The sequence below is a fragment of the Terriglobus saanensis SP1PR4 genome, assembly GCF_000179915.2.
Classification (GTDB): domain Bacteria; phylum Acidobacteriota; class Terriglobia; order Terriglobales; family Acidobacteriaceae; genus Terriglobus; species Terriglobus saanensis.
Window position 1 is genome coordinate 3,105,485 of the sequence record NC_014963.1, and the last position, 115,343, is coordinate 3,220,827.

Consider the following 115,343-nt stretch of genomic DNA (forward strand, 5'->3'; position numbering starts at 1 on the left):
CCTTTGACGTGCCCAAAGAGCTCACTCTCGAAGACGCCTTCCGAAAGCGCGCCCGTATTTACGGCAACAATGGGCCGATCGGCGCGTGAGGAGAGCCGGTGCAGCGTCTGCGCTACCACCTCTTTTCCCGTGCCGTGTTCACCTGTGATCAAAACATTCGCATTCGACGGGCCGATACGTGCCATCAGTTCCAGCACGGGTCGCATCGAGGGTGCGGAGGCGATCATCTCGTGTTCGCCCTGTGCGCGCAGAATTCTGTTCTCAGCCTCCAACCACTGTGAACGCTTTTGACTGCGATGAAGTTCCATCTGCGTACGTAATACATTCAGGAGGCGCGCATTCTCCCACGGCTTCTGAATGAAATCACCCGCGCCCAGGCGCACTGCTTCCACGGCAAGATCGATGTTGCCCCACGCCGTCATCACAACGATAGGAAGCTGTGCATCGATCGCCTTGATGCGCGAAAGCAGGTCCAAGCCTTCCCGCCCGGAGGTCGTATCCATCGTGTAATTCAGATCGATGAGGACACCGTCGAAGGTCTCGGAGGACAAAGCTTCGATGACGCGCGCTGGCGTTTTCACCATCTCCAACTCATAGCCCTCGGGTTTTAGAAGCAGACGAAGCGCCTCAAGAATCTGAGGTTGATCGTCCGCCACCAGAAGGCGGCACGGCGGTTCTTTCGCCGCATCCGCCCTGGATGGTCTTCGTTCTGTCTCGGGCTTACTGTCGGCTAACATCTTGTTCATCCTCGCAGCAGCTACTGGTTCGCCGCTATTCCGGTCTTTGCAGACTCGATGGAAATCGTGTTCGCTTCCAGCGTAGTCCCAAGAGCGCGGTCGAGCTCAATTTTAGCCTTCTCATAGGCCGTCATGGCAGCGACGAGCGCAGACTCCGCGATAGAGAGGTCCCGTCGAGCCGTGAGCGTCTGCAGGTTCGAGCCAGCCCCCAGTTCCTGTTCTTTCCCTGTGATCTCGAAGGTCTTCTGTGCCAAGTCGCGTGATTTGATGGCGGAAGTCACACGTGCCTGGCTCTGCGCTAACGCGTACTGCGCGTTGCGGACTTCAATGCGAATCTGCTTCTTCTGCTGCTGCAGGCGAATCTCTGATTGCCGCGTTTCCAGCTCCGCACGGTATTGGTCGGATTTGGCCACGCGATTCCGCAGAGGGATATTCATATTGAGCCCGACGTAGTAGTCCGGTGCAGTATTGTTGAAAGCGTTCCTTACCGCCCCGCCAAATCCCACCGGTGCGGTGGAGACGATGCTCGTGTTCGGGTTCTGGACGCCTGCAAGGCCCGTACCTCCGTAGTATCCGATCAGAGAAACCGTGGGCAGAAGCGCGTTGCGTGCCGCGTCGCGGCTGAGACGGCGGTTTTCCAGATCGATGTCCGACTCGCTCAGTTCAATGCGGTTTTTCAATGCCTGATCGATCAGCGCGACCGGATCGGGCGCGGGAGCGTCCGTGAGCGCCGTCGTCTTGTCCGTTGGGTGAACCGGGATGGCTTCAAGGATCGGGTCGTCGAGGTTCTTCGTCAAAGCGTTCTTGATCAGAAGCTCCTGGAACTGCAGCGTGGTCTTCGCAATGGTGACATCCTGCTCACGGTTGGCCACCTCGGCTTCATCCTTCATGACATCCATGGCGGGAATCGCCTGCAGGGCAAGCTGCTTTTGTCCGCTGTCCAGAGTTTGCCGCGCAAACTCAAGCGCACGCTCCTTCACTCCCTCATCCTCATAGGCCGCGACGAGGTCCCAGTACATGTTCGCGATCTGCGTGATCGTCGTCGCCACCTGAAGACGGAAGGCGGCATCCGAGATTCTCTGGTTGTTCTTCGCGATGCGAAGGAAGCGGAGATTGGGGCCGAGTCCGAATCCAGCAAGCAGCTGCTGCTGGAGCTGCACACTATAGTAGGTGGTCAACGACGGGTTCAGGAAGCTGGAAGAGCTGTTCGTCGTTTCCCTGTTGTTCTTGAACACCGCGGAGAAGGATGTTCCGGTGGGGAAAGCTTGTGAATAGCCAAAGTTGCCGTTCGTGTCGTTCAATTGCAGAGTCGGCGTGCCGTAGACGACCAGATTCGCAAGCGGTTGCGAGTAGTGCTCGTTGTTGATGCTTCCCGTGATCGTTGGATCATACGAAGACACATTGGTTCCCGCACCGAGCGTGGAGGACACGAGACCGTTCGCGCCCGAACCAGCACCACCTGCACCGCCCGACGTACCACCCGCGCCAGCGCCCGAAGAACCGGAACCGAAGCCGCCTACGCCGCCACCCGGTGTGTTCTGCACAACGCCCGTGTTAACACCACGGAAGGATCCGCCAGCCTGTGTGCGAAGGACGTCCGCGCTTGCAATGGGAATGTTGTAGCGCGAGATCGCAAGGTCAAGGTTGTTTTCCAAGGCAAGGGCGATCGCATCCTTGAGAGAAAGATCGAGGATCCCATTGTGAATCAATCCATCAATCCGAGGTGAGTTGGCCAGATTCGGCGCGGGCACCAGCGTCGCTCGATAGGTATTGATGGGATTATAGGAATGAGGAATGTCCAGCCGCAGCGCGGGTTTTTGTGCCGCGACCCGCACAGCCGGTGTTTCTACAACCGTTGTCTGTGAGGTCGTCTGTGTGGCAGGCGTCTGGGCTCCGGCGGTCAGAGTGATGCTGATGGCCGCGATTGAAAGTTTCTTCTTCATTCTTACTCCGTTCGCAGTGCGCGCATGGGATCGATGGAAGCGGCGCGGCGTGCCGGCAGCCATCCCGCTAAAAAGGCGGCCAGTGCGAGGGTGAATATGGCAGTGGAAAGGACGGCAGGATCGTAACTCTGGACCTGATACATCTGCGACTTGATGAACCGGACGCAGAGGAAGGTAAGCGGCAGACCGATGGCCAGCCCTAAACCCGCCTGCAGCATGGCGGATTGCAAGACCATGCGAACGACGGAAGCACGATTCGCGCCCAGCGCCATGCGAACGCCGATCTCCTGAGTACGCCGGGAGACCGAGTACGCCGTAACGCCGTACAGACCAATCGCCGCCAGCAGCAGGGCGAGAATACCGAAGAGCAAAGTAAGACGAGCGATGAGCCTCTCCTGCGTAAAGCGGCCTTGAACCTGATCTCCAAAGGTCTGGAACCGGACCACGGTGAAGTTGGGATTGATGCTCGCAAGCGTCCTGCGCGTGATGGACTCTAAGCCCTCGATCGGCCCCTCTGTCGCAAGCACGATCGCACCGGCGTAGAGTGCCGTGTCTTTCTCTATGGGCTTATCCGCGCTGCTGGCGTCCCGCTGCACAATCGGCATGAAGCACATCGGCCGCGTAGGTCTGCGGGGGTTGTTGTAATTTGTATCTTCCACCACGCCGACAATCTCCCAATCGCCTGACGATTTCATTCCGCGGCTGCCGAAGTGTTGCCCGATGGGCTCCTTGTCCTTCAGAAATTTCTGGACGAAGGTTTGATTGACGAGAGCAACGCCGGGCGCAGTGGAGGTATCACGGTCCGTAATGCCGCGTCCCCTGACCACGTGCGTACCAATCGCATCGAAGTATTCGGGCGTTGCCCTGACGTAGGAGGCAATGCTGTCCGCGTCCTCAGCCGGGACAGGCTGTCCCTGGATCTGCCAGCTTTTATTCCAGTTATTTCCTTCGAGCGGCGTGTACGTTGAGATGCCAACATACTTCACACCCGGAATCCCGTGGAAGCGCTCCTCAATCGTCCGATAAAGAGCTTCCACTTGCGTCGTCTTGAATCCCGCAGCCTGCGGACTAATATGGACGATATACCGGTTCGCTGTGGTGAGCTTGAAGTCCTGGTGCTCCAGTTTGTTGAGACTCTGCGAGAGGAGACCGGCACCGACAAGGAGAACAAGCGAAAGCGCGGCCTGCAGCACCACGAGGGTGCGCTGCAGAATCGAAGAACCTGCTGCCGTGGTACGTGTGGAACCGCGCAGGGCATCGGCAGGCTCTGCATACGATGTAATCCATGCCGGAATAGCGCCGAAGAGGACTCCTGTCACGAGCGCAAGTCCGCAGGCGATCCCAAGCACCTCAGCAGAGGGCGTTGCATGAATGGGAACGTTCTCCGCTCCAGGAAAAGCGAGCGCTAGCAGCATCCGCGTTCCAAAATACGCAACCATCAGACCAACGACGCTCCCTATAAGGGCGAGAACAAAACTTTCGGTAAGCAACTGAACCATCATTCTGGTGCGTGCGGCACCGAGCGCCGTACGTATGGAAATCTCCGCACGACGAGCCATGCCACGCACCAGTAGAAGGTTCGCGATGTTCGCACAGGCAATCAACAGCACCATGCCGGAGATCCCGATGAGAAGATGCAAACCCGATCCATACTCCTGCTGAAGAGTCTGGATGCCTGCTCCACCCTCGGTCAGCACAATATGGGCCTTGGGTAGAACCTTCTTTCCAAACTCCGTCGTGTAATCGGGATTGTTTGTAAGAACGTTGCGCAGCTGGCCACTGAGCTTCTCCTGCAATGTGGCGTTAGAGATCCCCGGCTTTACCCGGCCGATGAGGTAGAGCCAGCGAACCGCTGGATTATGCACAAACTGTGCGTTCGCCAGCACCGGCATGTGGGTGATCGGAATAAAAAAATCAGGGGGGTTAGGCGTCAGGCGATCTCCATAGAAACCCGGCGTCGCCACACCCACTACCGTGACAGGATACGAGTTGATCCAGAACGCACTTCCAATGACGGACGGATCTCCCGCGTAATCGCGCTGCCAAGCGTCGTAGCTTATCACCGCCGCGGGCGCGGCCCCCTCCACGTCATCCGATGGTGCCAGCAGACGCCCCTGGTTCGGCTGCAGACCGAATGTGCGGAAGTAGTTACCAGAGACAAATTCTCCCACGGACGACCTGGCCAGTGAGTGAGTTCCAGTGCCACGTACCGTGAGAGACCCGGACCCAGCCTGAACCGCTGCAAGCTCTTCAAACTCCGGCGAGTTCTGCTTCAACGACTCATACGTATCCAGCGCGAAGATGGAGTTATCTCCGTCCCCTATGATTCCCCCATTGACGCAGCAGTCATCGTTATCTCCAAGACGCACGAGCGACTTGGGGTCCGCCACGGGCAGGTTTTTCAGCAACACGGCGTGCACGACCGTGAGGATTGCGGAGTTCGCGCCGATGCCGAGCGCGAGCGTCAGCACCGCCGTGAGCGTAAAGCCCGGAGACTTACGCAGCTGGCGCAAAGCGTAGCGAACGTCCGCAATCAGGGTCGAAATCATGCCTGCACCTCAGCCAGCAAACGGTTCAGTTCCCCCTCCGCAACGACCTTGCCGTCGAAGAGATGGACCTGCCGTTCGGCATGAGCAGCAAAGCGAGGATCGTGCGTCACCATGCAGATGGTTGCGCCTTCAGCATGAAGCTCCGCAAGCAGCGTCATCACGGCTTCGCCGTTCTTCGAATCGAGGTTACCCGTCGGTTCATCCGCCAGCAGAATCGAAGGCGATCCCGCGAGGGCGCGCGCCACAGCCACACGCTGCTGCTGACCTCCAGAGAGTTGTGCCGGAAAGTGCCGCATCCGATGCGCCATGTTCACGCGCTCCAGCGCCTCCTGTACACGGCGCTTCCGCTCCGTCGCTGGCATCCCAGCGCGGTACGTCAAAGGCAGCTCAACGTTCTCCGCAACAGAAAGATCGCCGATCAGGTTGAAGCTCTGAAAGATGAAGCCAATCTCCTGGTTACGGATGCGGGAACGATCAGCAAAGTTTAGATTCGCTACTTCTTTGCCGTTCAACGTGTAACGTCCAGCGGTGGGTGTATCGAGAAGACCGATGATCGAAAGCAGCGTCGACTTGCCGCAGCCCGAGGGCCCGGACATGGCAACGTACTCGCCGCGTGCAATGTTGAGGTGGATCCCAGAGAGTGCGTGCGTCTCAATCTCGTCCGTATAGAAAACCTTCGTCATGCCCTCGATCTGGATCACTGAATCAGTTATACTCATGCTCTTCTCCTTATTCCAGGCGGATCTTATCTGTGTTGTCCCATCGGCTCATGTCGGACAGGATGACGGTATCGCCGTCCTGCAAACCTTCCACGACCTGAATGCTGTTGACGGAGGCGCGGCCCACTTTCACCGGAACGCGAATCGCCGTCTTTCCATCAGTTCCCAGCTTGAAGAGCGTGATGGTGCTGTTCTCATTGCCCGATGCCGGTCGACCGACATAGAGCACATCCGTCAGCCTGTCGAGATTGATCGTTCCATCCACGCTCAGGTCAGGTCGGGCGCCCTGCGGCAGAGCGCCAGCTAGTTCTACGTCAACTGTCACCGTTCCGTTCAATACTGCGGGATCAATTCTCGAAACTTTTCCTTCGATCACGCCGTTGTGGGTATCCACCTCGGCCGGCTGGCCGATCTGGATGTCGCGCGCCTGGGTTTCGGGAATCTTCAAACTGGCCTTCAACTGGTCCAGCTGGACCACCTTCGCCAGCGTCGTTCCCGGAGCAACGTGCTCTCCCACCTGGTGCGGCAGCTCCGACAGAACGCCGCTGATCCCGGCACGCACTGTAAGAGCCTCGAGCTGCTTTTGCTTGAGGCCAAGCAGCGCCTGTGCCTGCTGTACCTTCGTCTGCTGCACGGCCAGCTGCGTCTCGATGGCCTTTTCATTCAGCGTGAGGCGTTGACCTTCAATGCCATTGCGCGTGGTGAGTTCGTCGGCTTTGCCTTTGGAAGCGCTATAAGTGAGACCGCTGATCACTCCCAGGTCATAGAGCGACTTATCGGTCTTGGCCTGTAGCTGCGCCTGCGAATGGTCCGCACCCACGGTAGCGGCCGCAGCCTTCTGCGTCATCAGGTCGCTCTGCAACTTCGCGCGAGTGTTCACGTAGTCTGCCTGCGCCCCCTTGACCTGCAACTGCGCATCCAGCAGCTCCTGCTGCACCTGCGGGTCAACCAGCTCCATCAGCACCGTGTCCGGCTCTACCTTCGCACCAGGCAGCACGCGAATGCGAACGACGGTAGCTTCTGTCTCTGCCGGGATAAGGCGGATCTTGTCTTCGCGCGGCACCAGCGTGCCTGGTCCACGCACCTGTCGAAGCAAAGCGCCGCGCTTGACGGTGTCGGTCCAAATCGTGGCTCGCTCTACGGTGGGGGAAGCGGGCTTCAACCGAAGCACGATCACGGTGATGATTGCGAGCACAACCACTGCCGCAATCACGTACACGCGTTGCCGCTGTGTCTTTTTTTGTTTCAGGTCTGGTCGTGAGATATCCATCGCTATCTATAGTTGCAGCCAGAGTGCCAAAGATTCCCTCGCCGAATCAATCACTTGCAGACACCCTTGATCCGGACGGTGGCCGTTTCAAAGAATGTGTGTCCATTTGCGGACACTTACAAATCACGTACTTAAAAACTTTTGATAGCTCCTGGAACTTTTTTCATGACATCTTCGTTTCCTGTGGTGCAACCACACGTAAGTGTGTCATGTTGATGTGGGCACACCACAGGAGAGAACGATGGCAGACCAAAAGCTGGACCTATTGCAAGGAACGTTGGACCTGATGGTTTTGCAGACACTGGAGACAATGGGCACACTGCACGGATACGGAATCGCCCGACGCATCGAGCAGGTGAGCGGCGACGAAGTCCTGCTCAACCAGGGCACCATCTACGCCTCTCTCGTGAGACTGCAACAGCAGGAGCGAATCTCCGCCGAGTGGGGCACCTCCGACAACAATCGCAAGGCGAAGTTCTACGCCATCACCCGCAAAGGGAAGAAACAACTTCAACAGGACACCGCCTACTGGGGACGCCTTACTGGCGTGATGAACCGCGTACTCGCCATGCAGGCAGAAGGGAGTGAATAACTCATGGACACCCTCCGTTACGCCCTCCATCGCCTCGCCTCTTTCTTCCGCAAAAAACCGCTCGATCAAGATCTCGATGCCGAGATGGCCTCACACCTTGAGTTCGCCGTCGAGGAAAACATCCAGCGCGGCCTCACACACCAAGAGGCCCGCCGCCAGGCGCTCATTCGCTTCGGTGGAGTCGAACAAGCCAAACAGCACCATAGGGAGACACGTGGTATGCCTTCACTCGACATTCTTCTCCAGGACCTACGCTTCGCCTTTCGCACCCTCAAAAAGGATCGCGTCTTTACCATCGTCGCCATCCTCCTCCTCGCGCTTGGAATCGGCGCGAACGTCACGGTCTTCAGCGTCGTAGACACACTTCTCCTGCGCCCGCTTCCCTTCACCGCTCCGGATCGCCTCGTCTGGATGGAACAGGCTGACGCTAAGGGACTCTCCGGTGCAACCTACTCCGTGGACGCCTTCGAAGAGTTCCGCCAGCAGAACCACTCCTTTGAAGACGTCACCGCATACATGCCGTTCTATGGCACCAACGACTACAAACTCACGGGACACGGCTTGCCCCAACCCGTCTCCGGCGTCGGGGTCGCAGGTAATTTTTTCCAACTCCTCGGAGTGAAGCCCGCGTTCGGTCGCTTCTTCACAGAGAAAGAGAGCATTCCCGGCAGTGCTCCATTGGTTGTTCTAAGCAATGCCTACTGGCACAGCCAGTTCGCCGCAGACCCCAACATCGTGGGACAGGCCATCACCCTCAACGACAAGCCAGTCACCATCGCAGGCGTCATGCCCGAAAGCTTCGACTTCGGCGCGGTCTTCGATCCGGGCATGAAGATGGACATCCTTCTGCCCCAGGTCATGGACAACATTCGAGGCGACGGGAACGTTCTTTCATTCATTGGACGATTGAAGCCAGGCGCAACCCTGTCTGCAGCCCAGGCGGAGTGGAATCTGATCGGTCCACGCCTGCATCACAACGCACATAACCCCGAGTGGAGCATCGGGTATACCGCGACCCTCAGCGGCCTGAAAGACCATGTCAGCGGAAAGTTGCGCCGCTCGCTTATCGTCCTTTGGTCGGCGGTGGGAATGGTACTCCTGATCGTCTGCGTCAATCTTGCGAACCTCCTCCTTGCCCGCGAAGCGACACGGAAGAAAGAGTTCGCGCTTCGCAGCGCTCTTGGAGCGGGACGTGGACGCCTGGTTCGCCAGATGGTGACGGAGAGCCTCGTCCTCGCCTTCTCCGGCTCCATCTTCGGGCTGGCCCTCGCATATGGAACCACTACATGGCTTGCACACCAGGGTTCCATCGCTCTTCCCCTCCTCAGCAGTGTGCGCGTGGACACCGTCGCGCTCGCCTGGGCTTTCTTCCTCACCATCATGGCGGCGATCTTCTTCGGTCTGGTTCCCGCCTTGCGCTCCACGCGCAGCAACCTGCAGGAAGCTTTGAAAGAGAGCGGTCGCGGCGCGGGAGAAGGCCGCAAACAGGAGCGCATGCGCTCCGTTCTCGTGATCAGCGAGGTAGCTTTGGCCTGTGTTCTCCTCGTCTGCGCCGGTCTACTCCTTCGCAGCTTTCTGCATGTTCTGGACGTCGATCTTGGCTTCCAGCCCAGCAGGGCCGGATCTCTGCGGGCAGAATACAAGCTGGGCAACATTCAGGGTTTGACGACAGCGATGGCCTACCAAAGACAAGGTGCCGCCATTCAGGCGATAGTGGAACAGGTGAAGAATCTTCCCGGTGTGGAAGCCGCCGGAATAAGCGACATGCTTCCCCTGGATCGCAATCGTACCTGGGGCTTCTCCCCCAAGGGAAGCGAATACCGAAAGGGGGAGCATCACCCCGGAACCTTCGTATACATCGCAACTCCTGGATATCTGCAGGCCATGGGAATTCATCTTCGCGAGGGACGCGATCTGAGCTGGAGCGATCGCGCAGAGACGCAACAAGTCGTTGTCATCAACAGCGCTGCTGCTAAAAAATATTGGCCCGGTGAGAGCGCCATAGGAAAGACTGTGACGGTCGGTGGCGAAAGGACCGTCATCGGCGTTGTGGACGATGTCCGTGAGACCGGTGTGGAAACCGCCGCCGCCTTCGAATCCTACATGCCCGTCACCCAGGCGGGAGCGGTCGGCGCGGAGCTTGTCGTCCGTTCGAAGCTTCCGCCGGAGGTTCTTGCGCCAAGCATCATGAAGGCCCTCCGACAGATCAATCCGGACCAGCCTGAGGTCGCATTCCGTCCCATCCAGGCCCTCGTCGACCGGTCCACCTCGCCCCGCCGCTTCTTCATGATCCTCGTGGCTGCCTTCGCCGGTCTCGGGCTAGTGCTTGCCTCCCTGGGCATCTATGGCGTCATCTCTTACTCTGTCACGCAACGAACGCAGGAGATCGGTATCCGCATGGCGCTCGGAGCCTCTCTGCAGAAAGTACGCGGCGACGTCATGGCCTCCACGCTGAAGCTCGTCGGCTTCGGCGTAGTCGTGGGAAGTATCGCCGCGCTGCTTGCAGCCAACGGCATCTCCTCGCTTCTCTACGGCACGGAACCAGGGGACCCAAGAATCTACTTTGGCGTTCTGGTTCTCCTGCTCAGCGTCGCCGCATTGGCTGGCTATCTCCCCGCGCGTAGGGCCTCACGCATCGATCCCATGGTGGCGCTGCGAAACGAATAGTTCCACCAATTTGTCCACGGGGATCTCCCGTGGACAAATCTTCTCCTTGACAGTCTAGGAGAGCGGCTTTATCTTTCCTCCTAGACCTTCTAGGAGAGTGGCGACTATGCCGGATCCAATGGACCTCATGCAGGGCACGCTGGACATGCTGATCCTCAAAGCTGTCTCGCTCGGCCCACTTCACGGCTATGGTGTGCTTCTTCGCATTCAACAGATCTCTGGAGAACAGCTCGCGATTCAACAAGGCTCCCTTTACCCGGCCCTCTTTCGGCTGGAGCACAGCGGCCTGCTCGCTTCGGAGTGGGGCGAGTCAGAGAACAAGCGCAAGGCGAAGTTTTACAGCCTGACCTCCGCGGGAAGGAAACAGCTACGCACCGAAACCGTGCGCTGGAACCGCATGGCCGAACTCATGGCCGGCATCCTAAGCACCACCGCCGAGGAGCTCTAGCCATGGCCATCCTCGCGCGCCTTCGCTCTTTCAAACGCTCTCTCCTGCATCGCAATCAACGCGAAAGAGAGCTCTCCGACGAACTCGCATTCCACCTTGAAGCTCGCGCTGCAGACCTCGAACGCGAAGGTCTCTCTGCAAGGGAAGCCGCCCGCCGAGCGCGCCTCGAATTCGGAACCCTCGAAACACATAAGGACAACGTCCGCGCCTCGCTTGGTCTGCGTCTCCTCGACGAGCTCTACGCCGATCTGCGCTATGCCATGCGGATGCTCCGCCGCAGCCCCGGCTTCACTGCGGTCGCCATCGGCTCGCTTGCACTCGGCATAGGTGCGAACACGATCATCTTTTCTCTGGCAAAAAACGCCCTGCTGGATCGACTCGCGGTGCCACAACCTCAGCAACTGCGCATCCTCACGCTCTTCAGTTCGGGGAACACCCCCATCCACTCCTCGTGGGGCACGAACTACAACACGAAAGACACACTTGAAACGACCTCGTTCTCTTACCCTGTCTATCAACTCCTCCGTCAACAAAACCTTGAACATCCGGCCCTGCAGGATCTCTTCGCCTTCAAACGTCTTCGCGAGCGCGATTTCACTTTCACCGTCTCTGGACAGACAGAGATGGTCTCAGGGCAGATCGTCTCAGGAAACTTATATCAGCAGCTCGGTGTGCGCCCGACACTCGGTCGTCCTCTTCTACCCTCCGACGATAGGCCCCCTGGGGCTGGTCCTGTCATCACAATCAGCGATGGCCTTTGGAAACGTGTCTTCGGCCGCTCTCCGGATGCGATCGGCAAGGTGGTCCAACTCAACTTCATTCCAGTCACAATTGTTGGCGTCAACCCGCCTGACTTCACTGGGGCAGCAAGCGTCCAGAATGCACCTGACATCTTCTTCACTTTCGCGATGCAGCCTCTTCTTCTACCTCAACAGCCAAAAGCTTCGATCCTGCAAAATAAGGACTTCTGGTGGGTACAGATCATGGGACGCGCACGGGCGGGTGCCTCTCCCGAGACCGTGAATGCGGCGCTGCAAGTCTGGCTGGAGCAGGACATCCGTGCCACCCTTCCTATCAAGCAAGGGGACAAAATGCCCACCGTCCTTGCGAAAGATGGGAGCCAGGGGATGGCAGAATCCGTTCGCACGTTCAAAGACCCTATGATCGTCCTTCTCTCCTTGACGGGACTTGTGCTTCTGCTCGCCTGCGCCAACATGGCCAATCTCTTACTCGCACGATCTGCGGCCCGCCAACGCGAGGTCGCAGTTCGCATGGCGCTTGGAGCAAGTCGCGCGGGTCATGCGACAGTTACTTACAGAGAGTCTTCTCATCTCCTGCTTCGGAGGTGCAACGGGTTTTGCCCTCGGATATCTGGGCCGCGAGGTGATTCCACATCTTTATTCGTCGCCATGGCGTCCACCTTCCCTGCACTCCGACTTCGACCATCGCATCTTCCTCTTCGCGCTCACCGTCTCCCTTGGCACAGGCCTCCTCTTTGGGCTTGCGCCTGCGCTTCAACTTACACGCCAGGACGTGAACACCGGGCTGAAGGACACCTCCGGATCGACCACCCGCCGCAGGAAAGGCCTGGCAGGTTCAGGCCTGATTACCTTGCAGGTCGCCCTCTCTGTGCTTCTCGTCATAGGCGCAGGCCTCTTCTCTCGAACGCTGATCAACCTCAACCGAAATCACCTCGGCTTTGATCCCCAGGGCATTCTTTTATTCACCCTGCAAGCACCCGCATCCCACTTTCCCGGAGAGGAGGCTATCAGTCTGCATCAACGGATGGAAGCGAGTCTCCGCCTCGTACCCGGAGTTTCTTCTGTCACGCTCTCAATGAGCCCTATCCTGGCGCACTATTCATCCACGGTTAACTTTCAGCCTTCAGAACAGGAGAAGCGTGACGAAAAAAACGACGGCATACACAACAACACCGTCGGCCAGAGCTTCTTCGAGACGTACCGCATTCCTCTTCTCTATGGAAGATCGTTTACCTCGACGGACACGGCATCGTCTCCACCCGTCGCCGTCATCAATCAGGCCCTCGCGCGCAGGTTCTATCCCAACCTGAATCCTGTGGGCAAAACCTTTCACAACCCGGAGAAGAATGCTGCTCCCATCCAGATCATCGGCGTCGTCTCGGATGCCCTCTACGAAGAACTCCAGGGCACACCGCCTCCGACGTTCTACCTCTATTACCCGCAGGTCAAGTTTCAGGAGCAAATGACGTTCGTGGTGAAGACCTCGCGGCGTCCCGAAGATCTGCTTCCCGCCATCCGCCGTGCGGTCGCAGACGTCGATCGCGACCTCCCTCTCCTCGATGTGCGGACGCAGCAGGAGCAGATTAACGACTCCATCGCGCAGGAACGTCTCTTCGCTCTCCTCACCGTCTCCTTCGGAATCCTTGCGCTTATCCTCGCCTGCATCGGCATCTACGGCGTCATGGCCTACAACGTCGCGCGCCGCGTCAACGAGATCGGCATCCGCATCGCTCTGGGAGCGCGACCCAGCGAAGTGCGCAATATGGTTCTCCGCGAAAGTTCGTGGATGGCCCTTATAGGAATCGCCGTCGGCCTTGCTACTTCTTTCTGGCTGACTCGCTTCGTCAAAAGCATGCTCTATGAGTTGCAACCTACAGACCCGGCTATTTTTATCGGCGCGGCCCTGCTTCTTCTCTTCGTGAGTCTCTCCTCGGCCTACGGCCCCGCACGCCGTGCCGTCCGCATCGATCCCATGGAGGCCTAAGGCAGGAATAAAAACGGTAAGAATGTATCCTCTTCTAAACAGAACCCTTCTCTGAGGACCTCTCTTGCTCGCACGCGCCGAACGCTACTTCGAGTTTTCACGCCTCGGCACCACATGGCGAACAGAAATCCTCGCCGGTCTGACCACCTTCATCACGATGGCGTACATCGTCTTCGTGAATCCCGCGATCCTCTCCAAAACCGGTATGCCGATTGCAGCCGTCACGGCAGCAACCTGTCTGTGCGCGGGTCTCGGATCGATCCTCATGGGCGTCATCGCACGCTATCCCATCGCGCTCGCCCCGGGCATGGGACTGAACGCATACTTCACCTATACGGTCTGCCTGAAGATGCACATCCCCTGGCAGACCGCCCTCGGCGCAGTCTTTCTCTCCGGTGTGATCTTTCTTTTGCTTACCTTGGGAGGTATCCGGCAACTGCTCGTGGAAGCCATCCCCCGCGAACTGCACGCCGCGGTTGCAGGAGGCGTGGGACTCTTCATCGCGTTCATCGGCCTGACCGAAGCAGGCATCATCGTCAAAGACCCGAACACCGCCGTAACTCTCGGCAATCTAAAATCTCCCGACACCGCACTCGCTCTCTTCGGGCTGCTCCTCATCGCGCTGCTGCAGATCTTTCGCGTGCGTGCCTCGATCCTGATCGGCATCATGGGGACCATGTTGACGGGCTTCGTAATTGGCCGCGTTCACTGGACGCCGACGCATTACCGCCTCTCCGGCATCACAGCAACGGCTTTCAAACTCGACATCCGCGGCGCATTACACGTCGGCGCCTTCGAGATCATCTTCGTCTTTCTCTTCGTCGATCTCTTCGACAACATCGGAACACTGGTCGCGGTCTCGAAGAAAGCTGGCCTGATCACCGAAGACGCACGCATCCCCCGCCTCTCACGCATCTTCTTCGCCGACGCCACGGCGACCATCGCTGGATCTCTGGCAGGCACCAGCACCGTCTGTTCTTATATCGAGTCTTCAGCCGGAGTCGCAGCAGGCGGAAGAAGCGGTGTCCCGGCGATTGTAACGGGCCTCTGCTTCCTAGTCTCACTCTTCTTAGCACCGCTCGTCGGCGCAATCCCCTCGTCCGCAACCGCACCAGCGCTCATCATCGTGGGCGCGCTCATGCTTGGATCGATCTCAGAAATTGAGTGGACCGATCCGCTGATCGCCTTCCCTGCATTCCTCACGCTGGTCATGATCCCACTCACGTACTCCATCGCAAGTGGCCTGGGCATGGGCATCGCCAGCTACGCTTTGCTCCGCCTTCTCAGTGGCCGAGCGAAGCGCAAGGAGTGGCTCCTCTATCTCCTGGCAGCCATGTTCATCCTGCGCTTCGTCTACTTGGGCACAAGCTAAAGCTGCGAAAAAATGGAACCGAGGAGTGCCCCATTCTTTCGCAGCTTCATCGCGAAAGGGTGGGGTAGGTTCATCGCAGATATCCATACGCACCCATTCTTGTCATTCCGTAGCGGAGCGCAGGAATCCGCTTCTGCTCCTCAATCACCAACCTATTTAAGCGCGATACCATCCTGCGTAGCCTGAAAAACAATAATCTGCTTCAGCGTCTCATAAGGAATCGAACCAATCGGCAGAAGGTGCCCATTGACCGAAAGCATCGGAGTCTCCATCACGCCGGCATCGTTCGCCAGCGCAATCTGAGTTTCGATCCGCTTCTTGGCCGCAGGCGTCGCCGCACACGCGGCAATCGCAGCAGGATCCTGGCCCGCTTTCGTCACAGCATTCTTGAGCGTAGCTTCCCCGGCTTCAGGATTGAGCGCCTCCTGATGGTCGAAGACATCTTTCAGATAGACATAGAACGCAGACGGGCTCTTGTCTGCGATGCAATTGCCATACGAAGCCGCCTGCGCCGCGAAGGGATGAATCTCGGTCAGAGGAAAGTTCTGATAGACAACGCGAGCCTTCGGAAAGTCCCGAACCAGGTCGTCCATCGTCGCCTGCGCGTCTTTGCAGTGCGGGCACTGCATGTCGGCGAACTCAACCAGAAGCAACTCCTTACCCGCTGCGCCACGTGCGGGCCCGTCAGCGCGCGCCGTCAGCATTGCGCGCGTCGCAGCGAAGGGCTTCTCGCCAAAGTCGAAGACAGCATCCGAAATAGCGTGCTTACCATCCGGTGTCACAAAGAACTGCATCGTCTGCACCTTCGCTCCCGGACTCGGATCGGTCACAAAGACCGTAACCTTCGCAATATTCGGTGCCGCGGTCTTCTGGATCGCCATCACCCGATAGATGCGGTTGACATCGTATCCCCAGATCGCTTTCAGAAAGGCATTCACCGTATCGACCGTAGGCGTAGACGCATCGAAGAAGCGCGGATTTGCAGCGGGAAGCGGGTCCGCAGGCGCGGCGGCAGCCGGGGCCTGTGCCAGAACAGAGGCAGCAGAGAGGGTACAAAAGAAAAAAAGGCGTGCAGCTGCTTTCATAACGAACGACGGCATAGTAATTCCCTCTCGCGCTGATAGAACGATGCGCATGGCTTAGATCTGAACTTTTGCAGCAATCGGAAATCTTCTTCCCGGACCGAACGACTTTTGCGTAACTTTGAGAACCGGGGCCGCCTGCTGACGCTTGTACTCGCTGCGTTCGATGAGTTGCACTACATGGCGAACGAGCTCTGCGTTGACGCCCTGCGTCTCCGCAATCTGCCCCACCGATTCATAACGCTCCACGTAAGCTTCCACAATCGGATCCAGTACTTCATACGGCGGCAGAGAATCCGTGTCCTTCTGGTCTGGGCGGAGTTCGGCCGACGGAGGCTTGGTCAACGTATCGGCGGGTATAACCGCGCGCTTGCGGTTGGCGTAACGCGCCAGATCGTAGACACGCATCTTCACCACGTCGCCAATGACCGCCAGCGCGCCCACCATATCTCCATAAAGCGTGCAGTACCCAACGGCCATTTCGCTCTTATTGCCCGTGGTCAAAACCAGCGCGCCCGTCTTATTCGAAAGTGCCATCAGCAGGGTGCCACGGATACGTGGTTGCAGGTTCTCTTCTGCTAAACCAAAAGGCGTGCCTTGAAATGAGGGTGCCAGAGCCAGCGTAAAGCTGTCGTAAATCGAACGAATCGCAAAGAGGTCGAACGCAATACCGAGGTTCTCCGCGAGAGCGCGCGCGTCCTCCACCGAACCGCTGGAGGAGTACTCGCTCGGCATGCCGATCCCCTTCACGTTCTCCGCACCCAGAGCATCCACAGCGATCGCAGCGACGACCGCCGAGTCAATGCCTCCGCTCAGCCCCACAATCGCTTTTTTGAAACCGCACTTCCGCACATAGTCCCGCGTACCCAAAACAAGCGCATCCCAAAGCTGCGCCGTATCGTCAGCCTCAGCGGTGGAGTCCACGCGCTCCGCCGAAGAAGTATCAAAGAGAATCAGATCTTCTTCGAAGGACTTCGCCTGCGCCAGCAAACGACCATCAGGAGCCACGGCGAAGGAGCTACCGTCAAAGACCAGGCTATCGTTGCCGCCCACCTGGTTCACCATGGCCACCACCGCGCCATACCTCTGCGCCAAGGCGGCGAGCATCTTCCGCCGCGTCGTCAGCTTCCCACGCCAGAAAGGCGATGCGGAAATATTCAGCAGAAGTCTGGGTGCATTGCCCTCTTCGGCGCTGCTCATTAGGCGTTCGATTGGATCCGAGGCATACAGCCGATTCGGCCAGAACCCCTTGTCGTTCCATGCATCTTCGCAGATGGAAATCGCCACGTTGACGCCATTGATCTCAATTAAAGACTGCGACACTGCTGGTTCAAAGTACCTCTGCTCGTCGAAGACATCGTAGAAGGGCAGCAGCATCTTCTGCTGAATAAAGCTCACCTTGCCACGCTGACACAAAGCCGCAACATTACGCGCCGTTTTCCCCGGCACGGCACCCGAGTGGAGAACCGATCCGCAAAGGATTGCCAGACCATTCTTCTCCGTCGAGGCAGCCACCTGCGCAAGGGCCTCCTGCGCGGCTTCAAGAAAAGTCTTCTTCTCAATCAGATCAGCGGGAGGGTAGCCGCATACAGCGAGCTCCGGGAAGATCACCAGCTCAGCGCCAAGTCGGCTTGCCCGCAGCGCAAAATCCAGGATCACGGAAACATTTCCGGCGAAATCGCCTACAGTTGGATTGATCTGCGCCAGCGCAATCTTCACTCAGTCAGTGTATCGCGGCCAAGCTTGCCAAATTAAGTCCCCGTACCACCGAAGACGACGCTGACTGTCCGCAGCAGGATCTTCAAGTCCAGCCACAGGCTCCAGTTTTCGACATAAGCCGTGTCGAGAGAAATATAGCTATCGAAGGATGGATCCTGACGCGCCTCAACCTGCCAGAGGCCCGTCAGGCCGGGCAGAACATCCAGACGGCGGAGATGATCCAGAGCATACTGCTCCACCTCAGCAGCCATGGGTGGACGTGGTCCGACCAGGCTCATATCGCCCCGCACAATGTTCCAAAGCTGCGGCAGCTCGTCGAGAGAGTACTTCCGCAGAAAGCGACCTACTCGCGTCACGCGAGGATCGTTGCTCATCTTGAAGAGAACGCCATCCCGTTCGTTTTGGCCTGCAAGCTGCGCCTTCAGAGCATCGGCATTCTGCACCATCGTCCGAAATTTGAAGCAGTTGAAGCTCCGTCCTTTACGGCCAATGCGCTTCGCGCTGTAAAAGATCGGTCCTTTGGAATCCAGAGCGACCACCGCAGCCAGGATGAGAAACAAGGGCGCGAGGAACACGAGACCCACAAGCGAAATGGCCAAGTCGAGCATCCGCTTCAGCATGAACGAACCGATAGGGAACTCGCCGCGATGGAGTGGAATCGTGGGAAACTGCCCGACGTATTCGACGGGCGCATTCCACGCCAGACCGTCGTAGAGATCTGGAATCACGCGAACGTCGATCTTGAAGGTCCGAGCCTCTTCCACCAGTCTGATCACCTGGGCGCGCTCCGCAGGAACGGAAAAGAAGATCTCGTCCACGAAAAGTCCGCGAGCAAGCGAAAGACAGTTGGGAAGATCGCCAATCACGTCGGGATCGCCGGAGTTGCTCTCCTGCTCATTGAGACCGATGAAGCCTCGGAAGCGAAAACCCAGATGCCGCCGCGATTCCAGATGATTGCGCAAGGCGCGCGCAACACTTCCAGAGCCCACGATCAGAATATTACGGGTATCAATGCCCTCACGGTAGCGGGCATAGACCATGCTGCGCCAGATGGCTCGACGCACGCAGAGGATGATCATCGTGAAGATGATCGTCAGCAGTACAACCATCCGCGATTCCATCTGTGCGCGCGTAAGAAAAAGCGTGCCGCAAAGAAGAAGCCCGGCAACCGCAGTCGCCTGCAGCGTCATGCGCTGCTCATGCAAACCGCTTCGTCCCTCAATAGAACCATAGAGGCCATAGGAATGGCTAAAAAATACGAGGCAGACGGCAAACCAGCCCATCGAGAGCGCAAACATGCGCACGCCGCCCGCAACAATCACGGTCAAAGATCCGGCATGATCTCGAACCATGACCGTCCTGTAACGCAGGGCAAGATAGGCAGCAAAAACCGCCGTCAAAACATCCAGAGCAGCCCACGCCATCCCTGTGATCGACAGCTTCCAGTTTTCGTTTGAGGCATGCCCCTTGGCGCGCTGCAGGGAACCTGCACGCCCTTCCCCAGATATCAAGCGACCTTCGGCATATTCTGAGATAAGTTTTTCCTTGGACTCAGTGAGGGACACAACGCGTTTTCACCCGTTGTGTCGAAATTTTTCCATGAAGCCGGCGCGCAGAGAATTGCAATCAAAGAAGCAAAATAAAGGCAATACTTTCATCCTCAAGTGTATCCGAGAAGCCTTGAGATTCTTGAGATTCTGGCCCTTTTCAAACCGGAAGTACCAGGTCATCTAAATCTAAAAATTCTTGCACAATCGGGTCTTTGGACTTCCGCATCTCTTCCATCGTCCCAAAGAACACGGCCTTGCCTTCGTGCAAAAAGAAGATGCGATCAGCGAGCTTCTCCGCGAGCCGCATATCGTGCGTCACGACGATGCTCGTAAGGTGAAGCTGATCTTTCAGACGCATGATGAGGTTTCCAAGCAGGTGCGCCATCAGGGGATCCACCATCGTCGTCGGTTCGTCGTAAAGCACCGCCTCGGGTTGGGAGGCCAGCGCACGGGCGATCGCCACAGAGCGCTTCATACCGGTCGAAAGGTCCGAGGGCAGAAGGTCGTCCATACCGGCGACTCCCACCATTTCTAGCAGCCCCTTCACGATCTGTCGCATCTGTTCTTCGTCTAACTCGCCTTTTTCCCGAAGTGGGAAGGCCACATTCTCACCAACGGTAATGGAGTCAAACAAAGCCCCATTCTGAAAAACCATGGTGACTTTCTTCCGAATCTCCTGCATCTGCTTCTCGTTGAAGGCACAGATGTCTTCTCCGGCGACGCGGATCCTGCCGCTGTCGGCTTTCAAAAAACCCATAAGCATCTGCAACGAAACAGATTTGCCCACACCTGAACGACCCAGGATGCAGAGCGTCTCGCCAGGCTTCACAAAGAAGCTCACGCCCTCCAACACCTTCAAATCGCCGAAGGCCTTGGAGACATCCTCAAAGGAGATATACGGCGCCACCTCGACGTTATTATCCTGGGCGGCAATCTCCTCCGCTGCGGCCTCATTTTGTTCAGCGGCCACGGCCATGAACTCTTCCACCGCAGGCGCAACATCTTCGGAAACATCCGACGTGAGCGACGACTCGGCCTCCGGAATCCCTTTCGTCTCATTATCGGAGCGAATTTCGGGGTCCAAGGAGACGTCCGCCAGCTTTTCCGCAGGAGTGTGAGTATCCACTTGGCTCCGCTTTTCTACATTCTGCTTTTCTATCTCTTCATTTGGATCAGTCATGGTTATCTCTATAGGATGCGGTTTGGCTCACTTTGTCTCTACTTGCGGCAGAAGCAGGCCTTATGCCCGACTCCATGCATTGGAACTCTTCTGGAGTATTGGCGTTGGCGAACCACTCTGCAAGTTCGTCAGAGGATACTACTCGGCGAAGCAGCGTAGAAACCTCAGCCTCCTCCAGCCTCTGAGCAGTCGCCGAAGCGGCATCGGTCAAAGCAGTTCTTAGCCTGAATCGTCCCGCAGCGATGGAAGCTTGAATCGACTCCAACGCGCTTTTATGCAGCAGGAGGGGTAGTGGATGCCACTTGCCTTCGATTGAAAGAATGGAAGCGACCATTCCCTCACTGCAAGCCTCACGGACCCAGGCGCTCAATAGCTCTTCAGGAAGCAACGGTGTATCGACCGGAAGAAATAAATTCCAATCGAACGTGGTCTTAGCCAACGCGGCCTCAATCCCTCCCAGAGGACCGCATTCCCCGTGTAGATCCATCACCGCTTCTGCCAGGCCCTGCGTACGAGAAGGATCGGGCCCGCACAGGACAGCGACATTCCCGCAAACCTCGCGCGTCTTCTCTACCGCGATCTCCAACAGCGAGCGGCCATGGAGCTTCAGCATGGACTTGTCTTGCCCCATGCGTGAACTGGCCCCGCCCGCGAGTACGAATCCCCCGACCATCAGGCCACATTCTGAAAGAAACGGATGATGGACTGGATGCCGTCGTGGAAATTTTGAAGATGGAATTTTTCGTTCGGAGCGTGCAGATTGTCATCCGGTAGGCCAAAGCCCATCATGAGCGTCGGGATTTTGAGATGACGCTCAAAGTCGCCGACAATCGGGATTGACCCTCCCGAGCGCACAAACACCGTGTCTTTTCCGAAAACCGACTGCATCGCGTCCGTTGCCGCACGAACGTATGGATTATCGGTGCTGATCACAATGGGATCGCCGGAGTGAATCAACCGAACCTCAACAGAAACACCCTTGGGCACAAGCGAGAGCACGTAATCCCTGAACCGCTCGAAGCTCTTCTGCGGCATCATGTCGGGCACCAACCGCATCGAAACCTTCGCGACTGCCTTCGCCGGGATAACCGTCTTTGCTCCTGCGCCAATAAACCCACCCGGCATCCCGTGTACTTCGAGCGTCGGTCTGGCCCACGTGCGCTCCAGGACACTGAATCCCGGCTCGCCGGTCAGGTCAGACGAACCTACTTCCGTTTCGCGGTAGTGCTCTTCGTCGAACGGAAGCGACTTCCACGCCTTGAGCTCATCTTCTGTAGGGGCCTGAAGTTCGTCGGCAAAATGCGGAATCAGGATTCTGCCGTCGGCATCTTTAAGTTGCGCGATGATCTGCGTCAGGGCAAAGAACGGGTTCGGCGCAGCACCGCCATACATGCCGGAATGCAGGTCGGTCCGCGCGCCACGGACTTCGATCTCGGTATAAATCATGCCGCGCAGGCCGACACAGAGCGTGGGCAGGCCGGGCGCAAACATCTCGGTATCGCTCACCAGAGCCACATCCGATTGCAGCGCATCCCCATGCTCCTTGACGAACGCGGCAATGCCCTCCCCTCCGACCTCTTCTTCGCCTTCGACGATGACCCGTACGTTAGCCGGAAGAACGCCGCCATGCGCCGTCAGGAGAGACTCCAGCGCCTTCACGTGCATCCACATCTGTCCCTTGTCGTCGACCGCTCCGCGCGCGTAAAGATTGCCATCACGCTCGGTGGGTTCAAAGGGAGGAGAGATCCATTCCTCCAAGGGCTCTGCGGGCTGCACATCGTAGTGTCCGTAGCAGAGCACCGTCGGCTTCCCGACAGCGTGGAGATGGTCCGCATAAACCAAAGGATGCCCATCCGTCTCGATCAGACGCACATGGTCCATGCCGATCCGCTTCAACTCCGCCGCGACGAACTCCGCCGCTCGGCGAACATCATCTTTATGCTCAGGCGACGTCGAAACAGAAGGAATCCGCAGTAACGCCTTCAACTCGTCGACGAATCGCGCGCCATTCTCTGTTGCAAACTCAAGTGCGCTGTTATTGCTCATCGTTACCGTCCCATGCAAACTTCTAATCTTGATTGCGGCGCACCATGTAAGACGCCGACAATCTGAATATGACGCAGTCGACGCAGCAGAAGCAAACAGGACAGGCATGGAACACCACAGCCTACGCCGCCAACGGACGATTCGTAGCCGACATGGCCTTCGGTGTGGTGGATTGGCTTGATCCCAAACCCGGCGAACGCATCCTGGATCTCGGCTGCGGCGATGGTGTCCTCACCCAGCGCCTCGCTGCCACCGGCGCGATCCTGACCGGTGTGGACAGTTCTCCAGCCATGCTCGCGGCTGCCCATTCTCTGGGCCTGAATGTCGTAGAGCGCAAGGCAACGGAACTCGCCTTCGAAAACGCCTTCGATGCCGTCTTTTCCAACGCCGCACTCCATTGGATCCACAAGACCGGTCAGCCCGCCCTGCTGCAGGGGGTGCATCGTGCGCTGGTTCCCGGAGGCCGTTTTGTTGCAGAGATGGGTGGAATCGGAAACATCGCCTCCATCCGCGTCGCTCTGCAATCTGTCCTGAAGCGGTACGGAATCGACGCCGAAACGCAGGCGGACTCCTTTTATCCCTCACCGAAGGCCTACGGCGCGCTGCTCGCGGATGCTGGCTTCCGTGTCGAAAGAATGGAACTCATCCCGCGGCCTACGCCCTTGCCTAACGGCATGGAGTCATGGCTCACCACGTTCCGCAACGGTGTCCTGGATCTGCTCGCTCCCTCGGACAAAAGCGACGTCCTGCATGAAGTAACGGAACTGCTTGCCCACGTCCTCCGGGACAGCGACGGCGCATGGACGGCGGATTATGTCCGTCTGCGTTTTATCTCAATTGCGGAATAAAGTTCAATAACGCGTGTTAATACCGTGGGACTGTGGGATCGATCTCGCGCGACCACTGCTCGATGCCACCAGCCATGGATTGCGTTCGCTCAAAGCCCTGATTGCGCAGCCACGCCGTCACATTCAGCGATCTCGCACCGTGGTGGCAGAGAACAACGATTTCGCCGTCAGGGTCCAGATCGTTGTTGGCGCGGGCGGGAAGATCGCCCATGGGAATATTTAGCGTTCCCGCAATGCTTGCCGTCTCAATCTCCCAGGACTCCCGCACGTCCAACAGAACGATCGAATCGCCCGCATCCAGCCTTGCCTTCACCTGCGCTACCGATGTTTCAAAATCCAGCATATGCCTAGAATACGCAAACTGAGGACTTTCTGGTGCATCCTACTAAGAGGACGATAGAGCAAGGATGGAAATCAAGTTGGATGGAGCCAAGGTCCTCGTGGTAGAGGACGAGCCGAACGCACGAACAGGTCTCGCGGAGTTGATCGCATCCTGGGGATATCGCACGAACACGGCCGCAGACGGGGTCGAGGGTCTCGACCGCGTACATCAGTGGTCCCCCGACATCGTTGTGACCGATATGAAGATGCCGCGCATGGACGGCCTCGAACTGCTCGGCCGGATTACGGAACTCCCGGAAATGATAGCCACCGTCGTCCTTACCGCGCAGGGCTCCATTGACAGCGCCGTCGAAGCGATGCGTCTGGGTGCCTACGACTACATCCAAAAGCCCGTGGATCCGGTTCGCCTCCGCGCCATCCTGCACAGCGCGCGTAACCAGAAATCCGTCCAAACCGAGATCGTCGAGACGCGCAAATCCGTGCAGGAGACCGGTGTCCTCGGCGCAATGGTCGGCCACTCCAAGGCCATGCAGGGTGTCTTTTCGCTCATCGAACGCATCGCCTCCTCCAATGTCTCCGTCCTCATCACCGGCGAAAGCGGCACCGGCAAAGAGCTTGCCGCGCGCGCTCTCCACGACCTCAGTGGCCGCAAAAACAAGCCCTTCGTCGCCGTGAACTGCGCCGCCATCCCCGAAACCCTGATCGAAAGCGAGATCTTCGGCCATGAGAAAGGCGCGTTCACCGGCGCGATCGAACGACGCGCCGGATGCTTCGAACTCGCCGAAGAAGGCACGCTTCTACTCGACGAAATCGGCGAAATGCCTGCAGCCACACAAGCCAAGCTGCTCCGTGTCCTGGAAGACCGAAAGCTTCGCCGCCTGGGCAGCAAGTCCGAAACCGCCGTGGACGTCCGTGTGATCGCCGCGACGAACAAAGACCCCGAGGCCGCCGTTCGTGCCGGAGATCTGCGCGGCGACCTTTATTACCGTCTCAACGTCTTCAATCTGGAGATGCCCGCTCTGCGCGACCACGCCGAAGACATTCCCGAAATGGCTCAGGCCATGATGTCCGAAATGAATGCTCGGCACGGATGCACCGTTTCGGACTTCAGGCCGGACCTTCTTCGCCGCCTCTCCGCCTACGGCTGGCCCGGCAACGCACGGGAACTGCGCAACACGATCGAGCGTGCGGTCATTCTTGCGCATTCAGGCCCGCTTGGCGTGGAACATCTGCCGCCGCACTTTGGAGAAGCCGGCTTCGCGCCTGCTCATAACGTGCATCTCTCTGAGATGACCAGCCCGGCCATGGAAGAAAACATCGTCCGCGTCGAAGTGGGCACCACTGTGGACGAGGCGGAGAAGCAGCTAATTCTCAAAACACTGGAATCCACGCACAACAATAAAACGCGGGCTGCAGAGATCCTCGGTATCAGCTCGAAGACCCTGCAAAACAAACTCAAAGAATACGCAGCAGATTCAGCGAACGGGGAATAAACCGCCATGCGGCTGCGCACCAAACTTGTCCTGGTCACCACCGCCCTCACCTTCGCCCTGGTGCTCGTCCTTTCCGTGCTCTTTCTGGGCGAACTACTGCGTCAGCGGCTAGAGCAGACGGCGGACGCCAACGATGTCCTGGCGCATCAGGTTCTCCTGTCGACTCGTCAGGCGATTGAGAATGGCCTGCGCAAGAATCCGCCGTCCGCGCCGGGAGACGAAGCCTTTCATCTGGCTGTTGCGGATGCGTTGCGCTCCGATGAAGCCTTGAAGAGCCTCATGGAGTCGATCGTCCGCTACTCGCCGGCCGTGCAGGACGTCTTCATTACCAACGCCAATCGCGCCGTGCTGACTTCGACCGATCCGGTACTGCTCAACCAGTCCGCGCCGTACCGCACTTTGCTTTCAGCCGCGCATCAGGCGGGCATGATGCAGCAGGCGAGGATCGTCTTTGGGCCAGCCCAGGTCCTGGATCTGCCTCTCTCGTTGGATCGAAATGGAAGTCCCTTCCTTACTATTCATGTCGGCGTCCGCTCCTCGCTCCTCCGTAACGCTTACGTTCCATTGCTGCGCGCCGCGATTCTCTTCTCCGCCGTCGCCATCCTTGGCTGTATCGTCGCTGCGGCGCTTCTCTCCACAGCCGCGTTGCGTCCCATTGAACAGATCAGCCGGCAGCTCGAAGATCTGACCCTTCGTGCCACCCACCAAAGAGATCCGGAGGCGGAGGGAATTCCGAAAGATGCGGTCGTCCGCGTCGCGGCTACCATCGACCGTCTCGGACGCCAACTCGAAAGCTCGGAGCAGCAGCACATCGCCCTCGAGTCCAACCTGAACAAGATGCTGCACACCTTAAAAGACGGCGTGATGCTTTTCACCTCGGATGGACGCGTCGTGATCGCATCGGAAGCAGTCTCGAATTTTCTCCCGCTAGAGCGCGTGCAGGTGTTGAACGCCAGCGTAGAAACGATCTTTGCCAACCAGAGCGCTCTGGATCTTGCCGTCCGAAGGGCTTTTGCGCACCAAACGACGTTGGCCGACGAAGAAATCCAGATGGACTCCGGACGCACCGTTGAGCTCTCCATTGATTTCATCACCGGTAGCGAACCGGGCGGCCTGGGCGCTTTGCTGACCCTCCACGATGCCGAAACAGAGCAGGAACTCGAGCGCGAGATCGAAGTCTCCCGCAGGCTCGCCGCCATCGGTCGCTTGACCGCCGGAGTCGGCCACGAGGTCAAGAACCCCATCAATGCCATGGTGGTGCACCTCGAACTTCTGCGCGGCAAGTTGGCGCAGCCGTCGAATGGCGAAGCCGCCCTGAGACATGTCGAGATTCTCTCCTCCGAGATGCAGAGGCTGGACCGCGTCGTCCAGGCCCTCGCGGACTTCTCCCGGCCCATCGATCTGCACCTGCACGATCACGATCTGGGCGACCTGATGCGCTCCGTCCTGGATCTCGCCTCCGCGGAGGTGGAACAGAATGACGTTCGGATCCAATTTACGGCAACTGCTCCGAGGCTTCCGGTCCGCGTGGACGCGGACTTGATCCGTCAGGCGATCCTCAATATCTTCCTCAATGCGGTGCAAGCGATGCCAGATGGCGGCGAGCTACGTCTCTCACTGTATGTGGACCAGCAATCGGCTGTACTCAGCATTCAGGACGAAGGAGATGGAATCCCGGTGGAAGCGCGGCCTCGCATCTTCGATCTCTACTTCACCACGAAGGTGCGCGGCAGCGGCATCGGCCTGGCGATGACCTATCGCATTGTGCAACTGCATGGTGGAGCTTTGGAGTTTACTTCCAGGACACCACAAGAAGCATCCTCAAATCCAGGCACAGAGTTTCTGCTCCGCCTGCCGCTGGCGCATAAACTGGTAGGGAACAACCATCTGGCATGAACCCCACCTCTCAACCCGGTCTCCGCGCGAGTTTTGTTCTAGCGGCCGTCGCGTGCCTCGCAGCCACCGGGTGCAGCAAGAAAATCCGCGTCCCTGCTTTACCTCCGGCGCCACCCCCTGTGATCGCGACGGTCACGATTCCACCGCCTACCCATCACACCGACGAACTACCGAAGCAGGAAGCTCCCGCGCCTGTAGCCGTCACGCCCCCCGCAATCCAAAAGCCTCGTCCAAAGCGTTCCAGAAAGCCCGCACCGCACCCCACCGAAACTGCCGCCGTGGCCACCCCGGCGCTTCCCAGCTCCCCCGCGACTTCCGCCGATCCTTCTCCCATCGGAGAGTTGACGACCGGCGGCGAGGCCGGAACGCAGGGCCGACAGGAGGCAGAGTCTCTGCTGAACACCGTGCAGAAGCGGCTCGACCAATTGAGCGAGGAAATGAAAAAAGACCATCAAGATCAGGTCGAACGGGTTCGTCTCTTCGTAAAGCGCGCTCAGGAAGCGTGGAAGATGGGCGATCTCGAAGGCGCGCGCACCCTCGCCACAAAAGCGAACGTGCTTCTGGACGACATCTCCAAATAAAAAGACCGCGCCCGTAAGCACGGTCTCCTCAAAGCCAGTGTCGGCTTACGCTTCTGTTCCGTGACACTTCTTGAACTTCTTACCTGAACCGCATGGGCAAGGATCGTTGCGCCCAACCTTTTCGCCAGCCACTCTCTGCGAGAGAGGTTCTGCCTTGTCGGCGCCAGCCAGACGCGCCTGGTTGAGCTCCTTCTCCTTCTTCCACTTCAGCTCTGCTTCCAGAGCGTCAATGGTCGTCGAAGCCGCGTGCGAGGGTGGAAGTGGGACAGGCTGTGCTGCTGCTTCCTCAAGAGCGGGTGGCGGCGGAACCGCGTTGCGAATCGCATTCATCTGCTCCATCGTCTCCACCGGCGTTCCATCCGGCCCGAGAATCTGCATGCGGAAGAGCGTTCGCAGCGTGTCTTCCTGGAAGCGATTCATCATCGCTTCAAACATCTCGAAAGACTCGCGCTTGTAAGCCACCAGAGGATCCTGCTGCGCGTATCCACGCAGACCGATGCCTTCTTTCAGATGGTCCATCGCCAGAAGATGGTCCTTCCACAGACCATCGAGTACGCTGAGCATCACGATGCGCTCGTGATAACGCAGACCCTCCGCGCCCAGAATCTCTTCCTTCACGTCATAGCGCTGTTCGAGGTTCTTGTAGATCGCCTCGCCCAGTTCGTGACGATTCAGGGACGAGAAGTCGATCTCTTCCATCCCAGTTCCGAAGTTCTCAAAAAGACGAGCACGCAACTCCTCAACCTTCCATGCATCGGGATGCGCCTTCTCGGGCGCAAACTCCTCCAGGATGGTACTGAGGGCGTTGGCGACGTAATCCTCGACGATCAATTGCTTCTGGTCGAGACCCTCCAGAAGACGCAGGCGCAGACCGTAGACGGCTTCGCGCTGCTTGTTCATCACGTCGTCGTACTCAAGAACGTGTTTGCGGCTCTCGAAGTTCTGCGTTTCCACGGCCTTCTGCGCAGCTTCGATACGGCGCGAGATCATACCACTCTCGATGGGTACGCCCTCTTCCATACCCAGCCGCTGCAAGAGCGTGGAGACCCACTCGCGCGCGAAGATGCGCATCAGATCGTCTTCCAGCGAAAGGTAGAAGCGCGAAGCACCCGGATCGCCCTGGCGTCCCGCACGTCCGCGAAGCTGATTGTCGACGCGGCGGCTCTCATGCCGCTCCGTTCCCAGAATGTGCAGACCGCCAGCAGCCACCACAGCATCGTGGTCCTTGGAGCAGGCCGCGCTATGCGTCGCCAGCACGGCTTCCCACTGTGGCTGAGGAACTTCGAACTCCTGGTTCTGGTAGTAGAAGCGCACCATGCCCGGACCGGCCACGGGAGAGATGGCTCCCTCCGCTGCACTGACCGCGCGCGCCTGCTGCTTCTTTACCAGCTCCTGCCGAGCCATGAACTCAGCATTTCCACCGAGCAGAATATCCGTTCCACGGCCTGCCATATTGGTGGCAATCGTGACCATGCCCAGGCGTCCCGCCTGCGCTACGATCTCTGCTTCCTTCTCGTGGAACTTCGCGTTCAGAACGACGTGACGCACACCCTTGCGCTTCAGGATCTCGCTCAGCAGCTCGCTCTTTTCGATGGAAGTCGTACCCACGAGAACAGGCTGCTTTATCTCATTCAGACGGGTGATTTCGTCGGCCACTGCGAAGTACTTTTCCTTGGCCGTTCGGTAGACGACATCCGCATTTTCGATGCGCAGCATCTGGCGGTTCGTTGGGATGACGACGATTTCGAGCTTATAAATCTTGTCGAACTCGGCCGCTTCCGTCTCCGCCGTTCCGGTCATGCCGGAGAGCTTCTTGTACATACGGAAGTAGTTCTGGAAGGTAATCGTCGCAAGCGTCTGGTCTTCCTTGCGGATCGCCACGCCCTCTTTCGCTTCCACGGCCTGGTGCAGACCATCGCTCCAGCGGCGTCCCGGCATCAGGCGGCCCGTGAACTCGTCGACGATGATAATCTCGCCTTCTTTGACCACGTACTCCACGTCGCGTTTATAAAGCTGATGGGCCTTGATGGCCGTCTCGACGTGGTGCTTCAGGTCCCAGTTTTCCGGGTCGGCGATGTTGCCAATGCCGAGAAGTTTTTCGATCTTCTCCCAGCCCTCATCCGTCACCGTGATGGCGCGGGCCTTTTCGTCCACAACGAAGTCACCGGTATAGGTCTTCTGATCGATCGTCTCGGTCAGCTCGCCAAGCTCAAGCTCAGGGATGATGAGGTTGACGCGGGCATACTTGTCCGTCGTCTGGTCCGTAGGTCCAGAGATGATGAGCGGCGTACGGGCCTCGTCGATGAGGATCGAATCCACTTCGTCGACGATGGCGTGGTAATGCCCACGCTGCACCATCTCGCCCAGCTCAAACTTCATGTTGTCGCGGAGATAGTCGAAGCCGAACTCGTTGTTCGTTCCGTACGTAATATCCGCAGCATAAGCAGCATGGCGTTCGCGATCATCGAGATCGTGCACAATGACGCCGACGTTCATCCCCAGGAAACCGTAGATCTTGCCCATCCACTCGGCATCGCGCTTGGCCAGATAGTCGTTGACCGTGACCACGTGTACGCCGCGACCGGCGAGCGCGTTGAGATAGCAAGGCAGCGTGGCGACGAGAGTTTTTCCTTCGCCTGTCTTCATCTCGGAGATCTTGCCCGAGTGAAGCACGATACCGCCGATCATCTGCACGTCGAAGTGACGCATGCCCACGGCACGCTTTCCCGCCTCGCGCACCACGGCGAAGGCTTCGGGCAGAATCTCGTCGAGAACGACCTTCTCTTCCGCGACCCGCTCCTCCAGATCTTCGATGGAGGCCGTGCGGGCGGCGATCCGCTCGCGGAATTCGGCGGTTTTGCCGCGCAAGGCGTCATCCGAGAGAGCCTGGATCTGCGGTTCCAGCGCGTTGATCTGCTCCACAATCGGGAGCAGCTTCTTTACGGCGCGTTCGTTCGATGTACCAAAGACTTTAGCGAGGACAGAGTTAAGCAAGAAAGGTCCCTTCAGGCATGATTTCGCCCAAGTTCTAGTTTACTTGATCCCTTGGCGGGCGACCTAAGGCTTTGCAAGCAGGAAGGCTTTTACCGGAGCATCCGACCGGCGGAGGGCCTCACCGACGGCAGTTGCCACCACCGTTGCCCCCTCGGAACTGGTGTGGGTGTGGTCGATCGGGAAAAGCAGTGCCGTTTTGGTCTGGCCCAGGGTCTCCAGCTTGTCCGCTTCCACGTTTGATAGATCCACAAAAGGAGCATGTTCGCTCTCGGCGACCTGCCGGATGAAGCCGTTGTATCCCATATCCCGCTCGATCTTCCCGTCTTTCCAGATATTCCGCACCGTCAGATCCAGCAGGATCGGCGTGGCTCCCTTAGACCGTGTGTCCGCGATGTACTTCCGCAGATACCAGCCAAAGGTATGCACCACCTCATGCTCGCCCGTGAGCAGAACGACTTCCTTCTGTTCGTCGCCGATGCCCTTAATCGATCCCCTTGGCTTCGCCCCATCCAGATCGCCGCCGTCGTTGTGCCCCATTTGAATCAGCACAAAATCACCGGGCCTGAGATCGCGCACCACCATATCCCAAGCGCCCTCGTGAATAAACGTGCGGCTGCTGCGTCCCGCTCGGGCGCGATTGACGACGTTGATCCTTGCAGTATCGACGAGTGGCGCGAAATGGTCTCCCCATCCCAGGTCTTTCCCGTTTCGGGCGGTAGAGTCACCCACAATCCACAGCGTTGGAAGTTTCGGATTTGCGGGCATATCCACGGCGGTATAGGTAGGCGTCGGTCGCGCCACATTATCTTCCGGCTGCGTGGCGACAGCTGCATTTTGGGCCGCGACGCTCACGGTACCCGCAAAAAAGAGAACCATCATTCTTCGAAACATGAGTCGCAGCTTATACCGCCATCGCGCCAGCTGCCTAGTTGCGCTGGACCGAAGCCAGCGGATGCGTCTGCTCGTACACCGTCTGCACCTGGGTCACGGTGAGCTGCGTATACCTCTGCGTCGTCGACAGGCGCTCATGCCCTAGCATCTCCTGGATCGCCCGAAGGTCCGCTCCTTCTTCCAGAAGATGGGTTCCGAAGGCATGTCGCAGGGTATGCGGATGGACGTCCGCAGGCAGACCTCGGTTCACAGCAATCGCTTTCACAATGCGGCCCACGCTACGGGTGGTAAGACGACAGTCGCCACGCGCCACGAGGTTAATTAAGAGAGGTCCGGAGTGCATCCACTTCCCTTTTCCAGCCGCCTGAAGCTTTGCTTCGCGTTGCGGCATGTAGGCGCGCATGGCGGAGTTCGCAGCGTCCCCGAGAGGAACGTAGCGCTCCTTCCTTCCTTTTCCCAAAACGAGAATCGCGTCGTTCTTCCAGTCAATCGCGGAGAGGTCGATCCCGACCAACTCCGAGTTGCGGATGCCGCAGCCGTAGAGCAGCTCCCAGATGACGCGGTCGCGCTCCGGCCAAGACGCACTCTCGTCCTTCTTCCCGGTCTGTTCGATGGAGTCGAGAACGCGGTTGACCTCTTCGGCGCTGGGAACCCGAGGGAGATGTTTCGGCAGCTTCGGCGTCGAAACCAGCAGCGCTGGATTCTGCTGCACCTTGCCTTCTTTTGCCAGCCATTTGAACCACGAACGAACGGCCGCAAGCGCACGCGCAGCCGAGGCACGCGAAAGTCCACGGTCATACAAAACAGCAAGATAGGAACGGATATGGAGGTGTTCTACCTGCTTTACTTCCGCCTCGTTGCCCAGAAGATCGGCGAGGAAAGCCGTAAAGTCATTCAGCTCCCGCGTGTATGCGCGCAGGGTATGGGCAGAGACGCCGCGTTCGTCGCGCAACATCGCGAGAAAGCTATCCGCGAGTTCGGAGAAGCTGCTCATGCCGTGGGTGCCAATGTACGAGAACGTCCGCGCGGGTGATGCAGCCGATGGACTTCCTTCAACCGGCCCAGCGCAAGATGCGTGTAAACCTGCGTCGTAACAATATCCGCGTGTCCGAGAAGGGTCTGGACGCTGCGAAGGTCCGCACCGTGCTCCACCATGTGTGTCGCGCAGGAATGCCGCAGCTTATGCGGACTGGCGAGCTGATTGGTGGATTTCACAATAGACCAGACCGTCTGGTTGGTCAGCGGCTTTCCCCGGACCGAAAGGAAAAGAGCGCGTTGTAACCCCTTCGCGACAAGCTGCGGACGTCCCCGCTGCAGATAGACCTCAAGCGCCTGCACAGCGGTGTCCGCCAATGGAACGATGCGTTCCTTGTCGCCTTTGCCGCGGACCTGGGCGCGTTGCTGATCGAGATGAAGGTCTTCGACGCGGAGGTCGCAGATCTCCGCCGCGCGCAGACCACCGGCGTAGAGCAGATTCATCAGGGCGTGATCGCGCAGCGAGAGCGCGCCCGCCTGCTGACTGTGTGCGGCGACGCCGGTACGGTCCAGCATCTCGCGGACTTCGCTCTCGGCAAGGGATTTGGGCAGGACTTTCCATGAAGCCGGCGATTCGATATTCAGAGTCGGGTCGTGATGGATGCGTTTGTCCAGAAGCAACCATCGGTAGAAGCCACGCAGGCAGGAGAGCTTCCGTGCAATCGACCGCGACTCCTGGTCGTGCTCGCGGAGATGGGCCATGAAACTGGCGATGTTCTCCTGCGTGGCCTGCAGCAGCGAGGTATGCAGGCTATCGAGGTGTTCGGAGAAGGCGTAAAGATCGCCCTGGTAGCTCTCCAGCGTGAGCGGGCGCAGGCCACGCTCCACGCGGAGATAGAGAATGTACTCGCGCACAAGCTGCAGGTTGGTCGCCGGTGCGGGAGAGGGCATGGGATGATTATCCGCCGCAGGATGGCGTGGCGGGAGTGATGGGGAAGGTGCACCCCTAAGCTGGCGTCACCTCGACCCGGTATTGTCGTCCCGCGACCACGGACAAACCGATCTCCGGACTGGGTAGCTGGCTCCCCGTGGAGAGGGCATATCCTGCAGGCGCGACGAGGTTGTGCTTTCCATCCCGGAGAGCCCGCAGATTCGCCGTACGCTTCCCACCCGTCCAGATCAGATCGCACTGAAGGCCGCCCCGCGCCCGTAGGCCAGTGAAGTTGCCGCTCGGCCAGGCCTTCGGCAAGGCTGGAAAGAGAATGATCTTCCCAGCATGGCTCTGCAGCAGCATCTCGATCATCGCGGCGGTCGCACCAAAGTTGCCGTCGATCTGGAAGATGCTCCGGTTCGGCCCTGCAGGATGCGAATCAAAGAGATTATTGCCGGTGGAGTGCTGCATGAGCATGCCGAGTGACTCCCACGCCTTATCCCCATCCCCAAGCCTTGCCCAAAGGCCGATGGCCCATGCGCGGCTCCAACCGGTGTAGGCACCACCGTTTTCCAGGCGACGCTCCAGAGACCGCCGCGAAGCCGCCATCCACTTCGGCGTGTCGCGCGTGAACTGTGCGCCCGGATAGAGCGGATAGAGGTGCGACATATGCCGCTGGCCGGGAGTGGCCTCCTCAAAGTTCTCCGACCACTCCTGAAGCTCTCCCGCGCTGCCCACCTTGTACGGCGGCAGCTTCGCGAGCGCGGCCTTCAGCTTGTCGGCAAATGCCTGGTCTTCGTTCAGGACTTGAGAAGCCGAGATGCAGTTTCCAAAGAGCTCGTGGATGAGGGCGAGGTCGAGGGTGCACCCCGCACTGACGACGGCTTTCTGGTGCTGCGGCGTGAAGAAATTGTTCTCGGTGGAAAAAGAGGGGCACGTTGTCAGCGTGCCGTCCCCCGCGGGGACGAGCCAATCGAGGCAAAAGAGCGCGGAGGATCGCAGGATCGGATAGACGCGCTTCCGGAGGTAGTCCACGTCTCCGGTGAACTGGAAGTGTTCGTAAAGATGCTGGCAGAGCCACGGCCCAGACATGGCAAAGTTCGCCCAGGTGGGGTCTCCGGAGCCCATGCCTACCGGAGAGGCCTGCCGCCAGAGGTCGATGTTGTGATGAGAGCACCAGCCGCGAGCACCGTAGTTTACGGACGCGGTTTTGGCACCGGTAACGGTCATGTCCTGCGTCAGGTCAACGAGCGGGCCGTTCAGCTCCGCGAGGTTCGCCGTGAACACGGGCCAGTAGTTCATTTGAATGTTGATGTTCGCAGTCCAGTTCGAACTCCACGGCGGACGGACGAGGTCGTTCCAGATCCCTTGCAGGTTGGCGGGCTGGGTTCCAGGGCGGGAGCTGGCGATCAGAAGGTAGCGGCCGTATTGAAAATAAAGAGCTAAGAGCGCCGGATCCTGCGTGGTGGGAAAGTTCTTGAGCCGGGCGTCTGTGGGAAGGTTCGCGCCGTCAGGTACGGTCGAGTTCAGGTTAGCTCCGACACGACGGAAGAGCGCGCGATGATCAGCTACGTGTTTCGTCTTCAGGACCGCGTACGCCGATTTACCAGCCAACCCCTTCCTGCACTTTTCTTCGAGTGCGGCGGCCGGGGTATCGGGCGGGAAAGCGAATCCGCGAAATCCAGTCGCTGCTGTAAGCAGGAGGGTCACCGAGGTGGCTTTGGAGATCGCGAGCGTGTCGCCTTCGGGTTGAACCGTGCCACCCTCCGCCTTTGCACTGAGGACAGCCGCGAAGCGCATGCCTTCCCCGTCTACCTCGGAGTACCGGATAGAGTCCGAAATTTGAGGGTTGTTTTCTGTGGGGACTTTGCCTGCGAGTAGAAGAGTTCCATCGGCGTGGGCAGAGGTCTTCGCGGGCATCTCGCAGGTAAGCGAGAGACGGAGATTCAGCGATGACGGTTTGCTGGCCGTGATGCGAAGCGCGACGACCTGATCCGGGAACGAGACGAAGACTTCCCGCGAGAAGGTCACACCGCTGGATTGAAAGCTCGTTTTGGCAACAGCGGTGTCCAGATCGAGGGACCGCTTCAGATGGGTGGCCTCTGTGAGGCCAAGGTGCTCGATGTGCAGATCGCCCAAAGGCTCAAAGGCGAAGTTTTCCGGCCCCTGCATCTTCTGGCATTCCTTGTCCGCAGCGACGTAGTTTTTGTCCTCGAGGACGAGCTTGCGCACGATGGGCAGGTGATTTTTCGCGTCCGGATTGGTGGTATCACGCGGCTGACCGGCCCAGAGCGTGTCTTCATTCAGGGCGATGCGCTCTTTGAGAGGCTCGCCGAAGACCATTGCGCCGAGTCTGCCGTTGCCGAGGGGCAGAGCGTCCGCCCACTGCGCGGCGGGTGTCTCCATCCAGAGGGTGAGACTCGGATCGGATTCCGGGAGGGGTGCCGCCGACAGATTCCTGGAGGCGGCTGCGGAAGCAGCAAGAGCGACGAAGGTACGGCGGGTAAGACGGCTTTTCAAAGTGGATGGCTCTCCTAGTCTCCGATGTCGTTTTACAGTTCGCCACGGTACTTGTAAATACGCGTGCAGTATTCTCGGCTGATGAAGATAGGAGTCATCAGCGATACGCACGGCTTGCTACGCCCAGAAGCGATAGAAACACTGCAGGGGTGCGACGCGATCCTCCATGCGGGCGATGTCGGCAACTTCGACATCCTGGGAACTCTGGGAGAGATCGCATCCGTGACGGCGATCCGGGGGAATATCGATCTCCACGGAGCTTGCGCGGACCTTCCTGCGACCGAGATGGTCTCCTTGGGTGGAATCACCTTCTACATGCTGCACTCGGCTCGCGACCTCGATCTCGATCCGGTGGCTGCGGGTGTGCGTGTGGTGGTGAGCGGACATTCGCATTCGCCCTCGATCCAGGACAAGCAGGGCGTGCTCTTCCTGAATCCGGGAAGCGCCGGGCCGCGCAGGTTCGGTCTGCCTGTGACCCTGGCAATCGTAGAAATCAACGCCGATAAAGTCCGAGCCGAGATCGTACGCCTGATCGAGTAGAGGCTACTTCGCGTCGAAATGGACAGACCCGAGGATGTTGGCGAGGCGGATCTCGATGTCCTTGAGCTGCTGCTCGGTGATGTCCATGGAGCCTGAAGTCTGGCCGCAGAAGGTGTTCACTACGAGATCGAAGCGGATGCAGGCGTGGCCGCGCATGGCAGCGAAGGTGTCGATCCGAGACTCGATGCAGCCTGCTGCACCGTGCTGATCGTGCGCGTGCTGGAAGTCGATCCCACCAACGCTTGCAGAACCCAGAGGCTTCATACGCCCCGCGCCGGTCTGAACGAGACAGGAATCCGCCTTCGCAATGGGGAGGACCGAATAGTAGAAGGTAGCACCCGAAAAGGTTGTGGGCGGGTAAGGGTTGAAGTTGATGGCCGCGACGCCGCGCACATCCAGTTCTCGTCTGGTTGTGCCAGTGTCCACATTGAAGTTCGAGAGAACGCCGTCTTTGCGTTCAAAGTTCCAGCCCTCGGGGATGTGGAAACCCACTTTATAAAGCTTGTCGTAAAACTCTGTGGCAGCAGGAGTTAGCTTCCCGGGAACAGCGGGAGAGGTCAGGCCGGGGATGTCGAGCTTCCGAGGGCGGGTGGACGGCATCTGCTGGGCATGAGATGCGGCGCTGAAGGCCAGAAGGAAAACGGCAGTGAGAAGTCGCATGGGGCCTCAGTGAATCATTCATGCTTAGGGTCAGACCCGAAGGCGTGGGTTCGCGAGCGTGTAGGCAAGATCCGTTAACAGATTTGCCGCAAGATAGGTGAGGCCAATGGCGAGGGTGCATCCCTGTACAAGGGCGTAGTCCCGATTTGAGATCGCAGAAAGCGTGAGGCGGCCGATGCCCGGCCAGGAGAAGATCGTCTCCGTCACAATCGCTCCGGCAAGCAAGGAACCGAACTGCAGGCCGATTACGGTCAGCACCGGAACCAAAGCATTGCGGAGGGCGTGCCGATAGACGACCGCGCTCTCAGAAAGACCCTTGGCGCGCGCGGTCCGGATGTAGTCCTGGCCGAGTTCCTCCAGCATCGAGGTTCGAACCATGCGGGTTAGGATCGCGGCGAGGGAGACGCCGAGTGTGATCGCGGGCAGCGTAATGTGCAAAAGATATTGCGGCCCAAAGGTCCTCCCGGTGCCAGCGCCAGAGACAGGGAGCCAGCCCAGCGAGATCGAAAACACGAGGATGAAGATCGGGCCGAGGGCGAAGTTGGGGAAGCTCAGGCCGAAGAGGCTGAGGATGCCGATGGAGCGATCCTGCCATGCGTTTTTATGAAGTGCAGCATGCACTCCAGCCGGTATTGCCATGATTACAGAAAGGATAAGCGCAATCCCTGTCAGCGACAGCGTATACGGATACCGCTGCGCTACGAGATGGGTGACGGAGTCGTTCAGGCGGAGCGAGCGTCCCAGGTCTCCGTGGAAGAGCCCCTTCCAGTAGTTGAAATACTGGGTATGGAGGGGAAGATCGAAGCCGTAGGCGTGGCGCAGCGCCGATAGATCGGACGCCGTAGCGCCTTCGCCGAGCATCTGGGCGATGGGATCTCCAGGAACGAGGTGGATGAGAAGGAAGACGAGCGAGACGACGATCCAGAGCACGGGCAGAGTAAGCAAGAGTCGGCGCAGGATGGGCCAGAAGGTGCGAGCGATCATCCACGCACCTGCGTGCTTGCCTGGGCCCGGGTCGGCGGTGGGACGCGCAGTTGGGATGCGCCTGAGGCTATGGGTGCGGGGGCCGGAGGAAGGTCCTGCACCAGGATGCGGCTGATACGGTGGCCGACGGTCTGGAGAACGGTGAATCGCCGGTTGCCGAAGTCAACATGCTCCTTCGGCACCGGGATATGCCCGAACTGGGCGAGGAGGAAGCCAGCGAGGGTGTCCACACCGGCCTCGCGGGGAAACTGCCACTGGAGCTTGGTGATGAGGTCGCGCAGGGGGACAGTTCCGTCGAACTCCCATGTGCCGTCCGGGAGAGCAGAGAGCGAGCGAATGGCGACATCGAACTCGTCGTCCAGTTCGCCGACGACCTGCTCGATGAGATCCTCGGCGGTAACCAAGCCGACAGTGGTTCCAAACTCGTCGACGACGATGGCGATCTGACGGCGGCGCTCCTGAAACTCCTGCAGGAGATCGACGGCCAGCTTCGTCTCCGGAACGAGGAGGAGATCGCGCATGACCTGACGAAGGACAAGGCCAGTGTCTCCTGTGGGGCGGGGCGTGGCCGTGCGGAAGTGCATGAGGCGGGAGAGATCCTTCGAGTAGAGAATGCCGATGATGTGCTCTGGACCGAGCGCGGGGTCATAGACGGGCACGCGGGAGTGCTGCTCGTCGATGACGCGTGCGGAGGCGCGCTCGATGGGCATGTCCGCTGGGAGGGAGAAGATGCGGCCACGCGGCGTCATGATCTCGCGCACGGTGACGTGGCTGAGTTCGATGGCGCGATGGATGATCTGCTCCTGGAAAACAGGAAGCAGGCCGCTACGGCGTGTGGCCGTGGCGACGAGCTTGATCTCCTCCGGGGAATGGACGTCGCCTTCGCTGGTGAGAGGAACGCGGAAGAGGCGCAGAACAAAGGCAGCGGAGGCCTTCATAAGCTTGACTGCGGGACGGGTGATGCGGATGAAGACGTCCATCGGTCCGGCGATGGCCAGGGCAATGCGTTCGCCGCGCTGCATGGCCAGACCTTTCGGGACCTGTTCGCCGAGGAGGACTTCGAAGTACGTGATGCAGGAGAAGGCTATGACCGTGGAGATGCCATGCGCGTAGAGATAGACATGACGCGCGATGAACGGGACTGTGTGCATCCACGAGATACTTGCGAAGATCTGGAGGACGATGTCCGCGAGAGCCGCTTCGCCTACCCAGCCGAGGGCAAGCGAGGAGAGCGTGACGCCAAGCTGGTTGGCGGCGAGAAACTCGTCCATATTGCGTTTGAGACGGAGCGCTGAGCGCGCGCCGGGCTTGCCCAGGGCTGCCAGTTGCTCGATTCTCGTCTCGCGGAGGGAGACGAGAGAGAACTCCGCCGCGACGAAAAAGGCCGTCGCAAGGATGAAGATCGCGACGGTGAGTGCTCGGAAGAGTGCCCACTCCAACATGGCTAGAGTTTAGCGGATGCGGACACAGAAAAGCCCGGCGGGTTAGCCGGGCTTTCTGTATTCCCAAAGCGATGTCTTAGGCAAGGACCTTGGTGACACTGGCGTCGATGGTTTCTTTGGGGACGTAGCCGACGATCTGCTCGGCAACTTTGCCGTCCTTGAAGATCAACAACGCGGGGATGCCACGGATACCGTACTTGCCGGGGGTCGCGTTATTGCGATCAACGTCCATTTTCATGACCTTGAGCTTGCCGTTGTAGGTCTCAGCGACCTGATCGACGATGGGTGCGAGGGCACGACACGGTCCGCACCAGGAAGCCCAGAAATCTACAAGAACGGGCTGGTCGGATTTAAGGACGTCCTGTTCAAAGGTGGCGTCGTTTACCTCGGTGACATATTGTCCTGCCATGTCTTTACTTCTCCTTAGGGTGTTGCTGCTGCTTCAGCAAAGCGTGCGCGAGGCCTTACTTTAGCGGGGGCGCGTGTTGCTGGTCAAAGGTATAGATGCAGGGAGTGCTCAGAAAGGTTCAAGGCGGAGTAGCTCTTATGGGGCATCGCCTCTACCTCTGATAGGTGTCCATCTGAGAAAATGATGGATATGTCCCCTTTTGAAGATACAGCTATGACCTCCGCGCCAACCTCCTCCACCCATAGCTCGGCCAAAGGCTCCATTCCAGGGGAGATCGTCCTCTCGACGAAGGAGTTTCGCGAGGCAGTCTGGGAGATGGAACCGAAGATTGCCGTCTTCGACTGCGATGGAACGCTCTGGTCGCCCGATGCCGGTTCCGGATTTCTGCAATGGACGATCGATACCGGCCTTCTTTCCGAGGAAGCGACGCAGCGCATCACGGCACGGCACCAGGCCTACCATCAGAGCCAGGTGGACGAGCTGACGATCTGCGGCGAAATGGTGCAGATCTACGAAGGTCTGGCCGAAAGCGATCTGCGCGCGAGCGCACGGGCTTACTTTGAGGAAAAGATCGAGCCACATCTCTTCCCGGAGATGATCGCTCTGATCCAGGAGCTGCAGGCTTCAGACGTGGAGATCTGGGCGGTGAGTTCCACGAACGACTGGATGATCGAAGAGGCGCTGCAAGAGATCGGCATCACCCATGAGAAGATCCTGGCCACCTGCGTTGAAGTGCGGGACGGCATCGTCACTGGCGTCCTGCGGGACATACCGACGGACGAGGGCAAGGCGAAATCGCTACGGGCCGCAGGAATTTCGCATCCTGATGTGGTCTTTGGCAACAGTGTGCACGACGCGGCGATGCTGGAGATCGCCAAAAGGGCCTTTCCTGTAAATCCTTCTGAAGGTCTGCAGAAGCTGAGCGTGGAACGGAACTGGCCGGTTTACTATCCGGCTGCCATTCGTCCGTTGTAATTCCACTCCCAACGTTCTTCGCATCTACACTCAGAGGAACGTGAAGAAGCCTATTCCCAAGTTGAATCGCCCGCGGCGTACGCCCGGCACCAAGGCTGGCGAGGTTCGGCTGGTGGCGGCGGCGTTGATTCTGCGTCCAGGGGAGGCTGGGGACGAGGTGCTCGTCTGCCAGCGGAAGCCGGATCAGCCGATGGCGCTGAAGTGGGAGTTTCCCGGTGGGAAGATTGAAGCGGGTGAAAGCGCAGAGCAGGCGCTGAAGCGCGAGTTGAACGAAGAGCTTGGGATCGATGCGGAGATTGGACGGCCGCTGATCCGCATTCGCCATAACTACCGCAATGGCGGTGCGGTGGATCTGCAGTTCTTTGTGGTGCGTTCATTTGCGGGGGAGCTGGATAACCGGATCTTCAACGAGATGCGCTGGATGGGGTTTGAGAAGCTGCCGCATATGGATTTTCTGGCGGCGGATCTGGGGTTGATTAAGGATCTGGCGGATGGGAAGATTTCGGTTTCCTAGATTTCCTGGCTAAAAGCGGATCCCTTCGCTTCGCTACGGGATGACAAAGTGAGGAGCGAGATTGCCGGGAGTCAAAGATCTGGGTACCCGGTTTTGGTCTCCTGATGGATCTGTTTGTGCGCTCTGCGCGACCCCACCCTTTCGCGATGAAGCTGCGAAAGAATGGGGCACGAAAGCTTCCTAATGATGGAGGGCTTGGACTATTCCGCGCCAGACGAGCACGAGGGACAGGGCCGTCACGATGATGGCGGTGGCCCAGGCGATGACGTTGAACCAGATGGAGTTGATGTAGTCGCCCATGAGTTCGCGTTTGTTGATCAGGCGGAGCATGAAGTACATAATGACTGGTAGAAGCAGGCCGTTGAGCACCTGCGACAGGATCGTGATGCGCACCAGCGGGAAGTTGGGGATCAGGACGACCGAGGCTCCCGCCACGATGAGCAGCGTGTAGAACCAGTAGAAGAACGGAGCCTGCTTCCACGTCTTGTCCAGGCCACTTTCGAATCCCATTCCCTCGCAGACGGTGTAGGCCGTGGAGAGCGGAAGGATGCTCGCAGCGAAGAGCGAGGCGTTGAAGAGTCCCGCGGCGAAGAGGATAAAGGCATAGTCGCCCGCGATGGGCCGCATGGCTTCTGCGGCGTCCGCAACCTGGTCGATTCTCCGCATGCCGTGAGTGAAGAGGGTGGCTGCGCAGACCACGACGATGAACCAGGCTACGACGTCGGTGAAGACGGAGCCAATGATCACGTCGAGCCTTGAGGCCTTATATTGACGGACCGTAATTCCCTTCTCCACGATGGAGGACTGCAGATAGAACTGCATCCATGGCGTGATTGTGGTGCCGATGACACCGATGGTCATGTAGAGGTATTCCTGGTCGCTCCAGGCGCTGCGCGGCGGCAGCTTGATGGTCTGGACCATGGCTTCGTGCCAGTCGGGGCGGCCAAGAACACCGGCAACGATGTAAGCGAGATACACCACCGAGGCGAAGAGGAAGATCTTTTCGACGACCTTGTAATCGCCTTTGACGACGAGCGCCCAGACCAGGAAGGCGCAGACGGGGACGCTGATGTATTTCGTCAGGTGAAATAGTTGCAGCGAACCGGCGATGCCGGAGAACTCCGCCATGACGTTGCCGAAGTTCACAAAGATGAGGAGCAGCATCACGATAAAAGTCAGGCGGAGGCCGAACTCTTCGCGGATAAGGTCGGAGAGGCCCTTACCCGTAACCGCGCCCATACGTGCGCACATCTCCTGCACCACGATGAGGGCGAGGGTGATGGGCAGCATGGTCCAGAGGAGCGAGTAGCCGTACTGCGCGCCCGCCTGGGAATAAGTGAGGATGCCGCCTGCGTCGTTGTCGACATTGGCCGTGATGAAGCCGGGACCAAGCGCCGCGAAGACGAGCATGATCGTAATGCGCCAGCGTTTCCAGAACGTCTGTTTCAAACCGTTTCCCTTCCTTGGTACGCTGGGCGTTATTTGTTCTGGAGATTTTCGCTCACGTTATCGCTCCGCACGCAGCAGCGCGATGACGTGTTCGGCGTGGATCACACCGGCGATCTGATGATCTTCTTCAAGTACGGGGAGAGAACGCAGGTTGTACTTGTCGAAGAGCTCCGCGACCTGCTTTCCGCTGGCGTCGAGCGCGCAGGAGACGAGGCGAGAGTCCGCAACGTTGGCGAGAGGTGTGTGCGACGAGGCCAGAAGAATGTTTGCCAGGGCAACGATGCCTTTGAGCCGGTTTTGCTCGTCGACGAGGTAGATTTCCGTGACGTTTTCCGTGTCTCCTTCGAAGGCGCGGAGGGCTTCGATGGCCGTAGCGACGTCGGCTGTGGCACTGACCTGAACGAAGTCGGTGGTCATCCGGCCTGCGGCCCAGTCGCCGGGGAACTCGAGAAGATCTTCGACTTCCTGGCGTTCTTCAGGGTCCATCTCGCCGAGGATGGCTTCCGAGCGTTCGTCGGAGAGTTCGGAGAGCAGATCGGCGGCAGCGCCGGGGTCCATCTCTTCGACGATGCCTGCGGCGCGTTCGGAGTCCATGCTCTCGATGAGGGCCTTCTGGAGTTTGGGATCGACCTCTTCCAGGGCCTCGGCGGCGAGTTCTTCGTTGAGCGAGGTGAAGACAGCGTCGCGCTCGGCGGGGCCGAGTTCTTCGAGGATGTCCGCAATGTCCGACGGATGCATATGGGAGAGGCGGTCCTGCTCGACCTTAAGGCGGACCCGGCGGGAGGGATCGCGGTCGATCAGATCCACGAACTCCCATGGGATGACGCGGGCCTGGAAGCGATGGGCGATAGTTTCCACCGTCGACCGGGGAAGGCCTTTCAGAAGACGACGCACGGCGCCACGAATACCAACTTCGACCTCAGCGATCCGCAGGCTCCAGAGATCGGCCTGTCCGTGGGACGCCTCCCAGACGAGATCGACGTCGTTGACGCGAACAACTTTGTGACCGTGGACGTCGATGATCTGCTGGTCGAGAAGATCTTTTTCGAGAAAAACGACACGCTCGGGGAGGTTGAGTTCGCTACTCCCGGCTCCACTTCTCAGTAGCAGAGGTTCTTTGGAGGAAGGGACAACATCCAGGATAGAGACGACCGGCAGCATGTGCGCCGTAACCGTCGCAGGTGCGGCTAAAGCCAGGTAAGCAACACAGTTACCTGTGACCGAGGGATCCACAAGGAGCTCACGGACATAGCCCAGCCGACGGCCATCGGCGGCGACGACAGAGCGGCCGATAAGGGCACTGAGGCTGGTGGCGAGGGTGGTGAGTCCGGACATCGTATCTGTTGTCACCCCCTTTCCTTGAGTCTACTCAGTGTGCCCGGAAGAGGCGAGTTCGTGCAGTGGTTCCTTGACATTGGCCGTAACGCAAAGCACACTGCGAATACCAAGAGAAACACGCCTAAGTGGAGACGATTGGCCGATTCCATCACAAGCCGCATCGAAATGACTCTTGATTCGACCCTGGAGAGCGTGTCCAAAGTCGAGCAGGAGGCGGAGCATTTTGCGGAACGCGCGGGTTTCGACCCGGATGAAGTTCCTCATATCGCCATGGCGGTTCGTGAATGCGCCATCAATGCGGTCATGCATGGGAACGCCTATAGCGAAACGAAGAAATTCCACGTTTCGTTTGCCATGGAGGAAGATCTGATGAAGATCGTCGTCTCCGACTCAGGACAGGGCGTGGATCTTGAGTCGCTTCCGGACCCTCTTGCACCGGAGAATATTCTTCGCGGAAGCGGGCGCGGTATCTTTTTGGTCAAGGCGTTCATGGATGACGTACACTTCCGCAAGCTGGACCCCGGAACAGAAGTGACGCTGATCAAGCGTCGCACTGCAGAAAACGCAAGTCACTAGAGCGGCGAGAAACACCGCCAATACAATTTGAGAACAAAACCAGGAGGATGACGATAGTGAGCATGAAGGTGAATACGCGACAGGTAGACGGGATCACGGTCCTTGATTTGAGCGGGCGCATTACACTGGGCGAAGGCAGCGTCACGCTGCGGGATGCCATCCGCGACCTGATCAACAAAGGCCAGAAGAGCATTCTGCTGAATCTGGGCGATGTGAGCTATCTGGATAGCTCAGGCCTGGGCGAACTAGTGACGGCCTACACGAGTGTGAAGAACTCCGGCGGCGAGTTGAAGCTCCTCAACCTGACCAAGAAGGTTCAGGACCTTTTGCAGATCACGAAGCTGTACACCGTGTTCGATGTGAAGGACGACGAAGCAAGCGCCATCTCCTCTTTCACGAAGTAAGATCTCAAAAACGAAGGGCCGCCGCGAAGGTTCGCGGCGGCCCTTTTCATTGCTTTTTTACTTATTGAAATCGACGGAAGGTGCGGTCTTGGCTCCGGGATCGGCCTGGTAGTAGCCAGTGCGAGGATGATAGCCAGCCATGTTGGCCCAGATGCTTGCCGGGAACTGGCCGATGTAGACGTTGTAGTCTTCGATGGCCTTGTTGTAGCCGCGACGGGCTACGGCGATGCGGTTCTCGGTGCCAGCCAACTCATCTTCGAGACGGAGGAACTGACCGTTGCTCTTAAGATCGGGGTACGTCTCCTGCATGCGCGTGAGCGGCAAGAGGGCAACGGAGAGGCGATCGTTCGCGGCGAGCTTTTCGTCCGGGGTCTTCGCGGTCAGGAGGCCTGCGCGCGCATTTGCGATGGCCGTGAAGACAGCGAGTTCCTGCTTGGCGTAACCCTTGACCGTCGCGACCAGGTTGGGAATAAGGTCGGCGCGGCGCTGAAGGTTGACGTCAATCTCGGAGAACGCTGCGGTGACTGCCTGGTCCTTCTGGACCATGGTGTTCTTCGCAGAGATGTAGCTTCCGCCGATGAAGACCGCGCCGATCAGAAGAACTGCAACTAGACCTAAACCTATCCAAAGACCTTTCATAGTTCCTCGCTGTTCATTTGTACTGCCTTCGATCACTTGTTGTGGCATTTTTTCGCCTCCAATTTCAAAATTCGATTGCTACCAGTTGCCGCTCGCTCCGCCACCGCCGGACTCTCCGCCGCCGCCACCGCCAAAGCCGCCACCTTCGTTATCTCCTCCGTCGCCCCCGCCAAAACCGCCACGGCCTCCTCCGCCGAGCAGGTTGCCGAGGATCATTCCGGTAAGGAATCCACCGATTCCGCTGCCACCGCCGGGTCCACCTCCTCCGCCGCCGCGACGGCGAAAGACGAGGAAGAGGATCAAGATGACGAAGAGGATACCGAAGATGCGGATACCTGCAGGAAGTGGACCAGGATCCTGCGTCCGCACGGGCTGGCGATGATACTGGTGCACAGGCGAGGTAATAGTCACATTAGCGTCTGCTGCAATGACCGAGCCGACACCGTGGACAGCCGTCTGGATGGCCTGGTCGTACTGGGCCTGCTTCAGTAGCGGCACCATTTCGCGGCCGATATCGCCGACCTTGGCATCGTTGAGAATGCCTTCGAGTCCGAAACCGACTTCGAAGCGGTACTTGTGGTCCATGGAGACGACGATGAGAACGCCACGATTGGTGCCCTTGGTGCCGACCTTCCACTTGGCAAAGAGCTCATTGGCGAACTGGTCGATCGGCTCGTCGTTATCGATGGTTTTGAGGATCGCCGTAAAGACCTGCGCGTGGGCCTTCTGCTCAAGCTGGGCGCAGTAGGATTCGAGATCGCTCTTGGTTGTGGCGGAGAGAACGCTGGCGTTATCTGTGACGTAGCCCGTAGGCTGCGCGGGCATGGAAGCCACTGTCTCAGAAAAAGCGAAGCCTGATGCTGCAAGGAAGCAGCTTACGAGGAGAAAAAACTTCATGGCCACGCGGGCGCGGGGTACGTACATCATGGTCGATTCTACGCTCCGTTGATGCGATTCGTTCCAAAACAAGAAAACGCGGGCTCAAGTGCCCGCGTTTTTCTGCTTTGGGAACGGAGAAGCTTTACATGGAGGGTGTGGGAACGGAGTGCGCCTTGGCAAGGATGTCGATATGACCGGTGTGACGGGCGACGACCTTGGTGGCCTCGTCCAGGTTCGCCTTGAGGTCATTGTTGTCGGTGGCGCGCTGCTCAAATTCAAATTCCTTGAGGTCTTTGTGGTGAGCCATCACCATAGCGCTGATGTACTCCTTTTCAAAGTCATCGCCGGAGAGCGCGTTCAGCTTGTCGAGCTCCGCCAAATGCTCTTTATTGAGCGTTTTTGGGGCTGTGACGCCGTATTGCTCGGCGAAGGGTTCCATCTTCTGCATGAGCGTCGTGTGGTCACGCACCATGCGGTCGGCGAACTTCTTTACATCTTCAGAGGTGGCTTTTTGCTGGGCTACCTGCGAAAACTGGATCTCGGTCATGCCACCCTCGGTGGCTTTGCGGAGGAACATCTTATCGCGCGCCTGGTTGGCCGCTGCTCCCGGAGCCGATGGCTCGGTGATTGACCCCGCTGCCTGCTGTCCGCCGGAGGTTGATGTGGGCTGTTGCTGGGTAGAGGTCCCTGTGGGCTGCTGAGGCATGGTGTTCTGCAGATTCGATTGTGCAGTTGCACCTGACGCGATGATTCCTGCGACAAAGGCGCAGCTTGTAAGAAGCTTTTTGTGAACGTTCATTTTTCGGGTCTCCAAAGGCCTACAAATGGTTAGGGTGGATACGACGCGCAAGGGTTGCTCACAATACGGTTCACACTCGGGTGCATGGCATGACTTGTATCCTGTTATGGACGCTGTGAATCTTTCGGCGATGGAGAATGCATGGAGTTGAAGACAGTAGAACCGGTAGCGCGCCGCGAACCCCATCCTACGCCTCTACACGGGCAGATCCTGGAAGACGATTATTTCTGGTTGCGCGAAAAGAAGTCGGCTGAGGTGATCGCGTATCTGGAAGCGGAGAACGCATACACGGCGGCTTATCTTGGGCAGACGCTTCCCTTGCAGGACAAGCTTTACACGGAGATGCTGTCGCATATCAAAGAGACGGACACCAGCCTGCCCGTGCCGGATGGCGAGTGGTTCTATTACACCCATACGATTGCCGGAAAACAATATGGCGTTCACTGCCGCAAGGCCGCCGCGACAGACGCACCTCTACATATCGATGAACTCGCTCCGGAAGAGGTGCTTCTGGACGTCAATGCACTGGCCGAGGGCAAGGTCTTCATGTCTCTCGGGGCGTTCACGATGAGCCCGGATGCAAGCCTGCTGGCATATACGACGGACACGACGGGTTTCCGGCAGTACGACCTGCATTTGAAAAACCTGAATACAGGCGAGACCCTGCCCGATACGGCCCAGAGGGTCGGGTCGGTGACATGGTCTGCCGATGGGGTTTTTCTCTTCTACACGGTGGAAGATGAGCAGACGAAACGGCAGTACAGGCTCTACCGCCACCGCGTGGGGCGGCCACAGAGCGAAGATGTGCTGGTGTACGAAGAAGCGGATGAGCGCTTCAATCTTGGTGTGGGCAGGACACGCGACCGGAAGTATCTGCTGCTGGAAGCCGGAAGCCATACGACCTCCGAGGTGCATTTTCTCCGTAGTGACGATCCCGAAGGAGAGTTTGTCCTGATCGCGCCACGTGTCGGCGACCAGGAGTACACGGTCGATCACCGAGACGGTGTCTTTTATCTGCGCGTGAACGATACGGGGAAGAACTTTCGCGTGGTGACGGCGAAGGTCGAAGCTGCTGGACGGGAGCATTGGACCGAACTGCTGCCCCATCGCGAAGATGTGGTTTTGGACGATTTCAATGTCTTTCAAAAGTTTGCGGTGAGTACGGAGAAGGTCGAGGGGCTGGACAAGCTGCGGATCTTTAATTTCGAGGATTTTGAGGGTGCGAAGCTCTCAGGCGATGCGCGCGAGGTGACGTTTCCGGAACCGAGTTATTCGGCAGGCCTGCATGCCAACCGTATCTTCGATACGCCGAGCTTTCGTTACAGCTACCAATCGCTGGTCTCGCCCGCTTCGGTCTTTGAATACGACGTCGCAACCGGTGCGAGCACGCTACTGAAGCAGCAGGAGGTTCCGGGCGGTTTCGATCGGACGTTATATGCTGCGGAGCGCGTCTGGGCGGTAGCGAAGGACGGTGTAAAGGTGCCGGTTTCGCTGGTGTATCGGCGCGATAGCTTTCACAAGGATGGGACGAATCCGCTCTACATTTACGGATACGGCTCGTATGGATATCCGCTGCCGGTGGGATTTGGGACGAACCGCTTGTCGCTGCTGGACCGTGGATTCGTCATGGCCTATGCCCACATTCGTGGCGGCGGCGACTTGGGTGATGCCTGGCATGACGCGGGCAAGATGATGGTAAAGAAGACTACGTTTACGGACTTTGTGGATGTGACCGAGCATCTACTGGCTGAGGGCTACGGCGACCGCACGAAGGTCGTGATCGAAGGCGGAAGTGCGGGTGGGTTGTTGATGGGTGCAGTCGTGAATCTGCGGCCTGACCTGTTTCAGATCGTCCTGTCGCACGTTCCCTTCGTGGACGTGATGAATACGATGCTGGACGATTCCCTTCCCCTGACGGTTGCCGAGTACGAGGAGTGGGGCAATCCGAATGAGGCGGAGGCGTTTGCGTATATGCGGAGCTATTCGCCTTACGACAATCTCGAGCCTAATGATTATCCGGCGATGCTGGTGAAGACGAGCCTGAATGACTCGCAGGTGATGTATTGGGAGCCTGCGAAGTATGTGGCGAAGTTGCGGACGTTGAAGACGAATCCTGAGGTGCCGTTGTTGCTGCACGTCAATATGGACGCGGGCCATGGCGGGGCTTCTGGTCGGTATGACTATTTGAAGGAGATTGCTATGGATTATGCGTTCGTGTTGACGGAGTTGGGGATTGGGTTATGAGAGGGCTGTTTTCTGGTGGTTCGGGGATCTGCTGTTGTTGTCCTGACAGATCAGGTTTGTGCGCTCTGCGCGACCCCACCCTTCGCGATAAAGCCGCGAAGAATGGGGCACGGGTGGATCTGATTTAGATTTTGGCTACTTCTTCGATTTTGTCGCCTTCGCCGGGGGCCAGAAAGAGGTTGGCTTCCAGGCCGTGCTGACGGTTGTAGAGTTCGCTGTAGCGGCCGTTGAGTGCGTAAAGTTCGGCGTGGGTGCCGCGCTCTACGATGCGGCCCTTTTCTACGACGAGGATCTGGTCGGCGTTACGAATCGTCGAGAGGCGATGGGCGATGACGAAAGTCGTTCGACCTTCCATCAGGTAGCTGAGACCGTTCTGGATCATCGCTTCGCTCTCCGAATCGAGAGAGCTGGTGGCTTCGTCGAGGATGAGGATGCGCGGGTCCGCGAGGATGGCGCGGGCGATGGAAAGACGCTGGCGCTGGCCTCCTGAGAGCTTGACGCCGCGCTCACCGACGATGGTTTCGTATCCATCTGGAAAGCGTTCGGCGAACTCATCCACGCGCGCGATGTGGGCGGCGGTAAGGAACTCTTCTTCCGTGGAATGGGGGCGGGAGAAGAGGATGTTTTCGCGGATGGTTCCGTCGAAGAGGAAGGTCTCCTGCAGGACCACGCCGAGCTGAGAGCGGAAGCTGCCGAGGTTGGCGAAGGCGAGGTCGATCCCATCGATCATGACGGAGCCGCTGGTTGCGGTATGGAAGCCGCAGATGAGTGAGATGATGGTGGATTTGCCCGAGCCGGAGGAACCGACCAGAGCGGTGACGGTGCCGGGGGCGGAGTGGAACTCGATGTTGTGGAGGACGGGCTTACCCGGCTCGTATTCGAACGAAACATTGTCGAAGTCCACATGGCCGACGATCTTGGGGAACATGGTGGAGCGCTCCGGATCGGAGTCTTCCATCGGTTCGTTCAGGATGTCGGTGGTACGGTCGAGTCCGGCGAGTGCTTCTGTGAGCTGTGTGCCGATGGAAACAAGCTGCGCGATGGGCGCGATCATGAACGCCAGGAACATGACGTAGGTGACGTATTCGCCCTCAGTGAGGTGACCGGCGGCATGTTGGTGCGCTCCGAGGTACATGATGAGTGCACCGACGACGCCGAGTACCGCAGTAGAAGCCAGGGCCATGAGCGACTGTGCGGTGAGCGAGCTGATGACGTTGCGGAGGAGGCGTTCCGCACCCTTGGCGAAGACATCGGCTTCGACCTGTTCGGCGTGGTATCCCTTGACGACGCGTACGCCACCAAGCGACTCGGTGAGACGTCCCGTGACTTCCGCATTGATGCGTGCACGCTCGCGGAAGATCGGGCGGATGACCTTGAAGGCGCGTTGCAGGATGAGGGCGAAGACCACAAGGATGACGAAGGTGACAAGCGTCATCTGCACGCTGAGGTGAATGAGATAACAGAAGGCAAAGATTGCGGTCAGCACGCCGCCAAAGAAGTCGATGACGCCGGTGCCGATGAGGTTACGCACGCCTTCGACGTCGGTCATGATGCGAGCGACGAGGGTGCCGGTGCGGTTCTCGTCGTAGAAGGCGACGGGCAGGCGGCCGATGTGGGCCTGCACCTGCATCCGGAGTTCGGTGATGAGACGCTGGCCAGCCTTGGAGAGCAGTTGCGTGAGGGCGTAAGAAGTCGCGGCCTGTGTGAGGGTAGCGAGGGCGACGGCTCCTACGATCTTGGGCAGTAGGCCCATGTTGCCGGCCTTCATGACGTCATCGATGAGGTAGCGGGCGGAGGCGGGCAGGATGAGGCCGCTGGCGCGGTTGACGATCATGATGGCGAAGCTGGCCGAGAGAAGACCAATGCGGGGTTTGACCAGCTTCCAGACCTCTGGCATCACCTTACGCAGCTTCGGCTTCGGGCGCGCGGCGGTCATCTCTGCCGCGACGCCGCGGCCCGTCCCGCGTGCAGGCCTGTCGGCGCGCATTCCCCCCATACCACCGTGTCCCATCGATCCCATGCTTGTGCTGTCTCCTGCTTGCTTAGTTTCTGTGTGTAGCTATTGGATGCGGGCACGTCGGGCGGCGATGAAACTTCTTACGCAGAGCACGGTGAAGATGAGGCAGATGAGGGCCATGAGCATCTGTTCGATGACGGCGCGGGGATGGGCGACGGCCATACCACGGAGCATATCAATAAAGGGTTTGAGCGCACGCACGAAGGGAAAAATGAAGCCAAGCAGCCCGACGGTGACGGCGATGTGCATCCAGAGCATGCGTTTTTTGCTGTCTGGCGTGCGGGCGAGCGCGCCGAAGAGCATGAGAAGAACGCCGAAGATTGCCGGGATCACAGAGGTGGGGGCGTGCGGAACGGTCACGAACCAGGTTGCGACTCCGAGAATGATGAGAAGTGCGCCAAAACGCATGGTGAGATTTGCCATCGGGAAATGCGGCTCCTTAAGTGATGCGGGGTGATAGGACAAGCATAGCGCTTGTGGGGTTTTGGGCGGTTGGTTGATATGCATGCGCGATGAAGCTGGGATCTGCCAAAAGCGGATCCCTTCGCTCTGCTACGGGATGACAAAACTTTGGAGGTGGGGTGAGCATATCTCCGGGGCTTATTTTGAGATTTCTCCGCGGTTTCCTTTGATATCTGGTTTGTGCGCTCTGCGCGACCCCACCCTTTCGCAAAATGCGCGAAAGAATGGGGCACAAAGCGTCTTTAGGCGATGCCGGCGGCCTGGTGCATGGCGGTGAGGACGTCGCTGGGTTTCCAGTCTCCGCCGGGATACCAAGCGGCGATGCGGCCCTGACGGTCGATGAGAAGCGTGGAGAGAGAGTGGTTGAACGAGTTGCTCTCGCCAGGAGTGACGCCGACGTTGAAGAAGAGTTCCATGGCAGAAAGATCGGTTTTGGCCGGAGCGACGAACTCCCAGTGGTCGAAGTTTTCCTTGGTGTATTTGCCGGTGTACGCGCCGCCGTAGCTGCGGAGGACCGCTGGCGTGTCGTAGGCGGGGTCAAAGCTGATGCTGAGGAGATGCGTGTTTTTGTAAAGCGTGGGATTCTGCGCGATCTGCTGGTCGATGGCGGCGAAGTTGCGGCTCATCTTGGGGCAGAAGTCGGACATGGGGCAACGCGTGTAGATGAAGGTGATGAGGACGGCTTTGTTTTTGAACTGGGAGAGGTGGACGCTGCGTCCGCTCTGGTTGATGAATTTGAAATCCGGGACCTGATCGCCGGGCTGGGGGACGTGGTAATCCGACATCGGTTTGTAGTCCGGCTTGGCCTGCGCGGTGACGACGACCTGATCGAGACGGGGGTCGTGGAATTCTCCATCGGAGTCCTTCAGAACGAGGAGGCGAGCGGTGATGCGGTCTCCGGAGTGGAGTTCTGAGATCGTGGAGGGATCCTTCAGTTTGTAGGGCATGGTCATGGCTTCCATGAAGCCGGGAATGGCCTCGTGCGCGAGGGTAACCTCGCCGGTGGAAGGCTCGGTGGAGATGACTTTTCCACGGACGGTGTAGCTCATTTGCTGTCCTTGCACGGGAGCGGCGGGCGATGGATGCTTGCAGCCGAGAACGGTGCATAAGAGCAACAGCGTGAGCAAGAATTTGGGCATGTTGGAGCCTCCGGTTCCAAGCTGATGATACCCCGCAAAAGGCGTATAAAAGGAGAAGTGAGCCCCGCCCTGCCGATAGTCGAACAAGTGATGGATGCCCTTTCCCGGGGAGCGCTGGTGCTGACCTCAAACCAGCGTGCGGCGCGCACGCTCCGGTTGCATTTCGAGGGGACGATGCGGGAAGAAGGCCGTTCCGGCTGGCAGGCTCCCCAGATTTTGACCTGGGACGGATGGGTTGCCGACCAATGGCGCAAAATGCTGATCGAGGGCGTAACCGACTGTATTCTGTTGAATCGTGCGCAGGAGCGGAGGGTCTGGATGCGGGCGATTGAAGCGACGGCGGATAGCGGAAGCCTGCTTTCGACACGAGCGATGGGCGAGATGGCCTCCGATACGACGCGGTTGCTGTCGCAGTGGAATGCTCATGAGGCGTTTACGACCTTTCAGACGGGAGTGAGCGGGCCCGATGTGGCGCTTTTCGGCAGATGGCTGAAGACATTTGAAAGGATCTGCGACGAGCAGAGGTGGGTCTCTGGATCGCTTGCGGCAAGCAGGTTAGCCAGCACCGTCCGCGGCGGTGGATTTTCAGTGCCGGTGGTCGAGATTCTTCTGGTGGGGTTTGACAGGGTTCTTCCTTCGCAGGGCGTCGTGATCGAAGCGATGGAAGAACGTGGCGCATCCGTTGACCATGCGGAACAGCCAAAGCAAGCGGAGAGTCTGTCGCTGGCCACGTGTGCGGACGATCGTGAAGAATTGCTCGCATGCGCGAGTTGGGTGAAAGATCTGCTCGCTTGCGAGGGCAGCGGGACGATTGCCGTGGTGGTGCCCGATCTTGACGAAACGCGGGAGGAGATCGACCGCGTCTTTCGCGAACGGATTGCGCCGTGGAGTTATGAGATGGGAAGCGAGAGCGCGCCGCCGTTTGAGTTTTCACTGGGCGATGCACTTTCGAAGACCACGATGGTGCGCGACGCTTTGCTACTTCTGCGGTGGCTGCATGGGCCGATTGAGCTGGAACAGGTAAGCCAGATCGTTCGAAGCCCTTTCCTTGGGAATGAAGCAGATGTCAGCGAGCGCGCCCGATTCGATGCGCAGGTGCTTCGCAGGCGAAAGCGTTTGAGCCTGGAGCTTGAGTTACGCGAAGCGGCAAAGATGCTGATCTTTGTGAAGGGTGATGCGACCCCCCACACGAGTCTGCAGTCTCTTTCCACAGCACTGATGCAGGCACAGAAGCTCGCGCAGCCGCGCTTAAAGAAGGCAATGGGATGGTCGGATTGGAGTGACCTCGTGCGCGAGGTCCTGGAAACGGCGGGTTGGCCGGGGCCAAGGTCTGCCGATAGCCGCGAGTTTCAACTGCGCAAGCGATGGGATGATCTGCTGGACGAGCTGGCGGGGATGGATGCTCTGGGCGAACGTGTGACGTACGAAGAGATGCTTTCGACGTTGCGGAGTATGGCAGAGGAGACACTCTTTGCACCCCAGTCGCGTGGGGCGCGCATTCAGATCATGGGACCGATGGAGGCAGCGGGCAGTCACTTCCAAGGCGTGTGGTTTCTCCATGCGGACGATATGCGCTGGCCTCGCAAGAGCTCTACAAGTCCGTTGTTGCCATGGACGCTTCAGAAAGAGGCGGGCATGCCGGGTGCTGCTCCAGCGATGGATTTCGCCTTTGCGCGATCTGTGACGGAGCGCCTTGCGTCGAGCGCAGCGGAGGTAGTCTTCAGCTATGCGGTGACCCGGGCGGCGGGAACAATGCGGCCCTCTCCGGCGGTGATGGCGCTGGGTGGTCTGAACGCGTGGGGACGTGCGGTGGTGGACACTGTCGATACTGCGGTTGAGGTGATGGAAGAGGTTGAAGACAGCACTCCCCTTCCCGCTCTTACGGGTGAACGTTTGCGTGGTGGAGCGCAGATTTTTGAACTGCAGGCGGCGTGTTCGTTCCGCGCCTTTGCGGAGGCCCGGCTTTTTTCTGCGCAACCGGACGAGGTCGACCCGGGCATGAGCGCACCGGAGCGCGGCAATGCGACGCATGAAGCTCTGGAAAAGTTCTGGCGTCGTACGAAGACACAAGCGGAACTGGAGCGACTGAGCACCGAGATCGATCCTGTCAGTGGACGGACGAAGCGCGATGTTGTTCTGGATACGTGCATTGCCGAAGCGCTGGAGGTCTCCGATTCCAGCTGGGAGCGCGCGTACATCTCCATCCAACATCAGCGGTTGCATGAGCTTTTGAGCCGGTGGCTGGAGATCGAGCGCAAGCGGCCTGTGCCATTCGAGGTTCGCTACACAGAGCATGAGGTCGAGGAGACGATGATTGGCGATCTGCACCTGAGACTCCGTGTGGACCGCGTGGATGAGATTGCCGGGGAGAACGGGCCTGAGTTTGTGTTGATCGATTACAAGACAGGCAGATGTTCGCCCTCCGAATGGCTGGGCGACCGGCCGGACAAGCCGCAACTCCCTCTCTATGCGATTGCAGGAGAGCTTGGAAATGTAGGCGGCATTGGATTCGCAAGTTTGAGACCGGCGGAGAAGGACCTGTGGCTGCGGGGGATGACGCGTACACCGGATGTCTTTCCGCCGCTGAGGAAGCGATCTGCCGATCTCGACTTCGATCAGCAGATTCAGGAGTGGCAGGAGACATTGCTCGAGTTGGCGGATTCCTTTGCAGCGGGTGACGCCGCGGTGGGACCCAAGAAATATCCGAAGACCTGTGAGCACTGTGGACAGCGGCTGTTGTGTCGCCTTGATCCCGCGAGGTTGATGGAGTTGAGCGACGAGGAAGACTCCGAGGATGACGAAGCGTGAGTTCTCGTCCGGCGGATTGGTATGAACGCGAACAGGCCCTCGACACGACACGCTCGTGGATTGTGGAAGCGCCAGCAGGTTCGGGCAAGACGGGGCTTTTGATTCAGCGGTATCTGAAGTTGTTGCTGGATCCACAGATCGAGTCACCTGCGCAGGTGATTGCGATTACGTTTACGACGAAGGCGACGGAGGAGATTCGCAACCGCATTCTCTCCGCGCTTTCTTCCGCGTCTCAGGACACTGAGGTTGACAGCTTCGAACGCACGACGCGAGATCTGGCGAAGCAGGTACTGGCCCGCGATGCGGAGCACGGCTGGCAGTTGTTACAACAGCCGGAGCAGTTGAACATCCGTACGATCGACTCGCTGGCGGCGGAGATTGCACGATCCATGCCTGTGCTGGCGGGCGGCTGGGGGAAGCTTCAGCCGGCCGAAGACGCGTGGCCTCTCTATGCGCGCGCGGCAAGACGCGTGATGTTGAAACTGGGCGGCGAGGATCGCGAACTCCATCAGGCCATTGAGACGATTCTTCTGCATCGCGATGCGAATCTGGCGGGTGTGGAAGCGCTGATCTGCGGCATGTTGCAGAAGCGGGAGCAGTGGGGCAGCCTGATTCCACTGCGCGGTGCGGAGCTTACAGATGAGTTTCTGGATGAGCAGGTGCTTCCGCGTCTGAATGCGGCGCTGGAGCATAACGTTTGCGTATCGTTGACGCGGCTGCAGAAGGCTTTTCCACGGGCAAGTCTTGCACGAGTGGCGCAGATTGCGGAGAGTCTGTGCAACGAGCCGGGATACAAGGACAAGGAGAACTTCCTGATTCCGTGCCGGGAGCATTTGTCTCCTCCGGGGACGGAGTGTGGTCATCTGCCGTATTGGGTGGCTTTGATCGCCCTTCTGATGACGAAAGACAAGGATGGATGGCGGAAGAGCTACCAATCCAACCATGTGAATCTCATCATTCCGAAACCGGTGCAGGTGGAGTTGAAAGAACTCGTCGATTCGATTCGAAGCCCGGAACTTTCTGCTGCGATTGAGAATGTTCGTTCTGCACCGTCGCCTCCGTATCCACCGGAGCAGTGGATTGTGGCGAAGGCACTATTCCGGCTGCTGCGCAATGCTCTGGGTGAGTTGCGACTCGTCTTTGCTGAGGACGGCGAGTGCGACTTTACGGAGGTCTCGCTCTCTGCGCGGGAGGCATTACGCCATGGCAACGGCAAGGGAGATCTTGCGGCGATGATGGGCATGCGTATGCAGCATCTATTGATGGACGAGATGCAGGATACCTCCGCGAGCCAGTACGACCTGCTGCAGGCGTTAACCGCAGGGTGGGACGGTTCGAGCCAGACGCTCTTTCTGGTAGGCGATCCGAAGCAGTCGATCTACCTCTTTCGCGAGGCGAAGGTGGAGCTCTTTCTCAAGGCGCTGACGACGGAACGGTTGGGCGATGTGCCGCTGAGCCGGTTGGTTCTGACCTCCAACTTCCGTTCGCAGGAGCGGCTGGTGAAGGGTTTCAACGAGGTCTTTCGCTTGCTGTTTCCAGAGCGCGAAGGAGAGATCGTCTATCACGATGCGACGGCGGAGGTTCCGGCTCAAGAGCATGAGCTTCGTTGGCATGCTACGCCGCTTCCCTACATGGACCGTGCACAGGCTGGAGCTTATAACAAGCAGCGCGAACGAGAGCAGGCGGAGGAGATTGCGAGTCTGCTGCATGACTGGCGTTCTCGGCCTGTGAGTGTTGCGAAGCCTAAGGCTTCTTCTGCGGCGGTGCTCGTGCGCACGAAGGCGCATGCGAGCCTCATTATGGAAGTGCTGGCGGAGGCGGGGATTCCCTACCGTGCTGTGGAGATGGAGCGGCTTGCGGACCGGCAGGAGGTCCTGGATGTGTTGTCCCTGACACGCGCGCTTCTGCATCCGGCGGACCGGACGGCGTGGCTTGCGATCTTTCATGCTCCGTGGTGTGGGCTGGGGCTTGCAGACCTGCACATTCTTGCGGCTGGCGATGATCCTGCGCAGGCGCAGCGGCCTTTGGAGCAGATGTTGCCGGAGCGATTGAAGCTGCTCTCAGAGGCTTCTCGAATCCGTGCGGAAAAGACATGGACGATTCTTTCTGCGGCGCTGGGACAGAGGGGACGGATGCCTCTGGTGCGCTGGGTGGAACATACGTGGCACCTGTTAGGCGGAGATCTCTGCGCCGGGTCGGAGGGTTCGGCGAATGTGACGCGATTCTTTCATCTTTTAGAGAAGATGACCGCGCAGAGGGGGGAGCCAAATCTTTCGGCGCTGCAGGACTCTCTACAGAAGCTCTTTGCTGAACACGCGGCTGCTCCCGATGCAGTCGAGATTCTGACAATCCATAAGGCGAAGGGGCTGGAGTGGGACCTGGTGATTGTGCCTTCGTTGGAAAAGACTTCGAGACGGAATGACTCTACCCTGCTCGACTGGGCAGAGTTCCAATACGAGGATGATCTTGGGGAGATATCGCATCTTCTGCTGGCACCGATCCAGAGCAGTTCGGGTAAACCGGGGTCTCTGAACGATTTCATCCGCGGGCACCATAATGCCCGGGGAGAAGCGGAGTTGAAGCGGCTTCTTTATGTAGCGACTACGCGGGCGCGGAGCGCGCTGCATCTGTTTGCCTCGCCTGCAACGAAAAAAGACAACAGCGTGGGCGCGCGCCGAGGAACGCTCTTACATGCTGCGTGGCCGATTGCGGAAGCTCTGTTTGCTGAGCCCGCGCCGGTTCCGACTAAATTACTTTTCTGGCCGAGTTCCGCAGCGGAACCGCAGGAAGGGAGTGGCCTGGCGCTTGCGGCTGGCGCTGAAGTGGCGGCGAAGAGACCGATCCTGCGGAGGCTGCGTGCTGACTTTGATCCCAGAGAACGCCTGCTTGCGACGAAGCCTGAAGGAACGGCGAATGTGGACCTGCCCGCGCTTCCGGCGTTTCAGCGCTCCGGCGGATCGCTCGAAGTGCGCGCCGTGGGTGAAACGGTGCATGCCTTCCTGGAAGAGGTAGCCGCGCGCGTAGCGGAGGATATGTCTGAGGGCACCGCTGCGAATGCCGCCTTTGAGCAGGAGATGGGAAGACTTAGCTCCACCAAGGGGCGGATGACGAACTATGCGCGGTCGCAGGGGCTATCGCCTCGGGATGCGGAGCGTGCGGCGGGACTGGCGTTGGTCGCTCTTGAATCCGCGTTGTCGAGCAAGACGGGGCGGTGGCTTCTGCATCCTCACCCCGGCGCACAGAGCGAGTTTGGATTGCATACCGCAGATCTGGATTCGCCGGGAGTACATATCCGGATGGACCGGACGTTTCTTGCCGGAGACCAACCGCTTGCAGAGGGTACCTCCGTGCGATGGATCATCGACTTTAAATCCTCAGAGCATGGGAACCCGGATCACGCTTACTTTGACGTGCAGCGAGCGAAGTACCTGGGACAGATGCAGACCTATGCCCAGGCGGCGCGTGCGGTGGGAGAGCAGGCTCAGATTATGCTGGGACTGTACTATCCGCGTATGGATCGTCTGATCTGGTGGCAGGATGAAAAAGAAGGGTGGCAGATTTCTTGAGCTCGTCGCAAGTTGTACCCCGCCCGGCCAACCCTATAGCTCCCATGGCACTCCATGAGGGTGAGGGGTGCCGATGAGTTTTGCCGATTGGCTGTTAGCTGATCTCCGTGTTCCGACGACAATCCAGGAACACCCACCCGAAAATGCCTGGTGGCGGGTCATGTGCCTCACCGGTGTGGACTACTTTTCCACATTGGGATACCAGCCGGGTATCGCGTTCCTCGCGGCCGGAATCCTATCGCCCTTTGCGACGCTGATCCTGGTGCTGGTCACCCTTGGAGCTGCTCTCCCCGTGTATAGCCGGGTAGCCAAGGCGAGCCCCAACGGCCAAGGCAGTATCGCGATGTTGCAGAACCTCTTTCCGGATTGGGCGGGCAAGCTCTTTGTGCTGGCCTTGCTGGGATTTGCAACGACAGACTTTGTCATTACGATGACGCTCTCCGCCGCGGACGCGGCAGCCCATCTGGTGCATAACTCTTTGACCCCTCACTGGATGCAGAGCCAGATGGTGGTGACGCTGATCCTACTGATTGGATTGGGAGGGGTCTTCCTGAGAGGCTTCAAGGAGGCGATCACGATCGCTGTGTGGCTCGTGGGAATCTATCTCATTCTGAATGCGGTTGTGGCCTACGAGGGAGTCGTCCAGCTTGTGCATCACCCGGAGGCGTTGCGCGCATGGCATCATGCGCTTTCTCTGCGCGGGCAACATCCTTTCCGCACGCTTGGTCTTCTGCTTCTGCTTTTCCCAAAGCTTGCTCTGGGACTCTCCGGATTTGAGACGGGCGTCGCTGTGATGCCTCTGATCAAAGCCAAGGATGAGAAACAACGCGTACGCAATACCAAGCGGCTACTGATTACTGCCGCCGTGATCATGAGTGTCTTCCTGATTGTGACCAGCGTGATTACGACGGTGCTTATCCCGGCAAAGGACTTTGCCGAGGGTGGTGCGGCCAATGGTCGCGCGATGGCATGGCTGGCGCACCATTACCTAGGGACGGCGATGGGAACCGCCTATGACGTCAGCACCATCTGCATTCTGGCGTTTGCGGGTGCATCGGCCATGGCGGGCCTGCTCAACCTGATTCCACGTTACCTGCCTCGTTTTGGCATGGCGCCGGAGTGGGCCAAGGCTTCGCGTCCCCTCGTGCTGGTGTTTATGGGGATTGCGATCTTTGTCACCGTGCTCTTCCATGCGGATGTGGACGCACAGGGTGGTGCGTACGCTACCGGCGTTCTGGTATTGATTACATCCGCATCCGTGGCTGTGATGCTGGCGTGCAGAAATCCAATTTCCCGCTGGTTCTTCACGGGGACGACGGTGGTCTTTGGATATACGACGCTTGCCAATATCTTCGAGCGCCCTGAGGGACTCAAAATCTCTTCCATCTTTATTGCGGCCATCATCGGTGTTTCGTTGCTCTCGCGCGCCCTTCGGTCGACGGAGCTGCGCGTCACGAGCGTGACCTTCGATGCGAGTGCCGAGGAACTGCTGCGGGATGACGACGACCAGGTCTTTCGCGTGGTCGCCCATGCACCGGAAGAGGGGGAGACAATCAGCCAGCTTGATGAGAACGACCTAGAGCTTCGCAAGTTCCATAATCTCGAGTCGGAAGAGTGCCTTTACTTTTTAGAGATCTATCGTTCCGAGGCGTCGGACTTTTCCAATGAGCTTCACGTGAGTGGGCGGCGCGTGGGATGTCACCGCATTCTTTTTGCAAAGAGTCCCGTTGTGGCGAACTCTATTGCCGCACTCCTGATCTGCTTGGAAGAGCGTACGAAGAAGGTTCCACATGCATACTTTCGGTGGACCGACGTCAGTCCGTCGAGGAATATCTTCCGCTTCATCTTCCTTGGAGAGGGCGATACAGCACCCTTGACCCACGAAGTTTTGCGCAGAGCGGTTCGTGATCCAAACCGACGGCCGATTGTGCACGTAAGTTAAGAGCAGAGACGGTTTTCTTATTGCGGGTTGCGTCTCATCAAGGAACCCTCTATGCTCAAGAGTGTGCTGTGGAGAAACACAAGCCGGGCGTCAAAAAAACGCGGTACGCCGTTCTGGCTCTCTGCGTTTGTTTTTCTCTGCCTGTCCCTCTTTGTTGTCGGCAGTGTGGCCCAAGCCTGCCATACGCATTCTGAGATAATCGACAGTCTTCCCTCCAGGAGCCAGAGCTCTCATCAGACCACCCCTGAGAACTGTCCGCTCTGTACTGCAATGCACTCTGCTTTACACGTCGCCGGGACGTCTGTTGTCTCGCACGTGGAACCGACGATTCGTTTGGTCGAGCACTACACGCCGACGACTCCTAGTTTTTTTTGGCAATTCGATCTGGCCTGCCGGCCTCCGCCGACTGACATGCTGCGGAGCATGTCGTCGCACGCGATCGGATAGAGCCTTCCTCCCTCCCGAAGATCGCCTGCCTCTAGCGTTTACCGCTATCCCGTTGTACTCACGGCAGGAGTTTTCCCTATGAACAGAATTTTCTTTCGGTCGTTCGTCTTTGCGCTCTCGATCTTTCTTTTTGCAGCGGCTTTGAACGCGCAGACGGCCTCAGGATCGCTTTCAGGTATAGTCACCGATTCCACAGGCGCTGTCATCCCAGGCGCTACGATTACGATCGAGAATCCCGTCAGCGGATTTAAGCGAAGCTTTACTACAGACAGTGCTGGTCACTTCACGGCAACGAATCTACCGTTCAATCGCTATCACGTGACCGCCCTGGCTGCTGGCTTTTCGAGTTCCGCGCAGGATGCGGCGATTCGTGGTGCGGGTGGCAATACCACGAACTTCCAGCTTTCCATTGGCGTCGCTTCGGAGATCACGGTCGAATCAGACGATATGGTAAGCAACAATCCCGTATCGTCCAACACGATCGATCGCAATCTCTTCGACAAGCTTCCACTCGAGAGCACCTCTGCTCCCCTCTCTTCGCTTGTAACCCAGAGCACACCTGGAATTGCATCGGATTCGAACGGCCTCTTTCATCCGATGGGTGAGCATGCGGATACGACCTTTGCGATTGACGGGCAGTCGATCTCCGATCAGCAGAGCCGTGTCTTCGGCAATCCGCCGTCGACGAACATCATTCAGTCGATCAACGTCATCAATGGAATCGCACCTCCGGAGTACGGCGACAAGGCAAGTCTGGTCGTAGAAACGACGACGCGTTCAGGGCTTGGGCTGGTGAAGCCGACGGGAACGGTCTCCCTTACCTATGGCAGCTTCGGCACAACGACCGCCGCTGCTGCAATTGGGCTTGGAACCAAACGTTTCGGTGACTTTCTCTCTGTGGATGGAGTGAACGCGGGGCGCTACCTGGATACGCCCGAGTTCCGGCCGGTGCATGATCATGGCAATAACTTTAACGTGTTCGACCGCTTCGATTTGAAGCCTACGGAACAGGACGCTTTGCAACTCAATCTTTCGTTTTCACGGTCCTGGTTCCAACAGCCGGACCAGTTCGATCAGGAGACGCAGGACCAGCGGGCACAGATCTTCAGTTTCAACATTGCCCCATCGTGGACGCATACTCTGAGCGCAAAAAGCCTGTTTACGATTGCTCCCTTTCTGAGGCAGGACAACTTTCATTACTATCCAAGCAAAGACATCACGGACGACACACCTGTCACCTTGTCGCAGAGTCGTCGCCTACAGCAGGCAGGTGGGCGTGGGGACTTTATCTTCACCTCCGGGATTAACACCTTCAAAGTTGGGATTACTGGCAGCCGTTATGGTCTGGCCGAGAGCTTTGGCCTCGGCGTGACCGATCCGACCTTCAATCCCCCCTGCTTTGACGCCTCCGGCAACCCCGTTACCGACCCGTCGGTCACCAATCCCTCACAATGCGCTGCCCTGGGTTTCACGGCCAATGACGGCTTTCTTTCTGGGCTGGCACCTTACGATCTCAGCCGTGGTGGCCAGCTTTACCACTTTCAGGGAACGGCTCCTATCTTTGAAGAGGCCGCATATATCTCTGACACGATCGCCTGGAAGAATTGGACTGTGCTTCTTGGAGGACGCTTCGATAACTACAGCGGCCTCAGCAGCCGATCCATGGCGCAGCCGCGTTTGGGCGTGAGCTACACCGTGCCGAAGGCTGGTACCGTGCTCCGGCTTGGATATGGCAAATTCTTCCTGACGCCCTATAACGAGAACCTTATCGTCTCCAGTTCCACCGGCATTGGTGGACTTGAGAGCACCTCAGCGACACCACTTGCCGCGGTGCCGCTGAAGCCGGCGTCCCGCCATCAGTACAACGCCGGGTTTGAACAGGGTGTGAGCCGTTATCTCGTTGTCAGTGCCGAGTATTTCTGGAAGTACACGGACCGGGATTTCGATTTCGACATCGTCGTCAACAGTCCGCTGGCGTTCCCGATCCAGTGGCAGAAGTCGAAGATCGATGGTCTGGGAATCAAGCTGACCGTTCCGAACTACAAGGGATTCTCTGCTTACTCCTCGCTTGGCCACACGCGTTCGCGCTTCTTCGGACCTGAGGTTGGAGGCGTGTTGTCCAACGATCCCACGGTGAATACCTCTGCTGTCTTCCGTATCGATCACGATCAGGCGTTTCAGCAGTCCACGAACGCAACGTATCAGTTCCATCACAGCTTGTATGGCGGGTTTACCTGGCACTACGAGAGTGGACTGGTTGCGGGAGCGGGTCGCGACGATTTGCTGGGTCTGACAGGAGATCAGCAGGCGGCGCTTAAGCTGACTTGCGGAAGCCAGGCTGCGACGATCAACAATCCGATCATCGCTTGTGCTCCGAACGATCTAAAGACGCCTGTTCTGAACCTTCCGGCGGAAGGCACTGAGAACGACGACAAGAATCCGAACCGCGTCGCTCCGCGAACGCTCTTTGACGCGACCGTCGGCTGGGACGATATCTTCCACGTAAAGGATGGCATCAAGACGAACGTCAGCGTTTTGGCAACCAATCTTACGAACAGGTACGCGGTATACAACTTCCTTTCGACGTTCAGCGGAACGCACTTTGTTTCGCCGCGCGCCATCACGGGGAAGGTGAGCTTCAACTTCTAATTGGTACCGAACGAGAAGGGCCCGCGAGCGATCGCGGGCCTTTCTGTTTGTAGTTGTGTTGCGGAGAATCTACGAGAGCATGGTCTCTTCCGAAGAGCGAAGCCGAACGATGCGCTCCACAGTGTAAGGAGCGCGGTTCTGGGGCGAATGGAAGTGGCGGACCTGAAGCTCTCCCAGAAGACCGATCCCCATCATCTGGATCCCTGCCAGAATGGCGACGCTCGCCACGACAAAGAGGGGGCTGTGTTCCTGCATTACGTGACCATGCGTGAAGAGCTTCAACGCGAGAAGCCAGAGCGAGATTCCAAAGCCAGCCAGCATTCCCAGTGCACCGAAACTTCCGAAGAAGTGCAGCGGGCGAGTGACGTATTTCAGAAGGAAGCGGATCGTCACCAGATCGAAGAAGACGCGGAAGGTGCGCGAGATACCATAGTGGCTGGTTCCGTGCATGCGTGGGGGATTGGAGATGGGAATCTCGCAGATGCTTGCGCCGTACCAGCTGGCGAGCGCGGGGATGAAGCGGTGCATCTGGCCGTAGAGGGGGATATTTTGAATGACCTCGCGGCGGTAAGCTTTAAAGGTCGTTCCGAAGTCGTGGATATCGACGCCGCTGAGTTTGGCCATGAGCCAGTTGGCCATGCGCGAGGGGAAGCGCCGCAGGACGAAGTTATCGCCGCGCTGGGCGCGCCAGCCGCTGACGACGTCGTATCCTTCCTCGAGTTTGGCGAGAAAGGCAGGAATCTCTTCCGGTGCGTGTTGCAGATCGCCGTCCATGGCGAGGATACAATCTCCGCTGGAATGGTCGAAGCCTGCGGCAAGCGCGCTGGTCTGTCCGAAGTTGCGTCGAAGTTTGATGACGAGGACGCGGCTATCGACGGCAGCGATCTCTTCGAGCAGGCGATAGGTACGGTCACGCGAACCATCGTCGACGAACACGATCTCAAACGTGTCGTTGACGTGCTCCATGACGTTTTTGAGGCGGTCATAAAGCGCCGTGACGCTCTCTTCTTCGTTATGGAACGGGACTACGATCGAATATTTTGGCACTTCAATATGGTAAACCTTCGGCCGCAGGGTACCAACCTGGATTCTCAGGCAGGGAATGGAATGTTCGAGATCCTGCGGCGTGGGTGATGATGATGGGGATGCCTCCGAAACAGCCCTATACCGAGACGCCGCACGTGGAGATGGAACCTGACTCCACCGTCCATACACACGCAGGCATTCCGCATCAAAGTATTGATGGAACAGAAGTTGTTGCAAAAGAAACCAGCACGAAGGTACCCCATGCAGGTACAACAGAAGAGGATCTTCCCTGGTACAGAGAGGCCGACATGTTGAAGCGTATTGTGGCCATCGTGGCAGTGGTTGTAGTTGGCTACCTCTGCTATCTCGGATATAACCGCTACAAAACAAATCGCGATGTAGCGGCGGGCGAGGTCGTGTCCGACGACCAGAACCAACCGGTGACGCCATCCGAGGGTGATTCGAAGCCAGCGCATGTTACTCAGCCTTCGTCGATGTCTGCTGTCACTAGCCTAAGCGCACCAAAGATCGATACGATCGCGCCGAATCCACCCAACGGGCGGGCCTTTACCGGTACGGGCAAGTTTCAGGTGTATAGACAGGGGAATATTACCTGGCGCGTGAATACAGAGTCCGGTGAGAGCTGCATCCTGCTGGCGACGCAGCAGGAATGGCGTAAGCCGATTGTTTACAACCACGGTTGCAACGCCAGCTAGTGCTTTGTTGAACTATTGTGCACGGGCCCGTTCGATGGCCCGGACTACGGCTTTGGATTTGTTGACCGTTTCTTCAAACTCAGCCTGGGCTACGGAGTCTGCGACAACGCCGCCGCCCGATTGGATGTGTCCGCGCTCTCCATCCATGAAGAGGGTGCGGATGGCGATGCAGGAGTCCAGGTTTCCGTTGAAATCCGCATAGAAGATGGAGCCGCCGTAGACGCCGCGGCGTGCCGGTTCGAGTTCTTCGATGACTTCCATGGCGCGGATCTTGGGAGCGCCGGAGAGTGTGCCCGCAGGGAAGCAGGCGCGGAAGGCGTCGAGGGGCTCCATGTCCTTGCGCAGTGTTCCCTCCAAAGCGGAGACAAGGTGCATCACGTGGGAGTAGCGCTCGACGAACATCAGTTCTTTTACTTTCACGGAGCCGTATTCGCTGACGCGGCCAAGATCGTTGCGGCCCAGGTCGACAAGCATGACGTGTTCGGAGACCTCCTTATTGTCTTCACGGAGGTCTGCTTCGAGCGCGCGATCGTGCTCTGGATCGGTGCCGCGAGGACGTGTGCCAGCGATGGGGTGATATTCGATTCGGCGATCGTGGACGCGCACGAGAAGCTCCGGCGAAGAACCGACGATGTGCGCTTCCGAGGTCTTGCTTCCCTTCTGCATGGGAAAGCGCAGGAAGTACATGTACGGCGAGGGATTGACGATGCGCAGCGAGCGGTAGATCTCAAAGGCATCCACGCCGGGAGTGCAGTCGAAGCGCTGGGATAGGACACATTGGAAGATGTCTCCGGCGGCAATGTACTCTTTCACCTTTTGGACAGACTTCATGTAGTCGCGCTTGGCTGTCCGTGGTGTGAGTTCGAGCTTTCCGGTGTGGGCCTTGCGGCGCTTCGGCCTGGGCAGGGGCGAGGCAAGACGCCGTTCCAGGCTGCCGAGCCTGCGTAGGGCCTGCGCGTAGGCCGCATCGACATCGGGCTGGCGGGTGAGGTCAGCCGTAAGGATGAGAAAGATCTCTTTGCGGACGTGGTCAAAGGCGAGGATCTCGTCGAAGAACATGAGGCAGGCGTCCGGGACTCCGAGTTCATCGGCCGCGATGGACGGAAGTTTTTCGATCTGACGAACGACGTCGTAGGCGAAGAAGCCCACGGCCCCTGCGGTGAAGGGCGGCAGGCCGGGAAGCTGGGCTGGTTTATGTTCGCTGAGCGCCTGCTTCAGCGTGGCAAAGACGTCGCCGGTGATCTTCCTGGTCTTCTTTTTCTCTGTCAGCAGGATTTCGGTGCCGCGCGAGACGATCTTTTTGTATGGGCGGATGCCGATGAAGGTGTAACGACCGACGCGCTCGCCGCCCTCTACGGATTCAAGAAGGAAGGCTTCGGGCTCTGCGGCAGCGATGCGGAGAAAGGCTGAGACGGGCGTTTCCAGATCGGCCGTGACGGTGCGATAGACGGGCACAAGGGTGTGTTTCTTTGCCAATTTGCGGAAGCTAGCGAGATTAGGCGTTGCTACGGAAGACATGCATCCATCGTACCTCGATGGCAGGGGCTAGCTGTACCTGACCCAGCGAAGGATCTCCGGCAGTGTGGGCCGTTTGCCGTACATCAGGATGCCGACACGGTAGATGCGGGCGGCGAACCAGACGACCGCGCAGATGGAGAGGCTGAGCGTCACGATGGAAAGGCCTACCTGCCAGAGCGGTACATCGGCGATCGACAGGCGAAGGAACATCAGCAGAGGCGTAGAGGTGGGAATAAAGGAGAGGATGGTGGAGAGAAGCGAGTTCGGCGCCAGGATGACGGGAGCCAGAACAAAGGTATTGACCGCCATGGGGAGGGCGATGACCATGTTGAACTGCCGCAGCTCCTGTTCCGAACTTACGAGGGCCCCCACCGCCGCAGCGATGGACGAATAGAGCATAAAGCCGAGGATGAAGAAGACCACAAAGGCTACAAGCTGAAAGCCGGATAGTTGGAGCTTGAAGTCTCCTGCGCCCATGAGCGCGAGTGCTGGGGTGAAGAGCAGGGCCGCGATGCAAAGCACCCAAATACCGACCTGCGTGAGGCCTACCGCACCCACACCGAGGAGCTTACCGCCCATCATATCGGAGGGTTTTACGGTGGCGAGCATCACTTCAAAGACACGTGAGCTTTTCTCTTCCACGACCGAACTGGCGACGTTGATGCCGTGCATCATGACGACGAAGTACATAAGGAAGAAGAGCGCATAGGCGGCGTAGAAGCCGGTGGTGGTATTCGAACTGGAGACGTGTCCATTGCTGACGGTGGCCGTTTGCAGAACCGGCGTTTTGAGGAGGGCGTCAATGTCGTTCCGCCTCATGCCGCGGTGCAGCAGGCGCTCGCGCGCGAGGACGCGACGGAGAGCGTTGTTGAGTGTTGACTTGGTGCTGATGTCTCCCTTGGATCCCGAGGAGTAAGTAATGACCGGATCGGGCGTAGAGGAATCGATGAGCAGATAGCCGTCGATGTCCTTCTTCCCGACGGCGGTGTTCAGTCGCTGCTGCCAACCGGGTGTCGGCTGTTCCACATCGACCAGCATCTCGGAGCTATCGCTCTTTTCCAGCTCTTCCTGCAGGTCGAGCGCTAGAGCCGAGTCGGAGGAGACGATGGCGATGTGACCGGCGGACTTCGTTCCGCGCGTAGAGAGAAGAATGGCCCCTACCATCACGAGAGGGATGAGGACGGTGGCAATGGCGAAGGCCCTGGTACGGACGCGTTCCAGATATTCGCGTTTCGCGATGAGGAGCAGGTTACGCATCGACTTTGCCTCCTACGGTAGAGATGAAGATATCTTCGATGGTGGGTTCCATGACTTCGAAGCGCTGGATGCGTGTCCCATGGTTTACCGCGTAGACCAGGAGGGGCTGCGCGTCTTCTCCGTGCAGGATGATCTCAGACTGTCCGGCGTAGTTTTTCTGCTCGGCGATGGAGGGATGCTGAAGGAAGCTATCGTCTCCTTCAAAGGTGATGCGGACGCGATTGCGTGGGTAGCGGCTTTTGATCTCGCGGACGCCACCGCTGAGGACGACGAAGCCACGATGGATGAGGGTGATTTCGTCGCAGAGTTTTTCCACCTGATCGATGCGGTGGGTGGAGAAGAGGATCGCCTTTCCCTCTTTGCGAAGCTCCAGGAGCGTGTCTTCGAGCAGGCCAGCGTTGACTGGATCCAGGCCGCTAAAGGGCTCGTCCATGATAATCAGTTCCGGCTCGTGTATGAGCGCGGTGATGAACTGGATCTTCTGTTGCATGCCCTTGGATAGCTCTTCGGCCTTCTTAGGGATGGCCTCGGTGATCTGCAGGCGTTCGCACCAAGCGTGTGCCCGCTTTGTGGCGACCTGTTCCGAGAGGCCGTGGAGCTGGCCCATGAAGACAAGCTGGTCGATGACCTTCATTTTGCGATAGAGGCCGCGCTCTTCCGGGAGATACCCGACCCGCTGGAGATGGTCGCGGGAGAAGGGCTGGCCGAAGAGGCTTACCGTCCCTGCATCGGGCACCGTGATGCCGATCATCATGCGAATGGAAGAGGTCTTCCCTGACCCGTTGGGGCCGAGCAGGCCGAACATGGTGCCGGGTTCGATGCGGAGGCTGACGTTGTCGACTGCGACCTTGGTGTCATACACCTTGCGGACGCTTTTGAGTTCAACAATCGGGGATATAGAGGGAGGCATCTAAAGGCCAGTTTAGCAGGCAACATTCCTACGGAAGAGGCGACTTTCTGGACGGATCTCTCATCCGCTCCAGCAGCGACAGTTTGACGAACCGGATATGACGGCGCGTTGCCTCCGCTGCTTCCTCGCGGTCTTTTCTGGCAATCGCGTCGGAGAGCTCCCGATGAGCGGCGGGGGTGTCGGGCGACGTCAGTTGATAGGTCTGGCAGCGGCAGAGCCAGAGCTTGCTCTGAATATTCGCATGGACTCGCTGCAACTCGCGGTTTCCGGTCGCTTCCACGATCAGTTTGTGAAATGCAATATCTTCGTCGATGTACTTTGTCTTTTTGTTCTGTTTGAGAAGCATGCAGGTCCGTTCGACGCTCTCTGAGAGCTGCTCGATCAATTGCGGAGTGATCACCATGGTGTTGGCGGCAAACACCTCAATCGCTTCACGAAGATCATAGAGGTCCGCGACCTCCTTCTCCGTGAAGTGATGCAGATAGGCGCCTTTACGCGGCTGGATGCGAAGCAGCCCCTCGTTTTGCAGGGCGTTCAGGGCTTCGCGCACGGGGGCCTTGCTGATGCCGAGTTCCTGGGCGAAAAAGTCCTCAGTCACTCGATCTCCGTGCTTCAGTTTCCCCTTGAGAATGTAACGTTTGATGGAGCGATGAGCCTGTTCTGTAAGGCTGTCCGCTTCGACTTTCTCGACATGCATCTCTTTTCTCTTTCTCTATCCCAAGGGGCAGTCCCACCCACATGGATCTGACCTGTACCCTACCAGCCCTTGGCCAGTATCGTCACTATCGCAGAGAGAGCGTCGAGATCTCGCAGATCGATCACTTCCCCGGGAGAGTGAGAGTACCGCAACGGCCAGCTCAGCGGAACGTCGGCCGAGCCGTAACGCTGAAAGGTCGCTCCATCATTTCCACCGCCGGTTACGCCGTATTGGACAGGCACTTGGTGCTGCTCCGCGAGTGCCTGCACACGCTGCACGAGCGGCCAACTCGCAATGTTGGAGCTATCGATGGCGCGAACCACAAAGCCGCCGCCCACCGCAGCGTCGGCAAAGCGATGGGACTCGATGGGTGAATCGGAAGAGACAAAGGTGTCGATTGCGAAGACGGTGGCGGGGGTCCTCCCTGCTGACGCCGACGCAGCCGCATACTCACCCGCGCCAAGCAAGCCCAATTCTTCCCGTGTGGACCAGACGAAGGTCACATTTCGCTTTGTATTGGGCCCGAGCTCCCACACTGCGTGAATCATTGCGGCGCAGCCGACGCGGTCATCCAGACTTCTGGCGGAGATGCGTTTCCCAAGCAGAGGGCGATATCGCTTGGGGATGGTGATTTGATCTCCCACTTTGATGCCAAGTTTTACTACCTCTTCCGCAGAGGAGGCTCCTACGTACATGCTGGCGCTGGCTCGAAAGTCTGCGGGAAATTTGAAGTGAGTCGATTCCCAGTTTGGCGGCAAGGTTATGACGCCCGCCCTCATTCCGTCTGCTGTATGTACCAGCGCGGGATGTCCCCAGAAGAAGGCAGGCGAGCCTCCTCCTTTATTGTCCAGTTCCAGAGTGCCGTCGTCCTTGATCGAACGGATCCGAAAGCCCAGTTCGTCAGTATGCGCCATAAAGACGATGCCTTCGGACGCATCGCTCTTTGCCGTCACAGCCGAGCCGAGACGGAGGATGAGATTTCCACCTGTATCTATTTCCGGATGGGCCCAGGATGGAAGCATTCGTTCGACCGCCTCGCGGGCCATGTGTTCTTGTTCGCTCACGCCATACGCTTCAACCAGCGCCTTCAACAAGACTCCTGATGAAGGAGCCGCGACAGGCTTCGCAGACAATCCAGGTTCGGTCATCGCTGCAGTAATGAGACTGGGCTGTGACGAAATGGCGATTCCAAGGTGCTTCGCAATCTTCTTTAGCAGATCTTCGACATCTCGCTCATCCAGGGTTTCCCCGGCGGTCAAGGGATAGAGGAGTGGGATGCTGAGATGAACCGATTGTGCTGGCAACCGGATAGCCGGACCATAACCACGCACCAAGACTGGCGCGAAGGCATTCGTTGACCTTGCTTTTCCGGTTGCTCTGAACTCTCTTTCCAACGCGCTCTCCGGCCCGGTGGCAGAGCCAGAGGCGTCTAAAGCGAGGCTTCCCGAACCGAGTGGTTCCGCGCTCACCATGGATAAGCGCTCGTTCTCCGTCGCTTCCGTGGCGGATGCGCTTCTCGCTGGCTGCCGCGTACGCCCTAAGTAGATCAGTTCGTCGGGATGGATTGCGGCAACCACGCGCGTCAAGCCTCGCGATCCCGCCCACTGCTGCATAACAAAGGCCAGTGTGGTCGTTCCGCTTCCGTGCTCCTTGCTAAGGGCATCGGCTAATGCAAGCAGGACGGCAGCACCGTAACGATCACCGACGGCAGTGGCGCTCCATTGCGAAAGGCCCACCCGCAGAAGATGTCGTTCCGCAGCGACAGGGCTGAGAAGATCCATTCCAGCACGGAGCACTTCCGCGGCGGAACTGGCACCCAGGTCGAGATACATATGATCCAGATCGTCCGCATTGGGTACGTCGCCGCGACCGGGTTCGAGGTGGATGGAAAGCCCGGACATCACGGCCGAATGCAGTGTGCCATCCCGGGCTTCTACTAACATCGGCTGGGCATTATTCAACTCGTTCCAATGAGGGGTCAGACCAGTTTGCGGCAGACGTTGCAATCGGGCATAGCCATCCGTTTCGATCCTGCTTATGACATATCCGGGCTCGTCGATTGGAGCAGCGATAAGTCGATGTGGAGCGCCCGATCCGAAGGTCACAGTGAGATTGCCCATGGCATCGCGCTGAGGATGCATGCCAGCTAACCTTTGCTCAAGTACCTTGAGCAAAGGGGCTTCATACCCAGTAATCGCGGGAGTTTCTGTAAGTTGACCGAGGTCTCGGGAGATCGTCTGGGCGCCCAGCGGAGAGAGCATGCCGAATCCGGCAATAAACAGAGTAAACAGTGAAATGGGCTGGCGCATAAAGCCTCTGTAGAGGAAATATAGAACGTGACAAATGCTGGATGAATGTCTGATATATTACGGCCACTAGCAACAGATACTTGCATGCAAACTTCTGAAGCGTCGTAAAAAATACGACCTGCTTCTGGAATTTCTATTGCAGTAAGGCTACTTCCTTATCAAGAAGCGGCAAAGATCGCTCTGTGCCTCAAAGCTCATGCAGCAAGTTCCTTCGATACCTATCAGCAAGCTAGAAGCTGTTTACGCATTTCCTATTCTGGAGGTTGTTGATGCGCGTTCTTCGTCCCTTTCATTTAGTTTTCCTGGTCATGGTCGGAGCCCTCGTTCCGTGGGTTGCCCTGGCACAGTCCACCGCGACGCTTTCCGGCACAATCACCGATCCGCTTGGCGCGGTTGTTGCCGGCGCTTCGATCGTCGTTCACAACTTAGCTACTGGAGCCGATCGTACGATTACTTCGGATAACGCCGGTTCCTACGTCGTTCCTTCGCTGGCACCGAGCGACTACTCGGTGCGTGTTACGGCCCCTGGTTTTGGAACATACACCCTGCAAAAACTCACGCTGCTGGTTGATGCAAAAACGGGTCTCGACGTTGCGATGAAGCTGGAGTCTGCAGGTGAAACCGTTCTGGTTGAAAGCGCTACTCCGATCATCGATTCGGAATCGATCACGGTGGGGCAAGTGATTGACCGTCAGACCGTGCAGGAAATCCCGCTGAATGGCCGCCACTTTCTGGATCTAACGGTACTTACTCCGGGAGGAGTGACCGCGCCGGCTGCGGGATCACTCACGGCCCCCAGTCGCGGCCTTGGCGCCAACAGCTTTGTGACAGCGGGCAATCGCGAGGATTCGGTGAACTTTCAGATCAACGGCGTCAACCTGAATGACCTGACGCAAAATCAGATTACCTTCCAGCCCTCTATCAATACCACCTCCGAGTTCAAGATCAACAACCAGACGTTTTCTGCTGAGTATGGTCGCTCCTCTGGCTCTGTCGTCAATGTCAGCACGCGCTCGGGAACCAATACTTTCCACGGTGAAGCCTTTGAATATCTCCGCAACGAGGCACTCGACGCACGGAATTACTTCAATCCGAAGGGCACGCGAATTGCCCCACTCAAACGCCATAACTTCGGCGGAGCTTTCGGCGGCCCTATCTGGAAAGACCATACCTTTTTCTTTGCCAGCTACGAAGGCCTGCGCCAGTCGCAAGGTCTCACTATTAATAGTGGAGTGTTGACCGCCGCTCAGCGTGCGGGAGTAACCGATCCGGTCGCTCGTAATCTTCTGGCGCTTATACCCGTGGCCAACGACTCGACGGGATCTCGCTTTGTTGGTATTGCCGGCGGACCCGTTCAAACGGACCAGGGCACGATCGACGTCAGCCAGACCTTCCACTCCAACGATACGGTGCACGGTTTCTATGCTCTGCAAAAAGATGTCCGCACGGAGCCCACGTTACAAGGCAATACCGTCTCTGGCTTTGGAGACCACCGCGCCGCGACGCGCCAGGTTCTTACCGTAAACGAAACCCATGTGTTTACGCCCAGGCTGGTCAATGAAGCACGTTTAGGCTTCAACCGCATCTCCATTTCATTCAACCCCAATGTGACTACGGACCCGACGACTTTGGGCATTGACACTGGAACCACCGGTCCTAACGGCATTCCCCAGATCACCATCACCGGACCAAACCTAAACTTCGGCGGTCCTTCCGGTTTCCCGCAGGGACGTTTTGACACGCTCGGAATTTTCTCAGATACAGCGACTTACACGGTCGGGAAACACTCTATCAAGTTCGGTGGAGAGTTCCGTCGCTTTCTCAATGTGAACTTCTCGCAGGACACAGGCACCATCGGTTTCAATACGATTGCGAACTTCCAGGCTGGTGGAGCGAACAGCTTTACGATTACGCCTACGCGTACTTCGAACCGTCTTTACGTCAATGCTCTCGGTGCGTTCGTTCAAGATGCGTGGAAGCCGCTGCCGCAGCTTACCCTCGAACTCGGCCTGCGCTATGAGTGGAATGGATCACCGATGGATGGCGCCAATCGCCTGGTCGTCTTCGATCTTCCAACAGCGTCACTCTTTCGCGTTGGAACCAACGGGTACGGCAACAGCCCCTACCAGCAAAACTACAACTATGAGCCAAGACTAGGGTTTGCCTACGATGTCTTTGGTTCGGGTAAGACCGTTCTCCGAGGTGCATACGGCTATATGGCCGACCAACCCGAAAGCAATGTGATCGGCAATCTGAATAGCAACCCACCGTTTGCAAATCGTGTGAACTATAGCAACTCTGCCGTGACTATCCCACTGAACAACCTCTACAACTCAGCGGGGCTCGCGGGTATCGGCATCAGCGGTGTGCAACGCAATATGCGTAACGCCTACACCGAAACTTTCAACGTGAATGTACAACATGAATTACCCTTCGGCGTCGTGACCTCAGTTGGGTACTACGGTTCGGTTGGAAAGCACCTGCGGACACCGCTGAACGTAAACCAACCCAATGCGGCAGGTGTAAGGCCGTTTCAGTCCATAGCAGCAAGCAGCCCGATTTCGGCAGGCGCAAACATTAGCAACGTCAACATTACGCAGGTTTCTTCCATCGGCATGTCCAACTACAACGCGATGTGGTTGACCGCGCGTAAGGCTTTTCGCAATGGCCTGAACTTCAACTTCAACTACAACTATTCGAAGTCGATGGATACGGGCTCATTAAGCGGAACGGTACTGCAGGATGCTACTCGTCCTTATCTCAACTATGGTCCGTCGGACTTTGATACACGTCACCGAATCAGTCTGAACGCGATTTATACGCTGCCCTTCAGAGGGAATCGGCTCGTCGAAGGATGGCAGCTCTCAGGCATCACTCAATGGCAAACAGGCAACCCGCTGAATATCACGACCACCTCAACGTTCACTGGAACTGCTAACGTTCTTCATCCGAACCTGCTGCGACCGGTGCAGTACGGGCTAACGCGTCCGAGCAATGTCACGGTCCAGTGGTTCAATCCGTCTACCTGCACAACACCTGCGGCAACCTGCACCTTTCAGCTACCATCCACCGGATTTGGAAACATGAGCCGCAATTCACTGGTCGGTCCCGGTTTCGCGGATACAGACTTCTCGATCGAAAAGAACACCAAGATCACCGAGTCCGTGCAGTTCCAGCTACGTGCCGATGCGTTCGATATTCTCAATCATGCGAGTTTTGGCAATCCGACGACCTCGGCAAACTCCACAACGTTCGGTATTATCTCCTCAACCCGCTTCCCCGTTGGAGACCTTGGTTCCTCGCGGCAGCTCCAAATTATTGGGAAGATCATCTTCTAGCCGTGGACCGCTCTTTGTCGATGCAGTGCCTTCAGTTCTCAGGCACTGCGTTGCTTCTTCCATTCTAAGTTCGGTGAAATTTTTGAAGGAGTCTGATGAAAACGGGTTTATTCCTTACTGCCATTGCAATCGCTGCCTCTACGTCGTTCGCTCAGAAACACTCCGGTACACCGCAGGAGAGTGTTGATTACAAAGCTTTCGGCGCTCCGATCACGAAGGCTGTTCCCGACCAGCAGATAGCTGCAGCCCTCAAAGCCGTATCGAGCGACCGGCTCAAGGCAAACATTGCGCGCTTGGTGGATTTCAGCAATCGGTCCACGATCTCCTCCACAGAGACAGATCTGAAGCCTGGCACCGGTGTTCTGGCAGCGGCCGATTGGATCAAGTCACAGTTTGAGCTGTACAGCAGGGATTGCGGCGGTTGCCTAGAGGTTCACGTTGATGAGTTCATCGAAGAACCGCAGCAGGCCGGGTTGGGGGGAAGCCGGCCGCGCATTCTCAAACCGACTCCACTTCGCAATGTGTATGCCATCCTCCGCGGCACAGATCCAGCTGCCTCGAAGCGGATGTATCTTGTCACCGGACATTACGACACACGCGAAACCGACGTGATGGATACGCATTCGTTTGCGCCCGGCGCTAACGATGACTCGAGCGGTACGGCGGTGTCCATGGAATCGGCGCGGGTGCTGAGTAAGTACAAATTCCCAGCGACCATTGTCTTTGTAGCCGTTGCGGGTGAGGAGCAAGGTCTGAATGGGTCTCATCATCTCTCGCTTTTGGCAAAGAAAGAGGGGTGGCAGCTCGAGGGTGTATTGAACAACGACATCGTGGGCGGCGATACGACTCCTGGGGAGACGCTCCAGAATAAGTCGTTTGTTCGCATCTTTTCGCAAGGTATTTTGCCTTCCGCTCCCATCGAACAGATTCGCCAGATGCTAACACTGGGAATGGACAACGACTCCCCTTCCCGTGAGTTGGCCCGTGAGGTGCTCGACGCCGACAGAACGTACTTCTCTTCAAAGGCAATGGGGAAGTCTGCCAGCATTGCACCAAACTTTGCAGGAGTAATGGAACTTCGGCTGGATCGTTATCTGCGTGGAGGCGATCACAAGAGTTTTTCGGATGAAGGCTTCCCTGCGGTTCGATTTACGGAGTGGCGTGAAAACTACGATCATCAGCATCAACACGTTCGCATCGAAAATGGGAAAGAATACGGCGATCTGCTCAAGTTTGATGACTTCAATTACATCGCGAACGTAGCCCGTTTGAACATGGCGACCCTTGCAACTCTCGCCAATTCTCCTGGAATTCCCCAGAATGTGCGTGTCGTTACATCGAATCTGGATAATCGCACGATCTTAAAGTGGAGCGCTCCGAGCGCATTCAGTGCAGCGGCCCACTATCAGATTGTGTGGCGTGAAACTGCCTCTACAGATTGGCAGTATGCGGTCAACGCGGACGGTCTCAAAGATCAGCTGAAGATGGTTGACTCGGAATTCGCTGCGACATTGCCTGTGTCCAAAGATAACGTCTACTTTGGGATACGTGCATGCGATGCAGCAAGCCACTGCAGCGCCGCCGTGGCTCCAATTCCTGAACGGACTGCGACTCCTGCACGGAAACAATAGGAGCGTAGTTTACAAACGATGCAGGCACATCCTAGATGGCCGTGCCTGCATAAACAGCACTTACTTCTGTATCGGTGTAATCTTCAACCTTTGTAATCTGTTCTTCAATCCAACGATAAGTCTTTTCCATTCCATCACGGAGCAAGATCGATGGTTCCCAGCCAAGACGATCCATAATCATCGTATTGTCGCTGTTGCGACCGTTGACTCCTCTGGGCGCGGTCAAATCGTAGGTGCGTCGAAGACGGATCCCTGCGATCTCTTCGGCGATGTCAACTAACTGGTTAATGCTGACAAGCTCGCTTGAACCCAGATTGATAGGTTCGTTGATATTGCTGTTCATAATTCTCTGCGTGCCATAAATGCAGTCATCGATAAAGGTGAAGCTACGAGTCTGGTGTCCATCTCCCCAGATGTTGATTTCATGTAAGCCAGACATTCTTGCTTCGATGACTTTACGACAGATTGCCGCTGGCGCTTTCTCCCGTCCACCTCGCCACGTTCCATTTGGGCCGTAGACATTGTGATAGCGAGCCACTCTGCATATCAGGCCAAAATCTTCCTCGAAGTGACGGCACATCCGCTCGCTGAATAGCTTCTCCCAGCCATAGCCATCTTCGGGCATGGCGGGATAAGCATCCTGCTCTTTCAGGGCAATCACATTAGCATGGGTCTGCCGATCGGCGTTGTAGACGCAGGCCGATGAGGCATAGAAGAACCTCTCAACCCCTGTCTCACAGGCAGCCAGAAGCAGATTAGTGTTTGTCATGACATTGAGCATGCACAGAGCTTTGTTTTTCTCGATGAAGCCCATGCCGCCCATGTCCGCTGCCAGTTGGTAGACCTGATCCACTCCCCTGGTTGCTGTCAAACAATGACGCTTCTGTTTGAGATCGAGCGAGAGGTTTTCCACCCCTGCGGCTACCTGATGCCAGTCCTTAAGTGGCTTGACATCCACGGCACGGACAACTCTGACGCCCTGGGCCAGAAGATCTTTGACAAGATGACCACCGATGAACCCACCGGCTCCGCAAACAACTACCTTTGGCGACTCGATATCCATTGTGATCTCTCGCCTCACTTTACGAACGTTTTGACGAGCCCGGTGCATCACTCTGAGGGATGACACGCCGTTGATCGTCAGCTTAAAGCCACTTTATGCGTGGAGAGCCGAAAGATTGTCAGGACCCTGTCATCGGATTGTCAGGACACTTTCAGACAAATCTCGTGTGGGCGCGTTTTTCGGGGAAGATTAGAGTTCTCTTGCAAGCACACAGATTTGGAACGGACGAAATGATGGAAAGGCACGAAGGATCTTCATCGCGCCCATCTTGAGCTTGTTACCGCTTTTATCCTGGATCCAGTTGAAATAAGAATGTTGGAGACACCTTAGCCCCACGCTCTCGGCGATACTGCAAAGTTCCTGTCGCGTATATTCCCTGACGTGTCCGGGATTAGTCGAGTAGAGCCGTAGTCGTTCATAAGGATTCTGACCAAACACCAATCGAACTCTCTTGCCAATCTCGGCGGCATTGGGAGTCGTGCAAATGAGAATTCCACGCTCGGTCAGTAGAGAACTGAGGGCAGCCAACACGAACTCCGGCGCTACGCACAAGTGCTCAATGACCTCTGAAAACACAATCAGGTCGAAACGCTCGCAATCAGGCCAACTCAAGACGCTCTGCGAGTTCAGAAGGTCGAAGGTGATGTGAGGGACAGTGACCATTTCGCTTGTCTCACGATGGCCTCCATCGTCGATCAATGGATCCAGACCCAGCGTGTGGACATTCCGGTAGAAGTTCAGGAGATGTGCGGTAAGCTCACTTCTTCCGATATCAAGCACGCGTGCGGAAGCATCTGGAACCTGCTTTCGACACAATCTCAGAATATCGGCAAAGCGAGTTTTATGCGTCTCAAGATAATTGCGCCTGGATTGATCCCCACAAGTATCCGCCTTCTCTTTTTCAATGAGTTGAGTCAGCATATGTCCGACATTCGTTCGATGAGACAAGCTTCCCCCTATCGTTATCTTGGATTATGAAGTCTACCCAGTCTTCGGACTGAATCTCACAGAGCTGACGAACTTGTGATACCCTGGCAAATTTCAGCAGCCCGATAGGAAAGGGTAGTGACTGGATGACCGTCCATCGTGTGTCCTCGCTCCAGCAGCAGACTGAACATAATGATTGCCCACAGTGGAAGCGAAAAATCGCATACTTCGGTGTCTGCAATTCCGCGTATCAGGACGAAAAGCAGCAAAGTGAGATAGAAAGTTCTCAAAGAGCCAGTGACGAATCTCCGAATCTGCAGATAGAAGCTGCCGTAAAGTCCCACCATCATGCAGACTCCCACCACTCCGTAGGAATAGAACTGCTGGAGTAGTTCGTTGTGTGCACTTCGAGCTTCGAATTCGCCGAAGGATGGAATCACTTTCCAGATGGAATAGAAACCGTAACCAGCCCATGGTTGCTTTATCGCTTGATCCAGGACGACCGCCCAAATCGTGAGACGACCGGTAAGTGTCTCAGGACTATTACCAGCATCTAAATAAATGCTGAAATAAGAGAATAAGAGGCTCGAAAATGCTATGGCAACGAGTATGACAATCGAAATAATGAGCAGTTTTGTTTTTCTGCTCATCGATTTTTCCCTTAAAAGAAAGAAAGCTTCAGCCAACAAAAATCCGATAATTGTTGTTTTACTTAGGCTTCGGAGAAGGGTCACTCCAAGCAAGAGTGCCAGGATCCAAAACCTTGCTACTTTCTGTTGCATAAGATATTGAGCAAAGAAAAAAGCAAAGCCACACAAATAACCAATCTGGTTCGCCCCAAGCAGTTCATCATCTCCAAGTCTCAGATCCGATTGTCCTGGCAGAAGCCATGCGATGATTGCGACGGCACATGCACCCCAGACATAGCCTTTCATCAGAGAGTGCATGAAGTCTCTCATAGGCTCCAAACGACAAAGCAAGACCACCACCGCCGCATCGGCAGCCATCGCACACCAATATGCAACAGCAGCAGACAGAGAAATTGTAGAGCTCCAGAACAGGCTGCAACAGGAAAAGGCAAGAAACAGCACTACCCATTGAATACTGGGAAGCTTCAACATGCTTCCGAACGTACGGTCTGCAGCTCCCACCGACTGGAAGGCAACGACAATCAGAAGCAAATAGTTCAGCGCGAAGCTGATCGCGGTTCCGACCTGCGGATCGGTTCCCAGAACCCGCACGGCAAGGAGCATGATAAAGAGCCGAAATGAAAAGAAAAACCCGACCACAAAGGGCAGCCCCGTATCAACCAGCAATGCGGCGGGTTCTTCAACGTAATGGTTACTCTCTGCGCTCATAAATACTGCTGCCTCTTACGCACCTGACGCTCGTCGTTTCAATGGGTATATATCTCTGGAACGCCTTGGCTGCCTGCGGGAGGTAGGTGACGCAGAAAAACAACAATTGACCAGAGCTCGTCGTCACTCAAAGTCCCTTTGGAACCGGGCATTCCTGACGGACGGATTCCGTTGTCCAGGATCCACTTGAGTTGACCGTCTGTATATCGCTGTACATCCTCCGAAGCTAACGAAGGAATTGGCGGTGAGATGTGGTCGGCAAACGGAATGCCTGTGTTCTGCCCATCCATGCCGTGGCATGCGATGCAGTAGTGGGAGAATGCTTCCTTGCCGTCGTCCCAATTTTCATGGGTATAGGGCAAGGGATTTTTTTGTTTCTTGTTCCCCACAAAAACGTGATGCTTGGCAAAGGTGATAGTTTTAGTTTCGAGCTTACTCGGTGGATTGGCCTTGCATCCAGCCAATCCCACCATGCAGATTGCAGCGAACGCAGTCAGAGAATTGCGCATATCTAGTCCACGACGTGCAGCGTCAGGGCCATGCCGCCGTGACCGGAACCGCAAAAGACTGAGCAATGACCTACAAAGTCACCGGCCCTATCCGGGGTGAAGCGCAACTCCGCGGTGCCGCCTTTATCGATCTTCGCATTCAAATTTAGTTCTCTAAAGCGCAGTCCATGCGCTACATCCAAGCTCTTGATGGAAAGCACAACCGGCTGCCCCTTCTTCACGGTGATCTCGCCCGGTTCGTACGCAAAACGTTTAGCCGTGATTTCGATCCGTTTCGGTGCTTCCTGCGCACGAACTGCGTGGCTGGACAACACACCTGTGGCTACCATCGCACTGCATAGAACCAATAGCATGAACTTCGTTTTCATGAACACTCCTTCTGAATCTTTTCCCTGTAGGTTTCCGACAATCGATCTCGACTTGAACGACTATGGGCGTAATGACCCGAATCTGTAACTACCGGTCATACTCACAGTAGCCATTCGATGGCCAGCGGTTGTCATGTCGTGGTTAGTCAATTGTCACGAGATTGTTTTGATAAGAGGTGACGTAATTGGCCATAGACGTCATTCACTATGAGAAAGAGTGATCGCTCTCTCCTGCCGGGATAACAATCACCGTCCTCCATTACTGGCGCAAACGGCAATTTTCTCAGAGACACGATGCCAGGTTTCTGTTTTCCCAAAGATCGGAGCTCCAATATAGCCGCGGAGTTTCAGATCATTGCCCTCCACGGACATGGTGCCATGATAGGTTCTTCCGGATTTTGGATCGTAAAGTGCTCCGCCCGACGCATGGGTTGGGTCGGTGAGCGAAAAATGGCTACCTATCTCGAGGTTGCATAAAGCTCGATTTCTCTGTCCGGGATTTAGATTGTGAATATCGACTGTGGCAGGTGCATGTGCACTAACAGAGATTATCTTCATGCAGACTTCAGTCCCGCAATATCCGATTCGCAGGACTGAACCCGTGGGTTCTCGCCAGTCACCCAAGAGGGTTGACTTCTGTGCCCTCAGTACGGTGGAACAGACCATCAATCCAACTAATAAAACAGCGGATTTGCATCGCATACAGCTTCCTTCTCTAAAAGATGAATTCGGCGCTTTATTTCTCAGACACACGAGCGCAGAGACAGTCAGCTTACATCCTCTACTTTTTCGTTTGACTGCTCATTGGAGCAGGCGCGGTTGGGGTTCTCGGATAGCGACGCAGTTTTAGCATCTGCAGCGTAATATTCCAGACAAATGCGGGATTATTGCTGAGATAGCGACGCCACAGCCTCTTAGGATCCTGCATCAATCGATGCAGCCACTGCAGACCAGCGCGCTTGATCCAAGGCGCACAATCGCGGACGCGACCCGTGTGATAGTCAAACGCTGCTCCTACACCCACTAACAGGGGCACCTGGAGACGACCCACATATTGCGCCATGAATCGCTCCTGCTTTGGCGTGCTCAACCCTACCCATAGAATATGTGGTTTTGAGTCGCGCAACTGCGCCATGAGTGCGCCCTCCTCGTCTGTATTCAAGCTTCTAAAAGGAGGCGTAAAATTTCCGACAATTTGCAGACCTGGAAATCTCGTTTCTAAAACTTCTTTGAGTTCTTCCGCAACGCCGGGTTGTCCTCCGTACAGGAAGTGACGATAGCCCCGATCTAGGGAAAGTTGACACATCGCCGACATGAAATCAGGGCCAAAGACCCGGTCCATATCGGCAAACCCCTGCAGATGACCTACCCAAGACATAGGCATGCCATCCGGGGTATTGATAGCCGCGTGATTCAGGATCTCGCAGAATTCGGCGTCTTTCTGGGCCTCCATCACCCCATGGACACCGGTCACACAGATGTATCCAGGATGCCCTTCTGAAATCCATCGATCTGCCAGATCCACACCACTGCTCATGTTAATCGCCGACACTTTTACGCCGAGGACATCGGCATGTTCGTGGCTAAAGGCCGAAGTAGATGTGGTGCTCTCTTCGCCGCAGTAGCAAGAGGAGATTGCCGAGTCGTTTACTTCAGTTGGAGATCCAGAATGCTTCGTCATACTCCTCCGCGCATTGCAAAGAACAGGGTGTGGATGAGAATTGCAAGATCCATATACAGGGTTCGACTCCTGATGTAAGAAAGGTCGTGATGTATGTTCTCGTGAATAGGGAACGCTCTGTCGCGGCTAAGTTGCCAGAGACCTGTGATCCCTGGCATTACCCGAAGTCGTTGCCGCTGGCGCGCGTTATAACTGCGCACGACGAAAGGCATCTCAGGGCGAGGTCCGACCAACGACATCTCTCCCCGGAAGACATTGATGAGTTGAGGGAGTTCATCCAGGCTGGTCTGGCGCAGAATTCTGCCGATTTTCGTGATGCGTGGATCGCTAGATGTCTGTGGTGAGCGTTCATATCTCCGTGCTCCGGAAGACATCGAACGAAATTTGTACATTCGGAAGAGCTTCCCATTTTGGCCCACTCTTCTCTGCACAAAGAGCGCTGGACCTGGCGAACTTACGCAAATGAGCAGAGCAAACAAAATAAAAACAGGCAAAAGCAGCACCAGAAGGACAGAAGAGACAAGAAGATCGACCAACCGCTTGCTGAAGACATAGTGACGGGGAGCGTATGTCGACTTTTCGTCAGCAAGAGCCCTCGTCCGTCTTGGCGCAACTGCACCTCCCATTTTGTCCGATTCGTCTGCAACTATTTGCCCGATATCCAAGCTTCGATACGACACTCTCAGGATTATTCGCCGGAACAACTTGTTCTGGATTGCTAACAATGGAGGCATCAGAACGAAGGCCAAAACCATTGCGGAACGAGGAAGCTCCAGTCTCAGAAGAAAACTAGCGGGCACTATGACGAGAAGAGATTGTATCGACATCCTAACGGTAGCCGCCGTTTCATGGATCGGACTAAGGTTGTCGTATGCGGTATAAGAGCTTTTTCGTTGTAATAGCGTGGTGGCAAACAGAGCGGCTACACAGAGAACGCCGAGCTCGGATCCAAGCGGATATCTGACCGAATTGTTTCGATGGGAGAGTAGCAGAAACGCTACAAACGCCGTGCCGACACAGAGGAGAAAGTCAGCTACAAACTTGGACACGACGAAACCTCGCAAGAATAGCCTGTTTGAAGTCGTCTGCCGCTGCTCGCAGGACTGTGCTTCTGTCTCTCGATATAGTTCCGAAACGTAGGAATCAGATGTCGTCATGCTCATCTCTCCGTCTCTTCTACAAGTAGTCCGGTTGCTTCTTTCATAACGAATGCTCTTTGGGTGTGGGTGCCTGAATCGAAGCGGTATAGTGAGTACCTCTCAAGCGGTACGCTGAAGGCAAAAGCTCGCGATAGAGGTTTACATATTGAGTTCCCAGCACTTCAGACGAAAACTGTGGCAGAGACACAGGAGAGGGTGGGGGATCCTGAAGACTTTCAAGGATGGCCTGTGAGAACTTCTCCTCTGCGTCGGAGCTCAAAGCAATAAACCGACAGTGCTGTTCGTCGATCTCCCGAAAGGCAGGGATATCCGAACAGACAACACGGCAACCTGCGAGCAACGCTTCGGCAACAGGTAGCCCAAAGCCCTCTGTCTCCGAAGGCGCCGCGAGCGCCTCGCAACGGGTATAGCACCACTGCAGTGCCGGTTCAGAGAGCCCTTGCAGAAACACTATTCTTTTACTCAACCCTAAGTCAGATATGAGCCGAAAGATACGAGGTGTCTCTGGCCCCGTGATGCCGATGATTACCAGCTTCATCTCTGGATGAACTAATTTTTCACGAAGTAGCCGATGAAGGACCCGGATGAGGAGAGGGACGTTCTTGTTTTTACGATGCTGCGCAACAACGAGCAGGAAGGGCTCACCCTGCCAGTCGGGTATGGGAGATTGCTTTGCGCAAACTAACTCTGGCTCCACACAGTTGTAAATCCGGAGCGCCTTCCCCCACGTGCGCCGTGGCGCGTAAAGCCGCATGCGGAGCTTCGTAGTGTCAGACACACAGGCGATTGCGTCAACGCTTCGCAGACATTGCTGCAGAATCATGCGGTTGAAAAATACCTTGGGAAAACCGAAGTTTCCCGGAATCTCATATGGATAAAGATCATGCAGTGTCAACACGATGGGACATGAGATCGCGGACGCGTTCACTGGAACCGGATACGAAAGATGCACGACATCAGGCTGAATCTGCGCAACTAACTCCGGCAGTCGTCGATAATACCAGAGGTTTCGACTCAAGAGGCTTTGCTCCATGTCGGCAACATACGTCGTGACTCGGTGCATCGCATTCAAGCCTGCTGTTTGTGCCAGCTCACGCTGCCACGGAGCAAGCACCAGATGCACCGCTAAGATCTCCTTTCTTTGCAGAAGGCAGCGCACGAGATTGAATGCGTGCCGTTGCAGGCCCGAGATGTTAGACGAGAACTGTGCCGCAGTGATAAGGACTTTCACAGTTAAGCTTTCCCCTGCATTTCCAAGAGGACAGGAGTGAAACGCATTGAGTGCATGGTCTTACCGTCCCGGCCACGATGCTGATTGAGCGGCACATACCTCCGTGTCGCTGCATCTTCACTTAGACGTTTCATTGCCTGCCTCTTCATGCGGCATTCTTCCTTGAAGAAATGATCGAGTGAATTCGTCTGCGGATCACAGGAACTGCTTCCGCAGCAAGAGTTTTGCGTGGATCATTGGGATTGAGCTTGGCCCATGCTTCGCGGAAGAGAAGGGTGCCGGACGTTGCCGCAAACGCAAGAAATGTCAGGGCGAGAGCTACGATGAGACGCGGCGGAAACGATTTCTTTTCTGGCACTCCTGGCGCGTCAATGACGCTCACGACCGGAACATCCTTCGCTTCTTCAAGGCGGGCCAATTCATACTGCTGCGTTAGGAGTTCGAAGACGGCCTCCTGCACTTTCACACGTCGATAAAGATCTGCGTACGGGACCGCGAGGCGTGGCAGTTGTCGCAAGGGAGGGTAGAGTGATCCTTTATCATCGTCCGAGGTGGCGGGGCCGTCAGCCTCGGAACTTGCCGATCGTAGGGGAGCCGAGGTGCCGGTCATCTGTACGAGGTCTTTTTGGAGAGACGCGATGCGCGCTTCAGTTTCTTTTACCCGGATATTGCTGTCGCCATAAATCTGGCGCAAAGATTGGAGACCAGACTGCGCAACGAGCATCTCCGCCTGCACGCGCGCTCCTGCTTCGACCATCGCCCGCGTCTGTTCTTTGATATCGATCGTACTGTTCTTGCTCGAAAACTCGCTTAGCTCAAGCTGCGCTTGTTCAAGATCGTTTCGGACAGAATCAAGTCGATGCTCGATGAAGATGCGTTCCCGGTGCCCACTCGACGTACTGGTCTGCGTGACCAGCTTGTTCAATTCGTCCAGATAGGCTTGTGCTATATCGCGGGCACGTACAGGATCTCTATCTTCCACTTCGATCGTGATGACGCCGCTCTTCTTGTCATCAGAGATCTTTGTTACCCGACCAAGGTGTTTGGCAGCATCGGCGTTATAGCGACTGTGATAGATCCGCTTGAGGTCAAAGCGCTGGATAATATGGCCACGGACTGTTCCGCTTTGCAATAAACTGACGAAGAGTGCGGTCGTGGTATGTCCGCCGAGCAGTCCACTGGCAAGGCTACCAAGCGCACCAAGTCCTCCTCCTCCACGACCGCCGGCAAGCGCCGCCAGCATCATCGCACCACCGCCTTGTTGATCAGGCGGCATAATGCTGGCCGTGGACTTGTACTGCTTCGGAATCGTGAAGGCGATCCCCAGACTTAAGACGAGCGAAATCACTGTAACACGGGCCAGCAGCTTTCGGTGCTGCCACAGCAAGGATGCACGGACGGCCCAGTTGGCTGGAATCCGTTTGCTGTTTTCGGTAGGCACGTATGTGGGAGGAGCTATGTTCATTTTGTTTTTCCCATCGGTCTATAAGAAAGCTGGAGTGTGAATTCGTTATTCCGCTGCGGCTGTAGGGACAGCATTGGGAACCGCCACCACTCTGTCTGGTTTTCGAGACGCAGCTGCCATTCGGGACGAAGGGCGATATCGGCAGAGACACGCAGATCCCGAAGTGATCCTCCACCCAGGAATTCGCTGCTTGCATTCATATTGCGGTTGCTTACCTCGATGGAGGAGCGCGGTGAAAGCTGCCAGGTCGCCCATAGCTGCTCCCCGTAACCTTCCCGACCGATCCAACTGCCGATGAGTTGGCGATTATTGGTGTAGCCGGTTAGATAGTGGACGTTGAAGTAGTAGTAGCCGGGAAACTCATTACGATGAGGCGCAATCAGACCTTCCGCGCGGAGGGTTACATGGGGCAATCGTGGGACACATCGGAGAGCGAAGCCTGAGATCCATACACTCCGCTTTGGATAGTTGAGTGGAAACGGTTCATCTTCGGTGAAGGCATCGACATATCCTGTAAGACATGTTCGGAGACCGGGGATCCTATACTGCGCATCGAAAGCGATGCGCCGATCGCCCGGATCCTTCTCTTCGTCCCCTTCCCCAGCGGAAAAAACACTCTTCAGAAAGGTCGAGCTAGTGAGCGGGGCACCCTTACCGCCGAAGATCACGGTGCGCGAAACGCCGAACTGAAAATTCGGTGTTGGCTCAAAGGTGAACTTCTCGCCATGGATCCATGGCTGGTTCTTGAGCGCGGCACCCGAGCTTCCAAAAACCGTATCCTGTGCTTGCACATACTGCGTGCCGGAGAGGCGTCCGACGAGAAACTGCGCGCGGATTGGACCGAGCAGCTTTAGAAATCCCGGCAGCTCAATGGGCTGGACGCGGTCATAGCGAAGCATGGTGATTGGCTCAGCATTATTACTGAAAAGAGTCGAACCGCTCCTCGCAGGACCCCACCAAAGGGTCTGCTTTCCGAAAGTAAACTGATTATTGGCGAACGCAAAAGAGACATTTGCGTCCAGTAACCGTCCGCGGAGAAAGTGCGATGGCGGCCCTGCAGCCCCGAATGGCGTGAAGTCCGCGATAGCTATTTGCTGTTGAGCCTGAGCGTTGGGAAGAGGGGCAGCAGGAACACGCTGGATTTCGCTCCTGACGTATGCAGCAAAGGGTCCAGCGGTGGCTCGTATCGAAAAACCTGAGTAGAGATTCGTGCCCTGGCCGAAGGGGCGTCCATTCTCGTTCACCAGAGTTTCTGCGAAGTGGTAACCGTCTGTCAGCGGTCGCCCTGCGATCGCCGTGGTGCGCTGGTCGACGGACTCAATCCGAAACTCCGTGTTGCGCTCCCCTTCGCGCCGTCGTAGTTCCAACGCGAACTCTTGTCTCAGACTCCGCAGGGTAGCGGCTGTATCGTGGCTAACTGACTCATCTGCCGTAAGCTCCTTGGCCTCTTCCAGAAGGCGGGCGCAGTCGAGTCGAGTCCAAGGGCGTAGATTGAAGAACGCGCTCTGGACGTAGCCTTTGGACGCGAGAAGTTCGAAGGCTGGGTACACCCAGCTCTCAACCGGCACATACGTTGACGCCATGTTGGCGACATCCCGTTCGGGCGTATCGTAAAGGTCGGAAGATGCTGCGGCTTGTCGAGTCACGATCAACATGAAACCCATAAAAATCACCATGAGCCTGCGAGACACTAACATCAGACCTACAGGGTTGCTGCTGCGATACCGCCGGTAATAGCGATAGAAGAGGCGATCTGAGCCGTGGTCAAGATATTTCGCCACAGCAGCGAGGAGCCGATGATCTTTTGCGGTACGACGACGACATCTCCAGGATTGAGTTTGGTTGAAAGCACCTTCGCGTCAAACCAGCCACTGGAAGAGTGGCGACCCACAACCGAACCGTTTGCGCGGATGATAAAAATCTCTTTGTGATTAGCTGTTCCATTGGTTCCTCCCGCGTGGCTCAGATACCAGGCGGCCGTTTTGCCAGGGGCATAGGTGAGCGCAGTGGCGTTGTAGACCTGACCCGAAACAAGGACGAAGCCGGGACGTTTCGGAATTGTCAATACGTCGCCCCGCCGCAGCTCAATATCCGCCGGCGTATTCGCCCAGCTGTCGATGTCCGCACTAATATGGATTACCATGCGGCCCGTGGAGGGGTGGCTTTTGAGCTGTGCTAGAGACTGCTCCTGCTGCGCTTTGATCAACTGCAAGGTTCCTCCGGTGTCTCCGGACCCAAGCGCCGGCCCGAGACGTGCAGCCGCGGAGTTGGTTTGAATTTGCTGGATGAGTTCCTGCCGACTCTTCTCCTGGAGTTGACGGACCTGCTCACGGATCATGACCGCGCCTTCGGCATACGCGGTATCGCGCAGACCTCCAGCACGTCGGAGGACAGAGCTTAGATGCTCTCCCTCCTGAAAGCCATAACTTCCAGGAAATTTGATCTGGCCTTCGATCGTTACCGCCTGGCCGATATCATTCCAACCTGTGATCTGGTGAATGGTAAGAATGTCGCCCGGCTTGAGCGGGACGTCTACATTTGTCTCCGTACCCGCAACGGCAGCTCCGATCCGAATGGTTGCGAGCTGACCCGCGACCCGATTGCCGCCTTCCACGCCGTAGCTGGTAAGATCGGCGCTGTCCAGTAGAGCATCCCGTTTGAATCCTCCAGCCATCCGCACCAGCTGAGCGGTAGTCATGCCTTTCGAGAGTGGATACGTTCCCGGCCTAAGCACTTCACCATGAATGGTCACCTTGGGCACATCTATTTCGTACCGTCCAAAGACGCGGACAGTATCGAAGGGCTGAAGCGGCACGTTGGCGTTCCCGATGAGGACTTCAGGAACATCGAAGGCAATTGTTTCCGCATGAAGATCAGGAGGAACGAGACGAATGATCTCGCCATGGGCTGCGGGCTCTGGCAGCATGTCCTGATAGCTGCGGAGTACATCGCTAAGCCTCATGCCATCAGCGAAAGGCAAACGGCCAGGGCGCACAACATGCCCTTGCAGATAAATAGCGCGCTCGCTATAGGGGAGGATGGGTGCGATATAAACGCGATCTCCATCTTTGACCGCGAATTGGTCGATAGCGGCGCGATTGGCCTGGAGATCTTGCCCGCTGGGGCCGTTTAGCGTAACGGTCTCGCGCTGACGATTGGCATCAATGCGCTCAATCGTGATGTGGCTGAGGGAGGCAGCCGCTGTTACGCCACCTGCGTCTTCAATGACTGAAGTAAGCGTCGACTCGCCAGGCTTGAGTTCATAAATAGCAGGTCGCTTGACTGCGCCTGAGACAGCAACCTGCGGACCCGCGGGAGGAACCTGCAGAGTATCTCCGCTTTCGAAATGGGCGCTGTTCTTTTGGACTCCATGGAGAAGGAAGTCGTAGAGATCGATATCTTCGATTTTTTGCTGTCCACGAGAGTGCCGAACGATGCGGAGCGAACCGACGGAGGTTGGGCCGCCAGCCGCATAAAGCGCACTCAGCGGAGTCGCGAGCGAACTGATATCGTAGCCGCCGGGCCGCTGCACATCTCCGACAACATAGACACGGACTGAGCGCAGACGAGAGATCGTAACGGAGACCTGGACATTGCGATACTGCCGCTTGAGCGCACCTTCAATCAGGCCCTCCGCTCGCTGAAGTGGAAGCCCAGCCACCTGGAGCGAACCTGCTTCAGGCAGAAGAACTTGACCTTCCCGGTCGACCACGCGCGTGGTGCTTTGGGTCACGCCACCCCACATATTGATCTTGAGCGTGTCGCCTGGACCGACGACATAGTCTGGCCCCAGAGAGACATCAAGCGGGGTGTCTCCGCTCGAGACCCCTTGGCCCATGGAAGAGGAAAGGTCTCGATTTGTGAAAACCTCAGAGCCGAACCGCTTGAGCGGTCTAGATTGTTCCGGGATCTGCGTGTACAGATCACGCATGGAGCGCAGATTATAAGGCGTAGTTCGATGAACAACCTTTGGGGCATCCGTGGACGCATTCGTATCCTGGCGCTCCCGCTTTGTCGCGTTATTCGAGCGGTTCGTCCCGGAGTTTGCAGTGGGTGACGGTGGGGCGTCACTTTGGTCAAGATTTGAAGTGCCCGTACTCTGGCCATCCCCTATGCTCATGTCTCCAGGTTGAGTGCTCCCGGCGCCGGTACCCTGAAGACCGTTTTGTGAGACGTACCCTCTTGCACGAAGGTAGGTTGTGATATTGGCACGCACGCTGGCGTTCGTTGAAATCTGGTTGTAAAGCATTTCGTCGGTGATATTGCTTGCTTCGACCTGCATACCCTGTTGCTGCATACGATCGGCAACCTGCGACTTCACCTCCATCGTCAGATCGGGATTTTGCTGAAGAATCTGAATAATCTGGTCAGCGGGTAGAGGTGCGACGGGGGCATCCAAATTGCTTGAAGTTGTATTACCGGGAGTTGTCGAGGAAGTGCGATCGTCCACAGAGTCCGAGCTCGAGCTGGAAGTCGAGCTTCCGCCAAAAGCCATCGCGGACGCGCTGGTATCTTCATCCGTCGAAGACGAAGATTGTGAAGCATTCTGTGCCGGATCCTGGCCGAGTAAACCCTGTGCCCTTTCACTTACTGCGAAGAACAACAACAAGCACCCAACAAAAATCTTGGGCAGCAGCACTATCCGATTTTTTCGGGCAAGAAAGGAGTTCAAATGCTTGTGTCGCTTCAACGTCATATGGTCACACCAGAAAGTGGGGCGCTCTGCCTTGGCAGTCAGCTCTTCCTTATTGACCCTAGAGAGCAAGCACATCCGCGGTGTCATGGGTGAGTCAGTGATTTGTCATTCTTTTGTTGCTTCGTGCTTCCTCTCGCGCTGCCTGCTGAAATCCATCGCCGTCCTTGAGTGACAATCAATTGACAAAGGTCAGACGAACGGGAGACACGCAGTAAGTGGCCTATCGCTAACTTGCAGATATGTCGCGATCCATTCTGCGTTCTTCTCTCTCTGAAATGGCACGGCCAACCAAACGCATTGCTCTGGTTGTGGCCATGCTCTGCGCGGTACGATACGGGGCCGCACAAGATACGCCGCTGCTGTCTGGCGGTGTTGGGTTTCTAACCAGCACCAACGGCGGTAACACGACCTACTCGCCGGTCATCGAGCCCTTGATCGCTATACCGATTGGGGATCGTTTCCTCGTTGAGTCGAGGGCCATCCTGATTGAGTCCTTTGTCCCAGATCAGACGGGATACGATCACAATCACTTCATTGCGCTCACTTATCTTCAGGGTGACTATCTTGCATCGCGTCACCTGACCATCGTTGGCGGCAGTTTCCTGACGCCCTTCGGTACGTTTAACGAGCGCCTTTCTCCTGTATGGATCAATAATCTGCAGGATGGACCGCTGATTGCGGGCTTGGGCACGGGAACCGGCACCGGGCTTGGAGGCGAACTGCGCGGGTCTGCGATCTCACGCAATAAGTACTCTATCGATTATGTCGGTTACTTCTCCGCCCGGAGCGGAAACGAACAGTTCAACTCCCAACGTTCTGCCGGTGGCCGGGTGAGTTTATACCTGCCGGACAACCGCGTGGAGGTGGGTCTCTCCTACGGGCGGCTGTTACAGGGAACGCAGGAAAACTTCTATGGCATGCATGTCTGGTGGGAACCCAAAGATACCGCGTTTCGGCTCCGTTCGGAGTTTGCACGTGCGCATCATGCGCAGGGCTACTGGATTGAGGCGGACTATCGAACAAAGGCTTTCGGTGGTCTGGACAGTTGGGTCGGACGTATCGAGCCTGTGCTTCGCATGCAGCAGACGTTCCGTCGCGACCAGATCGTGAGCGATGGCCTGCCGCTGGTAAACACGCAACGTGTTGACTTCGGTCTTGACTACAACCTACCGCACAACACGAGAATTCTCACCAGCTACGCGCGGCAGTTCTCTTCCACTGGCGATAAAAACATCTGGGAAACAGGGATCGTCTATCGCTTCCTCTTCCCGACCTGGAAAGGAAAATAAAGATGATGAGCCCGAAACATATTCTTGGATGCGCACTCGGCCTCGGGGCCGTCCTTTTACCTCTCGTCGCCGCAGTTCATGCCCAGACTACACCGGCCCAGCAACCAGCAGCGCAGGTCGATCAAAAGCCGCCAGCTCCACCGCAGAAGACAGCACAGGTTCACAGCGACGGAGAGCGTATCTTTGCGCAGAACTGCTCTCGCTGCCATACCGCGCCCGACGGCTTCCCGCCTCGTATCTCCGGTACCGTTGTACGTCATATGCGTGTGCGAGCTCAACTTAGTCAGCACGATGAGGAAGAACTGCTTCGCTTCTTTAACCCGTAAACAGTCAATCTGCGCAGACGCTTTCGAATGCGCAGAGAACAAGTTACCTGCATGGGATGGATAGGTATGCCAACGCCGTTTGTCACTGTTCCAGAAGCGCTCGAAGAGTTCGCTCGCGGGCGTATGATTGTCGTCGTGGATGACGAAGACCGCGAAAACGAAGGCGATCTGACGCTCGCCGCAGAGTTTGTAACTCCTGAGGCCATCAACTTCATGGCGACGTTTGGCAGAGGTCTTATCTGCTTGACTCTAACCGAAGATTGGGCCGACCACATGCGTCTTGGTCCAATGGCCCAGGAGAATACCTCTCGCTTTGGCACAGCATTTACCCAAAGCATTGAAGCAAGAGAGGGCGTTACGACAGGAATCTCTGCGCACGATCGCGCCCACACCATTCGTGTCGCCATTGATCCGGATTCAACGGCACAAGACCTCGCACGTCCTGGGCATATCTTTCCACTACGCGCCCGCAAGGGAGGCGTTCTGGTGCGCGCCGGACAGACGGAAGCTTCTGTAGATTTGGCTAAAATGGCGGGGCTCAATCCAGCGGGCGTCATCTGCGAGATCATGAAAAGCGATGGCACCATGGCACGCGTTCCGGACCTGATTGCATTTTGCAACGAGCACGGTCTCAAGATGCTCACCGTCGCAGAACTCATTCGCCATCGGCGACAACATGAACGCTATGTTCGAAGAACTTCTGAAGAGAGACTGCCCACAGCGTTTGCCGACTTCCGCATGATCCGTTTCGAAAGTGAAATCGACAGCAGAGAATCCCATGCGGCTCTTGTTTTGGGGGATGTCGCAGATTCTCAACCAGTACTTGTGCGCGTTCATCGGCAGTGCCTTCGGGGAGACGTCTTCAACTCGACATCCTGCAACTGCCGTCGTTTCGTCGATCAAAGCTTGTACGCTATCGCCCAAGAGGGCCGCGGCGCATTGGTCTACCTGGATAATCTGGGACAAGGATGTCACACGGAAGAAGCAGCGGATCCAGCGGGCGTATTGCACAGCGAGGGATACGGGAGCGAGGGGACACTGCGTCACGTCGGAATCGGCGGACAGATCTTGAGCGACCTCGGGATTCAGAAGATCAGGCTTCTGACAAATACACCGACCCACATCCCCGCGTTGGCAGGATTCGGCCTGGAAATTGTGGAATTCGTTCCCCTTTTGCTCGACACACAGTTACACCTGTCTGCCTGCAAACCACCAGAAGATCCCTGGTTCACTACTGTCGAAGCTCACGCGCTCATGCGCCAGAGTATCGACCTTCTGTAGAGAAAGGATCTCGACTTCTCACCGAAACCCTTCTTTGTTGATGGCGACAGCCTGCCTCAACGGCTAAGTAAGTTGGCCGACCATGCGCGCATACCGAGCGCGCAGCGATGACGATTCGGCCGTCTCCGCCAAATATTCCAATTCGGCTTTAGAGGGCCGAAAGTTCAGTGGCAGGCGCTTCCAGTAGTACTTGAGATCGTCGGATTGCCAACCAGCATAGGTCTTTTCCCAGGACTTCCCGGATTCGCCTGCGTACACGAGATTGGAAGGATTGAGGACGCGCCGGGCATCCTGGAATCTGCAATCGAGCGAGAGACGCATCTGCCCAGACACGTTTGGCGAAGCCGCGTGTACGGTCAGACTGTGGAAGATCAGTACGTCTCCCGCATGGATATTGCCGCCGACCCACTCATCGCCAACCGCGTCCTCCGCTTTGATTTCGGGGACATGAAGATTTTCTCGTTCGTGATACTGAACACCATAACGGTGGGAGCCTTCGAGAATCCTCAAAGGGCCTACATCTACTGGACAATCATGAAGAGGAATCCACGTCGTGAAAAACTCGGGATCTCCTCCCATAAACTCGTAATCCTGATGGGCATGCACTACGAGACGTTCGCAACGAGGAAAGATCAGCCGGCCAATCGGCTTCGGATGCACCAGAAGCTCTTCGCCGACAAGCATCTTCATCACCTTCCGCAATGCGGGTTGATGCGGCAGTGCGTGAAAGGATTCGAGGTTGAATACTTCCTGGTAGACACGCTTGAAGATCGGGTCCGGATCGCCGCACGCGGCATCGCGCTCAGCTACTCGCTCCAAAGGGCTGTACTCCGGCACGAGCCACTGAGCGGCGGAAAGAATCCGCGTCACGTCTGCTAATACGGAATGCACAGCCTCCTTAGGCAAAAGCCCCCGGACCAATGCATACCCTCTGGAACTGACCTCATTCTGAAGCACGTCTGCTGTGAGACTTTCTGCTTTGAGTTCGTGAAAAGCTTTCACGTCGTTACCTCCGCCGAACGGAAATCGTGGCACAGTAGTTACGCTAACGATGCGGTGTCTTCTGATCGTCTGCCCTTTGTCAATTCATTGTCACGGTTCAATTCTGGCGACCAAACCGGAAAACGATACTTCTTAGGGAACAATGCGTCGCAGAGCGGTGACAAGTTCCTTACCTTGAAATGACAATCCTTGTCGTACGGCTCGTTAGACTCGGCGTAACTTATCAAATCTCAAAAGGTACGAAGAGCGGAACGAAAGGCGATTATGACCAGCGAACTCACCGAGCAAACAGTTCCGGGAGAGATTGCCAGGCAGTCCCCTGCACGGCCGCAGAACGCTCTGCTCTACGATATGGAGCTTCCCCTGCGGGGGGTCTTTTATCCACTCGGTTTTGCTGTCGAAATTCTCACGAACGATCCTGAAGTGCTTCGGGCCGCAGATGAAAGCTTCGGACACGTCCATGAAAATCGAGGAGCCACAACACTTCAGATACGCATCGGCATCAGCGAGGGAGCTAATCGCGCATGTCCGCCGGAGCCGACGCGCCGAGAGTATAACCACTTATATTCGCTAGTCGCCGATGTGGAAAATCAGGCACTCTTGGATCTTAAAACCTGTACCAGCTTCGCATGGCTGAAGAAGTCCACCCTGAAAAACAGGCTCTACTTTCGCTACAACTTTCTCGAAAAGATGGTTTACCTCCTGCTCGGTGCTTCTGTGGTCACGGATCTGCACGCGGCCTGTGTTGGTAAAGAAGGAAAAGGCATTTTGCTGTGCGGTGACTCTGGCGCGGGCAAGTCCACTTTGGCGTATGCCTGCGCACGTGCTGGGTGGACTTATACCTCGGACGACACAAGTTATCTCATCAATCAGTCCGAAGCTCCTCGTGTCATTGGACACGCACATCGTGTGCGCTTTCGTCCGGCTGCGAGGGAATTATTTCCGGAGTTGGCAGCGCATGCGGTGACACCGCGCATGGAAGGAAAACCCTCCATTGAGGTTCCTGTCTCTGAACTACCTGTTCTCAGGAGTGCCAGCGAAGCCAAAGTATATGCAATCGTCTATCTTAACCGTTACCCCTCCGCAACCGGGAGCCTGATGTCACTACCCAAAGGCACGGCCATACAGCGCATGTGTAACGAGCTCTTTTCTGCTGGTGATATTCGTGCGCAGCACGAGGCTATCCTTCAGCAAGCGTTCGCCGACGTCCCCACATACGAGATCGAATACTCTGACTCAGAACAGGCAATTCACCAGCTCGACCTTCTGATCACTCGGACCTAAAGCCCTGCAAGTTGTTTATGGAATCACTTTTCGCCGCGCGACGGCTGTAAACCAGACGCTTCTGCCACAGTCCGTACCATAAAGCAGCGTTTGCGAGTCACTTTCCCAGGCAGGCTGAATCTGATTGCACGGAACATCGGCGACTCTGCGTATTGCTCCGCTTGCCCGATTCCGAATCCAAAGATTCCAGACGCCATGGTCGAGATGGCTGTAAGCCATCCACCGACCATCGGGAGAGAGTGCCGGATAGCGCGAAGCCTCCAAGGAAATCGGAGTATTGACGTGTGCAGCGTCCGTCCAATAGATCTGAGGCAAGTGGCCATCTTCTGTTGCGGAGAATGCATATTCCTTTTCGGAAAGAAAAGATGCTTCGTAGACATTCAGCTGAATTGGTGTAAGTGCTACTTCGGTTGTGTTGCTAGACTCAAGCCTTCTCCGCACCATCAGACGCCCACGACCGTGGTTATCGCGGACAAACGCCAGAGTCTGGCCATCTTCTGAAAGCATTGGTTCATGCGCGTCCTCGATCACAACTTCCGAAGGATTGTTGAGATCCACGATCTGTGAGCCAGAGCTTGATGCACGCTCCACTAGGACATGCCCGTAGCCGCTGGTGAAGGAAAGGTCATCATAGGGAGCATCGATACTGGAATCGGCCGAGACTTTGCCTTGGTTCTCCATAACCAAATGGTAGCCAGTGAAAGTAAATGCTGCGTAACGAATTCCGTCGGCCGTGGATTGTGGGCCGGAGCTGAGAAAGCCCTGCGCTTGCAGAGGCACGCGATAGGCATACTCCTGCCGCTCTGCACGTTGTACGCGAAGTGTTGATCGTGCACTCAGGATCACGGTTGCGGTCAAACCCACACCCCACACATAACGGCTCCAGTCCTTCGTCGAGCCACTCTCACGCCTGCGATTCCACATGAGTGCATACGTTCCGAAGAGCACCGCCATCATCAGAGGAAGTCGCGGAACATACAGGAGGAAAACAAGGCCCAATGGTCTGGACGGCGCAGAGACTGGAAATCCGATGCCGAGATAAGCAAAGACCAGCGCCGCTAGCCAGCCATACCGTCGCTGCCGAAGTAAGATCGCTGCAAGCACACACACGGGAAAGACCATGAGAACGAAGGTGTAGGAAGCGGGGATCGTGGAGATAGTGAGAGATGCGGTGAGCAGGGCCGACCACTCCAGTAGAACTCGTTCTTTGCTTTCGTCGTCCCTGCGAATTAGCAGGATGGCAGGCGCGAGCGCCAGCATCTGTAGAGTGGGCGCTAAAAGCGCGTAACAGAGCGGCGAATTATGCCAGGGATGTGGGTTCCACTGAGGTTCCGAAAGAAAAAGGCGATGCAGGACGCCGGAGATCGAGGCGCTCGAAGCGTAGGCCCCGAGCCAATCTCCGCGCATTATCCAGGGCAATTGTTCTTGTAGCCAGTTGCGATGTGCATTAAGGCCAAAGGCTGCGATGGAGACCACAACAGCAGAAATTCCAGTAGTCACGCCAGCTATGAGCGCACGCCAATCTCTGCGCTGCAGAAAGAATATAAAAAGGATTAGCGGAAACACCTTGCAGACCGCGGCCACTGCGAGGAGTCCCCCGGCAAGACTTCGATGTCTACGTAGATAGCAGAAGCATGCTCCGGAGATCAGCAGCAACAAAAGCACATAAAACTGACCGTACAACAAATTTCGATGCAAAGGAAAACTGAGAAACAGGATGAGAGCGACTCGTCGAGAACCTAAACCTGTAATCGACCGTAATATCCAACCGATTGGAATCAGGAAGGCAAGATTCAGAAGGATCCAAATATGTTTCGCAGTGAGCGGTGTAAGTCCGGTGAGTGGCCATGCGGCCAGGGTCGAGAACGGTGTGACCGATACCAGTCCGATCACGCGAGTATCGACGGCACGATGATCCTTCTCTCGTTCGATCCAGGCCCATTCATACATTCGTGAAGTGTCATACCCTTCGTGCACGAGTCGCGCGGCCATATAGTAGTTTGGGAAATCGGTATTCAAGGTGCGCCAGGCACGAGGCAGGGTATGCATGCCAAGAAAAAGAACGGCCAGACAAAGTACCGTACGTTCAAGCCAACAAACAACATGCTGAGTTTGCGTAGTAATCACAACTCAGCGTAGCTGCACTCCACGGAGACAGTTGTCAGTTTCTTGTGAGACGAATGTCATCCAAGTGTTGTCCACTGGATGTTCTGGAGGCTCGCCTTCTCAAAGCCTCTTCCATGATGTCTGCGGCACGCTCGAGACCCAGGATGGAGCGCATTTGTGCTTGCAACTTCTGGGCGGCACCCCAATAGCCTGGATCATTTTGCACTTTCATAATCGCGGTGTGGATCTGCTGAGTCGAACGGTTTTCTATCGAAAGCACCTCTGCAGCGCCGAGTCTTTCCAAACGAGCGGCGACTGCCGGTTGATCCAGAACCATGGGAAGCGCAACCATTGGTTTTCCTTCCATCAGTGTTTCCAGCACAGTGTTCGGTCCAGCGTGCGTAATGACGATTTCAGCTTTCTTTAAAAGTTCAAGTTGTGGAGCATTGCTGACGACCAGAGGATTTCCGGGAAGATCTGCGAAGGATGCCGGGTCTCGCCGCCCACCGAGGGAAATCACTAACTGCACATTCAAACTCCTGCAGGCCTCAGCAACTCGGTGGAAGATCATAGGATCGTTCTTTCGCGTCGTGCCCAGCGATGCGTAGATCAAAGGGCGGCCATCCAGTAAGTCCCATGGAAATCCGATCGATGCTCTGGTTCTTTCTTCGATAAAGGGGCCAGTGTAAAAGAAGCTTTCGGGGAGCGACGGTCGGGGTAGATCAAAGCACTGCGGTATCTGTGTAATATGCGCCAACTCTGGATAGGTCTTTTGAATCTCGCGAGTAGGCCCAAGACCAATTTGCATCCTATATTGATCCAACCTGCGACACACAGGACCTCTCATGCGAAGCACAGAAACTTCCAGTATTTCCCTCTGCAAACGTTCAAGCCACGAACCGCGAGCCACGATGGACCGAGGAGCATCCCAACCGAAGTTATGCGGTATAGACGTGGACACGATGAAGTAAGGCAGATGCAGCATTTCAGCCACGGTGGGGCCGGACAACGCAATCTCACCCACGACGAGCGCATCTACTCCGGTGTTACAAATCGCCGCGGGAAGCACCCGGAGAAACGTCTCCATGTCTCCGGCGATACGGTCCACACCATTACATATCGCTGCGAGACGGGATGAGGGCTTGTCTCGTCTTCCGGGACTGGAGTTGCACTCGCCGATCGCGCAAAACTCCAAGCCCTGCTGGCGTATCTTCTGCTCAAGTGCAGAACTCTGGAAAAATGTAACCCGGTGCCCTCGATCGACCAATTTTCGCGACAAAGCAATCAACGGGTTAAGATGCCCGGTGCCTTTATAGGAAAGTACACCGAAGTGTGACATCGCTTTCTTTGCGACCGGAGCGAGCGGCTCGCCAGCATTTGCCTTATCGAGCATTACTGCAGTACCGGAGAACAGACCGTCCGCCCTCCCAGACGCACTTCGCCTGCACCGAGAACCTCTTCCGCCCGGCGTAATAACTCTTTGACCGGCGCGCGTAGCCAACGCACCACCCCCTCAACCAAGAGAGGCTCTAGTCCTTCTTTCACCTGAGATGGAAGTCTTTTCCAAACTTCCTCCGAAGCCAGTTGCACGCGTCCCGCGATCATTACGAACTCTATCTCTATCATCGAAAGTGTCTGTAATCTGCTTGCTGCGTTGTGGCCCGTATCCCGAATAGCGACCAGATCGCCCGGCCCTAAGATCCGGATCTTTCCTTCGCCATCTTTCAATCGAAGTATGGTTGCGGCGGCCTCCGTCACCATGCGATAGGCACTCTCCGGCGTGATGCTGCAAGACCTGATCGCAAACCTGACCTCATCGAGCAAGTCCCCTGCTGCGGTCAGAGGTGAATCATTCCCGAGAGCGACGCTTTCTATTTTGCCCAGCAAATTCATATCCGGAAGCTTGCCGAAGAGGAACATGTTGGAAGAGGGACAGACAATGAGCGATGCCCCTCTCTCCTGCACCAATGCGACACCTTCGTGATCCATAGCCAGGCCATGAACAAGCACGGTATGCGCATCCAACAATCCAAGCCGATAAAGTTCGAATACTTCATCACGAGCTTGATCATCCACTCCTTCACACGCATGCAGGATGAAGACGCTTCCTTCTGGGGTCGCACAACGGGCCGCACGAAGATCGCCTCCCAAAGCGAGAGAGTGTCCCCATCCAAAGTGCCGCACTACCTTGATGGGAAATTCTCTCTTTTGCAGCTCCGACCAAAACTTGTCATGGTGGCATGCTGTCGTGACGCCGCAAAGAAGATTTCGTATCCCTCCCCACCACAGGCGGACATCTTTAGGAACGGACTTATGCTTTGCGATTACCTCGGGAAACCGAACGTGTATGTCTTCGCCCCATTCGATGTAGTTCTGGTACAGCGGATTTCCAAGCCTTGGGTAAAGGGCGAACTGCAGATGATCGTGCGCATTTACCAAGCCAGGAAGCAACAGGAAGCCGCTCAGGTCGATCTCTGTTTCTCCAGATACCAGTGGCAGTGACATGGTTCCATCACGCACTACCTGTGTCAGATGCCCACCCGCGATGTGTATGGAAGCTCGAAATGTCTCCTGTGGTCCGATGGCACAACGAGCCCCATGCAGAGATACTTCGTCACTCTCGTGCCAAGAGTCACGCATGTTTCCGCGCCACATAAATCCGAAAGCGGGACGGTTCTCGCCGGCGGCGTAGTCTTGCGATCCACGGACGCATGAACCACTTGAAGCCATACCAGGGAGAGTGCACTGTCCAACGAATGGAAAACTCTTCCTCCAACCTGCGCAACCGCTCGTCGGTCAGATATTCAAGACTTTTCACCGAATTGGATGCCGTATCAAAGCGCTGAAGAAATATGGCCTGGCGTTCTGCGACCATTTGCCTTCCACTTTCCTCCCGCGCATACCATGGGGTGTCACTGATGACGACCATTCCTCCGCGTTTGACGCAACGCATGGCCTCGCGGAGAGTCGCAACATAATCTTCGGAGTAATGAAAGGAGGCATTGAAGATAACTACGTCGAACTGCTCACTCTGAAATGGCAGACGCACCAGTTCTGCCTGGAATCGTGGCAGAGGATTTGGAAGACGTTTTTGATAGGTCACAGCGGCCGCGAGGCCATCGTACTTGTTCGTGAGCAGGTCCACCGCGACAGGTTGATACCCGGCAAGAGCGAGTCGAAAGCTCATCCAGCAGTTGCCTGCGCCAAGGTCCAGAACCTTCTCATATCCAAGGTTGGGCTTCAGCACACGTTTCATCAGAAAGTCGTAACTCCGCGCTCTGATCTCCCACTGCCTGCTGTTTTTGCCAGTTAAGTCCTGATACGGAAGTCTTAGATAGTACTCTTCACTCTGGCTACCTCGGCCCTCTGCTGCACGGATTCGCTCGTAATCCTGGATAAATTGGGCGTAGTACTGAATTCTCTCTTCGGGCAAAGCATGTACGATTCCGTTGCTAGTCTGCATGCGGAATGCGCACCTGGGACAATTCAATCCATCGACATCGGTCACGCAAGAGGGACACTGGAGGCTCACACCGCAATGTGCATCAGCGTCCCCGCGGCCCGTCTCGTCGACGCGGGCCTGAATATCTCCGTAAGCCATCGGGCGCGCCTGCATCTATGCTTTCCTGATTGAAATCAGCTGCTCGACGGGCACAATCACTGGAGGAATGAAGCCTTCCGCGGTTTCAGAAAACGAGAGGGCTTCCGCATCCCGGCTTATTGGTTCTAACTGATCCACCGTTCGCCATAAGGCTGCGACCCTGGCGTCCGTCTCTCCGGATGAATCGGCCACGCGCCACGAATCAACCTCGGCATGCAGAGCTTCGCGGACAGCACGATAAAAGTCTGTCGTATAGGCGGCTCTGAACATGATGCAGAGGTCGTCGCTGTCGGCCCAGTTACGCTTGGCGCCAAGTTGCATCTGGACGCGCTCATAGAAGGCTGTCCCCGGCAGTGGATACGAAAAGGAGATTCCAATGTCGTCAGGTCGTAACTTCCGAACCAAAGCGATCGTCTGCTGAAGCTCGACCCAGGTTTCACCCGGATAGCCGAACTGTAGAAAGAAGCATGCGCGAATGCCCGCCGCTTTCAGCCGCTCACGAGAAGCCACTATCGCATCGAGAGTAATGTCCTTGTCCATCGCGTCTAGGATGGTTTGAGCACCAGACTCTACGCCCATCCAAACCTCTGCACATCCTGCAGTCTTCAAATGCAGTACAGTTTCTTCACCCATCAGATCGGCGCGCGACTGCACTTTGAACGGCACCGCTGCATTTCGTTTCGTAACCTCTTCTGCAAACTCTTTTACCCAGTGGCGATTCAGCGCGAAGATATCGTCACCGAACCAGATGTGTTCTACCCCTGCGCGCTTGAGCAACTCCATCTCTTCCGCGACCGCTGAAGCTGCGCGAAGATGAAAGCGATTGCCGGAGATCGGTTTTGCACACCAGTTGCAGCGAAACGGACAGCCGCGACTGGCGACCATGTTCGTTGAAAAATAGCCATGTGCGCCAAGCCATGCTGCGCGATATGGTTCCAAGTCGATCAGATCACGAGCGGGGAGAGAGAGATGTGCCCAGGCAGGGTTCTTTGCTAATCGTTGCGGGCTACTCACCATCTGCCCCTGCTCATCAAGTTTTATGAGTCCATCCTGCTCTGATAAATGGGTCCCCGTAAGGATCGAAGAGCATAGTTCTACAAGGACGTTTTCTGCCTCTCCACAAAGGACATAGTCGAATCCGTTCTCGAGAAATAATTCTGGGCTATCTGTGGAATCGGAACCGTGAATGATGACGATAGCGCCGATGTCCCTGGAAGCTTTCGCAATCTCCCAGGCTACTTCCCTCATTCGCGTCAGACACATCTTTGAGAGAAAGTTGAAGTCATCCTCATATACGGCAACGATCTTTGGCCGGTGCTGCAGCAGCATCGCCAGGAACTTCTCAGCGGGAGGTTCAAGCATCGCATCGAAGACGGCGACTGAGATGCCGTGATCGCGCAGTGCCGTGGCAGCGTAGAGCGTACCGATCGGCGTATATGGCTGCATCTTGCGCAGCTGCTTTGCGTCGTACGGTAGGTGATACGAATGAGTGAGTAGAACATCAGCCAAGGTTCACCTCGGTCGTAGCCCATCGGCCATATTGTGACTGGGTATTCCACGGAACTAAAGACAATGAGGACTTCCGTTTCATGATGCCCAGCGTAGCCTTTCGCAAGCCACCCACTTGTCTCAAGAATGTCAACTCAATGTCATCCTTTACCGAATGAGATCTGGCCGGGTAAAGTGCTCTACTTTATTCGGCGCTAAGTCGGAAATATGGCCCATCTTCTCGCGTTTAACGGCAAGATAGTACTCGGAATAGGGGCTTCCTGGCACATCGGCACTCAAACGCTCGATCACTTCAATTCCAGCGGCCGCGACTGCGTCGATTTTCTCTGGATTGTTCGTCATCAACCGTATGGAGGGGATTTTGAGAAACCGGAGAATCTCGACTGGTAGTCGATAGTCACGCAGGTCAGCGGCATGTCCCAACTGCAAATTGGCTTCGATTGTGTCGAGACCTCGCTCCTGGAGTGCATAGGCGCGCAGCTTTTCCATAAGACCGATCCCACGCCCCTCCTGATGCTCATAGAGCAGTATCCCGGTGCCTTCTTCGGCAATGACGCGCAACGCCAAGTGAAGCTGATCGTGGCAGTCGCAGCGCAGCGAGTGAAATACGTCGCCAGTGGTGCATTGCGAATGAATGCGAACTACAGGTGGTGAGTTATGAATGTCGCCAAGCACGAGGGCCAAAGCGCTCTCCTGGTATCCATTCCCTGTTTCGCTTCCCTGGTGAACGCCCTCAAACCCTAGCAGGCGAAAATTGGCCCAGCGTGTTGGAAGACTGACTTCAGCGATTTGTCTCAATGTCATCAACGTCGTTAGTCCCTGAAATATGTACGGCCCGTGTTGAAGAAGAGTTGTTGTTTCACTCTTCGTGGAGTTTTGAATCTTATTGTTCTGTGCGGCGAAATTGGTACAGCACGTGATCTCCCAGCATCGCCAGAGGATGGGAAAGAACACGGTCCCAGCGCTCCATCGCTGCGAGCAGTCGTGGTTGTTTCGAAATCCACGGCTCTGCCGCACTGGGCGGCACGGTCACGCCGATGCCGATTCTCTGTTCGAGGGCAAACCAGGGAGAAAATGCGCGGACTATCTCCGAGCGACGGTGATAGACAACCTGAAACTCGCGTTTTGCCAATCTGGCCGATACAGCGCCGCGCTTCCAACGGCGAAGCGCCAGATGCGGCCGTCCGCGAAGACTCTCTACAACCATTTCTCCGGGGCAACAAGTACCGAAAAATACCAGCATCGCGGCCGAACCAGGCTTCAAAAGGCGGGCCAACCCACACGCGACGGGCTCAAGATCGGCGACGCAGTTGAGTGGCGCGAAGTTGGAAAAAGCTCCATCGAACGATGGTCGGCCCAACGATAGATAGCGCGTGGCAAAGTCTTTCATCTCTTCTCCCGCGGCAATCTCCGCGGAGGAACCAAATGGCCGTAGCTTTTGCTTTGCCAGTTTCACCATCGTTGGTGAGGGGTCGGTAAGCAGCACTTCGAATCCACGCTGCGCGAGAAAGCATGCATCTTCGCCCGTGCCGCCACCGATCTCCAGGACGCGCCCGCCCGCAGGAAACTGTTGAAGCAACGCTGTACGTACCGCGCGTCGCTGTGCGCTCACACTCTCCCATACGCCAAAACGCGAGTCGAACGCTGGTGCAATCGCGTCAAAGGCAAAAGCCGCTGGGCGTAAAGAAGAAGTCATATAGGAAGCCGATCCAAATGCCGCTGCCAGCGATACGACTCGACAGCATAACGAAAACCCTCCACAGCGTGAAAGCGCAGGCGGGAAAGAATGAAGCGGGTTTGCACACGATACCGCGCAATGCGAGTCGAAATCGTTTCGTGCGATAGAGAACGGATCACAATCGGTGGTAGCTTCGACGGAAGCAGCGATTTCTTAATCGGACGCCTACCCGAAACACCCGCTGTTTCGAGCTCCCTCTGCAGTAAGAGGTAAAGCTTGGAGCCCGGATGCTTTCCGAAAACAGTTCGGCGGCCATATAGATCTACCCAAAGCAGAGCCGAGGGAGGAAGGGCTCCCACAGTCCAATCCATCAGCATCTCGGGAGCGAAATCACCCATAATGTTAGTGATCAAATAAATTACCACTCCAATTCCCAAGGAGGCCCTTGGGTCGCGCTCCGCCGTAGCGCGCAAATCTCGCCAGAACCTATCGTCGTCGTAACGCGCGAGTACATGGCGGTAGAACTCGAGAAGGTGTGCTGTACGGGAAAACTCACTGCAAACATCCTTGAAGGCATGCAAGCCCTGGCCCAGAAACAGATCGATAGGCGACAGTACAGGCATGGTCAGGCCGCATATCTCTCGAGGAACGATGCGGGCCAATCGCGAAGTTTGGCTAGAGGTCTCGGTTTCCAGATGCAACTCCACAGCACGGTCGGGGAGATCCTTGTAAAAATCTTTTGTGGAGACGTGCGGCGTCTCGTTGAGCTTGAACTCCCAACTCTTGCCGCTGATCGCGTACAAGCGATAGCCCCTCCTCTCAAGAACCCGGCGAGCTTCGGGAACGCTTCGCTCGGCGATGAGGTAATCAAGATCAAATTGATGCCGCAGTTCGGGACGAGGCACCGAAATCGGACAGAGCGATACGCCCTTCATGACGGCGTAGGAAAGACCGGCCTGCTGAAACTCTCGCTGGAGGGCAATCGACTCCTCCAGCATGCCCTGCGTCCGTTTCTTGTTGTCGTCCATGTTCTGTTGCAAGCGGTCGAGAACGGGTTGCGGAAGCGTGTCGCGCAGCCCCAATTCCTTGAACCGCTCGAGCAGATAAAGGGTAAGACCGCTGACGTCGAGCCAATGTAGCAATCTCTGCCATTCTCTGCTGGAAAGATGGAGCAGCTGTCCGACTTGATCGGGAACGGGAGAGGAAAAGCTGAGTAAGATGGCCTCATGTATCTTCTGCTCGCGACTCAAGGGCTTCGATACGTCACCGTTCTTCAGGCGGCGTAGCAAAGAGCGGGTGCGAATTTGTACCGAATCCAGGGCCATGCTGTCGTGAGACTAATGACCCCGACGAATAGGGTTGTCATCTCGTGGTCAGGTAATTGTCACGCCTTTGTTGGATTTTGAAGAAAAGACTAAGGCCGGCGAGTACCTCACGCGTGTAGGTTGCAACGGCGGAGCAGAAATGCGGCAACGAGCTTGAGATCCAGATCCCTCTTCTAAGCCTTCATCCGTCGCCAGCCCACACATGCGACGAAATTGATAGCATCGCTCTTGATGGATCTTTCTACCCATGTGAAGTTTGTGAAGGGCGTTGGCGAACGCAACGCCGCTGCGCTGGTGCAGCGTGGCGTGGAAACGGTCGAGGACCTGCTATACCACCTGCCCTTTCGCTATGAAGACCGCCTGCATCCGCGCCCCATCGCGGAGTTGAAGGCGGGAGAGATGGCCAGCGTCATTGGCGAGGTACGCGGGAGCGTCCTTTTACACACGCGTTCCATGCCTCTGTTTGAGATGACTGTGGCGCAAGGCGTGGACACCGTGAAAGCCATGTGGTTTCGCGGGACCTATCTCAAGGACAAGTTCAAGCTGGGGCAGACCGTCGCGCTTTACGGAAAAATGGAGCCGTCACGGTCGAACGCAGGTAAGTTCAAGATGCTGCAGCCCCAGTTCGAAATCCTTCCTGAGCCTGGCGAAGAGGGCGGCTTCGAGATGCTGGAGATGGGGCGCATTGTGCCCGTGTACGAGACGCTCGGCGGTACGACCGCGTGGGGCGCCAAGCTGGGATCGAAGTGGATGCGACGCGTGGTATGGGATGTTCTGGAAGAGCTTGGTCGGGAGGGGACGCTCGACGAGCCGCTGCCGGGTGCGCTCCGCAAGAAGCTTGGACTGATGGATAGGCTCGAGGCCTTGCGCCGCGTGCACTTTCCGGAAGCCGGAACCTCTATGGTCGATCTTCAGAGCTCCGCGACACCCGCGCATCGGCGTCTGATCTTTGAAGAACTCTTCTACCTCGAACTTGGGCTGGAGTTGAAGCGGAAGCGTATGCGTGAGCGTACCGGTGTTCCCTTTACGACAGGCACAAAGGTGCGCGAGGCGATCAAACGCGTGCTTCCATTTCACCCGACGCCCGCGCAGAAACGTGTTCTGGGGGAGATCGTCGCCGATATGCAGAAGCCGCAGCCCATGCGGAGACTTCTGCAGGGCGATGTGGGTTCGGGCAAAACGATCGTAGCGATGCAGGCTGCCATCGTCGCGATTGAAAACGGGTATCAAGCAGCCCTGATGGCCCCTACCGAGATCCTGGCAACACAGCACTATCTCAGCGCGAAGAAGCTGCTGGGCGATTCGTATACAGTCACCCTGCTCACGGGATCTCTGGATGCGCAGCAGAAGCGTCTGAATCGGCGCAAGATTTTTGCTGGTGAGAGCGAGCTTGTGGTGGGGACGCAGGCGCTCATTCAGGAGAAGGTTGATTTTGCGAACCTTGGTCTCGTGATTGTGGATGAGCAACATCGCTTTGGCGTTCGACAGCGATTCACGCTGATGAAGAAGCCTGGGACCGGCGACCCGGATGTTCTGGTGATGACGGCTACACCTATTCCGCGAACGCTGGCGATGACGGTTTACGGCGACCTGGATGTGAGCGTGCTCGACGAGCTTCCTCCGGGGAGAACGCCGATTGTTACGCGACGCACGGGGGAAGAACGATCGGAAGAGGTGTGGGCCTTTGTTCTGAAGCAGGTGAAGATGGGACGTCAGGCCTACATCGTGTATCCGATGATCGAAGGCGCAAAGGAAGACCAGCCGGAGCTGGACTTCGCTGTCGATCCTCCTGCAGAAGTAGAGGAGCCGAAGAAGCGGGCTGCGAAGAAAGCGACGAAGCCCAAGAAGCTCTTCAGCGAGAAAACCGTCATGCGCAGCGCGACCGAGATGTATGACCACCTTCGTGCCGGAGCGCTCCGCGACATACGTCTGGGGCTGCTGCACGGCAAGCTCAGCGCAGATGAAAAAGAAGTCACCATGCGCCGCTTTCAGAGAGGCGAGATTGACGTCCTCGTGGCTACGACCGTCATCGAAGTGGGCGTGGATGTCCCGAACGCCAGTGTGATGGTGATCGAGCATGCAGAGCGGTTCGGTATGGCGCAGATGCACCAGCTGCGCGGACGTGTAGGGCGTGGAGCGGCAAAGAGCTATTGCATCCTTGTTACCGGTGCACGTGTAAGTCCGCAGGCGGAAGAGCGCGTAGGAGCTATGGTTCGTACGCAGAACGGCTTCGAACTTGCCGAGTTGGACCTTGCCCAACGCGGCCCTGGTGAGTTCTTCGGAACACGACAGGCGGGCATGCCTGATTTCCGTGTAGCGAGCTTGCTGCGAGACCGCGATCTACTGGAGATGGCTAAGAAGGAAGCCGCCCGATTTATCGAGCGGCCCTATGACGTACCTGAAGTAGAGCGGGAGATGGTGCGGTCTCAGCTCAAACACCAGTGGCAGCGACGCTATGGGCTGGTGGAAGCCTAAGGTCGCGCCTGCTTACGAAGCGAGTGCTGTGATGTGTAACTCCACTGCGGGCTGCGATTGAACAGCCTTCTTTGGGCCACGCTTGCGTGCTACGAGGATGCGAACGCGCTCCAGAAGTTCTACAGGAGAGGATGCGCCTTTGGGCAAAAAGACATCCGCGTTGCTTCCTCGATCCAGCGAGTTGACCGTGCCCGAGACCATGAGCGTGGGAAGAGCGGGATGCAGCTCACGCGCACGTCGAATGAGTTCGTTGCCATCCATCTGGGGCATGAGCAGATCACAGAGAAGAAGGTCGAGGGAACCCGGTGCAATACCCGCGATGATCTCAAGTGCCTCACTGCCACGCTGGGCACTCAGGACACGGTATCCGCGAGTTTCGAGGAGGAACGTACGGATGGCAAGGGTTTGTTCATTGTCATCGACGCAGAGAATGATTTTCTTTGGACGCATTTTTTAACTATTTCCTTCCGTGCTTGAAGAGGCCTAAAGTGAGGCAGTGTTACGAAAACTTGCGGTACAGACGAAGATTTCCCGTCTGCGCCGAAAGGTGCAGTGGCTCCGAAGGCCTGAGAAAGCGCCCCATGAGCGGAGTCGCACACATTTAAAAAAAGTGCGACTTTCGATATTGTTTGGAGCTTTTTTCAGTGAGCTCTTGTGCTGCTTTGATTCGGCGTCGTGGATGACTACCGATCGACTTCCCAACAGTACGGAGCGCCATGGAACTTGGCAACCGTGAATTTTCTGTGCATTTCTAGGGTTTTCATCGTTGCGCTTCCACCGTTTTTTTCATGTGTGCGCAAACATTGGGCAAGGTGTGTATCAGCCTGTGGGAAAGCAACGGATTCAGGGAAGGAAAAAGCGTCCTTTTGCAACATGGATGGTGCGACCTCCAATAAACACTTTTCCCACTCCGTCCTCGGTACGCGTAGCGCTTGCGATGATCCGACTCGGACGAAGCATCTCGAGCCCCTGCTTAAGCACGATCGGGGTTCCACTAGGCGCAACGCTGTGATGGACCAGATAACTCACAGCGCATCCAGCGGCGGATCCTGTGGCTGGATCTTCCCCGTTGTAGAACTGCATGCGTGCGTGCCAGGTTTCTGACTCGCTTTCCGAACGAGCCACGCAATAGAAAAACCTGGCGCCCGTTGTCGCCAAATACTGGGTTGACTTGTCTGGGGGAATCGAGAGTCGTGAGAGAACGGATGGATCGCGCAGAGCCACGATGCAAAACGACAAGCCTGTGGATACTGTCTGAGGTTCCAGGGATGCGTCGAGGTCTTCTGGCAGTAGACCGAGTGCCTTTGCTACGGCAGCATGGCTATGCGTTTCGCTGAACACAGGGTCGAACTGCTGCATTTCACCATAGATGCCCCGCTCTCCATCAGAGGACGGTTTGAACTGAACGTCGATGACGCCACCCTTCAGTCGCATCCTGATCTTCGAAGAACCGCGAAGCACAGGATGATTCCAGCAGAGCCAGCTTGCCGTGCCAAGTGTCGGATGCCCGGCAAAGGGGAGTTCCTCCTGCGTGGTGAAGATGCGCACCTGAACACCCTCCCGCGCCTCGGCTTCGGCGTCCTGCGGAAGAATGAAAGTGGTCTCGGAGAGATTTGTCTCTCGCGCAAGCGACTGCATCTGCGCGGTGGAGAGGCCGGTTCCGTCGTGGAAGATCGCCAGCATGTTGCCTTCGTAGGCAGCTTCGGCGAAGACGTCGACCTGGGACCAGGCCAGTTCACGTTGCGGGATGGGGTTTGACATGAAGCTCCTTCGTGGATATTGTTGCAAATGATGAAGAAGTTCTCCACATTCGTCTATTCCTGCCGCTGCTGTTGCTGTGGCCCGGTAGGGGTGTGTGGATGAGCCATTCTGAGGACGAGTAAAAAACGAATCCAAAGAAGACTTAGAACCCACCCAAGGCACCCGCCGGGTGGGTTTTGCATTGCACCCCCAACCAAATCTGTACCGAGGCAAAAGATCATGTCCCTTCGTATCAACGATATTGCACCCGACTTCACGGCAGAGACAACGGAAGGCACAATCCACTTTCACGAGTGGATTGGCGATAACTGGGCAGTGCTGTTTTCGCACCCCAAAGACTTTACCCCAGTCTGCACGACGGAACTGGGTGCAGTGGCCGGTCTCGAAAAGCAGTTTGCTCAGCGCGGCGTAAAGGTTCTCGGCCTGAGTGTCGACCCAGTCGACAACCACACTAAGTGGGCAGAGGACATCAAGGATGTCAGCGGCTTCCCGGTTGAATTTCCAATGATCGGCGACCCTCAGTTGAAGGTCGCGAAGCTTTATGACATGCTCCCCGCGGATGCAGGCGAGACGAGCGAAGGACGGACACCCGCGAACAATGCACCGGTACGCACGGTCTTCGTGATTGGACCGGACAAGCGGATCAAACTGACCATGGCCTACCCCATGACAACGGGGCGTAACTTTGACGAGATCCTACGCGTTCTGGACAGCATCCAGCTGACGGCGAAGCACAAGGTGGCCACCCCGGCAAACTGGAAGCAGGGTGAGGACGTCATCATTACGGGCGCAGTCTCCAATGAAGAAGCCGCTACGGTCTTTCCTGGATACAAAACCGTAAAGCCTTATCTGCGGACGACGACACAACCCAAATAAGCGCAGTAAGATAGAGACAACTCCGCCGTGCTGTTTTTGCGCGGCGGAGATGAGGACCGATGGCGAAGTGGTTAACGCGCTGGTCTGCAAAACCAGTACTCATGGGTTCAAATCCCATTCGGTCCTCCAATCAATTCGCAGAAAAGCCCACCTGAGCAGGTGGGCTTTTTTCTGGATGCGCCGCGCTCTAAGTCAAAGCCAAGTGATTAATTGCTACGCAAAGCGATCATCGGATCAACCCGAGAGGCGCGTCGTGCGGGGAGGTACCCTGCGACCAGGGCAACGAGCGTCAATAGAACGATCATTGCAACAAAGGTGAGTGGATCGGCAGGTTTCGTGCCGAAGAGAAGTGAACTGATGCTACGTGCCACCACGAATGAAAAGATAGTTCCGAGGCCGACACCTAGCATCGCGATTCTGAGCGTTGCCAGGACGACGCCGCGCTGTACGCGTTCCCGACTGGCTCCAAGAGCCATACGAATGCCGATCTCCTGTGTCTGCCTTGCGACCGTGTAGGAGATCACGCCATAGATTCCAAGTGACGCAAGAATCAATCCGAGAGCGGCGAAGATCCCGACGAGGATGGCAAAAAAACGTCTAGGAGCAGACGCGCGATCGACGAGGCCCTGCACTGGTTTGAGCGTTACGACTGCCTGTGACGGATTCATGACGCGCAGTTTTGCCATCACGCTGGGCGTTAGCACCTCGGGCGGCAACTCCGAGCGGATCACCACCTCCGCTTTCGCCAACTCACCATGGCCGACCGGTACATATACCTGGGGACTCGATTCAGCTTCCAGGCTGCTGTCCTGAACGTCGTCGATCACGCCTATCACCCGTGTATCGCCAGCCCCAATTCCTTGTGCGAGTTTTCCGATGGGGTCCTCGTTCGGCCACTCTCGTCGCGCAGCGGTTCGGTTGATGATAATGAACGATTCAGTCGCGGAAGAGTCGCTCCATTGGAAGTCTCGGCCACGCCAAACGCGCATTCCCATGGTCTGCAGATAGCCGGGCGTAACGATGTAGACGAGCGCGTCTTTATTTTCTCCATCTTTGACCGCTTTTCCTTTGGCACGCAATTCCCAACTCCGACCATGCTCCAGCGGTAAGTTATCTGTAATGCCTGCAGACTGAACCCCGGGAATGGAACGAATCTGACGAATTGCTTCCTGTAAGCTGGCCCAGCGCTTCGCCAGGCTTGCTGCGCCGCCGCCATCGTAATCGGTGCGGTAGTCCATGCGGATGGAAGAGACGTGTGTGGGCTCGAAACCAAGATCGACCTGCATCACCTGCAGGAAGCTGCGCAACAATAAACCAGCACCAACCACGAGGACACAAGCCAGGGCAACTTCTGAGATCACCAGAGCAGACCTCAAACGATCGTACTTTCTGCCATCACTCGTTCCGTGTCCGGAGTCTTTTAGAGATTCCTGCAAATTCCCTGCAGACATCTTCAAGCCAGGAGCCAATCCGAAGAGCAGGCCTACTGTGACGGTGAGCACGATGGTCCAGAGCAGTGCGGTGCCATCCACGCGCACACTGCTCATGAGCGGTAAGGCCACGGATCCCTGGTGCGCCAAATAGTACGTGAGTGCGTATGCAAGGAGTAATCCGAGCATTGCCCCCGTTCCAGAGAGTAGAAGACTCTCTGTCATCAACTGACGAACCAATCGCGCGCGGCCAGCACCTAACGCTACACGCAGGGCAAACTCCTTGCTTCGTGAAGCTGCGCGTGCGACTAAAAGGTTGGACAGGTTTACACAGACGATCAGCAGAATCAAACCCACGGCGCACCACAGTACCTCGAGCGAACGCCGCAGCTTTCCGCTGACCTCTTCTTTTAATCCGGTGATTTTTGTGTCATAGTCCGTGCCAGCCTGGTGCCCCAACGATGCGTTGATCTGCGGAAGCAAGGTCTTCGCTTCGGCCTGTGTCTGCGCGAGCGTAACGCCTGGTCGCATACGGCCGACAAGGGCCAGCATGTGCCCCCAGTTGCGC

87 protein-coding genes, 1 tRNA gene and 1 pseudogene (2 of these 89 running past the window's edge) are annotated in these 115,343 nt (G+C 57.0%); 30 read left to right on the top strand and 59 right to left on the bottom strand.

Features of this window, described 5'->3' with window-relative positions:
• The 5 genes in view from ACIPR4_RS12650 to ACIPR4_RS12670 are tightly spaced (at most 20 nt apart) and all read right to left on the bottom strand, a layout consistent with a single transcriptional unit that may run on beyond the window.
• Window positions 1-737, bottom strand: the 5' portion of a protein-coding gene (locus tag ACIPR4_RS12650; RefSeq protein ID WP_013569053.1) for a sigma-54-dependent transcriptional regulator. It extends 682 nt beyond the left edge of the window; the window shows 737 of its 1,419 coding nt (coding positions 1-737); its start codon is at window positions 735-737; the stop codon falls past the left edge of the window.
• A 20-nt stretch (window positions 738-757) separates the two neighbouring features.
• Window positions 758-2,680, bottom strand: coding sequence for a TolC family protein (locus ACIPR4_RS12655; RefSeq protein WP_013569054.1), 1,923 nt, complete (start codon window positions 2,678-2,680; stop codon window positions 758-760).
• A gap of 2 nt (window positions 2,681-2,682) precedes the next feature.
• Window positions 2,683-5,229: an ABC transporter permease gene (locus tag ACIPR4_RS12660; protein WP_013569055.1), complete on the bottom strand. Its 2,547-nt coding sequence runs from the start codon at window positions 5,227-5,229 to the stop codon at window positions 2,683-2,685.
• Entirely contained in the window at window positions 5,226-5,948 is a 723-nt protein-coding gene (locus tag ACIPR4_RS12665; RefSeq protein ID WP_013569056.1) for an ABC transporter ATP-binding protein, read from the bottom strand. Before ACIPR4_RS12665 ends, ACIPR4_RS12660 begins: the two co-directional genes overlap by 4 nt.
• A 10-nt stretch (window positions 5,949-5,958) precedes the next feature.
• Window positions 5,959-7,218, bottom strand: coding sequence for an efflux RND transporter periplasmic adaptor subunit (locus tag ACIPR4_RS12670; protein ID WP_013569057.1), 1,260 nt, complete (start codon window positions 7,216-7,218; stop codon window positions 5,959-5,961).
• A gap of 241 nt (window positions 7,219-7,459) precedes the next feature.
• Between ACIPR4_RS12670 and ACIPR4_RS12675 the strand changes: the two genes are divergently transcribed.
• The 6 genes and pseudogenes from ACIPR4_RS12675 to ACIPR4_RS12695 all read left to right on the top strand — a co-directional run bounded on the left by ACIPR4_RS12675 (window position 7,460) and on the right by ACIPR4_RS12695 (window position 15,042).
• Window positions 7,460-7,810 carry a PadR family transcriptional regulator gene (locus ACIPR4_RS12675; RefSeq protein ID WP_013569058.1) on the top strand — a complete coding sequence of 117 codons (351 nt, stop codon included), beginning with the start codon at window positions 7,460-7,462 and terminating at the stop codon, window positions 7,808-7,810.
• Window positions 7,811-7,813: 3 nt separating this feature from the next.
• Window positions 7,814-10,477 carry an ABC transporter permease gene (locus ACIPR4_RS12680; RefSeq protein WP_013569059.1) on the top strand — a complete coding sequence of 888 codons (2,664 nt, stop codon included), beginning with the start codon at window positions 7,814-7,816 and terminating at the stop codon, window positions 10,475-10,477.
• 106 nt (window positions 10,478-10,583) lie between these two features.
• A complete protein-coding gene (locus ACIPR4_RS12685) occupies window positions 10,584-10,925 on the top strand; it encodes a PadR family transcriptional regulator (protein ID WP_013569060.1) in 342 nt (113 codons plus the stop codon).
• A gap of 2 nt (window positions 10,926-10,927) precedes the next feature.
• Window positions 10,928-11,902 (top strand): annotated as a pseudogene (locus ACIPR4_RS23125) (ABC transporter permease); the annotation flags it as partial.
• A gap of 322 nt (window positions 11,903-12,224) precedes the next feature.
• Window positions 12,225-13,670, top strand: coding sequence for an FtsX-like permease family protein (locus ACIPR4_RS21690; protein WP_245536322.1), 1,446 nt, complete (start codon window positions 12,225-12,227; stop codon window positions 13,668-13,670).
• A 64-nt stretch (window positions 13,671-13,734) separates the two neighbouring features.
• Window positions 13,735-15,042, top strand: a complete 1,308-nt coding sequence (locus tag ACIPR4_RS12695) for an NCS2 family permease (protein WP_013569061.1) — start codon at window positions 13,735-13,737, stop codon at window positions 15,040-15,042.
• Window positions 15,043-15,194: 152 nt separating this feature from the next.
• On the opposite strand, the gene ACIPR4_RS12700 is transcribed toward ACIPR4_RS12695, so the two are convergent.
• The 6 genes from ACIPR4_RS12700 to ACIPR4_RS12725 all read right to left on the bottom strand — a co-directional run bounded on the left by ACIPR4_RS12700 (window position 15,195) and on the right by ACIPR4_RS12725 (window position 22,619).
• Window positions 15,195-16,142 carry a thioredoxin domain-containing protein gene (locus tag ACIPR4_RS12700; protein ID WP_013569062.1) on the bottom strand — a complete coding sequence of 316 codons (948 nt, stop codon included), beginning with the start codon at window positions 16,140-16,142 and terminating at the stop codon, window positions 15,195-15,197.
• A 39-nt stretch (window positions 16,143-16,181) separates the two neighbouring features.
• A complete protein-coding gene (locus ACIPR4_RS12705) occupies window positions 16,182-17,843 on the bottom strand; it encodes an NAD+ synthase (RefSeq protein WP_013569063.1) in 1,662 nt (553 codons plus the stop codon).
• Between the two features lie 32 nt (window positions 17,844-17,875).
• Window positions 17,876-19,354, bottom strand: a complete 1,479-nt coding sequence (locus ACIPR4_RS12710) for a sugar transferase (RefSeq protein WP_245536323.1) — start codon at window positions 19,352-19,354, stop codon at window positions 17,876-17,878.
• Between the two features lie 196 nt (window positions 19,355-19,550).
• The gene (locus tag ACIPR4_RS12715) at window positions 19,551-20,573 is read right to left on the bottom strand and encodes an ABC transporter ATP-binding protein (RefSeq protein WP_013569065.1); all 1,023 of its coding nucleotides are present in this window, start codon (window positions 20,571-20,573) and stop codon (window positions 19,551-19,553) included.
• Window positions 20,566-21,246, bottom strand: a complete 681-nt coding sequence (gene mobA / locus ACIPR4_RS21695) for a molybdenum cofactor guanylyltransferase (RefSeq protein WP_013569066.1) — start codon at window positions 21,244-21,246, stop codon at window positions 20,566-20,568. The genes ACIPR4_RS12715 and mobA overlap by 8 nt, the downstream gene beginning before the upstream one ends.
• Window positions 21,246-22,619, bottom strand: a complete 1,374-nt coding sequence (locus ACIPR4_RS12725) for a dipeptidase (protein WP_013569067.1) — start codon at window positions 22,617-22,619, stop codon at window positions 21,246-21,248. The genes mobA and ACIPR4_RS12725 overlap by 1 nt, the downstream gene beginning before the upstream one ends.
• A gap of 68 nt (window positions 22,620-22,687) precedes the next feature.
• On the opposite strand from ACIPR4_RS12725, the gene ACIPR4_RS12730 reads away from it, so the two are divergent.
• Complete coding sequence (locus tag ACIPR4_RS12730; protein ID WP_013569068.1) at window positions 22,688-23,467, top strand: methyltransferase domain-containing protein; 780 nt, start codon at window positions 22,688-22,690, stop codon at window positions 23,465-23,467.
• Between the two features lie 16 nt (window positions 23,468-23,483).
• On the opposite strand, the gene ACIPR4_RS12735 is transcribed toward ACIPR4_RS12730, so the two are convergent.
• Window positions 23,484-23,810 (bottom strand): rhodanese-like domain-containing protein, encoded by a 327-nt coding sequence (locus ACIPR4_RS12735; RefSeq protein ID WP_013569069.1) that lies wholly within the window; start codon window positions 23,808-23,810, stop codon window positions 23,484-23,486.
• Window positions 23,811-23,874: 64 nt separating this feature from the next.
• On the opposite strand from ACIPR4_RS12735, the gene ACIPR4_RS12740 reads away from it, so the two are divergent.
• From ACIPR4_RS12740 to ACIPR4_RS12750, 3 genes are read left to right on the top strand one after another with little or no spacing between them, the layout of a single operon-like run.
• The gene (locus tag ACIPR4_RS12740; protein WP_013569070.1) at window positions 23,875-25,302 is read left to right on the top strand and encodes a sigma-54-dependent transcriptional regulator; all 1,428 of its coding nucleotides are present in this window, start codon (window positions 23,875-23,877) and stop codon (window positions 25,300-25,302) included.
• Between the two features lie 6 nt (window positions 25,303-25,308).
• Window positions 25,309-27,198 carry a sensor histidine kinase gene (locus tag ACIPR4_RS12745; RefSeq protein WP_013569071.1) on the top strand — a complete coding sequence of 630 codons (1,890 nt, stop codon included), beginning with the start codon at window positions 25,309-25,311 and terminating at the stop codon, window positions 27,196-27,198.
• Window positions 27,195-27,779, top strand: coding sequence for a lipoprotein (locus ACIPR4_RS12750; protein ID WP_013569072.1), 585 nt, complete (start codon window positions 27,195-27,197; stop codon window positions 27,777-27,779). The genes ACIPR4_RS12745 and ACIPR4_RS12750 overlap by 4 nt, the downstream gene beginning before the upstream one ends.
• Window positions 27,780-27,824: 45 nt before the next feature.
• Here the strand turns inward: ACIPR4_RS12750 and secA are convergent, their stop codons facing one another.
• The 5 genes from secA to ACIPR4_RS12775 form a co-directional block, all read right to left on the bottom strand.
• Window positions 27,825-30,773, bottom strand: a complete 2,949-nt coding sequence (secA, locus tag ACIPR4_RS12755) for a preprotein translocase subunit SecA (protein ID WP_013569073.1) — start codon at window positions 30,771-30,773, stop codon at window positions 27,825-27,827.
• A 63-nt stretch (window positions 30,774-30,836) separates the two neighbouring features.
• Window positions 30,837-31,652 carry a rhamnogalacturonan acetylesterase gene (locus ACIPR4_RS12760; RefSeq protein ID WP_013569074.1) on the bottom strand — a complete coding sequence of 272 codons (816 nt, stop codon included), beginning with the start codon at window positions 31,650-31,652 and terminating at the stop codon, window positions 30,837-30,839.
• Window positions 31,653-31,698: 46 nt separating this feature from the next.
• Entirely contained in the window at window positions 31,699-32,658 is a 960-nt protein-coding gene (locus ACIPR4_RS12765; RefSeq protein WP_013569075.1) for a tyrosine-type recombinase/integrase, read from the bottom strand.
• Complete coding sequence (locus ACIPR4_RS12770; RefSeq protein ID WP_013569076.1) at window positions 32,655-33,590, bottom strand: tyrosine recombinase; 936 nt, start codon at window positions 33,588-33,590, stop codon at window positions 32,655-32,657. The genes ACIPR4_RS12765 and ACIPR4_RS12770 overlap by 4 nt, the downstream gene beginning before the upstream one ends.
• A gap of 55 nt (window positions 33,591-33,645) precedes the next feature.
• Entirely contained in the window at window positions 33,646-36,090 is a 2,445-nt protein-coding gene (locus tag ACIPR4_RS12775) for a glycoside hydrolase family 95 protein (protein WP_013569077.1), read from the bottom strand.
• An 81-nt stretch (window positions 36,091-36,171) separates the two neighbouring features.
• Between ACIPR4_RS12775 and ACIPR4_RS12780 the strand changes: the two genes are divergently transcribed.
• Entirely contained in the window at window positions 36,172-36,630 is a 459-nt protein-coding gene (locus ACIPR4_RS12780) for a metallophosphoesterase family protein (protein ID WP_013569078.1), read from the top strand.
• Between the two features lie 3 nt (window positions 36,631-36,633).
• On the opposite strand, the gene ACIPR4_RS12785 is transcribed toward ACIPR4_RS12780, so the two are convergent.
• From ACIPR4_RS12785 to trxA, 4 genes are all read right to left on the bottom strand, one after another.
• Window positions 36,634-37,290, bottom strand: a complete 657-nt coding sequence (locus tag ACIPR4_RS12785; RefSeq protein WP_013569079.1) for a hypothetical protein — start codon at window positions 37,288-37,290, stop codon at window positions 36,634-36,636.
• A gap of 30 nt (window positions 37,291-37,320) precedes the next feature.
• Window positions 37,321-38,274, bottom strand: coding sequence for an ABC transporter permease (locus ACIPR4_RS12790; RefSeq protein WP_013569080.1), 954 nt, complete (start codon window positions 38,272-38,274; stop codon window positions 37,321-37,323).
• Entirely contained in the window at window positions 38,271-39,716 is a 1,446-nt protein-coding gene (locus ACIPR4_RS12795; protein WP_013569081.1) for a hemolysin family protein, read from the bottom strand. Before ACIPR4_RS12795 ends, ACIPR4_RS12790 begins: the two co-directional genes overlap by 4 nt.
• A gap of 76 nt (window positions 39,717-39,792) precedes the next feature.
• The gene (gene trxA, locus ACIPR4_RS12800; protein WP_013569082.1) at window positions 39,793-40,125 is read right to left on the bottom strand and encodes a thioredoxin; all 333 of its coding nucleotides are present in this window, start codon (window positions 40,123-40,125) and stop codon (window positions 39,793-39,795) included.
• A gap of 189 nt (window positions 40,126-40,314) precedes the next feature.
• On the opposite strand from trxA, the gene ACIPR4_RS12805 reads away from it, so the two are divergent.
• Together ACIPR4_RS12805 and ACIPR4_RS12810 are read left to right on the top strand one after the other, a co-directional pair.
• A complete protein-coding gene (locus ACIPR4_RS12805) occupies window positions 40,315-41,100 on the top strand; it encodes an HAD family hydrolase (RefSeq protein WP_245536324.1) in 786 nt (261 codons plus the stop codon).
• A gap of 40 nt (window positions 41,101-41,140) precedes the next feature.
• A complete protein-coding gene (locus ACIPR4_RS12810; RefSeq protein ID WP_013569084.1) occupies window positions 41,141-41,614 on the top strand; it encodes a (deoxy)nucleoside triphosphate pyrophosphohydrolase in 474 nt (157 codons plus the stop codon).
• Window positions 41,615-41,794: 180 nt separating this feature from the next.
• Here ACIPR4_RS12810 and ACIPR4_RS12815 read toward each other — a convergent pair whose 3' ends face one another.
• Together ACIPR4_RS12815 and ACIPR4_RS12820 are read right to left on the bottom strand one after the other, a co-directional pair.
• Entirely contained in the window at window positions 41,795-43,024 is a 1,230-nt protein-coding gene (locus ACIPR4_RS12815) for an Nramp family divalent metal transporter (protein ID WP_041586734.1), read from the bottom strand.
• A gap of 96 nt (window positions 43,025-43,120) precedes the next feature.
• Window positions 43,121-44,413, bottom strand: a complete 1,293-nt coding sequence (locus ACIPR4_RS12820; RefSeq protein ID WP_342612229.1) for a magnesium transporter MgtE N-terminal domain-containing protein — start codon at window positions 44,411-44,413, stop codon at window positions 43,121-43,123.
• Between the two features lie 123 nt (window positions 44,414-44,536).
• Between ACIPR4_RS12820 and ACIPR4_RS12825 the strand changes: the two genes are divergently transcribed.
• Together ACIPR4_RS12825 and ACIPR4_RS12830 are read left to right on the top strand one after the other, a co-directional pair.
• Complete coding sequence (locus ACIPR4_RS12825; RefSeq protein WP_013569087.1) at window positions 44,537-44,977, top strand: ATP-binding protein; 441 nt, start codon at window positions 44,537-44,539, stop codon at window positions 44,975-44,977.
• A gap of 56 nt (window positions 44,978-45,033) precedes the next feature.
• A complete protein-coding gene (locus ACIPR4_RS12830) occupies window positions 45,034-45,381 on the top strand; it encodes an STAS domain-containing protein (RefSeq protein WP_013569088.1) in 348 nt (115 codons plus the stop codon).
• A gap of 57 nt (window positions 45,382-45,438) precedes the next feature.
• Here ACIPR4_RS12830 and ACIPR4_RS12835 read toward each other — a convergent pair whose 3' ends face one another.
• The 3 genes from ACIPR4_RS12835 to ACIPR4_RS21700 form a co-directional block, all read right to left on the bottom strand.
• Window positions 45,439-46,068 carry a LemA family protein gene (locus ACIPR4_RS12835; RefSeq protein WP_013569089.1) on the bottom strand — a complete coding sequence of 210 codons (630 nt, stop codon included), beginning with the start codon at window positions 46,066-46,068 and terminating at the stop codon, window positions 45,439-45,441.
• A gap of 30 nt (window positions 46,069-46,098) precedes the next feature.
• Window positions 46,099-46,947, bottom strand: coding sequence for a TPM domain-containing protein (locus tag ACIPR4_RS12840; protein WP_013569090.1), 849 nt, complete (start codon window positions 46,945-46,947; stop codon window positions 46,099-46,101).
• 94 nt (window positions 46,948-47,041) lie between these two features.
• Window positions 47,042-47,698, bottom strand: coding sequence for a DUF4142 domain-containing protein (locus tag ACIPR4_RS21700; protein ID WP_013569091.1), 657 nt, complete (start codon window positions 47,696-47,698; stop codon window positions 47,042-47,044).
• A gap of 141 nt (window positions 47,699-47,839) precedes the next feature.
• On the opposite strand from ACIPR4_RS21700, the gene ACIPR4_RS12850 reads away from it, so the two are divergent.
• The gene (locus ACIPR4_RS12850) at window positions 47,840-49,942 is read left to right on the top strand and encodes a S9 family peptidase (protein ID WP_013569092.1); all 2,103 of its coding nucleotides are present in this window, start codon (window positions 47,840-47,842) and stop codon (window positions 49,940-49,942) included.
• Window positions 49,943-50,066: 124 nt separating this feature from the next.
• Here the strand turns inward: ACIPR4_RS12850 and ACIPR4_RS12855 are convergent, their stop codons facing one another.
• The 3 genes from ACIPR4_RS12855 to ACIPR4_RS12865 all read right to left on the bottom strand — a co-directional run bounded on the left by ACIPR4_RS12855 (window position 50,067) and on the right by ACIPR4_RS12865 (window position 53,560).
• Entirely contained in the window at window positions 50,067-51,962 is a 1,896-nt protein-coding gene (locus ACIPR4_RS12855) for an ABC transporter ATP-binding protein (RefSeq protein ID WP_013569093.1), read from the bottom strand.
• A 39-nt stretch (window positions 51,963-52,001) separates the two neighbouring features.
• The gene (locus ACIPR4_RS12860) at window positions 52,002-52,382 is read right to left on the bottom strand and encodes a hypothetical protein (protein ID WP_013569094.1); all 381 of its coding nucleotides are present in this window, start codon (window positions 52,380-52,382) and stop codon (window positions 52,002-52,004) included.
• A gap of 281 nt (window positions 52,383-52,663) precedes the next feature.
• Complete coding sequence (locus ACIPR4_RS12865; RefSeq protein ID WP_013569095.1) at window positions 52,664-53,560, bottom strand: SCO family protein; 897 nt, start codon at window positions 53,558-53,560, stop codon at window positions 52,664-52,666.
• A 57-nt stretch (window positions 53,561-53,617) separates the two neighbouring features.
• Between ACIPR4_RS12865 and ACIPR4_RS12875 the strand changes: the two genes are divergently transcribed.
• From ACIPR4_RS12875 to ACIPR4_RS12890, 4 genes are all read left to right on the top strand, one after another.
• Window positions 53,618-56,368, top strand: a complete 2,751-nt coding sequence (locus tag ACIPR4_RS12875) for a PD-(D/E)XK nuclease family protein (protein WP_187290177.1) — start codon at window positions 53,618-53,620, stop codon at window positions 56,366-56,368.
• Window positions 56,365-59,934 (top strand): UvrD-helicase domain-containing protein, encoded by a 3,570-nt coding sequence (locus tag ACIPR4_RS12880; RefSeq protein WP_013569097.1) that lies wholly within the window; start codon window positions 56,365-56,367, stop codon window positions 59,932-59,934. The genes ACIPR4_RS12875 and ACIPR4_RS12880 overlap by 4 nt, the downstream gene beginning before the upstream one ends.
• Before the next feature lie 73 nt (window positions 59,935-60,007).
• The gene (locus ACIPR4_RS12885) at window positions 60,008-61,876 is read left to right on the top strand and encodes an APC family permease (RefSeq protein WP_013569098.1); all 1,869 of its coding nucleotides are present in this window, start codon (window positions 60,008-60,010) and stop codon (window positions 61,874-61,876) included.
• A 525-nt stretch (window positions 61,877-62,401) separates the two neighbouring features.
• Window positions 62,402-64,972 carry a TonB-dependent receptor gene (locus tag ACIPR4_RS12890; RefSeq protein WP_013569100.1) on the top strand — a complete coding sequence of 857 codons (2,571 nt, stop codon included), beginning with the start codon at window positions 62,402-62,404 and terminating at the stop codon, window positions 64,970-64,972.
• Between the two features lie 69 nt (window positions 64,973-65,041).
• Here ACIPR4_RS12890 and ACIPR4_RS12895 read toward each other — a convergent pair whose 3' ends face one another.
• The gene (locus tag ACIPR4_RS12895; protein WP_013569101.1) at window positions 65,042-66,019 is read right to left on the bottom strand and encodes a glycosyltransferase family 2 protein; all 978 of its coding nucleotides are present in this window, start codon (window positions 66,017-66,019) and stop codon (window positions 65,042-65,044) included.
• Between the two features lie 98 nt (window positions 66,020-66,117).
• On the opposite strand from ACIPR4_RS12895, the gene ACIPR4_RS12900 reads away from it, so the two are divergent.
• Window positions 66,118-66,714: a hypothetical protein gene (locus tag ACIPR4_RS12900; protein WP_187290178.1), complete on the top strand. Its 597-nt coding sequence runs from the start codon at window positions 66,118-66,120 to the stop codon at window positions 66,712-66,714.
• A 12-nt stretch (window positions 66,715-66,726) separates the two neighbouring features.
• Here ACIPR4_RS12900 and trpE read toward each other — a convergent pair whose 3' ends face one another.
• Genes trpE through ACIPR4_RS12925 form a run of 5 tightly spaced genes read right to left on the bottom strand, consistent with a single transcriptional unit; the run spans window position 66,727 to window position 73,405 of the window.
• Window positions 66,727-68,232, bottom strand: a complete 1,506-nt coding sequence (trpE, locus tag ACIPR4_RS12905; RefSeq protein ID WP_013569103.1) for an anthranilate synthase component I — start codon at window positions 68,230-68,232, stop codon at window positions 66,727-66,729.
• Between the two features lie 27 nt (window positions 68,233-68,259).
• Window positions 68,260-69,489 carry an ABC transporter permease gene (locus ACIPR4_RS12910; protein WP_013569104.1) on the bottom strand — a complete coding sequence of 410 codons (1,230 nt, stop codon included), beginning with the start codon at window positions 69,487-69,489 and terminating at the stop codon, window positions 68,260-68,262.
• A complete protein-coding gene (locus ACIPR4_RS12915) occupies window positions 69,482-70,399 on the bottom strand; it encodes an ABC transporter ATP-binding protein (RefSeq protein ID WP_013569105.1) in 918 nt (305 codons plus the stop codon). The genes ACIPR4_RS12910 and ACIPR4_RS12915 overlap by 8 nt, the downstream gene beginning before the upstream one ends.
• A gap of 28 nt (window positions 70,400-70,427) precedes the next feature.
• Window positions 70,428-71,096, bottom strand: coding sequence for a GntR family transcriptional regulator (locus tag ACIPR4_RS12920; protein ID WP_013569106.1), 669 nt, complete (start codon window positions 71,094-71,096; stop codon window positions 70,428-70,430).
• Between the two features lie 59 nt (window positions 71,097-71,155).
• Entirely contained in the window at window positions 71,156-73,405 is a 2,250-nt protein-coding gene (locus tag ACIPR4_RS12925) for a M20/M25/M40 family metallo-hydrolase (protein ID WP_013569107.1), read from the bottom strand.
• Window positions 73,406-73,674: 269 nt separating this feature from the next.
• Here ACIPR4_RS12925 and ACIPR4_RS12930 point away from each other — a divergent pair, with 269 nt between their 5' ends.
• Both ACIPR4_RS12930 and ACIPR4_RS12935 read left to right on the top strand, forming a co-directional pair.
• Window positions 73,675-76,743, top strand: a complete 3,069-nt coding sequence (locus ACIPR4_RS12930) for a TonB-dependent receptor (RefSeq protein WP_013569108.1) — start codon at window positions 73,675-73,677, stop codon at window positions 76,741-76,743.
• Window positions 76,744-76,838: 95 nt separating this feature from the next.
• Window positions 76,839-78,374, top strand: a complete 1,536-nt coding sequence (locus ACIPR4_RS12935; RefSeq protein ID WP_013569109.1) for a M28 family peptidase — start codon at window positions 76,839-76,841, stop codon at window positions 78,372-78,374.
• 31 nt (window positions 78,375-78,405) lie between these two features.
• Here ACIPR4_RS12935 and ACIPR4_RS12940 read toward each other — a convergent pair whose 3' ends face one another.
• From ACIPR4_RS12940 to ACIPR4_RS12990, 12 genes are all read right to left on the bottom strand, one after another.
• Window positions 78,406-79,437, bottom strand: coding sequence for an NAD-dependent epimerase/dehydratase family protein (locus ACIPR4_RS12940; RefSeq protein ID WP_013569110.1), 1,032 nt, complete (start codon window positions 79,435-79,437; stop codon window positions 78,406-78,408).
• Window positions 79,438-79,626: 189 nt separating this feature from the next.
• Entirely contained in the window at window positions 79,627-80,358 is a 732-nt protein-coding gene (locus tag ACIPR4_RS22160) for a class I SAM-dependent methyltransferase (RefSeq protein ID WP_083811931.1), read from the bottom strand.
• An 83-nt stretch (window positions 80,359-80,441) separates the two neighbouring features.
• Complete coding sequence (locus ACIPR4_RS12950) at window positions 80,442-81,722, bottom strand: O-antigen ligase family protein (RefSeq protein WP_013569112.1); 1,281 nt, start codon at window positions 81,720-81,722, stop codon at window positions 80,442-80,444.
• A 38-nt stretch (window positions 81,723-81,760) separates the two neighbouring features.
• The gene (locus ACIPR4_RS12955; RefSeq protein WP_013569113.1) at window positions 81,761-82,231 is read right to left on the bottom strand and encodes a c-type cytochrome; all 471 of its coding nucleotides are present in this window, start codon (window positions 82,229-82,231) and stop codon (window positions 81,761-81,763) included.
• A 2-nt stretch (window positions 82,232-82,233) separates the two neighbouring features.
• Window positions 82,234-82,599 (bottom strand): cupredoxin domain-containing protein, encoded by a 366-nt coding sequence (locus tag ACIPR4_RS12960; protein ID WP_013569114.1) that lies wholly within the window; start codon window positions 82,597-82,599, stop codon window positions 82,234-82,236.
• Between the two features lie 246 nt (window positions 82,600-82,845).
• Complete coding sequence (locus tag ACIPR4_RS22165; RefSeq protein WP_013569115.1) at window positions 82,846-83,301, bottom strand: DUF2147 domain-containing protein; 456 nt, start codon at window positions 83,299-83,301, stop codon at window positions 82,846-82,848.
• Window positions 83,302-83,380: 79 nt separating this feature from the next.
• A complete protein-coding gene (locus tag ACIPR4_RS12965; RefSeq protein ID WP_013569116.1) occupies window positions 83,381-84,280 on the bottom strand; it encodes a WecB/TagA/CpsF family glycosyltransferase in 900 nt (299 codons plus the stop codon).
• Window positions 84,277-85,443, bottom strand: coding sequence for a sugar transferase (locus tag ACIPR4_RS21710; RefSeq protein WP_083811932.1), 1,167 nt, complete (start codon window positions 85,441-85,443; stop codon window positions 84,277-84,279). The genes ACIPR4_RS12965 and ACIPR4_RS21710 overlap by 4 nt, the downstream gene beginning before the upstream one ends.
• 37 nt (window positions 85,444-85,480) lie before the next feature.
• Complete coding sequence (locus tag ACIPR4_RS12975; RefSeq protein WP_013569118.1) at window positions 85,481-86,671, bottom strand: glycosyltransferase family 4 protein; 1,191 nt, start codon at window positions 86,669-86,671, stop codon at window positions 85,481-85,483.
• Window positions 86,672-86,816: 145 nt separating this feature from the next.
• A complete protein-coding gene (locus tag ACIPR4_RS12980) occupies window positions 86,817-88,136 on the bottom strand; it encodes a GumC family protein (RefSeq protein WP_013569120.1) in 1,320 nt (439 codons plus the stop codon).
• Window positions 88,133-89,800, bottom strand: coding sequence for a capsule assembly Wzi family protein (locus ACIPR4_RS12985; RefSeq protein ID WP_222829226.1), 1,668 nt, complete (start codon window positions 89,798-89,800; stop codon window positions 88,133-88,135). Before ACIPR4_RS12985 ends, ACIPR4_RS12980 begins: the two co-directional genes overlap by 4 nt.
• Before the next feature lie 38 nt (window positions 89,801-89,838).
• Window positions 89,839-92,586: an SLBB domain-containing protein gene (locus ACIPR4_RS12990; protein ID WP_245536325.1), complete on the bottom strand. Its 2,748-nt coding sequence runs from the start codon at window positions 92,584-92,586 to the stop codon at window positions 89,839-89,841.
• 485 nt (window positions 92,587-93,071) lie between these two features.
• On the opposite strand from ACIPR4_RS12990, the gene ACIPR4_RS12995 reads away from it, so the two are divergent.
• The 3 genes from ACIPR4_RS12995 (at window position 93,072) to ribB (ending at window position 95,728) form a co-directional block, all read left to right on the top strand.
• Entirely contained in the window at window positions 93,072-94,121 is a 1,050-nt protein-coding gene (locus ACIPR4_RS12995) for a hypothetical protein (RefSeq protein WP_245536326.1), read from the top strand.
• Between the two features lie 2 nt (window positions 94,122-94,123).
• Window positions 94,124-94,447, top strand: a complete 324-nt coding sequence (locus ACIPR4_RS23130) for a cytochrome c (RefSeq protein WP_013569124.1) — start codon at window positions 94,124-94,126, stop codon at window positions 94,445-94,447.
• 66 nt (window positions 94,448-94,513) lie between these two features.
• Window positions 94,514-95,728: a 3,4-dihydroxy-2-butanone-4-phosphate synthase gene (gene ribB / locus ACIPR4_RS13005; protein ID WP_013569125.1), complete on the top strand. Its 1,215-nt coding sequence runs from the start codon at window positions 94,514-94,516 to the stop codon at window positions 95,726-95,728.
• A gap of 63 nt (window positions 95,729-95,791) precedes the next feature.
• Here ribB and ACIPR4_RS13010 read toward each other — a convergent pair whose 3' ends face one another.
• Window positions 95,792-96,763 carry a phytanoyl-CoA dioxygenase family protein gene (locus tag ACIPR4_RS13010; RefSeq protein WP_144312427.1) on the bottom strand — a complete coding sequence of 324 codons (972 nt, stop codon included), beginning with the start codon at window positions 96,761-96,763 and terminating at the stop codon, window positions 95,792-95,794.
• A gap of 318 nt (window positions 96,764-97,081) precedes the next feature.
• Between ACIPR4_RS13010 and ACIPR4_RS13015 the strand changes: the two genes are divergently transcribed.
• The gene (locus ACIPR4_RS13015; protein ID WP_144312428.1) at window positions 97,082-98,014 is read left to right on the top strand and encodes an aldolase; all 933 of its coding nucleotides are present in this window, start codon (window positions 97,082-97,084) and stop codon (window positions 98,012-98,014) included.
• Window positions 98,015-98,029: 15 nt separating this feature from the next.
• On the opposite strand, the gene ACIPR4_RS13020 is transcribed toward ACIPR4_RS13015, so the two are convergent.
• The 8 genes from ACIPR4_RS13020 to ACIPR4_RS13055 form a co-directional block, all read right to left on the bottom strand.
• The gene (locus ACIPR4_RS13020; RefSeq protein ID WP_245536328.1) at window positions 98,030-100,033 is read right to left on the bottom strand and encodes a glycosyltransferase 87 family protein; all 2,004 of its coding nucleotides are present in this window, start codon (window positions 100,031-100,033) and stop codon (window positions 98,030-98,032) included.
• A 142-nt stretch (window positions 100,034-100,175) separates the two neighbouring features.
• The gene (locus ACIPR4_RS13025) at window positions 100,176-101,513 is read right to left on the bottom strand and encodes a glycosyltransferase (RefSeq protein WP_013569129.1); all 1,338 of its coding nucleotides are present in this window, start codon (window positions 101,511-101,513) and stop codon (window positions 100,176-100,178) included.
• Complete coding sequence (locus ACIPR4_RS23135) at window positions 101,513-102,196, bottom strand: amidohydrolase family protein (protein ID WP_245536329.1); 684 nt, start codon at window positions 102,194-102,196, stop codon at window positions 101,513-101,515. Before ACIPR4_RS23135 ends, ACIPR4_RS13025 begins: the two co-directional genes overlap by 1 nt.
• A 556-nt stretch (window positions 102,197-102,752) precedes the next feature.
• Window positions 102,753-103,583 (bottom strand): class I SAM-dependent methyltransferase, encoded by an 831-nt coding sequence (locus ACIPR4_RS13035; protein ID WP_245536330.1) that lies wholly within the window; start codon window positions 103,581-103,583, stop codon window positions 102,753-102,755.
• Between the two features lie 153 nt (window positions 103,584-103,736).
• Window positions 103,737-105,230 (bottom strand): B12-binding domain-containing radical SAM protein, encoded by a 1,494-nt coding sequence (locus ACIPR4_RS13040; protein ID WP_013569132.1) that lies wholly within the window; start codon window positions 105,228-105,230, stop codon window positions 103,737-103,739.
• Window positions 105,231-105,377: 147 nt separating this feature from the next.
• The gene (gene ribA, locus ACIPR4_RS13045) at window positions 105,378-106,034 is read right to left on the bottom strand and encodes a GTP cyclohydrolase II (protein ID WP_013569133.1); all 657 of its coding nucleotides are present in this window, start codon (window positions 106,032-106,034) and stop codon (window positions 105,378-105,380) included.
• Window positions 106,035-106,113: 79 nt separating this feature from the next.
• Window positions 106,114-106,926, bottom strand: coding sequence for a class I SAM-dependent methyltransferase (locus ACIPR4_RS13050; RefSeq protein WP_013569134.1), 813 nt, complete (start codon window positions 106,924-106,926; stop codon window positions 106,114-106,116).
• Complete coding sequence (locus tag ACIPR4_RS13055) at window positions 106,923-108,233, bottom strand: nucleotidyltransferase family protein (RefSeq protein ID WP_013569135.1); 1,311 nt, start codon at window positions 108,231-108,233, stop codon at window positions 106,923-106,925. Before ACIPR4_RS13055 ends, ACIPR4_RS13050 begins: the two co-directional genes overlap by 4 nt.
• A 231-nt stretch (window positions 108,234-108,464) precedes the next feature.
• On the opposite strand from ACIPR4_RS13055, the gene recG reads away from it, so the two are divergent.
• Window positions 108,465-110,708 carry an ATP-dependent DNA helicase RecG gene (gene recG / locus ACIPR4_RS13060; protein ID WP_013569136.1) on the top strand — a complete coding sequence of 748 codons (2,244 nt, stop codon included), beginning with the start codon at window positions 108,465-108,467 and terminating at the stop codon, window positions 110,706-110,708.
• A 12-nt stretch (window positions 110,709-110,720) separates the two neighbouring features.
• On the opposite strand, the gene ACIPR4_RS13065 is transcribed toward recG, so the two are convergent.
• Together ACIPR4_RS13065 and ACIPR4_RS13070 are read right to left on the bottom strand one after the other, a co-directional pair.
• The gene (locus ACIPR4_RS13065) at window positions 110,721-111,158 is read right to left on the bottom strand and encodes a response regulator (RefSeq protein WP_013569137.1); all 438 of its coding nucleotides are present in this window, start codon (window positions 111,156-111,158) and stop codon (window positions 110,721-110,723) included.
• A 393-nt stretch (window positions 111,159-111,551) separates the two neighbouring features.
• Complete coding sequence (locus ACIPR4_RS13070; protein ID WP_013569138.1) at window positions 111,552-112,469, bottom strand: PhzF family phenazine biosynthesis protein; 918 nt, start codon at window positions 112,467-112,469, stop codon at window positions 111,552-111,554.
• 219 nt (window positions 112,470-112,688) lie between these two features.
• Between ACIPR4_RS13070 and ACIPR4_RS13075 the strand changes: the two genes are divergently transcribed.
• Both ACIPR4_RS13075 and ACIPR4_RS13080 read left to right on the top strand, forming a co-directional pair.
• On the top strand, window positions 112,689-113,345 hold the full coding sequence (locus tag ACIPR4_RS13075; protein WP_013569139.1) for a peroxiredoxin: 657 nt from the start codon (window positions 112,689-112,691) through the stop codon (window positions 113,343-113,345).
• Between the two features lie 53 nt (window positions 113,346-113,398).
• A tRNA-Cys gene (locus ACIPR4_RS13080) sits at window positions 113,399-113,474 on the top strand.
• A gap of 77 nt (window positions 113,475-113,551) precedes the next feature.
• Here the strand turns inward: ACIPR4_RS13080 and ACIPR4_RS13085 are convergent.
• On the bottom strand, window positions 113,552-115,343 hold the 3' portion of the coding sequence (locus tag ACIPR4_RS13085; RefSeq protein ID WP_013569140.1) for an ABC transporter permease. It continues 860 nt past the right edge of the window; the window shows 1,792 of its 2,652 coding nt (coding positions 861-2,652); its start codon lies beyond the right edge, outside the window — the gene reads right to left on this strand; its stop codon occupies window positions 113,552-113,554.

Bases quoted from the DNA above. Each gene is read 5' to 3' on its own strand.
- ACIPR4_RS12655 (WP_013569054.1), bottom strand. From the start codon at position 2,680: ATGAAGAAGAAACTTTCAATCGCGGCCATCAGCATCACTCTGACCGCC.
- ACIPR4_RS12660 (WP_013569055.1), bottom strand. From the start codon at position 5,229: ATGATTTCGACCCTGATTGCGGACGTTCGCTACGCTTTGCGCCAGCTG.
- ACIPR4_RS12665 (WP_013569056.1), bottom strand. From the start codon at position 5,948: ATGAGTATAACTGATTCAGTGATCCAGATCGAGGGCATGACGAAGGTT.
- ACIPR4_RS12670 (WP_013569057.1), bottom strand. From the start codon at position 7,218: ATGGATATCTCACGACCAGACCTGAAACAAAAAAAGACACAGCGGCAA.
- ACIPR4_RS12675 (WP_013569058.1), top strand. From the start codon at position 7,460: ATGGCAGACCAAAAGCTGGACCTATTGCAAGGAACGTTGGACCTGATG.
- ACIPR4_RS12680 (WP_013569059.1), top strand. From the start codon at position 7,814: ATGGACACCCTCCGTTACGCCCTCCATCGCCTCGCCTCTTTCTTCCGC.
- ACIPR4_RS12685 (WP_013569060.1), top strand. From the start codon at position 10,584: ATGCCGGATCCAATGGACCTCATGCAGGGCACGCTGGACATGCTGATC.
- ACIPR4_RS21690 (WP_245536322.1), top strand. From the start codon at position 12,225: ATGCGACAGTTACTTACAGAGAGTCTTCTCATCTCCTGCTTCGGAGGT.
- ACIPR4_RS12700 (WP_013569062.1), bottom strand. From the start codon at position 16,142: ATGCCGTCGTTCGTTATGAAAGCAGCTGCACGCCTTTTTTTCTTTTGT.
- ACIPR4_RS12715 (WP_013569065.1), bottom strand. From the start codon at position 20,573: ATGACTGATCCAAATGAAGAGATAGAAAAGCAGAATGTAGAAAAGCGG.
- mobA (WP_013569066.1), bottom strand. From the start codon at position 21,246: ATGGTCGGGGGATTCGTACTCGCGGGCGGGGCCAGTTCACGCATGGGG.
- ACIPR4_RS12725 (WP_013569067.1), bottom strand. From the start codon at position 22,619: ATGAGCAATAACAGCGCACTTGAGTTTGCAACAGAGAATGGCGCGCGA.
- ACIPR4_RS12730 (WP_013569068.1), top strand. From the start codon at position 22,688: ATGACGCAGTCGACGCAGCAGAAGCAAACAGGACAGGCATGGAACACC.
- ACIPR4_RS12735 (WP_013569069.1), bottom strand. From the start codon at position 23,810: ATGCTGGATTTTGAAACATCGGTAGCGCAGGTGAAGGCAAGGCTGGAT.
- ACIPR4_RS12740 (WP_013569070.1), top strand. From the start codon at position 23,875: ATGGAAATCAAGTTGGATGGAGCCAAGGTCCTCGTGGTAGAGGACGAG.
- ACIPR4_RS12745 (WP_013569071.1), top strand. From the start codon at position 25,309: ATGCGGCTGCGCACCAAACTTGTCCTGGTCACCACCGCCCTCACCTTC.
- ACIPR4_RS12750 (WP_013569072.1), top strand. From the start codon at position 27,195: ATGAACCCCACCTCTCAACCCGGTCTCCGCGCGAGTTTTGTTCTAGCG.
- ACIPR4_RS12760 (WP_013569074.1), bottom strand. From the start codon at position 31,652: ATGATGGTTCTCTTTTTTGCGGGTACCGTGAGCGTCGCGGCCCAAAAT.
- ACIPR4_RS12765 (WP_013569075.1), bottom strand. From the start codon at position 32,658: ATGAGCAGCTTCTCCGAACTCGCGGATAGCTTTCTCGCGATGTTGCGC.
- ACIPR4_RS12770 (WP_013569076.1), bottom strand. From the start codon at position 33,590: ATGCCCTCTCCCGCACCGGCGACCAACCTGCAGCTTGTGCGCGAGTAC.
- ACIPR4_RS12780 (WP_013569078.1), top strand. From the start codon at position 36,172: ATGAAGATAGGAGTCATCAGCGATACGCACGGCTTGCTACGCCCAGAA.
- ACIPR4_RS12785 (WP_013569079.1), bottom strand. From the start codon at position 37,290: ATGCGACTTCTCACTGCCGTTTTCCTTCTGGCCTTCAGCGCCGCATCT.
- ACIPR4_RS12790 (WP_013569080.1), bottom strand. From the start codon at position 38,274: ATGATCGCTCGCACCTTCTGGCCCATCCTGCGCCGACTCTTGCTTACT.
- ACIPR4_RS12795 (WP_013569081.1), bottom strand. From the start codon at position 39,716: ATGTTGGAGTGGGCACTCTTCCGAGCACTCACCGTCGCGATCTTCATC.
- trxA (WP_013569082.1), bottom strand. From the start codon at position 40,125: ATGGCAGGACAATATGTCACCGAGGTAAACGACGCCACCTTTGAACAG.
- ACIPR4_RS12805 (WP_245536324.1), top strand. From the start codon at position 40,315: ATGTCCCCTTTTGAAGATACAGCTATGACCTCCGCGCCAACCTCCTCC.
- ACIPR4_RS12815 (WP_041586734.1), bottom strand. From the start codon at position 43,024: ATGCTCGTCTTCGCGGCGCTTGGTCCCGGCTTCATCACGGCCAATGTC.
- ACIPR4_RS12835 (WP_013569089.1), bottom strand. From the start codon at position 46,068: ATGCCACAACAAGTGATCGAAGGCAGTACAAATGAACAGCGAGGAACT.
- ACIPR4_RS12840 (WP_013569090.1), bottom strand. From the start codon at position 46,947: ATGATGTACGTACCCCGCGCCCGCGTGGCCATGAAGTTTTTTCTCCTC.
- ACIPR4_RS21700 (WP_013569091.1), bottom strand. From the start codon at position 47,698: ATGAACGTTCACAAAAAGCTTCTTACAAGCTGCGCCTTTGTCGCAGGA.
- ACIPR4_RS12850 (WP_013569092.1), top strand. From the start codon at position 47,840: ATGGAGTTGAAGACAGTAGAACCGGTAGCGCGCCGCGAACCCCATCCT.
- ACIPR4_RS12855 (WP_013569093.1), bottom strand. From the start codon at position 51,962: ATGGGATCGATGGGACACGGTGGTATGGGGGGAATGCGCGCCGACAGG.
- ACIPR4_RS12860 (WP_013569094.1), bottom strand. From the start codon at position 52,382: ATGGCAAATCTCACCATGCGTTTTGGCGCACTTCTCATCATTCTCGGA.
- ACIPR4_RS12865 (WP_013569095.1), bottom strand. From the start codon at position 53,560: ATGCCCAAATTCTTGCTCACGCTGTTGCTCTTATGCACCGTTCTCGGC.
- ACIPR4_RS12885 (WP_013569098.1), top strand. From the start codon at position 60,008: ATGAGTTTTGCCGATTGGCTGTTAGCTGATCTCCGTGTTCCGACGACA.
- ACIPR4_RS12890 (WP_013569100.1), top strand. From the start codon at position 62,402: ATGAACAGAATTTTCTTTCGGTCGTTCGTCTTTGCGCTCTCGATCTTT.
- ACIPR4_RS12900 (WP_187290178.1), top strand. From the start codon at position 66,118: ATGCCTCCGAAACAGCCCTATACCGAGACGCCGCACGTGGAGATGGAA.
- trpE (WP_013569103.1), bottom strand. From the start codon at position 68,232: ATGTCTTCCGTAGCAACGCCTAATCTCGCTAGCTTCCGCAAATTGGCA.
- ACIPR4_RS12910 (WP_013569104.1), bottom strand. From the start codon at position 69,489: ATGCGTAACCTGCTCCTCATCGCGAAACGCGAATATCTGGAACGCGTC.
- ACIPR4_RS12915 (WP_013569105.1), bottom strand. From the start codon at position 70,399: ATGCCTCCCTCTATATCCCCGATTGTTGAACTCAAAAGCGTCCGCAAG.
- ACIPR4_RS12920 (WP_013569106.1), bottom strand. From the start codon at position 71,096: ATGCATGTCGAGAAAGTCGAAGCGGACAGCCTTACAGAACAGGCTCAT.
- ACIPR4_RS12925 (WP_013569107.1), bottom strand. From the start codon at position 73,405: ATGCGCCAGCCCATTTCACTGTTTACTCTGTTTATTGCCGGATTCGGC.
- ACIPR4_RS12930 (WP_013569108.1), top strand. From the start codon at position 73,675: ATGCGCGTTCTTCGTCCCTTTCATTTAGTTTTCCTGGTCATGGTCGGA.
- ACIPR4_RS12935 (WP_013569109.1), top strand. From the start codon at position 76,839: ATGAAAACGGGTTTATTCCTTACTGCCATTGCAATCGCTGCCTCTACG.
- ACIPR4_RS12940 (WP_013569110.1), bottom strand. From the start codon at position 79,437: ATGGATATCGAGTCGCCAAAGGTAGTTGTTTGCGGAGCCGGTGGGTTC.
- ACIPR4_RS22160 (WP_083811931.1), bottom strand. From the start codon at position 80,358: ATGCTGACTCAACTCATTGAAAAAGAGAAGGCGGATACTTGTGGGGAT.
- ACIPR4_RS12950 (WP_013569112.1), bottom strand. From the start codon at position 81,722: ATGAGCGCAGAGAGTAACCATTACGTTGAAGAACCCGCCGCATTGCTG.
- ACIPR4_RS12955 (WP_013569113.1), bottom strand. From the start codon at position 82,231: ATGCGCAATTCTCTGACTGCGTTCGCTGCAATCTGCATGGTGGGATTG.
- ACIPR4_RS12960 (WP_013569114.1), bottom strand. From the start codon at position 82,599: ATGAAAACGAAGTTCATGCTATTGGTTCTATGCAGTGCGATGGTAGCC.
- ACIPR4_RS22165 (WP_013569115.1), bottom strand. From the start codon at position 83,301: ATGCGATGCAAATCCGCTGTTTTATTAGTTGGATTGATGGTCTGTTCC.
- ACIPR4_RS12965 (WP_013569116.1), bottom strand. From the start codon at position 84,280: ATGACGAAGCATTCTGGATCTCCAACTGAAGTAAACGACTCGGCAATC.
- ACIPR4_RS21710 (WP_083811932.1), bottom strand. From the start codon at position 85,443: ATGAGCATGACGACATCTGATTCCTACGTTTCGGAACTATATCGAGAG.
- ACIPR4_RS12980 (WP_013569120.1), bottom strand. From the start codon at position 88,136: ATGAACATAGCTCCTCCCACATACGTGCCTACCGAAAACAGCAAACGG.
- ACIPR4_RS12985 (WP_222829226.1), bottom strand. From the start codon at position 89,800: ATGGGTTTCATGTTGATCGTGACTCGACAAGCCGCAGCATCTTCCGAC.
- ACIPR4_RS12995 (WP_245536326.1), top strand. From the start codon at position 93,072: ATGTCGCGATCCATTCTGCGTTCTTCTCTCTCTGAAATGGCACGGCCA.
- ACIPR4_RS23130 (WP_013569124.1), top strand. From the start codon at position 94,124: ATGATGAGCCCGAAACATATTCTTGGATGCGCACTCGGCCTCGGGGCC.
- ribB (WP_013569125.1), top strand. From the start codon at position 94,514: ATGCCAACGCCGTTTGTCACTGTTCCAGAAGCGCTCGAAGAGTTCGCT.
- ACIPR4_RS13015 (WP_144312428.1), top strand. From the start codon at position 97,082: ATGGAGCTTCCCCTGCGGGGGGTCTTTTATCCACTCGGTTTTGCTGTC.
- ACIPR4_RS13025 (WP_013569129.1), bottom strand. From the start codon at position 101,513: ATGCTCGATAAGGCAAATGCTGGCGAGCCGCTCGCTCCGGTCGCAAAG.
- ACIPR4_RS13035 (WP_245536330.1), bottom strand. From the start codon at position 103,583: ATGCAGACTAGCAACGGAATCGTACATGCTTTGCCCGAAGAGAGAATT.
- ribA (WP_013569133.1), bottom strand. From the start codon at position 106,034: ATGACATTGAGACAAATCGCTGAAGTCAGTCTTCCAACACGCTGGGCC.
- ACIPR4_RS13050 (WP_013569134.1), bottom strand. From the start codon at position 106,926: ATGACTTCTTCTTTACGCCCAGCGGCTTTTGCCTTTGACGCGATTGCA.
- ACIPR4_RS13055 (WP_013569135.1), bottom strand. From the start codon at position 108,233: ATGGCCCTGGATTCGGTACAAATTCGCACCCGCTCTTTGCTACGCCGC.
- recG (WP_013569136.1), top strand. From the start codon at position 108,465: ATGGATCTTTCTACCCATGTGAAGTTTGTGAAGGGCGTTGGCGAACGC.
- ACIPR4_RS13065 (WP_013569137.1), bottom strand. From the start codon at position 111,158: ATGCGTCCAAAGAAAATCATTCTCTGCGTCGATGACAATGAACAAACC.
- ACIPR4_RS13070 (WP_013569138.1), bottom strand. From the start codon at position 112,469: ATGTCAAACCCCATCCCGCAACGTGAACTGGCCTGGTCCCAGGTCGAC.
- ACIPR4_RS13075 (WP_013569139.1), top strand. From the start codon at position 112,689: ATGTCCCTTCGTATCAACGATATTGCACCCGACTTCACGGCAGAGACA.